Origin of the sequence: Haemophilus haemolyticus, from assembly GCF_001679045.1 — a bacterium.
Classification (GTDB): domain Bacteria; phylum Pseudomonadota; class Gammaproteobacteria; order Enterobacterales; family Pasteurellaceae; genus Haemophilus; species Haemophilus haemolyticus.
On sequence record NZ_LYCK01000013.1, the window covers coordinates 1 to 115343 of the forward strand.

The window sequence follows — 115343 nt, forward strand, 5'->3', positions numbered from 1 at the left end:
CGCACTTTTTGTTTATAGGTAATATCTGATAATTAACTCGAGTATTTACTAGATTGTTTGATTTTTATAGTGATAGCTGTGGTGAATAATTCTCTGTGATTTCAACAAGTTCTTCTATTGAAATTAATTTTATCTTGCTGCTTTGAGGTAAAAGTGCGGTGAGATTTCTTGCTAAAACATCTTGTTCTAACATCATACAATTCGCCTTACATCTAGCAAAATAATCAAGGTATTTTACTGCCAATAACACACCATCTTGCCATAATACTACCGCATCTTTTTCTGTAATATATGAAAAATAGTCATCTAGTTCAGTTTGGGGATAATCTGATTGAGAAAATGTATAAAGCATGATATTCCTTAGAAAGTGAACAATTTTTCAGCTTGAGTAAGTTTTTCTATTAATAAAGAGCGGTCAATTTTTTCACAAGATAGGATGAGTTGCTTATCCTCTATCTTAAATTTCTGTAAAGACTCCGTACAGATAAAGCGTTGTTCTACATCATATAAATCTAATAATTTAAAGGTTCTAATGAAGTCTTTCTGTTGAATGAGTTCAGGTTGTTGATGATTAATAAGATTTAGTACACCATCATCTATAAAAAATACGCCAATGTCATCTGGATTACAAAAAGCTGTTGCGGCAAGAATGGCATCTAAGCCTTCTCGTGAAATGGATGCGCCATGTGGAGATGTGCGAAATAAAAAGGCTATTTTCATAGGGTTATTACTCGATCTGCTTTTAAACTTGCTGCCATAAATTCACCAAGGCCTGCAATTATGAATCCCTCTGCAAGATTGTAGTGATCTGTGGTTGATGTGGTTAAGTTATCGACGATACCTCGTCGTTGAGATGCTGCAACACATAAATGTAAAGGAACATTGTGGTCGATGGAAAACATTTGCCAATGTTTTTGTAAATTAACTTCATCATTAGCTGGATACGCTAATGCATTTCCGTTACTTACTCCATCTTGAAAGAAAAAAATCTGTGAGATTTCGTGGCCTTTTTTGATTAAGGCGTCTGCAAATTGATAAGCTAAAAATGCCCCTTGCTTTCCGTAAATAGGGCTTTTGACGGCGATAACATAGCGCATTATTCTTGCTCTTGTTTGATTTGGCGGATGTAGAGGTAAACCGTATGTCGGGAAATATCTAAACGTTCTGCGACTAAATTAATCGCATCTTTAATATCAAAAATACCTTTTTCGTAAAGAGAAAGGACGATTTGTCGGTTTTTAGTATTATTGGCAACAGAGCGATCTGCATTGACTTCTTCTATTGTTTTTTCAATAGTCTGCGCAACCAAGTCTTCAACTGAACTCGCAAAGTTCACTGAAGATGTTTCATTTGTATGCTCCGTTGGCATAAAACATTGCAAAAATTGAGACACGGGTACATCTAAATTGATATTGATGCAAAGTAAACCAATAATACGTTGAGTTTTATTACGAATAGCGATAGTTACTGATTTCATCAGTACGCTGCCTTTTGCTCGTGTAAAATAAGGCTTTGAAACACTTTCGCTTTGCATATTTCGTAGCGAACGTAAGGCAAGATCGGTGATTGGCGAACCAACTTGTCGATTAGTGTTATGTCCGTTAGCAATACAAATAGCAGAATGTTCAATATCTTCTAGAGAATGAAGCACGATTTCGCAGTGTTCGCCAATCAGTGCGCTTACACCATCAACGACCGCTTTGTAGGAGTTTATGATAGTGCGATCTTCGTCGGTGAAAGGATATTTGTCGTTTAAAGTCATGGTGTTAGGTTAAAAGTGCGGTAAAAATTTCGCTCGTTTTTATAATAAAAAGCACGCGTTAAAGAACGCGCGCTATTAAACTTATTAATTATTTTGTAGCTTTGGGATTGACGTCTAATACTTCCACATCAAAAATTAATGTTGAATTTGGTGGAATAGATGCGCCAGCACCTTGTTCGCCATAGCCTAATTCAGGGGCAATAACTAATTGAATTTTTCCGCCTTTTTTCACTAATTGAAGACCTTCAGTCCACCCTTTAATTACCTGATCAAGTTGGAATTCTACAGGTTGACCGCGCTCTACGGAGCTATCAAATACTTTTCCATTTGGTAATTTACCCGTGTAATGTACTTTAACGGTATCTGTTGCTTTGATTGCGTCGCCTTTACCAGCATTTTCAATTTTGTACATTAAACCAGATTGCGTAGTTTTTACATCTTTACCTTTAGCAAATTCAGCACGGAATTTATCACCTTCTTCTTTTGCTTGTTTAGCAATCAATTCTGCTTTTGCTTTTGATGCAGCCATTAATTTTGCTTCAATAGATTCTAAGGTTTTTTGGATTTTTTCATCTTTACGAACATCCACTTTACCTTCTAAAGCATCTTTTAAGCCATCTAAAATACGTGCATTATCATATTTGATGACTTCTTTGTGTGAATCTACAAGATCTTTCATTTGACCGCCCATGAGTGTACCTACGGCATAAGATGCAGCTTTCTCATCGAATGCGCTATCCTCTGCAAAAACTTGGCCAGAAATCACCGCACTTACCATTAATGCTGCGATAGATAATTTTTGAATTTTTAACATATGAGTTAATCCTTTATAATGAATGGAATAATACGAGGAATAGATTAAATGGCTTTCTATCTATTCTCAACTTTTTTTTAGAATTTAGAGAAAATTTATGCAAATTCAACAAATGTTAGAAAATCGCATCGAGGAACTTGAAACGAAAATTGCATTTCAGGAACAGTTATTAGATGAATTAAATCACGCTTTAGTTCAACAGCAATTTGATATTGATAAAATGCACGTCCAATTGCGTTATATGGCAAATAAATTAAAAGATTTTCAACCGTCTAACATTGCAAGTCAATCTGAAGAAACACCTCCGCCCCATTATTGATTTTTGCAATAAATTCGAACAAATGAAAAGGGCGCTTAATGCGCCCTTTAAATTACATTCCCAAATAATAACCAGCTAAATACTTGCCTGCTTATGCAAAGTATTTTTCCAAATCGTCGCTACCGCCAATGTGTTTACCACCGATAAACACTTGTGGAACAGTAGTACGACCTGAAACTGCACGTACGCTCACGATTGTTGCATCGTGACCTAATACGATTTCTTCGAAGCTTAAGCCTTTATCGTGTAAAAGTTGTTTTGCTTTTGCACAGAAAGGACAGCCAGGTTTTGTGAAGATTGAAATAGACTCTTGCACTTGGTGTTGTGGTGCAAGGTATTTCAACATAGTGTCAGCATCTGATACTTTGAACGGATCGCCTGGTTCGTTTGGTTCGATAAACATTTTTTCAACTACGCCGTTTTTTACAAGCATAGAATAACGCCATGAACGTTTACCGAAACCTAAATCTTCTTTACCAACTAACATACCCATGCCTTTGGTAAATTCACCATTACCATCTGGAATGAAAGTGATGTTTTCAGATTTTTCATCTTCTTTCCATGCGTTCATTACGAAAGTATCATTTACAGATACAACAAGAATATCGTCTACACCGTATTTTTTGAATACTGGTGCTAATTCGTTGTAACGTGGTAAGTGCGATGATGAGCAAGTTGGAGTGAATGCTCCCGGTAATGAGAACACGATCACTGTTTTGTTATCAAATAATTCAGAGGTAGTTACATCAACCCATTTATCACCCTGACGAGTGCGGAATGTCACTTGAGGGACTTTTTTTCCTTCCATACTAGACATTGTTTTTTTTCTCCTATTGGTTGTTAATTTAAATTTTATGCGCTGTATTATAGGGAAAATTATGATATAGTCATAATCAATTAATTCTATTCTTTTAATTGAATTTTTCTATAGGGAAAATCTCATGAATATCCGTGATCTAGAATATCTTGTTGCCTTATCTGAATATAAACATTTCCGCCGTGCTGCCGATTCTTGTAATGTGAGTCAACCAACATTAAGTGGTCAAATTCGTAAATTAGAAGATGAGCTCGGTATTATCTTGTTAGAGCGCACTAGTCGTAAAGTGTTGTTTACTCAATCTGGGATGTTATTGGTTGATCAGGCTCGTACAGTTCTTCGAGAAGTTAAATTATTGAAAGAAATGGCGAGTAATCAAGGTAAAGAAATGACAGGGCCATTACACATCGGTTTAATTCCAACAGTTGGTCCTTATTTGCTCCCTTATATTGTGCCAACGTTAAAAGCGGCATTCCCTGATTTAGAAGTTTTTCTTTATGAAGCGCAAACGCATCAATTATTAGAACAATTGGAAACGGGGCGTTTAGATTGTGCTATCGTTGCCACTGTTCCAGAAACTGAGGCTTTTATTGAAGTACCTATTTTCAACGAGAAAATGTTACTTGCCGTATCTGAGCATCATCCTTGGGCTCAAGAAAGTAAACTTCCAATGAACCAGTTAAATGGGCAAGAAATGTTAATGCTTGATGATGGCCATTGTTTGCGTAATCAAGCGCTAGATTATTGCTTCACTGCTGGCGCAAAAGAAAATTCCCATTTCCAAGCGACTAGCCTTGAAACTTTGCGCAATATGGTGGCAGCAAATGCTGGTATCACTTTTATGCCTGAATTAGCGGTGCTGAATGAAGGCACGCGCAAAGGTGTGAAATATATTCCTTGTTATTCGCCTGAGCCATCACGTACCATTGCGTTGGTTTATCGTCCTGGTTCACCATTGCGTAATCGTTATGAGCGTGTGGCAAGTGCGGTCAGCGATGAAGTTAAATCTATTCTAGGTGGGTTGAAATAATGGCTGGTGTTCGCGCTGTTCAAAAAGAAAAGACTCGTCGCGCTTTAGTGGATGCGGCATTTAATCAACTTAGTGCAGAAAAAAGTTTTTCTAATTTGAGTTTGAGAGAAGTTGCCCGCGAGGCTGGAATTGCGCCTACATCTTTCTATCGTCATTTTAGCGATATGGATGAACTCGGCTTAGAAATGGTGGATGAGGCTGGTTTGATGTTGCGCCAATTAATGCGTCAAGCGCGTAAACGTATTGATGCTGGCGGTAGCGTTATTTCTGTTTCTGTTGATACATTTTTTGAATTCATCACTAATAGTACGAACGTTTTCCGCTTGCTATTACGCGAAAGTTCAGGCACTTCTCAAGCTTTTCGTACTGCGGCAGCACGTGAAATTAAGCATTTTGTTGATGAGTTAGCAGAATATATTTCCTATAAACATCAATATTCGCAATATGTTGCTTATGTTCAAGCGGAAGGTATCGTAACAATCGTATTCACTGCAGGGGCTAATGCTTTAGATATGAGTAAAGCTGAACGTGAGCAACTTAAAGCTCGCGTGATTTTGCAGTTGAGAATGCTTGCAAAAGGCGCTGATTTTGCAGCGAATAAGGAAAGAGGTAAGTAAGATAGTTTATATCTAGCCTATTAGTTTAGATATTCACTATCTTTTATTTTTCCGAGTTATTTCTCATACCAAATTTTATTCACATAAAGTGTGATAAAACCTGAGGGCGTTTCTACCCGCACTTCGTCGTCTAATGTTTTTCCGATTAAAGCTCGAGCAACTGGGGAATCAATGGATATCCAATTTTTCGCAGGGGCAAATTCATCGCAACCGACGATACGGTATTGCTTGGTTTCACCATCTTCATCTTCCAATTCTACCCATGCCCCGAAGAAAACTTTTCCTTCTTGCTTTGGGTTGTAATCGACAATTTGTAGCACTTCCAATCTTTTAGTTAAAAAACGTACTCGTCGATCAATTTCACGTAAGCGACGTTTACCATAAATATATTCGGTATTTTCGCTACGATCGCCTAGAGCGGCTGCATCTGAGACAGCTTGAGTGACTTTGGGGCGTTCTTCTTTCCACAAAAACTTGAGTTCTTGGTCAAGCTCATTCCAGCCTTGACGGGTAATATAATTTGATTTTGCCATAATAAAAATAAAAGAAAGTTTTTCGAATTATATTTGAGCCAACAGCCTAAAACCAGTATTCTATCCCCGTTTTTTCTTGAATCCTTTCATAACAAAGAAGTATGACAATGTTAAATCAACAAATTAGCCAAATTATTGCGGCTGAATTAACCGTTCAACCCCAACAAATCCTCTCCGCCATTCAATTATTAGATGATGGCAACACCATTCCATTTATCGCCCGTTATCGTAAAGAAGCCACTGGAGGCTTGGATGACACCCAACTTCGTCATTTTGAAACCCGTTTAATTTATTTACGTGAATTAGAAGAACGTCGTCAAACCATTTTGAAATCTATTGAAGATCAAGGGAAATTGACCGATGAATTGCGTGACAAAATCCATTCGACACAAAGCAAAACTGAATTAGAGGATTTATATTTACCGTTCAAACCAAAACGCCGTACCAAAGGTCAAATTGCCATTGAAGCGGGTCTTGAGACATTGGCTGATTTGCTTTGGAACGAGCCAAAAAATGATCCAGAATCAACCGCACTTTCCTTTGTTGATGCTGATAAAGGCGTGACAGACACCAAAGTAGCCCTTGATGGTGCACGCTATATTTTAATGGAGCGTTTTGCTGAAGATGCAGGTTTATTAGCGAAAGTCCGTGATTATTTAGCAAAAAATGCGGTTATCGTATCCAAAGTGATCGAAGGCAAAGAAACGGACGGCGCAAAATTCCAAGATTATTTCGACCACCAAGAATTATTGAAAAATGTGCCTTCTCACCGTGCATTAGCGATGTTCCGTGGACGTAATGAGGGCATTTTACAATTAAGCTTAAATGCTGATCCTGATGCGGAAGAGGGAAGTCGCCAAAGTTATTGTGAAGAAATTATTCGTGATTATTTAGATGTACGTTTTACAGGTCAGCCTGCGGATAAATGGCGTGAGCAAGTGATTGCGTGGACATGGAAAATCAAAGTGTCGTTGCATTTAGAAACGGAATTAATGGCAAGTTTACGTGAAAAAGCGGAAGAAGAAGCTATTGATGTTTTCGCTCGAAATCTGACCGCACTTTTAATGGCGGCACCCGCTGGCGCGAAGAGCACAATGGGCTTGGACCCAGGCTTACGTACGGGGGTTAAAGTCGCAGTGGTGGATAACACAGGTAAATTATTAGATACCACCACCATTTATCCACACACGGGGCGTGAAGCTGAAGCGCAAGTGGCGATTTTCAGCTTAATCCGCAAACATAACGTAGAGTTAATTGCCATTGGTAATGGTACAGCTTCTCGTGAAACAGAACGTTTTGCGAAAGAAGTGATTAAAGAAATCAAAGAAAATAAACCTCAAACCGTTGTAGTGAGCGAAGCGGGCGCATCCGTTTATTCTGCTTCTGAATTTGCCGCAAATGAATTTCCGAATTTAGATGTATCTTTGCGTGGTGCGGTCTCTATCGCCCGTCGTTTACAAGATCCATTGGCAGAATTAGTGAAAATCGAACCGAAAGCCATTGGTGTGGGGCAATATCAGCACGATGTAAATCAAACCCAACTTGCGCGTAAACTCGATGCGGTGGTGGAAGACTGTGTAAACGCAGTAGGTGTGGATTTGAATACGGCATCTGCACCATTACTTGCTCGCGTGGCAGGGATGACGAAAACCTTAGCGCAAAACATTGTGGAATACCGTGATGAAAATGGTCGTTTTGAAAGTCGTGCAGAATTGAAAAAAGTGCCACGTTTAGGGCCAAAAGCCTTTGAGCAATGTGCAGGCTTTATGCGTATTGCAGACGGGAAAAATCCACTTGATGCTTCAGGTGTTCACCCAGAAGCTTATCCTGTTGTCGAAAAAATCTTGCAAGCCACCGCGCAATCTATCCAAGATTTAATGGGTAACGCTGGTGTGGTGCATCAACTTGACGCTAAACAATTCATTGATGAGCAATTTGGTTTACCAACGGTTCAAGATATTTTTAAAGAATTGGAAAAACCGGGTCGCGATCCGCGTGGTGAGTTTAAAACTGCCGTATTTGCAGAAGGCGTAGAAGAAATCACCGATTTAAAACCAGGCATGATTTTAGAAGGTACTGTCACCAATGTGACTAACTTCGGCGCATTTGTGGATATTGGGGTTCACCAAGACGGTTTAGTACATATTTCATCATTAAGCGATAAGTTCGTGGAAGATCCACATCAAGTGGTGAAAACTGGCGATATCGTAAAAGTAAAAGTGTTGGAAGTAGATGTGCCGCGCAAACGTATCGCATTAACAATGCGATTAGATGAAAGTGCGGTCAAAAATGACGGCAAATCTGACCGCACTTTATCTGCAAGACTTCGTGGAAATACGCAACGAGAGGAGCGTAGTTCAATAGGTAATAATGCGATGGGCAATGCCTTTGCTGATGCGCTAAAAAATTGGAAAAAATAACAAGTTATAGGGCGAGATTATTCGCCCTTTTTTTATATCTTTCCTTTCCCGAAAAGCATCGCCAAAACGGCGATTTTTTGCTATAATCCCACCCAATTTTTATTTACAAAAGAATGAGATAAATTATGTCAGAAACGACCAATGATAACTATGGTGCATCGAGCATTAAAGTATTAAAAGGCCTTGATGCGGTGCGTAAACGTCCAGGTATGTATATCGGTGATACCGATGACGGTACTGGTTTGCACCATATGGTATTTGAAGTGGTGGATAATGCCATTGATGAAGCCCTCGCTGGCCATTGTTCCGATATTATCGTGACAATTCATGATGATAATTCTGTATCGGTGCAGGATGATGGACGTGGTATTCCGGTGGATATTCACCCTGAAGAAGGCGTTTCTGCAGCAGAAGTTATCATGACCGTGCTTCACGCTGGCGGTAAATTTGACGATAACTCTTATAAAGTATCGGGCGGTTTACACGGTGTGGGCGTATCAGTGGTGAATGCGCTTTCTGATAAATTACAGTTAACCATTCGTCGTCAAGGTCACGTTCATGAGCAATTCTATCATTTAGGTGAGCCACAAGCGCCATTAACAGTGATTGGTGACACAGAGGCAACGGGGACAACGGTTCGTTTCTGGCCAAGCTCAGATATTTTTGCTATCACAACCTTTGATTACAAAATCTTAGCAAAACGCTTACGTGAGCTTTCTTTCTTGAACTCAGGCGTATCTATTCGTTTAATTGATAAACGTGATGGCTCAGAAGATCATTTCCATTACGAAGGCGGTATTCAAGCGTTCGTCGAATATTTGAACAAAAATAAAAACCCAATCCATCCAAAACCATTTTATTTTACCGCTGAGAAAGATGGCATCGGTGTAGAAGTTGCCTTGCAGTGGAATGATGGTGTAAATGAAAACGTGTATTGCTTTACCAATAATATTCCTCAACGTGATGGTGGTACTCACCTAGCAGGTTTCCGTGGGGCTTTAACCCGTAGCTTAAATAGCTACATGGAAAACGAAGGTATGCTGAAAAAAGAAAAAGTGGCGACTTCAGGCGATGATGCGCGTGAAGGTTTGGTGGCGATTATTTCAGTTAAAGTGCCTGATCCAAAATTCTCATCGCAAACTAAAGACAAACTCGTGTCTTCAGAAGTTAAAAGTGCGGTGGAATCTGCGATGAATGAAAAAATGCAGGAATATTTATTGGAAAATCCTGCAGATGCAAAAATCATTGTAAATCAAATTATTATGGCCGCTCGTGCGCGCGAAGCCGCACGTAAAGCTCGTGAAATGACGCGCCGTAAAGGGGCATTAGATATTGCAGGGTTACCGGGTAAACTTGCAGATTGCCAAGAAAAAGATCCTGCGCTTTCTGAACTTTACTTGGTGGAGGGTGACTCTGCGGGTGGTTCTGCAAAAGTTGGTCGCGATCGTAAAACTCAAGCAATTTTGCCATTGAAAGGTAAAATCTTAAACGTAGAAAAAGCACGTTTCGACAAAATGTTGTCTTCCCAAGAGGTGGGCACATTAATTACTGCTTTAGGCTGCGGCATTGGTCGTGATGAATATAATCCAGATAAATTACGCTATCATCATATCATTATCATGACTGATGCTGATGTGGATGGTTCTCACATTCGTACGTTGCTTTTAACGTTCTTCTATCGTCAAATGCCTGAGCTTATTGAGCGTGGTTATGTTTACATTGCTCAGCCGCCACTTTACAAAGTGAAAAAAGGAAAACAAGAACGCTACATTAAAGATGCGGATGAAATGGAGCAATATGAATTAACGCTTGCGTTAGATGGCGCAGAATTACATATTAGCGCAAATGCACCAGCAATGAATGCCCTTGTATTTGAAAAATTGGTGGCAGAATATAACAGCGTACAAAAACTTATCGGTCGTTTAAGCCGCCATTATCCAGCCCCTGTATTGCAAGGATTAATTTATCAGTCGCCAATTTCTGTTGAAATGATGAAAGACAAAAGTGCGGTTGAAAATTGGGGTAAATCTTTTGTTGAACAACTGACTGCAAAAGAAACAGAAGCGCATCAATATTCAGTGCGTATACAATTTAATGCGGAACGCCAAGTATATGAAGCGGTGATTACGGTTCGTAAACACGGTATTGATACCGATTATTTCTTGAATTTTGATTTTGTTCACGGCAATGAATACGCTAAAATTGTTTCTCTTAATAAACAACTCAATGGTTTATTGGAAGAAGGCGCTTACGTTACACGCGGTGAAAAAGTACAACCAGTGCGTAGTTTTGAACAAGCCGTTGAATGGCTGGTAAAAGAATCTCGTAAAGGCCTTGAAGTACAACGTTATAAAGGACTTGGTGAAATGAACGCAGATCAACTTTGGGAAACCACAATGGATCCAAATTCACGTCGTATGTTGAAGGTTTCTATTAAGGATGCCGTTGCTGCGGATCAACTCTTCACGACCTTAATGGGAGATGAAGTTGAGCCACGCCGTGAGTTCATTGAGTTGAATGCGTTAAGAGCAAATTTGGACGTGTAAATTTCCGTCTATTTATATTGATAACTGAAAGGGCACTCAAGTGCCCTTTCTTTGTTTATCTTATTATTTCATATAAGGATTCCTATTGGTTTTTTGAACTTAAGTGAGTAAACTAAATGCACTCATTTTCTCAACGGAGAACCTTTATGAAACCTTATCTTATCGCTCCATCAATTCTTTCTGCCGATCTCGCTCGTCTTGGTGATGATGTACAAAACGTACTTAATGCGGGTGCGGATGTTATTCATTTTGATGTTATGGATAACCATTATGTACCTAATCTCACTTTTGGGCCTGCGGTATGTCAAGCTTTACGTGATTATGGCATTATCGCACCGATAGATGTGCATTTAATGGTAAAACCCGTAGATCGTATTATTCCCGATTTTGCTAAAGCAGGTGCGAACTACATCACTTTCCACCCAGAATCTAGCGAACATATTGACCGCTCTTTGCAGCTTATTCGCGATTGTGGTTGTAAATCTGGATTAGTGTTTAATCCTGCGACACCGTTGAGCTATTTAGATTACGTTTTGGATAAAGTGGATGTGGTTTTATTAATGTCAGTGAATCCTGGATTTGGCGGACAATCTTTTATTCCAGCAACATTGAAGAAATTACAACAGGCTCGTAAGATCATTGATGAAAGTGGTTATGACATTCGTCTTGAAGTAGATGGCGGTGTGAAGGTTGATAATATTGCGGAAATTGCAGCGGCGGGTGCAGATATGTTCGTGGCGGGTTCTGCAATTTTTGGTAAGCCAGATTATAAACAAGTTATTGACCAAATGCGTACACAGTTAGCGAATGTAAGTGCATAATTGTCATTTTAATGAAATGCGATTGCAATAGAACAGAGAAAAACAATGAATACACAATTTAAACTTATTGGCTTTGATTTAGATGGCACCTTGGTAAATAGCTTGCCTGATTTGGCATTATCGGTAAATTCAGCTTTGGCTGAATTTGATTTACCGCAAGCGCTAGAAGCATTAGTGTTAACTTGGATCGGTAATGGTGCGCCTGTATTAATTGCCCGTGCGTTGGATTGGGCGCAAAAACAAACAGGAAAAGTTTTAACTGAAGAAGAGATTAAGCAGGTAACAGAGCGTTTTAATTTTTATTATGGTGAGAATTTATGTAACGTCAGCTGCTTGTATCCGAATGTAAAAGAAACATTAGAAACCTTGAAAGAAAAAGGCTATGTCTTAGCAGTTGTTACCAATAAACCCACAAGACATGTTCAGCCAGTATTGGCCGCGTTTGGAATTGATCATTTATTTAGTGAAATGTTAGGTGGTCAGTCTTTACCTGCCATTAAACCACATCCAGGTCCGCTTTATTATTTATGCGGAAAATTTGGTTTTGAACCACGTCAAGTGCTTTTCGTGGGCGATTCTAAAAATGATATTATCGCAGGCCACGCTGCAGGCTGTGCAGTTGTTGGTTTAACTTACGGTTACAATTATAATATCCCTATCAGTGAATCAAATCCAGATTGGGTGTTTGATGATTTTGCCCAGCTCTTAACGATTCTTTAAGTTTCTTATCTAACAAAAAAGTGCGGTAAAATTTCACCGCACTTCTTTTATCAAAGAAATTATTTTTAAAGAATGTTTGAAAATTCTTCTAACATTTCTTTTGGCCATACGCTTGATTGCACTTCACCGATATGTTTTTTACGAAGTAAAAGCATCGCTAAGCGAGATTGACCGATACCACCGCCGATAGTTAATGGTAATTTCCCGCTTAATAAATCTTGGTGCCAATCCATTTTTAAACGGTCTTCATCACCCGTTAGGCCAACTTGTAAGCGTAATGCACTTTCATCTACGCGAATGCCCATTGAGGAAAGTTCAAATGCTTTGCCTAATTGGTCGTTCCATACCAAAATATCACCGTTTAAGCCTTTGTAGCCATTTTCAGATTCAGTTGTCCAGTCATCATAGTCTGGTGCTCGACCATCGTGAGGTTTACCATCTGAAAGTTTTCCGCCAATTCCGATCAAGAATACTGCGCCGTATTCTTTACAAATTGCGTTTTCACGTTCTTTACTGCTTAAATCTGGATAGCGTTTTACTAAATCTTCGCTATGCACAAAGGTAATGTGTTTTGGAAGAATTGAAGGGATATCAAAACGTGCTTCTACGGCTAATTCTGTTAAACGAATAGCACGATAAATAGAATTTACCGTTTCTTTTAAGTATGCAAAGTTACGACGACCTTCAGGAATCACTTTTTCCCAGTCCCATTGATCCACATAAACAGAGTGAGTTGGATCAAGAGAATCTTCATCTGGACGCAATGCTTTCATATGAACAAACAAGCCTTCGCCTTCTTTAAAGTTGAAGCGAGCAAGGGTATGGCGTTTCCATTTTGCAAGAGAATGTACTACTTCAAATACGGCATTTGGAATACATTTCACGTTAACTTGAACGGCTTTCTCAATGCCAGATAAGTTATCTTGCATTCCGTTACCCACTTGGCTCAAGATAGGGCCTTGTACTTCAATAATGCCAAGTTGTTCAATAAGATTTTGGGTGAAGGTATTCTTCACAAAACTGATTTCTTGTTGTTGTAAAATAAATGTCTTTTTCATTTTGATAACCTTTTTTTAATGAGGAGTAATATTTTTGAGTATTATTCAATAAATTATGATTTTATTTCAAGTATTTTATTTACTTTCTTATTTTTATTGAATATTATCTAAATCAGAAAAGAAAAATTAAATAAAATCTAAAGGAGGCGATTTTATGCACAATATTGACAGTTTAGATCGGCAAATCTTACGTGTACTCACCAAAGATGCGAGAACTCCCTATGCCGAAATGGCTAAAAACTTTGGCGTCAGTCCGGGAACGATTCATGTGCGAGTAGAAAAAATGCGCCAATCGGGCATTATTGAAGGCACGAAGGTGATCATTGATGAGCGTAAATTAGGTTATGACGTATGCTGTTTTATCGGCATTATTCTAAAAAGCGCAAAAGATTATGAGAAAGTGATCAAAAAGCTAGAAAATTTTGATGAAGTAGTTGAAGCCTATTATACAACGGGCAATTACTCCATTTTCTTAAAGGTGATGACACACACAATTGCAGAATTACATTCTGTTTTGGCGACCAAGATTCAGTTAATTGATGAAATTCAATCCACTGAAACCTTGATTTCAATGCAAAATCCAATTTTGCGAGATATCAAACCTTAAGAAAATAGAAAGTGCGGTGAAATTTTTATTCAAATTTATCCTGATGTTTAAATTTCAATAAATCTCTCCGCTCTTTTTTATTTGGGCGACGATCGGGATGGGGCATGGAAAGGGAGTTATTTTTTCTTGCCCATGCTATTTCTTCTCTTTTTTTCACGCTATTTTCGGTTTCTTGATAGAGTAATTGTGCCTCTGGCGCACCTCGGCGTTGATCGCTTAAGGCGATAATTTTTATTTCTTTTTCTTCGTTTCCTTGACGAAGTTTTAACATTGCGCCTACTTCCACAATTTTACTTACTTTCGCACGTTGATTGTTGTAATGCACTTTGCCACTTTCAATCATGGCTTTAGCAATGCTACGTGTTTTGTAAAATCGCGCAGCCCACAACCATTTATCTAATCTGACTTCTTTTTCTTCCATTTGTGAATTTCTCTTTTGCTATTTTGTGGTACAGTTTGTCCCAATCCTATCACAAAATAAAGGAAAACTTATGTTATCCGATTCATCCAAAAAATTACCTAAAATTCTTACCGCACAAGTTGTTGCTAAGTCTCGTTTATTTGAAATTTAGTCTGTTGATTTGGCGTTTTCTAATGGGGAATTACGTACTTATGAGCGTTTCAAACCCGGTAATCAACAGGCTGTTATGATGGTTCCCATTGATGGGGATGATCTTTTATTGATTCGTGAGTATTCAGTTGGCACAGAACGTTATGAATTAGGATTTCCGAAAGGCGGCGTAGATAAAGATGAAGAACCGAAAGAGGCAGCAAACCGTGAATTAAAGGAAGAGTTGGAGCTAGGGGCCAATAAAATTGATTTCTTGCGTACGGTGATTACCAATCCAAGTTATATGCGTAGCGTTATGCATATTTTTGTTGCTCAGGATTTTTATCCTTGCCAGTTAGAAGGCGATGAGCCTGAACCGTTAGAAATTGTTCGCTTTCCGTTGTCGAAAATTGATGAGTTACTTGCAGACCCAAGTTTCAATGAGGCTAGAAATTTAACCGCGCTTTATTCCTTGAAAGATTATTTAAGCCAAAAATAATAGGCTTAATTTAATTATCGTTCTCTCATTTTCCCCTTTTGAAGGGGAAAATCATGGCTAGCCAGATGAACATCACTCTGAGTTAGCCTTTTTAGCTTATCTATAAATAAAAAATCATTCAAATATTCCCCTTTTTATTAAATATTTTCTAACAATCTCAAATTTCCCTTTAAAAAACTTGAAAAAATACTCGATTTTTGACAATGTTTAGGTGTTTTCTTTTTTTACTCAAGGAACATTTTTATGCATAACGAAAACTTAAAAGAATTGACCGTTCGAGGAATTATCCTCGGCGCATTGATTACAGTGATTTTCACTGCATCCAATGTGTATCTCGGTCTAAAAGTGGGGATGACATTCGCGTCATCTATTCCAGCGGCCGTTATTTCTATGGCTGTGCTCAAATTTTTCAAAGATTCTAGTATCCTTGAAAATAACATGGTGCAAACACAAGCATCTTCAGCGGGGACACTTTCTTCTGTGATCTTCGTCTTACCAGGCTTATTAATGATGGGTTACTGGCAAGACTTCCCGTTCTGGCAAACCATGTTGATTTGTGCTGCGGGTGGTACATTGGGCGTGTTATTCACCATTCCATTACGCCGTGCGATGGTAGTAAATAGTGATTTACCTTACCCTGAAGGCGTAGCGGCTGCAGAAATCTTAAAAGCGGGTAATCATGCAGATGGCGATAGCGGCGTGAAAGATATTGCTTACGGTGGTGTTTTAGCGGGATTAGTTGCATTTTTAACGAACGGTTTACGCGTGATGGCTGATGGTGCAAGCGCTTGGATTCAAACTAGTAAAGCGGCTTTCCAATTACCAATGGGCTTCTCCCTTGCCTTGCTTGGTGCGGGTTATTTAATTGGTATCGTAGGCGGTATAGCGATGTTAATCGGTGTTATTTTGACTTGGGGTGTGGCTGTGCCATATTTCACGATGTCAGGTGATATCGCAGCAGACGCAAGCTTAATTGATGCCGCAATGGTGGTTTGGAAAACGAAAGTACGCTTTATTGGTGTAGGTACGATTGGTATTGCAGCGATTTGGACATTACTTATTTTAATGAAACCAATGATTGAAGGGATGGTACATTCTTTCCGTATGTTGAAAGGTGGACAGGCTGAATCTGAGCATCGCGTTGATATCGACCTTTCTCCAAAAACAATGATTTATATCTTAATCGCAACAGTTGTGTTAATTGTTATTTCATTACACCACTTTATCGCGGCTGCACCGATTTCACCTGAGCTTTCCATTTTATTAGTTGTAGTTTGTACTTTCTTAGCGGTATTTATCGGATTCTTCGTGGCTGCAGCTTCTGGTTATATGGCGGGTTTAGTAGGTTCATCTTCAAGTCCAATTTCTGGTATCGGGATTATTTCTGTTATCGTGATTTCATTGGTATTGGTGTCAATAGGTAATGCATCTGGCTTATTTGAAACCGTAGATGGTCAGAAATTTTTGACCGCACTTACACTCTTTACTGCGTCAATTGTATTAACCACAGCAACAATTTCTAATGATAACTTGCAAGATTTAAAAACCGGTTTATTAGTGGATGCGACACCTTGGCGTCAACAAGTCGCATTAATTATCGGCTGCTTTGTCGGTGCACTTGTTATCGCGCCAGTATTAGAAATTTTATATCATGCGTATGGTTTCAGCGGTGCGTTGCCACGTCCAGATATGGATCCTTCACAAGCCCTATCTGCACCACAAGCAACATTAATGACCACCATTTCTCAAGGTATTTTCACAAATAAATTGGAATGGACTTATATTTTAACTGGTGTAGGTTTAGGTGCTGTGTTAATTACGATTGATGCATTCTTGAAAAAAGTCAGCAACAAAGTCTTTGGCTTGCCAGTTATTGCTGTGGGGATTGGTATTTACTTACCACCATCAATTAATATGCCTGTGATTGTCGGAGCATTCTTAGCGTGGATCATGACTCGTCATATTGCAAAACTTGGTAACAAAGAAGTGTCAGCTAAAGCAGAACGTTTCGGTACGCTTTTCTCTGCAGGTTTAATCGTAGGTGAAAGCTTAATGGGTGTCATTTTAGCATTCATTATTGCAGCTTCTGTTACTACTGGTGGTTCTGAAGCGCCATTATCCTTAAATCTTGAAAACTGGGATACTATTGGCGAGTGGTTAGGTTTAATTGTCTTTATCGTGGGCATTGTGATTTTTGCATCTCGCGTATTACGTGCGAAAAAATCTGATTAATCTTTAAATTTATTTTAGAATAGGCTACCTTTTGGATAGCCTATTTTTTTATTATGAAATCTTACTTAAAAACACTTATTTTTTTCCCTCTGATTTTACAGGTAATCGTCACCGCACTTTTGATTTGGTTCGATGATGATTCAAGTGGCGTTATCGTTCCTTTTTCTAGTTATGCTCTCACGGCATTTCTTCTCGCCACCATTCCCGCATTTTTAACCGTACTTTTAGCCGCAAAATTCCGTTACACACGTTATAACATTGCTTCTATTGTATTAGTTTCATCGATCATTTCATTTGTTTACTGCAATATGGCATCTTATTTTTATTTGTTATTGCTCGGCGAACAAGAAACGTCCTTTTGGGGCTGGTTGACAGAAGGGGGATTATCTCTAGGTCTAATAAGCACATGCGGAATGGTATTTTATGCTCTGTTTGTTATGCCGTGGTTGCTGCCAAAAACAAGAGAATAATTTTATGCTCACGCTAAACGAACACTTACTTAACCAAGTATTGCTGATTGCTTACCAAGCGGGTAAGCATTTGCAACAGTTTTATCAAAAACAGGTTCATGTCGAATTGAAAGAAGACAACACGCCTGTAACGGAAGCGGATCTTTTTGTGAGCCAATTTTTAACAGAAAAATTGACCGCGCTTTTCCCTAATGTCCCAGTTCTTTCTGAAGAAAATTGTCATATTTCCTTTGAAGAACGTAAAAATTGGAAAGAATATTGGTTGATTGATCCTCTTGATGGCACACGACAATTTATTAATCGTACCGATCAATTTTCTGTTTTGATAACCTTAGTTCGTAAAAATAAACCAGTGTTAAGCGTTATTCATGCGCCAGTTTTATCGATAACTTATTATGCAATGCGTGATTTCGGTGCGTTTAAAAAACAACTCGAACAGGTAAAAAAACTCACTAAAAACACGACAAATTTTGACAGCCCTTTACGAATTGCGGTGGGTGCAACCACTTCACAAGAAAAAGTGCGGTCGATTTTGCCGAAGGATTTTCCTTGTGAATTTGTTGTGGTTGGTTCAAGTAGCTTAAAAAGCGGTTTAGTGGCTGAAGGTGCAGTAGATTGTTATGTTCGTTTAGGACAAACTGGCGAATGGGATACCGCTGGCGCTGAAGTCCTACTGGGTGAAACTCATGGTGCTATTTTTGACTCTCATTTTGAGCCTTTAACCTATAACCAACGCGAAACCTTGATTAATCCGCATTTTGTTATGGTGGCCGATCAATCGCTCGATTGGCGTTCTATCTTTCAATTTAATTGATTGGTTCGATTGGTTTTTTTCTCTAGAATACGGCATTATTTTCGACATTACTCGGAATCTTATAAGGAATAATTATGCAAACTGATAATAACTGTATCGTCATCTTTGGCGCGTCTGGTGACTTAACTCACCGTAAACTCATTCCAGCTCTTTATAATCTCTACAAAATTGGACGTTTGAGTGAAAACTTTTCCGTTCTAGGTGTTGCACGTTCTGAGTTGAACGATGAAACTTTCCGCGAAAAAATGCGTGAGGCGTTAATCCATAATGAAGAAACAACACCAGAAACCTTAGATGCTTTCTGCTCTCATCTTTATTACCAAGCGGTGAATACTTCTGATGCGCAAGATTATGGCAAACTTGTTCCACGTTTAGACGAACTTCACGATAAATATCAAACTTGTGGTAACACCCTTTACTATATGTCCACTCCGCCAAGTCTTTATGGCGTGATTCCTGAGTGTTTGGCTGCACATGGTTTAAATACGGAAGAATATGGTTGGAAACGCATTATCGTTGAAAAACCGTTTGGTTATGATGAAAAAACAGCGCAAGCATTAGACGTACAAATCCACCGTTTCTTTGAAGAACACCAAATTTATCGTATTGACCATTATTTAGGTAAAGAAACCGTTCAAAACTTGCTCGTATTACGTTTTTCAAATGGTTGGTTTGAACCGCTTTGGAACCGTAATTTCATTGATTATGTGGAAATTACTGGCGCAGAATCTATAGGCGTGGAAGAGCGCGGTGGCTATTATGATGGTTCTGGCGCAATGCGCGATATGTTCCAAAACCATTTATTGCAAGTATTAGCGATGGTGGCAATGGAGCCGCCAGCGATTATTAATGCGAATTCAATGCGTGATGAAGTGGCAAAAGTGATGCATAGTTTGCGTCCATTAACTGCCGAGGATATGGAGCATAATCTCGTTTTAGGTCAATACACTGCGGCTGAAATTAACGGCAAAATGGAAAAGGGCTATTTAGAAGAAAAAGGCGTACCGGCAGATTCTCGCACTGAAACCTACATCGCATTGCGTTGTGAAATTGAAAACTGGCGCTGGGCGGGGGTGCCGTTCTATGTCCGTACGGGTAAACGCTTACCGGCTCGAGTGACTGAAATTGTGATCCATTTTAAAACTACGCCACATCCTGTGTTCAGCCAAAATGCACCAGAGAATAAATTGATTATTCGTATTCAACCTGATGAAGCAATTTCAATGCGTTTTGGTTTGAAAAAACCAGGCGCAGGTTTTGAAGCGAAAGAAGTATCAATGGATTTCCGTTATGCAGATTTAGCAGGCGCACAAGTATTAACCGCTTATGAACGCTTATTGTTAGATGCGATGAAAGGCGATGCAACCTTGTTTGCTCGTACTGATGCTGTGCATGCTGCATGGAAATTTGTGCAACCGATTTTAGATTACAAAGCTAATGGTGGTCGTATTCACGAATATGAAGCCGGCACTTGGGGCCCTGTGGCAGCCGATAAATTAATTGCAAAACAAGGCAAGGTGTGGCGTAAACCAACAGGTTTAATGAAGAAAAAAGTTTAATTAATCTAATTGGGTGGGCTTTAGCCCACCTCTCGTAATATCGAACATAATAAATTGTGGGCTAAAGCCCAACGGAAAATCAATGAACTATATCAGCTTCCCAACGGCTCAACACGCAGTCGATAAAATTGCTCAAGAATTTGTGATTTATAGTCAATTAAATCATCCCGTACATATTTCCCTTTCTGGTGGTTCAACGCCTAAGTTGCTATTTAAAACCTTAGCAAAATCACCTTATGTTGAACAAATTAACTGGAAAAATCTGCATTTTTGGTGGGGAGATGATCGTATGGTTCCGCCATCTGATCCTGAAAGCAATTATGGCGAAGTGCAGAAACTCTTATTCGATCACATTCAAATTCCAGCAGAAAATATTCACCGAATTCGCGGTGAAAATGAACCGCACTTTGAGCTCAAACGTTTCGAAGAAGAATTAAGTGCAGTCATTCCAAACGGTGTTTTTGATTGGATCATTTTAGGCATGGGAACTGATGGTCATACCGCTTCTCTCTTCCCACATCAAACCAATTTTGATGATGAAAACCTTGCTGTCATTGCTAAGCACCCTGAAAGTGGTCAAATTCGCATTTCTAAAACAGCCAAACTCATTGAACAAGCCAAACGCATTACCTATTTGGTCACCGGCGAAAGCAAAGCGGATATTTTAAAAGAAATTAAAACAACACCCGCTGAAAACCTGCCTTATCCTGCAGCAAAAATTAAAGCGAAAAATGGGGTAACGGAATGGTATTTGGATAAAGTGGCAGCGAAATTGCTATAACAAGTTAAGTATCAAATATCGCAGGCTTGTAAAATGATAAACTACAAAGTGAATGAACCGATTTCAGTTAAACAATTTATTGAATTGTTAAATAAAACAACGCTTGGGGCACGCCGTCCGTTAGAGGATGAAAAACGCGTCGCAGCAATGTTGCACCATGCGGATTTATTAGTGACCGCTTGGGATGGTGAACAATTAGTGGGCGTGGCACGTTCCGTGACGGATTTTGTCTACTGCTGTTATTTATCTGATTTAGCGGTTGATGAGCAATATCAAAAACAAGGTATTGGATTGCAATTGATTGAACACACTAAACAAGCCTTGCATCCACAAGCCAAAATTGTGCTTTTATCTGCTCCACAAGCTGTGGATTATTATCCACATATTGGATTTACTCAGCATATGAGTGCATGGACGAAGAGTTAATTTATTAGCATTGTACGGACTAAAATAAGATATAGATGAATCAGATTCGGAGTGACTTTAATGTTGAATTTAGATAATAAAAAATTCGTTGCTGTTGAAAATACATCAAATGGTGAGGTGAGTAGCCAAACAGACTTTCATTACCATCAACAAGGTGAAATGATTTGGGCCGAATATTGTGGTGGTGAAATTTTAAAAGGTTTTTTAATTGGGAAATGGATTGACGATACTCAAATTGAATTTACGTATCAACATTTAAATCAATCACTAGAAAATCGTTTGGGGCGTTGTTGTACCACATTTTCTTTAGAAAATAGTAAACTCATCGGTCATGAAAAATGGCAGTGGTTAGACACGTTAGAGCAAGGCAGCTCTTTAATTAGAGAAATTTAAAAGAAGTTTTGCTATAGAATATCTGAGACAAGCTTCTTATACTTTACAAGAAATACTAAATGATAGGTGCATCCGTACCTCACAAACAGGAGAAAACAATGTCAGTAAAAGGCGACATCGGTGTTATCGGCTTAGCCGTAATGGGGCAGAACCTCATTTTAAATATGAACGATCATGGCTTTAAAGTCGTGGCATATAACCGTACCACCTCAAAAGTGGATGAATTTTTACAAGGTGCGGCAAAAGGCACGAATATTATCGGTGCATACTCTTTAGAAGATTTAGCTGCTAAATTAGAAAAACCACGTAAAGTGATGCTAATGGTGCGCGCGGGTGATGTGGTGGATCAATTCATTGAGGCATTACTGCCACATTTAGAAGAAGGCGACATCATCATTGATGGCGGTAACTCAAACTATCCTGATACTAACCGTCGTGTAAAAGCATTAGCGGAAAAAGGTATTCGCTTTATCGGTTCTGGTGTTTCTGGCGGTGAAGAAGGTGCGCGTCATGGGCCATCTATTATGCCAGGTGGTAACCACGAAGCATGGCAATATGTTAAACCAATCTTCCAAGCAATCTCAGCTAAAACAGAACAAGGCGAACCTTGCTGTGACTGGGTTGGTGGTGAAGGCGCTGGCCACTTTGTGAAAATGGTTCACAATGGTATCGAATACGGCGATATGCAATTAATCTGTGAAGCTTACCAATTCTTAAAAGAAGGTTTAGGCTTGAGCTATGACGAAATGCAAGCCATCTTCGCAGAATGGAAAAAAACTGAACTTGATAGTTATCTAATCGATATTACCACCGACATTCTTGGTTATAAAGATTCCGATGGTGAGCCATTAGTTGAAAAAATCTTAGATACCGCTGGTCAAAAAGGGACAGGTAAATGGACTGGTATCAACGCATTAGATTTCGGTATTCCATTAACCTTAATCACTGAATCCGTCTTTGCACGCTGTGTTTCTTCATTTAAAGATCAACGTGTTGCAGCAAATCAATTATTCAATAAAACAGTTGTTCCAGTTGAAGGTGACAAAAAAGTTTGGATTGAAGCAGTGCGTAAAGCATTATTGGCGTCAAAAATCATTTCTTACGCACAAGGCTTTATGCTGATTCGTGAAGCCTCTGAACAATTTGGTTGGGATATTAACTATGGTGCAACGGCGTTATTATGGCGTGAAGGTTGTATCATTCGCAGTCGTTTCTTAGGTAATATTCGCGATGCGTATGAAGCAAATCCAGATTTAATCTTCTTGGGTTCAGATAGTTACTTCAAAGGCATTTTAGAAAATGCATTAAGCGATTGGCGTAAAGTGGTGGCAAAATCTATCGAAGTGGGTATTCCAATGCCTTGTATGGCATCAGCTATTACCTTCTTAGACGGTTACACTTCAGCACGTTTACCAGCAAACCTATTGCAAGCACAACGTGACTACTTCGGCGCACATACTTATGAGCGTACTGATAAACCACGTGGTGAATTCTTCCATACTAACTGGACAGGCCGTGGTGGGAATACCGCTTCTACCACCTATGATGTGTAGTTAAAAATATCGATAAAAATTACCGCACTTTGAGATAGTAAAGTGCGGTATTTTTTTATCTCTTTTATGTTTATATTTGGGAAATAAAAAACGGCGCTATTTCAGCACCGTTCTTTGTTATCGAATCACATTTTAAAGAATAACCTGAGAAAGACCTAAACCGATTAATAAGCAGAAAAGCATACTTAATAAACCAGGAACCATAAAGCTGTGATTTAAAATGTATTTACCGATTTTGGTTGTACCAGTGGTATCGAAGTCAAGAGACGCGATGATTGGGCCGTAGTTAGGGATAAAGAAGTAACCATTTACTGCCACAAATACACCGATTAATACTGGTGCTGGGATACCTAATGCGATACCAAGTGGGAATAATGTTGCTACTGTTGCACCTTGGCTGTTTACTAATACTGAAAGTACAAATAGCGCGAAAGCAAATGCCCATGGTGCAGTTTCAACTAAGCCTTTCACCATTTCTTTTACTTCAGTCATGTGCGCTTGCATCAATGTATCACCTAACCATGCAATACCGAAGATTGCGATTACTGCACGCATACCTGCGTGGAACACAGAACCTTTAGTGATTTCAGTACCATCTGGTTTACAAGTTAAGATAATTAACGCACCAATCGCTAACATAATGATTTCGATAGTGTGTGCCATCCCCATTGGTTTACCATCAAATACTGGACGTAAAGATGGAACCGCACCCATGATTACAACAAGTAATGAACCAAATAAGAATAAAGAAACAGAAATTTTAGCTGTTTTGCTCACTTCTACTTCTTTGACTGAAGTGGTAGAAGCAAAAGTATCTGCATATTTTGGATCATTTAAACGACGTTGATATTCTGGATCATCTTTTAATTCTTTACCCATTTTGTTTACAAATAAACAAGCAATAAAAATACCTAAGATGGTTGAAGGAATAGTTACTATTAATACGTCGCCAAGATGGATGCCTTGAGGTTCAAGGTAAGCTACGACCGCTACAACAGCTGCCGCAATAGGGCTTGCTACGATAGCAAATTGTGATGCGATTACCGCCATTGACATTGGACGTTCTGGACGGATACCATTTTGACGGCTCACTTCAGCGATAACTGGTAATACAGAATATGCTACATGGCCAGTACCCGCTAAGAAAGTGAATAACCAAGTTACTGCTGGAGCGATAAACGTAATGTGTTTAGGATTACGACGTAAGATTTTGGTTGCGATTTTGATCATGTAGTCTAAACCGCCAGCTGCTTGCATTGCCGCCGCCGCTGCCACTACAGCCATAATCATAAACATAACATCAATAGGTAAACCTGCTGGTTTTAAACCAAAGCCAAAAGAAAGAATAGCAAGGCCTAAACCACCAAATACACCTAAACCGATACCACCTACACGTGCACCCACAAAGATACACAATAATACGATGGCAAATTGTAGTAAGAACATTGCAGACATACTGCCCCCTAAGTTAATTAAAAAACATCTTTGTTTTATTTGTTAAAACAGCGACTAATATAGCAACAAATAGGTATCGATTCCATAACATGGATCAATAAATTGTGGTCAAAAGTGAGGTTATTTATAGTTTAGTTATAGATGTATAATTTAAGGTATTTAACGTTCATAAGAATTTTTTTGAAAGATAACCCAAGTGCGGTTATACTTGAGCCCTATTTTGACGTACTTAATCAGTAGAGAAAACAATGCAGGAATTTATCCCAATGGCAACAGAGTTTGCTCAAAAACATACTCTTTTAGCGGTTTCTTGGTTTGCGATTTTCGTGATGGTGATTTATACCTTCTATAAAGGCGCGACGAGTAAATTTAAAGTAATCACTCACAATGAGGTGATTCGTTTAATCAATGCGGATGAAGCTATTGTGGTGGATTTACGTAGTATTGAAGAATTTCAACGTGGTCATATCATTGATAGTATTAATTTACTTCCAAGCGAAATTAAAAATCAAAACATCGGTAAAATTGAACAACACAAAGAGAAAGCCATTGTGTTGGTGGATATTAACGGTGTTTCTGCACCAGCTTCAGCTACGCTTTTAGCGAAACAAGGTTTTAACCGTGTGTTTGTGTTAAAAGAAGGCATTTCTGCATGGGCAGCGGCAAATTTACCTTTAGTTAAAAAACATAAATAATAAGGAATAGAAAATGTCAGAACAAAAACAAGACGTTGCAGCAACAGAAGAACAACAACCCGTTCTTCAAATTCAACGTATTTATGTGAAAGATGTGTCTTTTGAAGCACCAAATCTTCCACATATTTTCCAACAAGAATGGAAACCAAAACTTGGTTTTGATTTAAGCACCGAAACGACTCAAGTTGGTGATGACTTATATGAAGTGGTATTAAACATTTCTGTTGAAACTACACTTGAAGATAGTGGTGATGTCGCATTTATTTGTGAAGTAAAACAAGCGGGCGTATTCACTATTAGCGGTTTAGAAGATGTTCAAATGGCGCATTGTTTAACCTCTCAATGCCCAAATATGCTTTTCCCTTATGCGCGTGAATTAGTGTCTAACTTAGTAAATCGCGGCACGTTCCCTGCGTTGAATTTATCTCCAGTAAACTTTGATGCATTGTTTGTTGAATATATGAATCGTCAACAAGCAGAAAATGCAGAAGAAAAATCTGAAGAAGGTCAAACTAAACACTAATTAAGTGGTAAAACAAAAGGCAAGCTAGGAATCCTAACTTGCCTTTTTTGTTGTTAAAGTGCGGTCAATTAATAGCTTGAATTGATTAACACTTCTTCACCATAGCCACCTAACGTCGGCATTGGTTGATAAGTTGAGTTTGCTGCACGCATTAAACGAATACCACGAATACCCGCTTCTTTAGCTGCTAATACATCATCATCGCTGTCGCCATAGTGAATAGTAACTTTGTGTGCAATAATGCCTGGGGTTTTGTTGTATTTAGTTGTGCGTTCACGTCCGCCCATAAATTCAACAGGGTGCATATTTTTAATATCAAACGCTTTTTGTAATACAGGAGTTACGCCATCCACGTTCCCTGCAGTACGGCCTGTAATAAAATAAATTTGGTCTCCACGTTCTTGGTGCATTTTGATCAAATCAACGCCGATTTGTTTTGGAATTGAGTATTTGTCGCAACCTGCGTTAACTTCATTCCAGAAATCTTGATTTTTCAAGTAGTCTTGTTTGCCTGGAGAATACTTTTGTTGACCGTAATAGAAACAAGGGCTACTGAAAAGTACGGTGTCATCAATATCAAAGCTCACATTAATTGGACCTTTGCCTTCTAATTCTTTTTTGATTTGATCTACTGAGATCCAGTGAATTGGTTGTTCTTGCAACATTTCACGTGCATTTGTACCAGATTGAGTATAAGGCTCAGTTTTTCCTGCCATAGCTGGAATTGCTGCTGCGGTTAATAAAGCTACAACAGATAGCTTGATCATCTTTTTCATAAAAAACTCCTAGTTGGATGGTCATTGAACGTAGGACATCATACACGTTTTATGCTTTATATCAATTTAAAGCAAACGTTTGCTATCTTGAAGTATGATCAGGCTCACATTTTTTTATTATTTTTGGCGAATAAATCGGCAAAAGAGTGTTTTCCCTTGAATTTTGTTAATTTACCGCCATATAACGAACAACTTTTCACTTTATAAAGGATAGAACAATGACAACGATTGTAAGCGTACGTCGCAATGGAAAAGTCGTCGTAGGCGGTGATGGACAAGTTTCTTTGGGTAATACCGTTATGAAAGGCAATGCACGAAAAGTGCGTCGTTTATATAATGGCAAAGTGATTGCAGGTTTTGCTGGTGGTACTGCAGATGCATTTACACTTTTCGAATTATTTGAACGTAAACTTGAAATGCACCAAGGGCACTTACTAAAAAGTGCGGTGGAATTAGCAAAAGATTGGCGTACAGATCGTGCACTCCGTAAGTTAGAAGCGATGCTAATTGTGGCGGATGAAAAAGAAAGTTTAATCATCACGGGTATTGGCGACGTGGTTCAACCAGAAGAAGATCAAATTTTAGCAATCGGATCGGGTGGTAACTATGCCTTGTCTGCAGCACGTGCATTGGTGGAAAATACCGAACTTTCTGCTCGTGAAATTGTTGAAAAATCTTTGAAAATTGCTGGTGATATTTGCGTGTTCACAAATACCAATTTCACTATTGAAGAATTACCGAATTAAGGAAAAAGCTATGTCTGAAATGACTCCTCGCGAAATAGTTTCTGAATTAGATCAACATATTATTGGTCAAGCCGATGCAAAACGTGCTGTGGCGATTGCGTTGCGTAACCGTTGGCGTCGTATGCAGCTTCAAGAACCTTTGCGTCATGAGGTGACCCCAAAAAATATTTTAATGATTGGACCAACTGGCGTGGGTAAAACTGAAATTGCGCGCCGTTTAGCCAAATTAGCTAACGCGCCATTTATCAAAGTAGAAGCAACGAAATTTACCGAAGTGGGCTACGTGGGGAAAGAGGTTGATTCCATTATTCGTGATTTAACGGATAGTGCGATGAAGCTTGTTCGCCAGCAGGAAATTGCGAAGAACAGAGCAAGAGCTGAAGATGCTGCCGAAGAGCGTATCTTGGATGCTTTACTTCCTCCAGCTAAAAATCAATGGGGCGAAGTTGAAAGCCATGATAGTCACAGCAGTACTCGCCAAGCGTTCCGTAAAAAATTACGTGAAGGTCAATTAGATGATAAAGAAATCGAAATTGATGTGTCGGCGGGCGTGTCTATGGGCGTTGAAATTATGGCTCCTCCAGGCATGGAAGAAATGACAAATCAACTGCAATCATTGTTCCAAAATTTGGGTTCAGATAAAACGAAAAAACGCAAAATGAAAATTAAAGATGCGTTGAAAGCGTTGATTGATGATGAAGCAGCGAAATTAATTAACCCTGAAGAACTTAAACAAAAAGCGATTGATGCTGTAGAACAAAATGGTATCGTCTTTATCGATGAAATCGACAAAATTTGCAAGAAAGGTGAATACAGTGGTGCAGATGTATCGCGTGAAGGCGTGCAACGTGATTTACTTCCGTTAGTGGAAGGCTCGACCGTTAGCACCAAACACGGAATGGTAAAAACCGATCATATCTTATTTATTGCATCGGGTGCATTCCAAGTTGCCCGTCCTTCAGATTTAATTCCAGAGTTGCAGGGGCGCTTGCCGATTCGTGTTGAACTTACCGCATTAAGTGCGGCTGATTTTGAGCGTATTTTAACGGAGCCACATGCCTCTTTAACCGAGCAATACAAAGCATTGATGGCAACAGAGGGTGTGAATATTGAATTTACAACCGATGCGGTGAAGAAAATTGCTGAGGCTGCATTCCGAGTAAATGAAAAAACAGAAAATATTGGTGCGCGCCGTTTGCATACCGTAATGGAGCGTTTGATGGATAAAATTTCTTTCAGTGCAAGTGACATGAATGGTCAAACGGTCAATATTGATGCGGCTTATGTAGCGGATGCACTTGGCGAAGTTGTTGAAAATGAAGATTTGAGTCGTTTTATTCTTTAAGTATTTTCTTTTCTGATACAAGAAGTGCGGTGAATTTTCACCGCACTTTTTTGCTGTTTTAAATTAAGAAATTAATTAGTTTTTAATTTGCTCCAATATTTTTCATAAATATCGACAGCTTCACCAACATCACCTTGCATAATCCCTTTTTCTACTTCTGATGCTGGTGGAAATAGTTTAGGATCATTGGCAACTTCTGGGTTGAGTAATGCTTTGACGCCTTCATTTGGCATAGAAAAGCCCATGCGTTCTACTACAACTTTGGCATTTTCTGGACGAAGTAAGAAGTCAATGAACTTATGCGCACCTTCAACATTTTTTGCTGTAGTTGGAATCGCATAGTTATCCATCCAGAAAATTGCCCCTTCTTTTGGATACACAAATTGGAGAGATGGATTTTCTTTATGTGCTAAATAAGCAGAACCATTCCAAATCATACCAATTGCAGCTTCACCTTGTACGTAAGGGACTTCTGGTGAGTCAGAGTTAAAGGTTGCCACATTTGGTAAAAGTTTTTCTAAACGCTCATAAGCTGTTTTGATGTCTTCTTCATTGGTGGTATTAGGCGATTTACCATCAAGTAATAATGCTACGTGGAACACTTCACGTGCATCACTGGTCATAAGAACTTTACCTTTAAATTCAGGTTTCCATAAATCCGCCCAGCTGGTGATGGTTTTAGGATCAATCTCATCCGCATTAACTTCAATACCAGTAAGTCCGTAAACATAAGGTAATGAATATTTATTTTCTGGGTCGAATTCTTTGTTTAATAAATGTTTAGGAATTTGATGAATATTGGTCAATTTACTTTGATCAATCGGTTGAAGCATCTTTTCCTTAATCATTTTATTTACGTAGTAACTTGATGGAAATACCAAATCATAGCCAGAACCCGTATTTTGGGTAAGTTTAAGTTTTGCGTACATTTCTTCGTTGCTTTCAAAGGTAGAATAAATTACCTCGATGCCGGTTTCTTTAGAGAACTGTGCGACTAAATCAGAAGGCACATAGTCTGTCCAGTTATAGACGTAAAGTTTGTTATTGGCAAAAGCGGAAGCCGCGAAAAGTGCGGTGGTGGAAAGGAAAAGATTTTTGAGTGAGTGAGCAAAGAATTTTTTCAATTTATTGACCTCCGAGGGTTATCGTTCATCATAAAACGCACAAATTTTGCGCGCGCGCAGTATAGCATTTTTTTTGTAAAAGGTTTGACATATTTCCCTTTCGGGGTAAGATTTTGCCAATTTTTTCCTAAGAGATTTTTTATGCTTAATTTTGCCTATCAAGAACACGTTCGCTCTTATTATTTCGACTCTCGTAACCAAGATTTTCAATTCCCACCGCTCACTCAAATTGAACATGCTGATGTATGTGTGATCGGGGCTGGATTTTTTGGTTTATCTGCGGCATTAGAACTGGCGGAGAAAGGAAAAAAAGTCATTGTATTAGAGGGAGCTCGAGTAGGCTTTGGTGCTTCTGGTCGTAGTGGTGGGCAGGCAATTAATGGCTTTGAAGAAGGCATTGATGAATACGTTAAACAAGTTGGCGAAGATAAAGCGCATAAACTTTGGAATATGTCATTAGAGGCCATTGATATTATTGATGAACGTATTGAAAAATATGGTATTCAATGTGATTGGAAAAAAGGCTATGCCACATTGGCATTAAATGAACGCCGAATGGATGACTTAATTGAAATTGAAAAAGAAAGTCATGAGAATTTTGGCTATCAGAATATGCAACTTTGGGATAAAGCTAAATTAAAACAGCACTTAGGCAGTGATATTTATGTGGGGGGCTTATTTGATAGTAACTCAGGGCATTTACATCCACTTAATTATTGCTTAGGTTTAGCGAAAGCTTGTGTCGATCTTGGCGTTCAGATTTTTGAACAGTCTCCTGTAGTGGATATGGTTGAGAAAAATGGTTGCGTTGAGGTTAAAACAGCTAAAAGTGCGGTTATTTCTCAAGACGTTATTTTAGCCACCAATGCTTATATTGATGCGCTCCCGAAATCTATTCACCGCGGAATTAATCGTAAAATATTACCTGTAGAAAGTTTTATTATCGCCACAGAGCCGTTAAGCCAAGCGGTTGCTGATTCTGTCATTAATAATGGCATGTCGGTGTGCGATAACAACTTATTATTGGACTATTATCGTTTAAGTGCTGACAATCGCTTGCTCTTTGGTAGTGATTCTAGCTCAGAAAAAGATATGGTCGCGATTATGCGGAAAAATATGTTGCGTGTATTCCCGCAACTTGAAAATGTAAAAATCGATTATGGATGGGCTGGCCCGATTGATATGACGTTAAATTCAACGCCACATTTTGGTCGTATTTCTCCGCACATTTATTTTGCCCATGGTTATTCTGGTCACGGTGTGGCTTTGACAGGTCTTGCGGGACGAATTGTAGCCGAGGCGATTTTAGGTGATGATGAACGCTTATCTATTTTTGAAAGTCTGAAAGTCCCTTCTGTTTATGGTGGTCGAATTATCAAAGATCTTGCAACAAAGATTGGTGTGCAGTATTACAAATTTCTAGATAAATATCGTTAAGATATCAAAATGACCTAGTTTAAAAGCTAGGTCATTTTTTATAAGTGGACTTATTGATATTACATCACATGCCTTAATTGCTTCTGTTCAAGAATCAAAGAATGAATGTTTGCTAAAAAATAAGTTTGTTCTGCTTCAGGAATGGAAAACGGCATCAACTCGAGTAAATCTTGGTGGATGGCTAAAACTTGTGGAAAAATGACCGCACTTTGAATTTCTTCGAGCATTTCTGGATAAAGTGATGAAACGCAACCTCCTCGTTCTATTCGACCTAAGCTGCAAGCAATGTGTAGCAGCATAAAATCCACTTGAGGCGTATTCACATCAGCTAGCCAGTAATGCGCTAATCGATCTCGTAAACGAAATACCACATCAATAATAGATTGATTTATTTGCCTGCGAATTTTCCAACGTTCTAGTTGCTTAAATAACCTCATTTGTTTTTATTAGTTCAAAATTTGTTCACTAATTTACCGCACTTTACTGAAATAAAACAGTGCACAGATCACAGTTTTATAGCAAAATGGTAAAAAATTTGTAAGGATGTAAAAATGTTAGATTATGAGATGTTCAATCCATATGAAGGATTGATTTTTGATATGGATGGAACTTTAATCGATACAATGCCCGTGCATGCGCAGGCTTGGACGATGGTGGGAGAGCGATTTGGCTATGAATTTGATTGCCAAATTATGTATAACTTCGGCGGGGCGACGGTTCGAACCATCGCGGGGGAAATGATGAAAGCGGCGAATATGCCATTGGATCGAATTGAGGATGTGCTGGCTGCAAAACGTGAGTTGTCTTATCAGCTTATTCCGACTCAATCTAAGTTATTGCCAACCTTTGAGATTGTTAAATCTTTCCATCAGAAAAAGCCGATTGCTCTAGGTTCTGGCTCACATCGTAAAATTATTGATATGTTGATGGATAAACTGGCTATCGCACCTTACTTTAATGCGATTGTTAGTGCAGATGATGTAAAAGAACATAAACCACACCCAGAAACCTTTTTACGCTGTGCGGAGTTAATTCAAGCGAATCCAAGTCGTTGTATCGTATTTGAAGATGCGGATTTAGGCGTGCAAGCGGGATTAAATGCGGGAATGGACGTGTTTGATGTGCGTACACGAGAAATCATTTCGCCAAGATAATGGATATTTTTTCATTTTTTAGCGCTGATTTTTGGCAAACCCATGCGTTATGCCTTATGTTTGTCAGTGCATTCCTGAGTGCAACGGTATTACCAGGTAATTCAGAAGTGGTGTTTGTTGCTCTTGCTGTACCTAAATTAGTGTTGGGATCTTTATTTAGTATAGATATATTGGCACTCGTTTTTTTCGCCACGCTTGGCAATGGATTGGGGAGTTTAACTACTTACGGGATTGGGCGATGGATGCCAAAATTTGACCCAAAAAATCACCGCACTTTATGGGTCATGAATCAGATAAAGCGTTATGGGGCGATTACTTTACTTTTAAGCTGGCTGCCTGTCGTTGGTGATTTATTTTGCGCTATAGCTGGTTGGTTAAGATTAAATTTTGTAGCAAGTAGTCTCTTTATCTTTCTTGGAAAACTGGTTCGTTATGTTGCGTTATTGTTTTTTAGTGCGCCATTCTTATTATAAAATGCGCAAGAAAAAGCCCCACAATGAATGCGGGGCAAATAACCTAAGGAACCAATTTTATTAAAACAACTGCAAGTTGCTTGTTCTATGAGACTAGCACTTTATAAGAAAGTTCAAATTTTCTGAAAATTTTTTTAATAAAATTTTGGGATAAAAAAAGCCCCACAATAAATGTGAGGCAAATAACCTAAGGAACCAATTTTATTAAAACAACTGCAAGTTGCTTGTTACATAAGACAATGAACTTTGCCATAAAGTTCATTAGAATTTGCAAAAAATGAACATTTATTCAAATTTATTTTTAATTTACTGATTTATAAGGAAAACTTTATGCCATTACTTGATAGTTTTAAAGTAGATCATACCAAAATGAATGCACCAGCAGTACGTGTTGCAAAAATGATGCGCACGCCAAAAGGTGACGACATTACCATTTTTGATTTACGTTTCTGTATTCCAAATAAAGAAATTCTTCCTCCAAAAGGTATTCATACTCTTGAACATTTGTTTGCGGGTTTCATGCGTGATCATTTAAATGGCGATAGCGTTGAAATTATTGATATTTCTCCGATGGGATGTCGCACAGGATTTTATATGTCCTTAATTGGTACGCCAAATGAACAGCAAGTCGCACGAGCTTGGCTAGCTTCAATGCAGGATATTTTAGGTGTGCAAGATCAAGCAACTATCCCTGAATTAAATATCTATCAATGCGGTACTTATACGGAACATTCTTTGGAAGAAGCACACGAAATTGCAAAAAATGTTATCGCACGCGGTGTGGGCGTGAATAAAAATGAAGATTTGGCACTCGATGATTCGTTATTAAAATAGGAGAAATCATGACAACACTTGGCACAGCATTAACCCCTAATGCAACCAAAGTAATGATGTTAGGTTCTGGTGAACTGGGTAAAGAAGTAGTGATTGAATTGCAACGTTTAGGCGTTGAAGTTATTGCAGTCGATCGCTATGAAAATGCCCCAGCACAGCAAGTAGCACATCGTGCATACACTATTTCTATGTTAGATGGTAATGCATTGAAAGCGCTTGTGGAGAAAGAAAAGCCTGACTACATTGTTCCTGAAGTTGAAGCTATTTCGACTGCCACTTTGGTTGAATTAGAACAAGCCGGCTTTAATGTTGTGCCGACTGCAAAAGCAACTCAACTTACGATGAATCGTGAAGGGATTCGTCGTCTAGCTTCAGAAGAGTTAGGGCTACCAACTTCGCCTTATCAATTTGTGGATAATTTTTCAGACTTTCAAAGTGCGGTCGAAAAAATTGGTATTCCTTGCGTGGTGAAACCGATTATGTCTTCTTCTGGACATGGGCAAAGCATTTTAAAGTCTAAAGATGATATTCAAAAAGCTTGGGATTACGCGCAAGAAGGTGGGCGAGCAGGTGCTGGTCGAGTAATTGTTGAAGGTTTTGTCAAATTTGATTATGAAATCACGTTACTGACAGTACGCCATATCAATGGTACAAGTTTCCTTGCGCCAATAGGTCATCGTCAAGAAGATGGTGATTATCGGGAATCTTGGCAGCCTCAAGCTATGTCGGATATTGCATTATCAAAAGCGCAATCGATTGCTGAGAAAATTACTGGTGCATTGGGGGGATTCGGTATTTTTGGTGTGGAGATGTTTGTGTGTGGTGATGAGGTGATTTTCAATGAAGTATCACCTCGTCCTCATGATACAGGAATGGTAACGCTGATTTCTCAAGAGCTTTCTGAATTCGCTTTACATGCCCGTGCGATCTTAGGTTTACCAATCCCCGAAATTGCGTTGATTAGCCCATCGGCATCTAAAGCTATTGTTGTGGAAGGCAAATCACAAAATGTGCAATTTGGTGGAATCGAAAAAGCACTGGCACAACCTCATACTAATATTCGATTATTTGGTAAAGGGGAAGTGAATGGCCATCGACGCTTAGGCGTTTTACTTGCGCGTGATGTATCCGTTGAAAAAGCCTTGGAAAAAGTAAAACAAGCTTATGAACAGCTAGAAATTAGTTTATAAAAATCGAAAGTGCGGTAAAAATTTATCGCATTTTATTAAATGACTAACAGTCAATTTTTTAGAGATATTAGGCTCATAAAAAACGCACTTTCTACAAAGTGCGTTTTATTTTTAGAAGCGATTAATTAGCAAGCTTGTTTGCCATAAGCATCTTGGCGAAGAATGTGACGAACACCTTCATCAAATTCTGCTAATACGCGATCTGCATCTTTTGGATCTTTACCGCGCGCATCTAAGTAGAATTTAATTTTTGGTTCAGTACCTGAAGGACGAGCAATTAAGCGTCCGCCATTTTCCAAGTTAAATACAAGGATATCGCTTTGACGATCTGTTTTAGTATGATCGATAAATTGCGCCACTTTCACGCCAGCGATTTCTGCTGGTGGATTGTTACGAAGTGCGGTCATTAATTTTCCGATTTCTGAAAGATCGCTGACTCGAATAGAGATTTGTCCACTTACATAAGCACCAAATTCTTTGGTAAATTCATCAGCATAATCGGCTAAAGTTTTGCCTTGTTTTTTCAAGTTACGCACAAGATCTAAGAACACGATTGCCGCAGAAATACCGTCTTTATCGCGTACTTTGTCTGGATCCACTAAATAGCCCAATGCTTCTTCAAAACCAAACAATAAACCAGATACTTTACCGATATATTTGAAACCGGTTAAGGTTTCTTCTGATTGGAAACCATATTTTTTCGCAATTTCAGCGAGCGCAGGAGAAGAAACAAGTGAGCAAGCCAATGTGCCTTGTTTACCTTGATATTGTTTTGCTAAGTACCAACCTAAGAAACAGCCTACTACGTTGCCGTGTAGTGATTTCCAGTTACCTTGTGCATCAGGCACAGCAACAGCTAAACGGTCTGCATCAGGGTCATTAGCAATGATAAATTCAGCATTCTTTTCTTTTGCTACTTTAATTGCTAAATCTAATGCGCCTTTTTCTTCTGGATTTGGGAAATTCACAGTTGGGAATGTGCCATCTGGCCAAACTTGATCTGCTACGACGTGAGGTTGTGGTAAGCTTGCTTTTTCCAGTGTTTTACTTAAAACTTCATAGCCAACACCGTGCATAGCGGTATAAACATAGTTAATGTCGCAAGCTGGCTCTTTAGCTAATGATGCTGTTTTTGCAATGTACGCATCTACAACTTCATCATTTAACACCACATAATTATCGCTACGTGGTAAATCTTGGATATTGCCTGCTGCAACTTTATCAATTAATGCTGCAATGTCTTTATCTGCCGGTGAAACGATTTGACCGCCGCCATTTGCTTTACCTAAATACACTTTATAGCCATTATCTTCCGGTGGATTATGGCTTGCTGTTACCATTACACCTGCAGTGGTATCAAAATATTGGATAGCATAAGCTAAAACTGGAGTCGGTAATTTGCGGGGTAATAAATAAGCTTTTACGCCTGCACCCGCCATAATTTCAGCTGTGTCACGGGCAAATACATCAGAGTTTTTACGGCCATCGTAACCAATGACGATTGATGGTTCTTTATCATAATCTTTTAAATATTCCGCTAAACCGCCAGCAGCTTGAGAAACTAAAACTCGGTTCATTCCCATTGAACCAGCTTGTAAACGGCCACGTAAACCTGCCGTACCAAATTGTAAACGACCATCAAAACGCGCATGTAATTCTGCTTCAGCCGCTTTATCTCCGCCTTTTGCCGCCTCTAAAAGTGCGGTTAATTCTGCACGAGTTTCTGCGTCAGGGTCTTGGTTTAACCAATTTTGCGCTACATGAAAAAGAGTTGTCATAGGATCATCCTTATTCTCTTGAAATAAATAAATCGCTGCTAGACTAGCTGAAATCACCTAAAATGGGAACGGATAATTATCAAAATTTTGATCTACTTAACATTTTTTGTTCACGCAATCGGTTATCCGAGCGAATTAGGAAAGCCGTTTGTTGCATAGGCATTTATTTGAAAAATTCGCTATAATACCGCCTCAATATTTACGGCAAAATTTAACCGCACTTTAAGGATTTTCAATGTCATCCCAGCCTCGTTTCGTCCATCTTCGCACGCACACAGATTTTTCGATGATTGATAGTATCGTCAAAGTAAAACCTCTCGTGAAAGCTTGTGCTGCCAATGAAATGGTTGCGATGGGATTAACGGATTTTACTAATTTTTGCGGTGTGGTACGTTTTTATGGCGAAATGCTTTCTTCGGGGATGAAGCCAATTATCGGTGCAGATGTAAAAGTAAAAAGTGCATTGTGTGGCGATGAATACTTTGATCTTACTTTGCTGGCTAAAAATAATGAAGGCTATAAAAATATTACTTTATTGTTATCAAAGGCTTATCAACGAGGTTATAACGATTTACCTTATATTGATCAAGATTGGTTGATTGAGCATCGCGAGGGCGTGATTATTTTATCAGGGGGGACACAAGGCGATGTAGGTAAGAAATTGTTAAAAGAAAACGCTGCAGAAATTGAAAGTGCGGTCGCTTTTTACCAAGAATTTTTTGCCAATCATTTTTATTTGGCATTAAGCCGTACTGGTCGCCCAAATGAAGAACGTTATATTCAAGCGGCTTTGAAATTAGCAGAACGTTGTAATTTACCACTAGTCGCAACTAATGATGTGATGTTTTTGAATGCAGAGGATTTTGAAGCCCACGAAATTCGCGTAGCGATTCACGATGGCTATACATTAGATGATCCTAAACGTCCAAAACGTTATACCCCACAACAATATTTCCGCAGCGAAGACGAAATGTGCAAGTTATTCGCTGATATTCCTTCCGCTCTCGAAAATACCTTATTAATTGCGCAACGTTGTAGTGTGACTTTGCGCCTTGGTCAATATTTCTTGCCTCAATTCCCGACGGGAGATTTAAGTACAGAAGATTTCTTGGTGCAAAAAGCAAAAGAAGGTTTGGAAGAACGTTTAGCTTTTTTATTCCCCGATGAAAAAGTGCGGTTAGAAAAAAGACCAAAATATGATGAACGCTTGCAGGTTGAACTAGATGTGATTAACCAAATGGGATTCCCAGGTTATTTCTTGATCGTAATGGAATTTATTCAGTGGTCGAAAGATAACGACATTCCTGTTGGGCCGGGTCGTGGTTCTGGTGCGGGTTCATTAGTGGCTTACGCATTAAAAATCACTGATTTAGACCCGCTAGAATTCGATTTGCTTTTTGAACGTTTCTTAAATCCAGAACGTGTGTCTATGCCCGATTTCGACGTGGATTTCTGTATGGATGGTCGAGACCGAGTGATTGAACACGTTGCTGAAACTTACGGCCGTGGCGCTGTATCACAAATTATCACCTTTGGAACCATGGCGGCGAAAGCTGTTATTCGTGATGTGGGGCGCGTATTAGGACATCCGTATGGTTTCGTTGATCGTATTTCTAAATTGATTCCGCCAGATCCAGGTATGACGCTTGCAAAAGCGTTTGAGGCCGAGCCGCAATTACAGGCTGCCTACGATAGCGATGAAGAAGTGCAAGCATTGATTGATATGGCGCGCAAGCTGGAAGGTGTGACACGTAATGCCGGAAAACATGCCGGTGGCGTGGTCATTTCACCAACCTTAATTACTGATTTTGCACCGCTCTATTGTGATAATGAAGGCTTACATCCCGTTACTCACTTTGATAAAAATGATGTGGAATATGCGGGGCTTGTGAAATTCGACTTCTTAGGCTTGCGTACTCTCACTATCATTAAATGGGCATTAGATATGATTAATGCTCGTATGGTGCGTGAAGGCAAGCCTCAAGTAGATATTGCCGCCATTCCACTTGATGATCCTGAATCTTTTGAATTACTTAAACGTTCCGAAACTACAGCCGTGTTCCAGCTAGAATCGCGTGGTATGAAGGATTTGATTAAGCGCCTGCAACCTGACTGTTTTGAAGATATCATTGCGTTGGTGGCATTGTTCCGTCCTGGTCCGTTACAATCAGGTATGGTGGATAACTTTATCGACCGTAAACATGGGCGAGAAGAAGTGTCTTACCCAGATGCAGAATATCAACATGAAAGCTTGAAACCTATTCTTGAGCCGACCTACGGTATTATTTTGTATCAAGAACAAGTGATGCAAATTGCGCAGGTGTTGGCTGGCTATACCTTGGGTGGGGCTGACTTATTGCGTCGTGCAATGGGTAAGAAAAAGCCAGAGGAAATGGCAAAACAGCGTTCTGTATTTAAAGAAGGTGCGGAGAAAAACGGCGTAGATGGCGAGCTATCCATGAAGATTTTCGACTTGGTGGAAAAATTTGCTGGCTATGGTTTTAATAAATCTCACTCCGCTGCTTATGCCTTGGTATCTTACCAAACCCTTTGGCTCAAAACCCATTTCCCTGCTGAATTCATGGCTGCAGTGATGACATCTGAAATGGATAATACGGATAAAATCGTAGGTTTGTACGACGAATGTTTGCGTATGGGCTTAAAAGTAACGCCACCAGATATTAATATCGGCAAACACCATTTTAGCGTCAATGAACAAGGCGAAATTGTATATGGTATTGGCGCGATTAAAGGGGTAGGAGAAGGCCCGATTGAAGCACTTGTGACGGCTAGAAATGAAGGGGGCATTTTCAAAGATTTATTTGACTTATGCGCTCGTGTAGATTTGAAAAAAATTAACCGTCGTACCTTTGAAAGCCTAATTATGTCGGGTGCTTTTGATAAATTAGGCCCACATCGCGCCGCACTTTCTAAGAATTTAGAAGATGCGCTTAGAGCTTCCGATCAGCATGCGAAAGATGAAGCAATGGGGCAAACGGATATGTTCGGCGTGCTGACTGAAACCCATGAAGAAGTGGAAAATGCCTACGCCAATACACCACCTTATACCGAAAAACAAATCCTTGATGGTGAACGAGAAACCTTGGGACTTTATTTAAGTAGCCATCCGGTTAGCCGCTATTTGAAAGAACTTTCTCATTACACATCGACGCGGTTGAAAGATCTTGCACCAAATCGTCGTGGACAAATTAGCACTGTGGCGGGGCTAGTTGTAGCATCGAGAATTGCGATGACGAAAAAAGGCAATCGTCTAGGCATTGCAACATTAGATGATCGTTCAGGTCGCTTAGATTTAACATTATTTGGTGAAAGCCTAGAACAATTTGGTGAGAAATTACAAAAAGATACGGTGATTGTTGCTTCAGGGCAAGTGAGCTTTGATGATTTCTCTGGTGGCTTAAAAATGACGGTGCGCGAGTTGATGACCTTGGATGAGGCTCGTTCTCGTTATGTCAAATCCTTAGCTATTAGTCTTTCTGACCACCAAATTACACCAAGTTTCATTAAACAACTTAAAGCATTACTTGAGCCTGTTAGTGGTGGAACGTTGCCGATTAACGTGTATTATCAAAGTCCGAAAGGTCGTGCGTTGTTACGTTTGGGCGTGCAATGGTCGATCATTCCAACAGATGAAATTCTGACGGAATTGGTGAATTTACTTGGCGAAAGTGCGGTGGAATTAGAGTTTGAATAATACAAAGGCGTGAAAAATATCACGCCTTTTTTATAAGATTAACGTAAGAAATAACAATAAGATTTGCTTTCTGTTACATCTTCAAAAACATAATTGAGTTGAGCAAGTGCCTGTTCAAATTCTGCTTGTTCGGATTCTTCAATTTGGAAACCAGCAAGGATATTTCCATAGTCCGCGCCGTGGGCACGATAGTGGAATAATGAAATATTCCAACGATTTTGCAACGTTTCTAAGAATTTTAATAACGCACCTTTTTGCTCTGGGAATTCGAACGTATATAAGCGTTCATTATCATTGGCTGCGCGCCCCCCCATTAAATAGCGAACATGCGTTTTCGCAATATCATCATCAGACATATCCTCAACATCAAAACCATTTTTTGTGAGGTCTGCAATAATATCTGCTTTTTCTTGCTCATTTATCGTTCTTACCCCAACAAACACACAAGCACATTTATCATCTGCATAACGATAACTGAATTCGGTTACTGCTCGGTTACCTAATACATAAGCAAATTTTAAGAAACTACCTGGTTGCTCAGGCATGGTCACAGCTAATAAAGCTTCTCGGTTTTCACCAATTTCACAACGTTCAGATACATAACGTAATGTGTGGAAATTCAAGTTCGCACCAGACAAAATTGCCGCCATATTTTTGCCTTCAATATGGTTTTGTTTTGCATATTTTTTCAAACCGGCTAAACCTAGCGCACCTGATGGTTCTGCAACAGCACGAACGTTCTCAAATAAATCTTTCATTGCCGCGCACACTTCGTCACTATCGACCAATACCATATCATCAAGATATTGTTGGCATAGGCGGAATGTTTCGTCACCAATGCGTTTTACGGCAACGCCATCCGCAAATAATCCAATATGGGTTAAATCTGTGGGTTCGCCTTTGTCGAGAGCGGCTTTTAAGCATGCAGAATCCTTTGATTCTACACCGATGATTTTAATTTCTGGCATAAATTGCTTAAGCAAAATTGCCACGCCTGCAGCTAAACCACCACCGCCGACTTGTACAAACACATAATCCAAATCCGACACTTGTTGTAGCATTTCCATTGCTAATGTGCCTTGCCCTGCGATCACTAATGGATGATCGAATGGAGGAATAAATGTCATATTTTTTTCTTTTGAAAGCTCAATCGCTTTTGCTTTGGCTTCATCGAAATTAGCACCGTGCAACAACACCTCGCCACCAAAACCACGCACAGCATCCACTTTAATGCTTGGGGTGTTTTGTGGCATGACGATCAATGCTTTTAAGCCTAATTGTTTCGCTGATAATGCCACACCTTGCGCATGGTTACCCGCAGAAGCGGCTATTACACCAGCTGCTTTTTGTTCTGCTGAAAGGCTAGAAATCATTGCGTAAGCGCCGCGTAGTTTAAAGCTATTTACTGGTTGGCGATCTTCGCGCTTGATCCAGATATTATTGTGCAGTCGTTCAGAAAGTTTTCCCATTTTTTGTAAAGGGGTTACTTGCGCGGCTTCATATACGCGTGAACCAAGTTTAACAATAGCGTTGATGTAATCTGATTGAGAGGGTTGAGGATTGGTGAGTAGGTTTTTCATAGTGTTTGTTTTGATGATGAAGTGCAGTTAGTTTTTCCTTTGTTTTATCCCCCTCTTATGAAGGAGGGGGGAACCATTAAATTATTTTAATAATGTTTTATCGCGTACCGCACCTTTGTCCGCAGAGGTGGCGAAGTGACCGAATACTTTTAAAGCGAAAGATACTTCACGTTCACGGTGAGCTGGTTGCCAACCTTTTTGATCTTGTTCAGCTCTGCGTGCTGCGAGTTCTTCATTACTGATTTCTAAGTTAATTGCACGGTTTGGAATATCAATGTTGATAATATCGCCATCGCGTACTAAGCCGATTGCACCGCCAGAAGCAGCTTCTGGTGATGCGTGTCCAATAGACAAGCCTGATGTACCACCAGAGAAACGGCCATCCGTTAATAAAGCACATTTTTTGCCCAAGCCCATCGATTTTAAGTAACTGGTTGGGTATAACATTTCTTGCATACCAGGTCCGCCTTTAGGGCCTTCGTAACGGATAACAACGACATGACCTTCTTTGACTTTGCCACCCAAAATGCCTGCAACCGCATCTTCTTGGCTTTCAAATACGATAGCAGTGCCAGTGAATTTCCAAATAGATTCATCTACGCCTGCAGTTTTAACGATACATCCGTCTTCAGCGAGATTACCGAATAATACGGCTAAGCCACCTTCTTGCGAAATTGCATTTTCTTTATTACGAATACAACCGTTTACACGATCATTATCGACGGTATCCCAACGGCAATCTTGTGAGAATGCTTGAGTTGTGCGGATGCCTGCTGGGCCTGCACGGAAGAATTTATGTAATTCTTCATCTTGATTGCGAATAATATCGTATTGGTCTAGTTGTTCTCCCATGCTCATTCCAAGCACGGTGTGTGTATTTTTATGAATTAATCCTGCGCGATCTAATTCACCCAACAATCCCATAATACCGCCTGCACGGTGTACGTCTTCCATGTGGTATTTATTGGTGTTTGGTGCAATTTTGCTTAAACAAGGTACTTTGCGCGATAAACGGTCAATATCTTCCATTTTAAAATCTACGCCCGCTTCTTGAGCAGCCGCTAATAAGTGTAAAACAGTATTGCTTGAGCCACCCATTGCGATATCGAGGCTCATTGCATTTTCAAAGGCATCAAAGGTACCGATTGAACGAGGCAATACGCTTGCATCATCTTGTTCGTAATAACGTTTGCAAAGCTCGACAATTTGACGGCCTGCTTTTAAGAATAATTCTTTGCGGTCTGCGTGAGTGGCTAACATGGAACCATTGCCTGGTAAAGATAAACCTAACGCTTCAGTTAAGCAATTCATAGAGTTTGCGGTAAACATTCCTGAGCAAGAACCACAAGTTGGGCACGCACTACGCTCAATGGCATCAATGCGTTCATCTGACACATTCGGATCGGCTGCTTCAATCATCGCATCAACTAAGTCTAAGCGAATAAGCTGATCAGATAATTTCGTTTTACCCGCTTCCATTGGGCCGCCTGAGACAAAAATTGTCGGAATATTTAAACGCATTGCCGCCATTAACATTCCTGGGGTGATTTTGTCACAGTTGGAAATACACACCATCGCATCAGCACAGTGTGCATTGACCATATATTCCACGCTGTCAGCGATTAAATCACGGCTTGGCAAAGAATAAAGCATTCCACCGTGTCCCATCGCGATACCATCATCCACTGCAATAGTATTGAATTCTTTTGCTACGCCGCCTGCTTTTTCAATTTCTGCGGCAACAAGCTGACCCATATCTTTTAAATGCACATGCCCTGGTACGAATTGGGTGAAAGAGTTCACCACCGCAATAATTGGTTTACCAAAGTCATTTTCTTTCATCCCTGTTGCACGCCATAAGGCACGTGCGCCTGCCATATTACGACCTTGTGTACTGGTCGCTGAACGTAGTTTTGGCATAAATAATCTCTCCGAGTAAAATTTGGTTAGGGTAGCGTGCAATGCCTTGCACTTAATTCTTATTTTATTTCGTTTACATCTGGCAATTTCGCCAACTGATTCACTAATAGATCTAAAGTGCGGTCAGATTTTACGGTGATTTTTAACCGCACTTGGGTTTCAATCAGTGTCATTTCCATTGTTGTAACGGTAAATCCGCGGTGACGTGTTACGCGTAAAATGCGTTCTAGCACTTCAGGACGATGGCGAGCGACGAGTTCCAGTTTATATTCATTCATTAGTTCATCTCCTCTACCATATCCGCGTTACATGCACCCGGTGGCACAAGTGGCCATACACATTCATCTGGTGGAATACATACTTGTAATAAATAGGCTATTTTGCTGTTTAATAATCGGTTGAGTGCTGCATCCACATCATCGGCGGACTCAATACGTTCTGCAGGAATACCGAACGCGTTAGCAAGCATTACAAAATCTGGGTTGTCATCTAAAATGGTTTCACTGCGACGTTTATTCCAGAATAAATCCTGCCATTGACGAACCATACCTAAGCGTTGGTTATCCAATAGCAAAATTTTTACAGGTAAATTGCCACGTTTGATTGAACCTAATTCTTGAATGTTCATCATTAATGAACCATCACCTGTAACCAAAATGACGTCATCTTGCGGGCGTGCTTTTTTTGCTCCCACTGCAGCGGGTAAGCCAAAGCCCATTGTGCCGAAACCTGCCGAAGTAATGTAGTTCTCTGGCGCAAAATGCTTCATATGTTGCGCTGACCACATTTGATGCTGCCCCACATCGGTACAAATTACCGCATTATTTGGTTTGCGATTAGATAGGGTGTTGAGTAATGCCCAAGGATCAATCGGGCGATTACCTTGATTTTCAACATAAGTGAAATCTAATTTTGCTTTGAAATTTCTGATTTGTTCACGCCAAGGTTCAATATCAAGATCTTGTTTGAGTGCATTAAGTGTTTGGATTAAGTCTCCTTGTAATGCAACATCTGCACGGCGTAATTTATGGATTTCTGCCGCATCAATATCACAATGAATCACTTTAGCATGAGGCGCAAAAGTATCGAGTTTACCTGTTACACGATCGTCAAAACGCGCACCGCAGACGAGCAACAAATCACATTCTTGCACGGCAAAATTAGCAGCTTTTGTACCATGCATACCAATCATTCCCATATACACATCATCATTTGGATCAATTGCACCTAAACCTTTTAAAGTTGAGACTGATGGCATTTGGGTCTGGGCTAAAAATTCGCGTAAGGCAGGAACAGCCTTCGCCATACCAACTCCGCCACCCACATAAAGCACTGGTTTTTTAGCATTTTTTAATAATTCTTTTGCTTCAGCGAGTTTATCTACTGAAAGTGCGGTCGGTTTTTCTGGTGTTTTAACGTAGGCTTTTACATTTGCTGGCACTTCACCAATTTGAATATCGCGAGGCACATCAATAAGAACGGGGCCGGGACGTCCGCTTTGGGCAATTTCAAAGGCTTCTGCAAAAACATCAGCTAATTCATCCGCACTTTGCACGATAAAGCTGTGTTTAGTGCAAGCAAGAGAAAGTCCTAGAACATCCGCTTCTTGGAACGCATCCGTGCCGATTAATGGAGAGGAAACTTGACCGGTAATGGCTACAACTGGAATGGAGTCCATCATGGCATCGCCTAATCCAGTAACTAAATTGGTTGCGCCAGGGCCTGATGTTGCAATACAGACGCCTACTTTTCCTGTGGATCGAGCATAACCAATCGCTGCGATGGCTGCTCCTTGTTCATTACGACAAAGTAAGTGATCTAAGCCTGCGTCATAAAGGGCATCGTAGGTTGGCATTATTGCGCCGCCTGGATAGCCGAAAAGAGTCGTGACATGGTGTGCTTTTAGGCACTCCATGATGAGTTGTGCTCCTGTCATTGTGTTTGGTTCCTATTGTTTTTATTTTGGGATAAGTTCAGCATTGTAGCGAAATTTCGAGTCATTGGTAGGGTTTAGGGCGAAAAAAACGAAAAAAGTGCGGTGAAAATTGGCTTGCTTTGAATGTTTATGTTCTTTTTATTAAAAAATTCATTAATTTTTACCGCTCTTTTGGCTTATTTATTGACTGATGATTAGATTTCATTATATTGAAACTCTTTTCATTTTTTTACATAGGATAATTTATGGCGCACTCAGCCCAAAAAGCGCAAAAGCGTGAGACTTTTTCTGGTCGTCGTGCATTTATTATGGCCGCGATTGGTTCGGCCGTCGGTCTTGGTAATATTTGGCGTTTCCCTTATACCACTTATGAAAATGGTGGTGGAGCATTTATCATCCCTTACCTTATCGCGTTATTAACTGCAGGGATTCCTCTTTTATTTTTAGATTATGCAATTGGTCACCGCAATCGTGGTGGTGCCCCACTTTCTTATCGCCGTGTTAGCCCGCACTTTGAGGTATTTGGTTGGTGGCAAATGATGGTAAATGTCATCATCGGATTATATTACGCTGTGGTATTAGGCTGGGCGGCAAGCTACACCTATTTTTCTTTCACTGGCGCATGGGGTGATAAACCAATCGATTTCTTCATCGGTGAATTCTTAAAAATGGGCGACATTAAAAACGGCGTTAGTTTTGAATTTGTCGGCATGGTTACTGGCCCATTAATTGCGATGTGGATTGTTGCGTTAGGCGTGCTTTCTATGGGCGTTCAAAAAGGGATTGCTAAAGCATCCTCTGTATTGATGCCTGTACTCGTTGTAATGTTTATGGCGCTTGTGATTTATTCCTTATTCTTACCAGGTGCGGCAAAAGGTTTAGATGCATTATTTACACCAGATTGGACAAAATTATCCAATCCAAGTGTATGGATTGCCGCTTATGGACAAATCTTCTTCTCTCTTTCTATCGGCTTTGGGATTATGGTGACTTACGCCTCTTATCTTAAAAAAGAATCCGATTTAACGGGAAGTGGCTTGGTTGTAGGTTTTGCTAATAGTAGCTTTGAAGTGTTAGCGGGTATCGGCGTATTTGCAGCATTAGGTTTTATTGCAACAGCGCAAGGTCAAGAAGTGAGCGAGGTGGCAAAAGGCGGAATTGGTTTAGCATTTTTTGCGTTCCCAACCATCATCAACAAAGCACCATTTGGCGAAGTGCTTGGCGTATTGTTCTTTGGATCATTAACCTTTGCGGCATTAACTTCATTCATTTCTGTAATTGAGGTAATTATTTCCGCAATTCAAGATAAAATTCGTATTAGCCGTGGGAAAGTAACGTTTATCGTGGGTGTACCAATGATGTTAGTTTCTGTCATCTTATTCGGCACGACAACTGGCTTACCAATGTTAGATGTGTTCGATAAATTCGTAAACTATTTCGGTATTGTTGCCGTAGCATTTGCTTCTTTAATTGCGATTGTGGCAAATGAAAAACTCGGTTTATTGGGTAATCACTTAAACGAAACTTCATCTTTCAAAGTGGGTTTCTTCTGGCGTTTATGCATTGTATTAACGAGTGGTGTTTTAGCATTCATGCTTTTCAGCGAAGGGGCAAAAGTCTTCTCTGAAGGTTATGAAGGTTATCCAAACTGGTTCGTAAACACCTTTGGTTGGGGGATGTCCATTAGCTTACTTGTCGTGGCATTCTTCCTTTCTCGCTTAAAATGGAAAAGCGACACCAAGTTAACCATTGATGAAACTAAAGGAGAATAAAATGAGTACTGGTGCAATTATTATGATGATCGTGTCTCTCGCTTTGGTATGGGGTGGATTGGTTTACGCCCTGATTCGATTACCAAAAGAAGAATAATCATAAATCTGACCGCACTTTGATCTGTCCCCCAAAATTTGGACTAAATAACCAATTGATTAAGGTGTAGATTATTAACAAGCATTATTCGATATTATTTAAGGGGCTGAAGCAGATTAACATCATTGCTAATCTACTTCAGCCTCTAATATTTTTAATGTTTATCTAATATTAATGCTAATTTTATATAAAAAGCGTTGTAAGCTTATATATAAGATATGGTAGATAAGAATAAAAAAGCGACTTACTTTCACATAAGTCGCTTTTTGGGATAACCTAACTAAGTATGTTTAGGTCTGAAGAAAATCATCGTAAAGATTTGCCAGAAGAAAGCTAGTGCACCGAAGATGAATACCACATCACCACCTAAACGAACCCAACGTAAGGTATCGAATAATGGTTGTTGCATAAAGTCTTCACTACGTGCATACCATAAGCCTTCAGAGATACTTGCATATCCTTGGATAACACCGATAGGTAATAAGCTTGATACGATCATCAGCACTAAACCGCCGTTTAATAACCAGAAGCCCCATTTCATTAACTTATCGTTAAATGGTGTATCCGGACGTAAATAACGAGCGATTAAGAATACGAAACCTAATGCTAAGAAGCCATACACACCGAATAATGCAGCGTGAGCGTGAACAGCAGTTGTGTTCAAGCCTTGAACATAGTAGAGTGAAATTGGTGGGTTGATTAAGAAACCAAATACACCAGCACCTAACATATTCCAGAATGCGACGGCTACGAAGCAGTAAAGAGGCCATTTTAAACGGTCCATCCAAGGTGTTTTTTGTTGCATTGCCCAGTGTTCCCAAGCTTCATGACCTAATAACACTAATGGAACCACTTCAAGTGCTGAGAATGACGCACCTACTGCGATAATTGGTGTGGTTGCACCTGCAAAATATAGGTGGTGGAACGTACCAGGAATACCGCCGATTAAGAATAATGCTGCTTCAGTAATGGTTGCCACAGTTGCAGTACGACGTGAAACTAAACCTAAACTTACGAAGATGAATGAGAGTGCCGCTACAGAGAATACTTCGAAGAAGCCTTCTACCCATAGGTGAACCACCCACCAGCGCCAGTATTCCATCACAGAAATGTGAGTGTGCTCGCCGTAGAATAATGCAGGGCCATAGAATAAGCCGATTGCAATGACAGAAGCGAAGAATAACGCTAATAAGTTTTTGTCTCCTGGTTGTTTGAATGCGTTCACTGTACCGCGAAGCATTAAGACTAACCAGAATAAGATGCCTACGAATTTCACCGCTTGCCAGAAACGACCTAAGTCAATGAACTCATAGCCTTGGTGACCGAACATGAAGCTCCATTCTTCTGGAAGAATATGTGCAATCGCTAAATAGCTACCAGTGAATGAACCGACGACTAATACTACTAATGCCCAGAATAAAACATCCACGCCCAATTTTTGGAATTTTGGATCTTTACCGCCATTAATGATTGGTGCAAGGAATAAACCACCAGCAAGGAAGGCCATCGCAATCCAGAATAAGGCTGATTGAATATGCCAAGTACGTATTAATGAATAAGGAAAATATTGCGAAATATCAATACCATAGAATTCTTGACCTTCAACGGTATAGTGAGCAACAATCGCCCCTAAATTCACTTGCAGTAAGAATAATGCAAGCACCGTAAAGAGATATTTGCCTAATGCGCGTTGAGAAGGGGTTAACTGTAGTTTTGTTAGGGGATCAACTTCCGGAATAGGGGGATCTTGTTCATCTTCACGTTTTTTGAATGACCAAATCCAAACAACGAAACCAATACCCGCAATCAGGAATACCACACTCGCAATAGACCAAACCACGTTTTCTGGTGTTGGCACGTTATTGATTAATGGCTCGTGTGGCCAGTTGTTGGTATAACTTGCATTTGTATTTGGACGTTCAGCTGAAGCAGTCCATGCAGTCCAGAAGAAGAATTTCGTTAAGTCTTTACGTGCTTGTAGGTCAGGAAGGGTATTATCCTTCATAGCAAAGTGTTCACGCGTGACTTTAGTCGCAGGATCATCGCCGTATAAAGAAATGTAGTATTGTGCAGTTTTTTCCATTGCCGCTAAACGGGTATTTGAAAGCACAACGGTGTCATTTTCAACTTTGCTGCTACGGTATTCTTTAGTTAAACGTGCTTTTAATAAAGCTTGTTGTTCTTCATTAAGATCTGCAAAGTTTTTACCAAATTCTTTATTTGCAGTGATATCTAACCAGTTGGTTAATTCACGATGTAGCCAATCTGCAGTCCAGTCAGGTGCTTGGTATGCACCATGACCCCAAACAGAACCCACTTGCATACCACCAGTGGTTTGCCAAGCGGTTTGACCATGTAAAATTTCATCGTGAGTAATCACTTTTTCACCTGATTCTGAAACATATTGTTGCGGAATTGGTGGTGCTTCACGATAAACTTCAAACCCATAGTAACCGAGAATGGAGAATGCTCCAATCAATACGGCGACTAATAGGTACCAGAACTTTTTATACTGTCCCATTTTATCACTCCTAGGTTATTGAAAATTAACTTCCGATTTAAAATCATAGGTAAATATTTTACATAAAGCAAAATACCTGACTAATTATATCGGGTATTGTGGTGCTAAAATAATACCTATAACAAAGTAATTGACTAAAATAGTAGGTTATTTTGATTGAGATCATCAAAAAAGCGCAGTTAAAAAATGTTTTAACAGTTCTTCAATTCACAAAAGCATTGCTTTTCTACTATTAAGTTTAAGTATGTAAGAAAAGGTTTAAAAATTTGAGTTTGGTGTAAGATATCAATGTTTAAGTTAATTTATGCGCAGTCTAAATTTATAATGATGGACTTACTTTGACTAAGTGCAGTTATTTTTTATGCCCGTGGAGTTAGAATGAAAAAATATTTCTTGTCATTATTTGCCTTACCTATTTTTTGCTTTGCTCAAGAAGAACCCATAAATCCCGCATTACTTGGATTAGGTCAGGCTTTCTTTTTTGATAAATCACTTTCACACAATAAAACACAGAGTTGTTCTACTTGCCATATGCCTGCAGCTGCTTTTGCGGATTTACGTGAAAATGATATCGATAAAATGGTTTCGCAAGGTGATGATCCGACAAAGTTTGGTAATCGCAATACACCAACGGCCATTTATGCAAAATATTCCCCTGATTTTCATTTCGATGAAAAAATTAAGGATTATGTTGGCGGCCAATTTTGGGATGGTCGAGCAAAACATTTAGCTGAGCAGGCGGGGGGGCCTCCACTCAATCCTGTTGAAATGGGCATGAAAGACAAAGCCAGTGTGGTAAAACGTATTGCCGAAAATCAGGCAGTAAAAGATTACATTACCAAGCATTGGGGCGAGGAAATTTGGCAAGATGATGAGAAAATTTATGCCATTATGGAACAGGCACTTGCTGCATTTCAGCAATTAGATTTGTTTGCTCAATTCAGTTCTAAATATGACCGCACTTTGGCTGGGCAAGATAAATTTACTGACCAAGAAGCATTAGGCGAGGCGTTATTTTTTGATAAAGAAAAAACAACTTGCAGTAATTGCCATCAAATGAATGAAAAAGATCATCGTGAAGAAACTTTTACAAATTATCGTTATTTCAATCTTGGTGTGCCGAAAAATGAGACGTTGATTGCTCATAATAAATTAGGCGAAGATTGGGTGGATAATGGATTGTTAGATAATCCAATGGTGAAAGGTGATATCGCTCAAAAGGGCAAATTTAAAGTACCGACATTGCGTAATGTCGCCGTTACCGCACCTTATATGCATAACGGCGTATTTAAAGAGCTGCGTACTGTATTATTATTTTTAGATAGCCATAATAATCCTGAGCGTAAGATAAATCCTGAAACGGGTAAACCTTGGTCGGCAGCAGAATATGCGCCAACAATAAGCCATAGCGATCTTAAAGGTAAACCGCTTACTGATGCAGAAATTGATGCGTTGGAAGCATTTTTGAAAACGTTGACTGATGCAGCCTATGATAAGAGCGGTGAATAAGGTAATTTCACCGCACTTAAAGCTAAAATTTAACTCACATTTCTATGTTACAATTTACGGCATCATGTTAAGGGGGATATATGTCAGAGAATTTGTGGCTTTTTAGCTTGTTAGCAATCGTTGTTCTATTGATTTTATTGCTTATTCTGCGCCAGCAAAAATATACACATCTTCATCAAGAATTATCGAAAACGACTCAAGATTACAATCAGCTTGCTAGTAAATTTGATGAACTTAGCAGCATCAAAAATCAGCTAGAGCAGCAAGCCATCAAAGCTCAAACAGAAAACCAAGGCTTGTTAGTTAGACTCAATGAGCGTGATGAAAAAATTCATTATCTCACTCAAGAACTGGATGAGGAACAATCTCGCCATTCCGCCATAGCGGAGCAAATTACCGCATTAAAAGAACGCTTCGGGATCGCTTCTGCGCAAGCTGAAAGTTTGAATGCCCAGTTGCAACATAGCCAAAGCCAGTTATCTCGTAAAGAACAGGAGCAACAACATTTAACCGAAAAATTGACCGCACTTTCTCAAGAATTAACAGGATTAAAAACAACGTTAGCTGAAAAAGAAAAACATTTTTCCGAGCAACAACAAAACTTTGAACAATCCAAACAGCAATTGGGTGTGGAATTTCAAAATCTAGCCAATCGGATTTTGGATGAAAAAAGTCGATCATTTAGTCAATCAAATCAAACTGCCTTGGAAACGTTGCTCAAGCCTTTCCGAGAGCAAATTGAAGGTTTCCAAAAACGTGTCAATGAAATTCACTCCGAATCCGTGAAAGGTAATGCAGGCTTGGAAGCTGAAATTAAAAAAGTGCTGGAAATTGGTCTGAATATGTCGCAAGAGGCGAGTAATTTAACTTCTGCGTTGAAAGGCGAAAAGAAAACGTTAGGCAACTGGGGCGAAGTGCAATTAGAACGAGCGTTGCAACTGGCTGGGCTTGAAGAAAATGTGCATTACCGAGCCCAAGCACATTTTAAAGATGAACAAGGTGGGCGCAATTACCCTGATTTTGTGTTGAATTTACCTGATGAAAAACACTTAATTATCGACAGCAAAATGTCGTTGGTGGCTTATGAAAGTGCGGTAAATTCTGACGATGATTTTGAACGTGAGCGTTTACTCAAAGAACATATTTCTGCATTAAAAACCCATATTAACGATCTGCATAAAAAAGATTACAGTAATCTTATTGGCATGCGTAGCCCGAATTTTGTTCTTATGTTTATTGCGGTGGAGCCCGCATATATTGAGGCTTTAAAATCCGATCCTGCTTTATTTAATTACGGTTATGAACGTAATGTTATTATGGTCTCTCACACTACGTTAATGCCGATTTTACGTACCGTAGCAAACCTCTGGCGCATCGAACGCGGTAATGCCGAGGCAAAAGAAATCGCTGAAAAAGCGGGTGAAATTTATAACCAAATTTGCTTGGTCGCTGAACGTTTAAGTAAGCTCGGCAATACGCTTTCCACCGTCAGCAATCAATACAACAGCACAGTAACCGCACTTGTTGGCCAACAAGGTTTAGTTGGCAAAGTCGAACGATTTAAAACCCTTTCCGCAAAAGCGAATAAAACGATGCCAGAAGTGGAGGTATTGAATAATCAACTGGATTTGGCTAGGTTGGATACGTTGAACTAAGATAATTTCAAATAATTTATTCTCCGATTGAATGTGAATTTGGTCGGAGAATTTTTTATTTTATCTAATCAAAAAATTTTGTGATTAATATCTCAAATTTGAAATTTCTCAGTTGTTTTTCTGTTTTTGTTCTTTATATTTATCTTATCGAAACGTTTCGATAAAGGTGGATAGAGGAAATATATGAAAAAAACGATGTTATTAAATGCACAACTTTCTCGTTGTATCGCTTCTCTTGGTCACACAGAAAGTTTGACGATTTGTGATGCGGGGCTTCCTATTCCATTAAGTGTGGAACGTATAGATCTGGCCTTAACTGCGGGAGTGCCAAGTTTTTTACAAACTTTAGATACAGTGATCACTGAGATGTATGTCGAGCGAGTAGTGATTGCTGAAGAAATTAAAGAAAAAAATCCTGAAATTTTTACCGCACTTTTATCTAAACTTAGTCAAATTGAGACTAATCAAGGTAATAAGCTTCAGATAGAGTTTGTATCCCATGAAACTTTTAAAAAATATACACACCAAAGCAAAGCGATTGTTCGAAGTGGTGAGTGTTCTCCTTATGCTAATGTAATTTTATATTCTGGTGTGCCATTTTAATTTAGGTGAAATTATGGAAACCTTACTTAAAATTTCTGGCATTGATAAATCTTTCCCTGGTGTGAAGGCTTTAAGTAATGCCAGTTTATCAGTTTATTCTGGTCGAGTTATGGCATTGATGGGTGAAAATGGTGCAGGTAAATCGACTTTGATGAAGGTGCTTACTGGTATTTATTCTAAAGATGCTGGCACTATTGAGTATCTCAGTAAGGAAGTGACCTTTAAAGGCCCAAAAGAATCACAAGAGGCGGGTATTAGTATTATTCACCAAGAGCTGAATTTGGTCGACAATCTCACGATTGCTGAAAACATTTTCCTTGGTCGTGAGTTTAAAACCTCATGGGGGGCAATTAATTGGCAAAAAATGTATACCGAGGCAGATAAACTGTTAGCTCGTTTAGGTGTAACCCATAGTAGTAAAAAATTATGCTCAGAACTTTCTATTGGTGAACAGCAGATGGTTGAGATTGCAAAAGCACTCAGTTTTGAATCTAAAGTAATCATTATGGATGAACCAACGGATGCATTAACCGATACTGAAACAGAGTCTTTATTTAATGTTATTCGTGAACTTAAAGCTGAAAATCGTGGCATTGTTTATATTTCCCATCGTTTAAAAGAAATTTTTCAGATTTGCGATGATGTAACGGTTCTGAGAGATGGGCAATTCATTGGTGAGCGTGCAGTAGCTGATATTGTTGAAGATGATTTAATTGAAATGATGGTAGGGCGTCGCTTAGATGAACAATACCCACACTTGGCACGAGAAAAAGGTGAATGTGTGTTGAGTGTAGAGCATCTGAGTGGTAGTGGCATTGATGATGTTTCATTTACGCTTAATGCTGGCGAGATTGTGGGCGTTTCCGGTTTAATGGGAGCAGGAAGAACGGAGCTTGGAAAGTTACTTTACGGCGCATTACCAAAAACAAGCGGTAAAGTGCGGTTAAAAAATCAGGATATTGAGAATCACACCCCGCAAGATGGTTTAGATAATGGTATCGTGTATATATCCGAAGATCGTAAAGGTGATGGCCTAATTTTAGGCATGTCGGTAAAAGAAAATATGTCGCTAACATCTCTCGATCATTTTTCTAACAGAGGCAATATTCGCCATCAAGCAGAAAAAATGGCAGTCGATGATTTTATTTTGATGTTTAATATTAAGACCCCTAGTCGTGATCAACAGGTGGGTTTACTGTCTGGTGGAAATCAACAAAAAGTGGCAATTGCTCGTGGATTAATGACTCGTCCAAATGTGTTGATTTTAGATGAACCTACTCGTGGTGTAGATGTTGGTGCTAAGAAGGAAATTTACCAACTTATTAATGAGTTTAAGAAGGATGGTTTGAGTATTTTGATGATTTCATCGGATATGCCAGAGGTGCTTGGTATGAGTGATCGAGTGTTGGTAATGCGTGAAGGTAAAATTAGTGCAGAATTTTCTCGTGAAGAGGCAACACAAGAAAAGTTATTAGCAGCAGCTATTGGTAAATAAGAGTAGGTAAGTATGATGAAAAATGAAACATCTAATTTTCAAATAGGAAGATTTTTGATTGAACAGCGTTCTTTTATTGCGTTGATTATTCTTATCGCAATTGTATCAGTGATTAATCCTGATTTTTTTAGCGTAGATAATATTTTGAATATTTTACGTCAAACTTCAGTTAATGCGATTATTGCAGTTGGGATGACCTTTGTTATCTTAATTGCGGGAATAGATCTTTCTGTTGGATCTGTATTGGCATTGACTGGTGCTATTGCAGCCTCAATGGTAAGTATTGAATTGCCTATTTTTTTAGTAGTGCCTGTTGTTTTATTGATTGGAACACTTCTTGGTGGTGTAAGTGGTGTAATTGTTGCAAAAGGAAAAGTTCAGGCTTTTATTGCTACCTTGGTTACCATGACCTTACTGCGTGGTATAACAATGGTTTATACAGATGGTCGTCCTATTACGACAGGTTTCTCTGATAATGCGGATATATTTGCTGGTATTGGTACTGGATATTCCTTAGGTATTCCGGTACCAATTTGGATTATGAGCGCTGTGTTTGCAGTAGCTTGGTATATTTTGAAACACACACCAATCGGTCGCTATATTTATGCTTTAGGTGGAAATGAGGCGGCGACCCAACTTTCTGGTATTAACGTCAATAAAATCAAAGTATTTGTTTTTGCGGTGAGTGGTTTCCTTTCTGCATTAGCAGGTTTAATTGTTACTTCACGTTTATCCTCTGCACAACCGACAGCTGGTGTATCTTATGAATTGGATGCTATTGCTGCTGTTGTTGTTGGGGGAACAAGTTTGATGGGTGGTAAAGGTCGTGTAATGGGAACCCTCATTGGCGCATTAATCATTGGTTTTTTAAATAATGCATTAAATTTATTAGATATTTCATCTTACTATCAGATGATAGCAAAAGCGTTGGTTATTTTGGTTGCCGTTTTAGCCGATAACTATCTTGGTACGAAAAAACTGTAATTCACTTCAAGGAGAAATTATGAAAAAACTAACCGCTCTTACTTCTGCTGTATTATTAGGTTTGGCTGTTACTGGTTCAGCATCTGCACAAGACACGATCGCTTTAGCCGTGTCTACATTAGATAATCCATTTTTTGTCACATTGAAAGATGGTGCCCAGAAAAAGGCTGATGAATTAGGTTATAAATTAGTCGTGCTTGATTCACAAAATGACCCAGCTAAAGAACTCGCTAATGTTGAAGATTTAACAGTGCGTGGTGTAAAAGTACTATTGATTAATCCAACTGATTCTGAAGCTGTTGGCAATGCAGTGGCGATTGCAAACCGTAATCATATTCCAGTTATTACACTAGACCGTGGTGCAGCTAAAGGAAAAGTAGTAAGCCATATCGCATCTGACAATATAGCAGGCGGAAAAATGGCTGGGGATTTCGTTGCACAAAAATTAGGTGATGGAGCTAAGGTTATCCAACTTGAAGGTATTGCTGGTACATCTGCAGCGCGTGAACGAGGTGAAGGTTTTAAACAAGCCATCACTGCACATAAGTTTAATGTATTAGCTAGTCAGCCTGCGGACTTTGATCGTACAAAAGGTTTGAATGTAACGGAAAATTTGCTTGCCTCAAAAGGAGATGTACAGGCTATTTTTGCTCAAAATGATGAGATGGCATTAGGTGCATTACGGGCAATTAAAGCATCTAACAAAAAAGTCCTTGTTGTGGGATTTGATGGTACAGATGATGGTGTTAAAGCGGTGAAAGGTGGAAAAATGGCTGCAACTATTGCACAACAACCTGATCTTATTGGTTCATTGGGTGTTGTTACAGCTGATAAAATCTTAAAAGGCGAAAAAGTGGAATCAAAAATTCCAGTAGATTTAAAAGTAATTAGTGAATAGTTATTGCATCACTTTGTATCTCCCCCTTGCTTATATGCGACAGACTACATTAATGGCAGGGGGAGTTCCAGTTTCTTCAGATCCATGTCTCTTTCAATTTATAAAGACAAATTTTAATTGTTCAAGGAGTTTAACATGAACAAAAAACTCATCGTTCTTGGCAGTATTAATGCTGATCATGTGATTTCTGTTCCTTATTTTTCTAAGCCTGGCGAAACATTAACTGGTGATAATTACCAGCTTGTCTATGGTGGAAAAGGTGCAAATCAGGCGGTAGCTGCTGCTCGGTTAGGGGCAAATGTAGAGTTTATTGGCTGTGTTGGTTCTGATGTTATAGGTGAAACAATGAAAAATGCATTTTCACAAGAGGGGATCGATACGACAAATATTCATTCTATTTCTCAAGAAATGACGGGAATGGCATTTATTCAAGTAGCCCAATCAGGTGAAAATAGCATCGTATTAGCTCGTGGAGCAAATGCACATTTAGATGAAAAATTGGTGCGGCATAGTGAAGCAAAAATTGCTCAATCTAATTATTTGTTAATGCAGTTAGAAACGCCTATTTCAGGTGTGGAGCTCGCTGCAAAAATTGCTCAAGAAAATGGTGTGAAAGTCGTACTAAATCCTGCGCCTGCGAGAGATTTATCGGATACCTTATTAAGTATGATTGATATCATTACACCAAATGAAACAGAAGCTGAAATCCTTACTGGTGTACGAGTGAGCGATGAACAAAGTGCGCTGGAAGCTGCGCAAGTTTTCCATAAAAAAGGAATTGATTGTGTCATGATTACATTAGGTGAGAAAGGTGTATTTGTTAGCCAAAATGGTGAAACTCGTATAATTAACGGTTTCCGTGTAAAAGCAGTAGATACAACGGCTGCGGGTGATACATTTAATGGTGGATTTGTTACAGCCTTGCTAGAAGGTCAATCCTTTGAAAAGGCCGTTAGATTTGGTCAGGCGGCAGCAGCGATTAGTGTAACACGTAAAGGCGCTCAACCATCTATTCCTACTCGTCAAGAAACATTAGAATTTCTGGCTCATGTTTAAAGTGCGGTCAATTTTTTAGGTGTTTTATGGCAACAATGAAAGATATTGCTCGATTGGCGCAAGTATCTACGTCTACTGTTTCTCATGTGATTAATGGATCTCGTTTTGTCAGTGATGAAATTCGAGATAAGGTAATGCGTATAGTTGTTGAACTTAATTATACGCCTTCTTATATAGCTCGTAGCTTAAAGGTAAAAACGACAAAAACGATAGGGTTGCTTGTTACTGCGACTAATAATCCTTTTTTCTCTGAAGTTATGACTGGAGTGGAGCAATATTGTCAGAAAAATCAATATAATCTCATTATTGCTACAACGGGTGGTGATTCCAAGCGTTTACAGCAAAATCTACAAACCTTAATACATAAACAAGTAGATGGTGTATTACTGATGTGTGGCGATAGTCGTTTTCAAGCCGATATGGAGCTTGCAGTATCTTTGCCTTTAGTTGTAATGGATTGGTGGTTTACTGAGTTAAATGCAGACAAAATTCTAGAGAACTCAGAACGTGGCGGTTATCTTGCAACGAAATCTATGCTTGATGTGGGACACCAGAAAATTGGCATTATTACGGGTAATCTCAGAAAGTCAGTAGCTAAAAATCGTTTGCAGGGATATAAGAAAGCTTTGTCTGAAGCTAATATAGTTTTAAATCCCGATTGGATTGTAGAAAGTCATTTTGATTTTGAAGGAGGGATAGTTGGGGCGCAAAAACTGCTTGCGTTATCCGATAGACCGACGGCTATTTTCTGTTGTAGCGATACTATTGCTATTGGCGCTTATCAGGCAATTCAGAATCAAGGTTTACGTATTCCGCAAGATATTTCTATCATGGGATACGATGATATTGAATTAGCTCGTTATCTTTTCCCTTCTTTATCTACAATCAGTCAACCTAAAGCTGAATTAGGTAAGCTTGCTGTTGAGACTTTATTGCAACGTATACAAGAACCCAATGAAAATTACCGCACTTTAGTGTTAGAACCGACCTGTATTTTGAGAGAATCAATTTCCTCCCCTTCAAATGTAAAAATAAAATAAGAATAACCCGATTTCTTTATTGCTATTTTCAAAAAAACTGCTATTTTCTTGCGGTTTTTTTTGTTTATTTAACCCACTGTTTAATTTAGGAATAAAATCTAATGGAAGAAAACAAACCTGTTGATCCTTATGCGAAATATAACGAACAATCGAATATTATCGCGAAAATAATTTTTGGTAGTCGCTGGTTGCAAGTACCGATTTATTTGGGTTTGATTGTCACCCTTGCGATCTACTCTTATAAGTTCATTAAAGGCTTGTGGGCATTGGTGATTAATGTCAATGAGATGGATTCCAACACGATTATGTTGGGTGTGTTGAATTTGATTGATGTCGTGATGATAGCAAACTTGCTTGTGATGGTGACTATCGGTGGCTATGAAATTTTTGTATCCAAACTGCGTACGCGTAATCACCCCGATCAGCCTGAATGGATGAGCCATGTAAATGCGACGGTATTGAAGGTTAAACTTTCTATGTCTATTATCGGTATTTCATCTATCCATATGTTGCAAACCTTTGTGAACGCAAGTAATACACCAGAAAAAACCATGATGTGGCAATTATTGTTACATTTGGGCTTTTTGGTGTCGGCAATTGCTTTGGCTTATACGGATAAAATTTTGTATAGCACAAGCCATAAAACGCATTAAAAATTCACCGCACTTTATCTAAATATAAAAACGTCGTTCATGATTGAACGACGTTTTGTTTTATGGAGATTGGGAAGTGCGGTAGGTCTTCCTCTCGTTTTTTAGCCCACAACAAATGGCAAGTAACCCGCACGAATCGCAAATGGAATGGATGTAATGATTACGCCTAATACCAATACGATAATTAAAGTTAGATTCCCCCCCATACTTTGTATGGCAAATTGGTGTGAGCTCGACGAGCTTTCCAAACAAGGCTAACTGGCAATACTACGGCATAGAATGCAAACATTTGGCCTGCGTAGCCTAGCGCTAAAATAAAACCTTCAGGATAGAAAAGCGCAAAGACGAGAGGTGGAATGAATGTCATTAAGCCAAGTGAGATACGCCCTGCGGAAATATTAAAAGATCGTTTTAATAAATCTTCGATACATTCCAACAATCCAAGCCCTACGCCCAAGAAAGAAGTAACCAGCGCCAAAGTTGAGAATAATTTTACCGCACCTGCGATCATGTTACTGCCAGTGATAGCAAGCGTTGCTTTTACTAAGCCATTTAAGGTGGCATCTTCTTTTAAGATTTGTAAAAACTCATTTTGTGTGAGCAAGCCATGAGTGGACATTTGCCACAAAATATAAGCGCAAAGGGTAATTGCGGAACCCGCTAAAATAGAAATACGTAATGCTTTCATGTTGCCGTCTAAGTATTTATTTAAACTTGGAATAGAACCGTGGAAACCAAATGCTGTGAAAAATACAGGGCTTGCAGAGATCATTAAAGCATTATCAATTGGCGTCGCCATTAAGTTATCAAATTTGATTTCTGGCAACATTAAGCTTAACACCACGGCAAAGGCTGCAAGCATCACAAAAAATAACACGCGATTAATTTTATCTACGCTATGTGTGCCGATGACGATAAATGAACCGAAAATCACGGTAAATAATAAGATGCTAACTTTATCGCCAAAACTTTCTGGTAATAAATCTTTTAGTAGTGAACCGCCACCGCTGACATAGGCGGCAATTAATGCGTATAAGAAAATAATTAGCACTGCCGTAGCAATAATGCGTCCTGTTTTACCAAAATATTGTTCAGCGAGTGTACCGATACCCGCATCACTTTCCTCAGTTTGATAGAGCTCAACGAATAAAAGTGCACTAAAAGTTAATAATGCCCAAAGCCCTAATAATAAGACTAAAGTAAAGCCGAATCCGATGCCGGCGGAAGTGAGTGGCATAGCCAACATCCCCGCGCCAATCATCGTACCGGCAACGAGAAGTGTGCTGCCTACAGTTTTGTTCATGTTTGCTTCCTTATTGTGTAATAATAAATTTACGATGATTGTATTTTAAAATTTACAGTGTGTAAACAACAGAATACAAAATATCTTTATTATTTACCGCACTTTTCTTTTCCCTTTCTGTGTTCATCTAGTTAAAATACTTAGTGAATCAACTAAGACAAAATAGGAGAGCTTATGATTTACAGTATGACCGCCTTTGCACGCCTTGAAGTGAAAAAAGATTGGGGCGATGCAGTATGGGAAATTCGTTCCGTTAACCAACGTTATTTAGAAAACTTTTTCCGTTTACCAGAGCAATTTCGCGGATTAGAAAACACGTTGCGTGAGAAACTTCGTCAAAGTCTTACTCGCGGTAAAATTGAATGTTCTTTGCGCATTGAAACAAAAAAACAAACAAATGCAGAATTGAATTTAAATAAAGAGCTTGCGAATCAAGTGATTCAGTCTTTGCAATGGATTAAAGATCAGGCTGGAGAAGGTGAAATTAATTTGACGGATGTGTTGCGTTACCCTGGTGTGGTGGAAGCACAAGAGCAAGACTTAGATGCGATTAGTCAAGATTTGTTGACAGCCTTTGATGATTTACTGACAGATTTTATTGCAATGCGTGGTCGTGAAGGCGAAAAGCTGAACGATATTATTCAACAACGCTTGGATGCTATTGCTGTGGAAGCCGATAAAGTGCGGTCACAAATGCCGGCAGTTTTGCAATGGCAGCGTGAACGTTTATTGCAACGTTTTGAAGATGCTCAAATTAATCTTGATCCGCAACGTGTGGAACAAGAAATGATTTTACTGGCTCAACGCGTTGATGTGGCGGAAGAGCTCGATCGTTTACAAATGCACGTGAAAGAAACCACGAATATTTTGAAAAAAGGCGGTGCGGTTGGTCGTAAATTAGATTTTATGATGCAAGAGTTGAATCGTGAATCGAATACCCTTGCGTCCAAATCCATTAATGCGGATATCACGGCTTCTGCGGTTGAGCTAAAAGTGCTTATCGAACAAATGCGTGAGCAAATCCAGAATTTAGAATAGGAAAGTAGAATGTCTCAATTTATTTCTCTTACTCAATATCAACTGATTGAGGCACATGGTGCGGATGCAGAAAAATATTTGCAAGGGCAGTTAACGACGGATGTTATGCGATTAGCAAGTGGAGCAACAACACTTACTGCTCACTGCGATCCAAAAGGTAAAATGAATGCAATTTACCGTTTGTTTAAAGTAAGCAGTGAACAATTCTTTTTGCTGATTAAGAAAGATCTATTGCCAAGTGGGCTAGATGCCTTGAAAAAATATGCGGTATTTTCAAAAGTCAGTTTTGATTTACGTGATTGGCAAATCATTGGCGTGATAGGTGAAAAATGTGGAAAAATTACACCGCACTTTTCCTTGGAAATTGATGGACAACGTTCGATTTTATTGAATGAAACCGAATTATCTGTGAATTTTAATGGTGATGAAAAAATTTGGGATGTAGCCGATATTCAAGCGGGGTTACCAAATTTAAATCCGAAAACGCAAAATGAATTTATCCCACAAGCGCTAAATTTACAGGTTATTGAGCAAGCAATTTCTTTTACCAAAGGTTGCTATATTGGACAAGAAACGGTGGCTCGTGCGAAATATCGTGGTGCAAATAAACGCGCAATGTTTGTCTTTAAAGCACAAACCCAGCAGGAAGTAGAAATTGGTAGTGAAATCGAAATGCAGATTGAATCTAATTGGCGAAAAACAGGCACGATTACAAATGCGGTCAATTTAGACGATGTTTTATGGTTGCAAGTTGTGATGAATAACGACATTGATTTGGCACAAGTATTTAGATTGCCAAATAGTGAAATACTGTTAGAGCGAGTTCAGTTACCTTATTCGATTACTGAATAATAAAGCAAAAAAGATCAGGCATTAACCTGATCTTTTTTCTATTTAGTACAGTACACGCGCACGAATTGTGCCATCGATTTCTTTCAATTTCGTCAGTAATGGCGATGCATCATTTGTTTCTACATCAACGACAACATAACCAATTTTCGGGTCAGTTTGTAAATATTGCGCGGCAATATTGAGGTTGGCTTCGACGAAAATTTGGTTCAGTTTATTCAATATACCAGGACGATTTTCGTGAATATGCAATAAGCGTTTTGTTCCTTCATGTTCTGGTAAAGATACTTCAGGGAAGTTAACTGAAGACAGCGTTGAACCATTGTCTGAATATTTGACAAATTTGCCTGCCACTTCAAAACCGATATTTTCCTGTGCTTCTGCTGTTGAACCACCGATATGTGGCGTTAAAATCACATTATCAAATTCGCGTAACGGTGAGACAAATTCTTCATTAATTGACGCAGGTTCAATTGGGAATACATCAATTGCGGCCCCGTGAATTTTACCGTCTTTTAAGGCTTGAGCGAGAGCATCAATATCTACCACTGTACCACGCGCGGCATTGATCAATATTGCACCTTGTTTTAATTGTGCGATACGATCAGCGTTCATTAAGTTTTTGGTAGATGGTAACTCTGGCACATGTAATGAAACCACATCGCAAGAACTGAGTAATTCTTCAAGGCTACGAACCTGTTTGGCATTACCGAGCGGAAGTTTATTTTCGATATCGTAGAAATACACATCCATGCCTAATGATTCCGCAATAATACTTAACTGTGATCCAATATGGCCGTAACCAATAATTCCTAATCTTTTACCCCGCACTTCATGAGATCCAGTCGCTGATTTATTCCAGACACCACGATGTACCTCGGCATTAGCCTGTGGCACATTGCGCATAAGTAATAAAATCTCACCTAATACAAGTTCTGCAACGGAGCGAGTGTTTGAGAATGGGGCATTAAATACAGGGATTCCACGCGCTTTTGCTGCATTTAAATCCACTTGGTTGGTACCAATACAGAAACAGCCTACTGCGATTAATTTGGGTGCGGCCTCAATCATTTCTGCCGTTAAATGGGTGCGAGAACGCAAGCCGATAAAGTGTGCATCTTTAATGGCTTCTTTTAATTCATTACCATCTAGTGCTTTTTTATAGTAATCAATATTGGTATAGCCTGCCGCATGGAGCGTATCAAGTGCGCTTTGATGCACACCTTCAAACAATACAAATTTGATTTTTGATTTGTCTAGAGAGACTTTGTTTGTCATGTTTGCTTCCTTATGATTTTTATTATGAATTAGTCAATAATTTTGGCGCCTTCAGGCGTACCGACGATCACAACGTCTGCGCCACGTAACGCGAATATCCCGTTAGTGACGACACCCGCAACGTTGTTTAATTCTTTTTCCATTTCAACTGGATTTAAAATAGTGAAGTTGTGCACATCTAAAATCACATTGCCGTTGTCAGTCACCACTCCTTCACGATATTCAGGCGCACCACCAAGTGCGGCTAATTTTCTGCCTACTTGTGAACGAGCCATTGGAATAACTTCAACTGGTAATGGGAAGGTCGAACCTAACACATTCACTTGTTTACTAGAATCCACAATACAAATAAATTTTTTCGCTAATGCAGCAACGATTTTTTCACGAGTGAGCGCTGCGCCGCCGCCTTTAATCATCATTTTTTGTGGATTGATTTCATCTGCACCATCCACATAAATATCTAAGCTAGAGACATCATTTGCATTAAATACTTCGATACCTTGTTTACGTAATAATTCTTCTGATGCTTTTGAAGCCGCAACTGCGCCTTGAATTTTATCTTTGATTGTACCTAAAGCCTCAATAAAGCAGTTCACCGTGGAGCCGCTTCCCACGCCAACAATTGTGTCAACTTTTACATATTGTAATGCAGCTTGTGCGGCGAGTTTTTTCATTTCTAATTGATTCATTTCTTTTCCTTATTTTAATAAGTAAACGATTGCGTTACTTTATTACGAGAGTATTGAATAAACAAGTGTAATTTTTCAGCAATGAGAGGTTTAACGGATGAGCTACGATTCCGTTAAAAATAATTCCAATAGTTCATTGAGAAATAACTTGCCATGCTCAGTGATTTGCCAAGAATCAGCGTTTTCCACAATATAGTTTTGTTGAATGGCAAAATCAATTTGATTTTTCACCGCACTTTGGGATAAACCTGTGTAATCTTCAAATTCTTGTTTGGGTACCGCTTCTAACAAACGAAAGCGATTCATAAAAAACTCAAAAGAGCGGTCAATTTCTGGCACGTTTTTTTCTTCGTAAAGATATTCTCCACGCAAATAACCTTTCGGGTGTTTGGTTTTAGAAAAGCGGGTAATTTCACCATTTGGGAAGGTCAGTTTTCCATGTGCGCCACAGCCAATGGCTAAATAATCCCCAAACCGCCAATAATTCAAATTATGTTTACATTGAAAACCTGCTTTTGCATAGGCTGACGTTTCATATTGCTGATATCCTGCTGCGGTTAAAAGTTGGTGGCCTTGCTCAAAAATATCCCAAAGTTCATCATCATCTGGTAATTTAGGTGGGCGGTAAGCAAACATTGTATTTGGCTCAATAGTGAGCTGATACCAAGAAAGGTGAGGAGGAGATAGCTCAATAGCTTGACGAAGATCATCTAAGGCTTCTTCTAATGTTTGGTTTGGCAAACCGTGCATTAAATCTAAATTGAAACTTTTTAGTCCAGAAACTTTCGCTAAATTGACCGCACTTTTTGCCTCTGCTGTATTATGAATTCGCCCAAGACGCTGTAATTTTTCATCATTGAAACTTTGAATTCCCATAGAAATTCGCGTAATGCCTGCGGATACATAACCTTTAAAACGTTCAGCTTCTACCGTGCCAGGATTCGCTTCTAATGTGATTTCAATATTATCTTCAAAATCAATCTGTTTTTTTATTTTTTTTAAGAGATACGCAATGCTTTCTGCCGAGAACAAACTTGGCGTACCGCCACCAATAAAAATTGAATGGAGTTTTCGTTGTTGAATAGAATCTTTAAAGCGCTGTAAATCAGTTTGTAGATCTTTCAGAAGGTGATGAATATAGTCTTGTTCTGGTATATCGCCTTTTTGTGCGTGCGAATTAAAATCACAATAAGGGCATTTTTGAACGCACCATGGAATGTGTACATAAAGGGAAAGTGGAGGAAGTTTGAGCATGCTGTTATTAACGATTTTTAAATGTGAGAACAGTTAGAAAAAGTACAAATTCACGTTGTGTAAATATGAAATCTTAGCTGATGCTGTGAATATTGATAAAAAGGGCCTGTTTTCACAAGCCCTAAAACATTCAATTAATTGACCGCTCTTGTTGTTTTACTGGTCGCTTTACGGCGGGGTGATTTTGTCGCTTTAGCTTCAACTTTGACAAACTCAATGCCTTCAGGCGGATTTTCTAACGCAAGACCAAGTACTTCATCAATGGTTTCTACCGCATGAATCGCAAGATTTTGTTTTACGTTTTCTGGAATTTCTTCGAGATCTTTAACGTTCTCTTTTGGAATTAATACGGTTTTAATTCCACCACGATGTGCCGCAAGAAGTTTTTCTTTTAATCCGCCAATTGGTAATACTTTACCGCGTAAACTGATTTCACCTGTCATGGCTACATCCGCACGTACAGGATTACCGGTTAAACAAGAAACTAATGCAGTACACATTGCAATACCTGCACTCGGGCCATCTTTTGGTGTTGCACCATCTGGCACGTGAATGTGAATGTCGCGTTTTTCATGGAACTCAGAATTAATACCAAGTTTATCCGCACGAGCGCGCACAACAGTCATGGCTGCTTGGATGGATTCTTTCATCACATCACCTAATGAACCTGTGAATGTGAGTTTTCCTTTACCGACAACAGAGGCGGTTTCAATCGTGAGTAAATCGCCGCCCACTTCTGTCCAAGCAAGGCCTGTCACTTCACCAATGCGGTTTTGTGTGTCGGCTTTGCCAAATTCAAAGCGTTTGACACCAAGATAATCGTGCAGATTATCTGAACTTACCGTGATAGATTTAAGTTTTGGATTTACCAATAAATTTTTCACTGCTTTACGGCAAATTTTTGAAATTTCACGTTCTAACCCACGCACGCCCGCTTCACGAGTGTAATAGCGGATAATATCTAAAATTGCACTTTCTTCGACGGTAAGTTCGCCTTTCTTCAAACCATTACGTTCAATTTGTTTCGCTAACAAATGACGCATCGCGATATTAAGTTTTTCATCTTCTGTATAACCAGAAAGACGAATAACTTCCATACGATCTAATAATGGGCCTGGAATGTTCATGGAGTTTGATGTTGCCACAAACATCACATCAGAAAGATCATAATCCACTTCTAAATAGTGATCGTTAAACGTGGTGTTTTGCTCAGGGTCTAATACTTCAAGCAATGCTGATGCTGGATCGCCTCGCATATCGGATGCCATTTTGTCGATTTCATCAAGCAAGAATAATGGATTTTTCACCCCCACTTTTGCCATTTTCTGAATCAATTTGCCTGGCAATGCACCAATATAGGTTTTACGGTGACCACGAATTTCTGCCTCATCACGAACACCACCTAACGCCATACGCACATATTTACGACCAGTGGCATTAGCAATAGATTGACCAAGAGAGGTTTTACCTACGCCTGGAGGGCCAACTAAGCAAAGAATGGGTCCTTTCACTTTGTTTAAACGAGCTTGTACTGCAAGATATTCAAGAATACGTTCTTTCACTCGTTCTAAACCATAGTGATCGGCATCTAATACTTGTTGTGCTTTTGAAATGTCTTTTTTCACTTTAGAACGTTGATGCCAAGGCACTTGGATCATCCATTCAATGTAGCTACGAACAACGGTCGCTTCAGAAGACATGGCTGACATCATTTTGAGTTTTTGTAACTCATTTTCAACTTTGTCGCGTACCTCTGCTGGCATGCCTGCAGCTTCTACTTTTTGACGAAGTTGTTCAACTTCATCAATCGTATCTTCATTTTCGCCACTATCCATTTCTTTGCGAATGGCTTTAATTTGTTCGCTTAGATAATAGTTACGTTGGCTTTTCTCCATTTGTTTTTTTACGCGGCCGCGAATGCGTTTTTCAACTTGAAGAATGTCTGCTTCTGATTCCATCATGCCAAGCAGATATTCTAGTCGGTCTTGTACGTTAGCAAGTTCCAAGATACTTTGTTTATGGCGAACGCTTACCGGTAAATGAGCCGCCATTGTGTCTGATAAACGATCTGCATCACCAAGGCGATGAAGTGCATTTAATACATCCGCAGGGATTTTTTTATTTAAGGTGAGATAATTTTCGAATTCAGAAAGTACCGCTTTTTTCGCAACATCTAACTCTTTTTCATCACCATAAGTGGTTTCGATAGGGGTAATTTTGGCGGAAAAGCACTTTTCGCCATCTTCAAGGCTGTTAATTTTCGCGCGATTTTGACCTTCTACTAGCACTTTTACTGTGCCATCAGGTAATTTTAGTAACTGAATAATGTTAGCAATGGTCCCTACATCAAATAAATCTTCAGGGGTCGGTTCTTCCAAATCTGCTTCTCTTTGAGATACCAAAAGAAGTTGTTTATCATCGTTCATCGCTTCTTCAAGGGCATTAATTGATTTTGCACGCCCTACAAAAAGTGGCATCACCATATAAGGGAAAACGACGACATCGCGTAATGGCAATACGGGCATCGTACGTTGGGTATTCTTCGCCATAATTTATCTCTCTTAATTCTTTCCGATAATTTGGGTAAATATTGGGGTAGGGAAAAAGGAATTCAAGGAAAAGATTATAACAAAATCTGAGTTGTAAAGTGGGTTTTAAACAAAAAAGAATTTTGGCAAATGAAGTGATAATCGCTAAAATGGCTGACAATTTTATTAAATTTCACAAAATATTGAGTTATGTCCACGAAAAATAATTTTAGTTTCCCCACTTACGTTCAAATGTATCCTTACTCCAAGGATCGCCCTTTTCTCAAACAAGTGCGGGAAAAATTACGCTATTATGGCTATAAATGGCTCTATCAAAAACAATGTAGCCAATTAGTGGATTTTCTTAATACAGAAACTCAATGGCAGCCTTTATTTACACAAGATTATTATCGTGTAAACACCGTGTTGACAACTTTTTGCGATAAACGCTTTTCTGCTTCAGAACGTTTAACGGCGATTACGGAGAATTTACGTTTGGCAGAAGAAAAAATGGGACGTTCGCTTTGCCAACAATTATTAGATCAACAAAATATCGTGTTAACACAATTAACAGATGATTTGCGTTTATCTTTGAGTATCAATCATATCGATCCCTTTGAAGGGTATTTTTCTATTAATATTCGTAATCAACATAATGAGCGAGTATATGATGCTTCTTTCACTTTTTTGAGCCCGAATAAATTGCTTATCGCCTCGATTCAAGGCCCCTCAAGCGACAATGCTCAAGAACTTGTGAAACAGGCTACGAAAGCATTACACGGTATGCGTCCAATGTTTATGTTGGTTAATGCGTTCAAAATACTTGCTGAAAAATGGCAATGTGAGTTAGTGGGCATTCCGCACAAAGCGCAAGGAAAATATCGTCTTTCTGCGCGCAGTAAGATTTTGTTTAATTACGATGAGTTCTGGCAAGAGAATCAAGGGGAATATCGCCATAATTATTGGCAATTACCTTTAGATATTGAACGCAAACAATTAGAAGATATCGCAAGTAAAAAACGTTCTATGTATCGTAAACGTTATGAAATGTTAGACCAAATGGCATTGGATATTCAGCAACTTTAACGAAGAAAGTGCGGTAAAAATGAGAGAAATTTTACCGCACTTTTTAATTAATTTTCTTGTTTTTTCACTTCATCCCACAACAAATCTAACTCAATAAGTGGCACATCATTAACTTGCTTACCTTGTTGTTGAACCGCTTGTTCTACTGCTCTAAAACGACGTTCAAATTTTAAATTCGCTTTTCGCAATGCATCTTCAGGATCACATTTTAAGTGGCGAGCAAGATTGACGGTTGCGAACAATAAATCGCCGATTTCCTCCTCCACTTTATTTTGTTCAATCGAAGTGCAGTTAATTTCAGCTTGAACTTCTTCTAATTCTTCCCGCACTTTGTCAAATACGGGTGAAATTTCTTCCCAATCAAACCCTACTTTTGAACAACGTTTTTGTAATTTTGCTGCTCGCATAAGAGAAGGAAAGGCACGAGGTACATTATCTAAAATAGAGGTTTCTGCACTTTTACCTTGTTTTTCTTTGGCTTTCATTTCGTTCCAATGGGAAAGGGCTTCTGTTTCGTCTCCCGCTTTTGCATCACCAAACACATGAGGATGACGGCGCACAATTTTTTCAGCAATATCTTGCAATACATCGTCAAAAGTAAAGTATTTATCTTCAGTTGCAAGCTGGCTGAAGAAAACGACTTGCAACAATAAATCCCCTAATTCTTCGCGTAAATTTGGTATGTCTTTTTTTTCAATCGCTTCGATTACTTCGTAAGTTTCTTCCGTTAAGCAAGGAATCATGGATTCATAATTTTGTTTTAAATCCCAAGGGCATCCGCCATTTGGATTACGAAGTTGGGCAATAAGTTGAATAAAATCTTGAATAGAGTAGCGCATAATTTTATTTCCTTTGATGGAATGTTTTGGATAGTATAACGAACAAGAAAAATGGTGCAAATACCGTCGCTTTTTAGGCGCATTTTCTTTATACTTTGCGCATTGAAATACTATTGATAAAGCTGGGAAAAATGGAAAAAATTATTATCGACCACGATCGTTTTCTTCGCACGATTTCGCGTATTTCTCACGAAATTATCGAAAAACATCAAACGTTAGATGATCTTGTGATTGTTGGGATTAAACGCCGTGGCGCGGAAATTGCGGAATTATTACAACGTCGAGTTGAAGAATTAAGTGGTATAAATTTACCTTCAATGGAACTGGATATCACCTTTTATCGCGATGATTTAACTTTGGTTGATCAGGAAGATAAAATGCCAGTTTATAGTGGTTCATCACAATATTTGAATATTCAAGATAAAACCGTCATTTTGGTTGATGATGTGTTGTTTACTGGTCGAACCATTCGAGCGGCAATGGATGCACTCACCGATTTTGGTCGTGCTGCAAAAATTGAATTAGTGATTTTTGTTGATCGTGGCCATCGTGAATTACCAATTCGTGCTGATTACGTAGGTAAAAATGTGCCAACAAGCCGTGATGAACTTGTACAAGTTCGCACTGAAAAACAAGATGGATGTTACGAAGTTGCTATCCTAGGGAAATAAATCTTATCTATTGTGAACCTTCAATAGAATTGTTACTCTAACCAACGTTATTGACTCTTTTTTGATGAGATGAAAATGAAAAAATTTATTCTAAAATCTTTTTTATTGGCTACTTTAGGTTGTGTTGCTTTTACTTCTATGGTCCAAGCTGGGGAACGTGTTGTCGCAACAGTAGATGGTATTCCTATTTTAGAAAGCCAAGTTCGTGCAAATATGGGGAAAAAAGGCGATCGCCAAAGTGCACTTGATAAAATTATTGATGATCTTTTGGTGCAAAAAGCTATTCAAGAATCTGGTGTGAAAATTGATCCGCGCGAAATCGATCGTGTTGTGGAAGATACTGCGGCAAGAAATGGTTTAACTTATGGTCAATTTTTGGATGCGTTAGATTATCAAGGCATTTCATTAAATACATTTCGTCAACAAATTGCCAATCAAATGATGATGGGTGCGGTGCGTAATAAGGCGATCAATGAAAGTGTTGCAGTGACGCGTGAAGAAGTGGTTGCGCTTGGTCAAAAAATGTTGGATGAGGCAAAATCACAAGGTACTGCACAAAAAGTAACGGGTAAAGAATACGAAGTACGCCATATTTTATTAAAACTTAACCCGATGTTAAATGATGCACAAGCCAAAGCTAAATTAACAAGAATTCGCTCTGATATTATTGCGGGCAAAATGACTTTTGCAGACGCCGCTTTAAAATATTCTAAAGATTATTTATCTGGGGCGAATGGCGGTAGTTTAGGTTATGCGTTCCCCGAAAGTTACGCACCACAATTTGCACAGACCGTTGCACAAAGTAAACAAGGTGTAATTTCTGCGCCATTTAAAACTGAGTTCGGTTGGCATATTTTGGAAGTGACAGGCACTCGCGATGGTGACCGCACGGCGGATGCTTATACGCAAAAAGCCTATGAACATTTGGTGAATAGTCAGTTACAAGACGCAAATAAAGATTGGGTAAAAGCATTACGTAAAACTGCGGATATTCAATATTTTAATAAATGATTTAATGTTTAAAAGAAAGGGGCTTAATTGCCCCTTTTGTTGTTTTTTATTTTCTCTTTCTTATATCTTATGAAGAAATTTTTAATTGCGATTTTACTTTTAATTTTGATTTTAGCGGGCGCGGCGAGTTTTGGTTATTACAAAATTATTGAATTTGTCAAAACTTCGGTAAATGTGCAGGCAGATCAACTTTTAACGATTGAACGTGGCACAACAGGTTCAAAATTAGCCGCACTTTTTGAGCAAGAAAAGTTAATTGATGATGGGAAATTATTGCCTTATTTGCTGAAGTTGAAACCTGAGCTAAATAAAATAAAAGCAGGGACTTATTCTCTTGAGAATGTTAAAACTGTGCAAGATTTACTGGAGTTGCTTAATTCAGGTAAGGAAGTGCAGTTCAATGTAAAATGGATTGAAGGAAAAACCTTTAAGGATTGGCGAAAAGATCTTGAAAATGCACCGCACTTGGTGCAAACCTTGAAAGATAAGAGTAACGAAGAAATTTTCTCATTACTTGATTTGCCAGATGTCGGTCAAAATCTTGAACTAAAAAATATGGAAGGTTGGCTTTATCCTGATACTTATAATTATACGCCTAAATCGACAGACTTGGAGCTACTGAAGCGAGCGGCTGAGCGAATGAAAAAGGCGTTAAATAAGGCTTGGAACGAGCGCGATGAGGATTTACCGTTATCGAATCCTTATGAAATGTTGATTCTGGCTTCTATCGTGGAAAAAGAAACGGGCGTGGCAGCTGAGCGAGCAAAAGTAGCCTCTGTGTTTATCAACCGCTTAAAAGCAAAAATGAAATTACAAACGGATCCAACGGTAATTTATGGTATGGGTGAGAATTACAGTGGTAATATTCGTAAAAAAGATTTAGAAATGTCAACGCCTTATAATACTTATGTGATTGATGGATTGCCACCAACACCTATTGCTATGCCAAGTGAAAGTTCATTACAGGCTGTTGCTCATCCAGAAAAAACAGATTTTTATTATTTTGTGGCAGATGGGTCTGGTGGACATAAATTTACCCGAAATTTGAATGAACATAATAAAGCGGTGCAAGAATATTTACGTTGGTATCGCAACCAAAAAAATGCCAAATAAAAGTGCGGAAGAAAATATGAAAGGAAAATTTATTGTCATTGAAGGTTTGGAAGGCGCGGGGAAAAGCTCCGCTCATCAGTCTGTTGTGCGAATTTTGCATGAACTTGGTATTCAAGATGTCGTGTTTACACGCGAACCTGGTGGAACGCCACTGGCTGAAAAATTACGTCATCTCATCAAACATGAAACCGAAGAACCCGTGACAGATAAAGCAGAGTTATTAATGCTTTATGCAGCACGTATTCAGTTGGTGGAAAATGTGATTAAACCTGCTTTAAGGCAAGGAAAATGGGTGGTGGGTGATCGCCATGATATGTCATCTCAGGCGTATCAAGGCGGCGGACGTCAATTAGACCCGCATTTTATGCTGACTTTGAAAGAAACCTTATTAGGTGATTTTGAGCCAGATCTCACGATTTATTTGGATATAGATCCGAGCGTCGGTTTAGCGCGAGCTCGTGGACGAGGCGAGTTAGATCGTATTGAGCAAATGGATTTGGATTTTTTCCATCGCACTCGAGCACGCTATTTAGCGTTAGTAAAAGATAATCCAAAAGCAGTCGTAATTAATGCAGAGCAGAGTATTGAACTTGTTCAAGCTGATATTGAAAGTGCGGTAAAAAATTGGTGGAAATCAAACGAAAAATGACCGCACTTTACCCTTGGCTAGTGCCAATTTATCATCAAATTGTTCAAACCTTTGACGAAGGTTTGGGGCATCATGCTGTGCTGATTAAAGCTGATTCTGGTTTAGGTGTAGAACGTTTATTTGATACACTTGCACAGAAAATAATGTGTGTGGCTCAAGGTGATAAACCTTGTGGTCAATGCCATTCTTGTCATTTAATGCAGGCCCATAGCCATCCAGATTATCATGAGTTAAGCCCTATTGACGGCAAGGATATTGGCGTCGATCAAGTACGTGACATTAATGACATTGTCGCGCAGCATGCACAACAAAACGGCAATAAAGTGGTGTATGTGCAAGGCGCAGAACGTTTAACGGAGGCGGCTGCCAATGCGTTATTGAAAACATTGGAAGAGCCTAGTCCAAATACTTATTTTTTACTTCAGGCGGATAGTTCGTCAAGTTTGTTGGCAACCATTTACAGTCGATGCCAAGTGTGGAATCTGTCTGTGCCTAATGAACAAATGGCTCTTGATTGGTTGAAATCAGAAAGTGCGGTAGAAAATCAGGAAATTTTGACCGCACTTGCGATGAATCTTGGACGACCACTTTTAGCATTAGAGACTTTACAACAAGGGCTTATTGAACAGCGTAAAAACTTCTTACGTCAATTTTGGGTGTTCTATCGCCGACGTTCACCATTGGAATTACTTCCGTTGTTTGATAAAGAACGCTATGTTCAGCAAGTGGATTGGATTTTGGCTTTTCTTTCCGATTGTTTAAAACATAAACTTGAAATTGATAGCTATCGACAAGTTGCGGATCTTGGCCGTGGCATCGAACAATTCAGCGATGAGCAAACAGCTCTTGGTTTATTACAAGCAATCAAAATTATGCAAAAAGTGCGGTCAGATTTGCTTACAATTAATGGCGTGAATGTTGAATTAATGCTATTAGATGGCTTGACGCGATTAGTCACAGAAGTATTTGAAAATCAATAAATTAAAAAGATATATCGCCTAGGGAATTTTAGTCTTAGGCATAAGGAAAATAATTATGTTCATTGTTGACTCCCACTGCCATTTAGATGCTTTGGATTATGAAAATTTACATAAAAATATCGCGGATGTGGTGGAAAAAGCGCGCGCGCGTGATGTAAAACATTTGCTCGCGATTGGTGTAACATTAAGCCGTTTTGAGCAGGCTTATGACTCTTTACGCGAATTTAATAATGTCTCACTTGCTTGTGGTGTTCATCCCCTTGATTTTGAAGAGGAACCTTATGACGCAGAACGCTTATTGCGTTTGGCGCAAGCTCCAAAAGTGATTGCTATTGGCGAAATTGGATTGGATTATTATTACAGCGCGGACAATAAAGCGGCGCAACAAGCGGTATTTGGTAGCCAAATCGATATTGCAAACCAGTTAGATAAGCCTGTGATAATTCATACACGTTCTGCGGGCGATGACACCATTGCAATGTTACGCCAACACCATGCTGAAAAGTGCGGTGGCGTTATTCATTGTTTTACGGAAACCATGGAATTTGCGAAAAAAGCGTTGGATTTAGGTTTTTACATTTCTTGTTCTGGCATTGTGACCTTTAAAAATGCTGAAGCGATTCGTGAGGTTATTCGTTATGTACCAATGGATCGTTTATTAGTTGAAACGGATTCACCTTATCTTGCGCCAGTGCCTTATCGCGGAAAAGAAAACCAACCAGCTTATACGAGAGAAGTATGTGAATATGTGGCAACCTTAAAGGGCGTTTCTGCTGAGGCATTTGCTAGAATCACCACACAAAATTTCGAGCGTTTATTTAAAATTCGTGTAGAATAAATGCACAGTTCTGACAAGGGAAAAGTATGCGAAAGTTTTTTAAATATTTCTTATTTATTGTTGTTTTTTTATTCCACGGTTTTATGTTTTCTGTGGTGAATTATGTATTTCCTCATTACGATGTGACGCGTGTTACTGGCGTAGAAGTAAAACGTGTTGATAAAGATGGTCCCATCACAAAATCGAATCCAGCTGATGGCCCAACACGTGATGTGTATTACATCAATACGCAAAATGACGATGGTAAAATTATGGTGTATCGCAATGAAGATACACGTTGGGGTTTCCCGTTCTACTTCAAATTTGGCTCAGCCAATTTACAGGCTGAAGCGCAGGCTTTGGGTAATGACAACAAACTTGTGCAAATTAAATACTATGGTTGGCGTATTACGATGATGGATGAATATCGCAATGCAACCTCAATTAAAGAAATTACTGCTGATGACACGCCAAGTCATCCAATCGTTTCTTGGATTTTCTATGCATTCCTGTTAGCTACTTTATTCTTGTCTATTCAATTTGTTCGCGGCTGGTTTGACAGCGAAGAGTAATATCCTGAACGGCCGCAAAGTGCGGTCGTTTTCTTTCATATTTTTGAGTAATGATTATGGAATTATTTCATACTATTTTGGCGATTATTGCCTTAATTCTAATTAGTGCGGTTGTTTCTTCTGCAGAAATTTCACTGGCGGGTTCGCGTAAATTGAAATTACAAACCCTTGCTAATGAAGGGGATGTGCGCGCGCTTCAAGTGCTTAAATTGCAAGAGCACCCTGGTCGTTTTATTACCGTGGTTCAAATCGGTTTGAATATGGTGGCGATTCTTGGCGGGGGAATTGGTGAAAGTGCACTAAGCCCTTATATCGCGGAAATTTTAAGTCGTTCTTTTGTGGGCGATTGGATTGAACCAACCGCTTCTACAATCGCGTTTGTGTTGGTTACTTGTTTCTTTATCTTATTTGCTGATCTTATTCCAAAACGTATTGCCATTACTTATCCTGAAATGGTGGCGCTGCGCGTTGTCGGCATTATGAATTTCAGTATGTTTGTCTTTAAGCCGCTTGTATGGTTTTTTGATACGATAGCTAATGTATTTTTCCGCTTATTTCGTATTTCCACTGTGCGTGAAGATGGCATGACCTCTGAAGATATTTTCGCCGTAGTAGAAGCGGGGGCTGAAGCTGGTGTATTAAAAACTCAAGAGCATTATCTCATCGAAAATATTTTCGATATGCAAGCACGTACAGTGACTTCCACCATGACAACCCGTGAAAATATCGTGTATTTAGACCGCACTTTTTCTCGACAAGAAGTCATGGATACGCTTTCTCGTGATTCTCATTCTAAAATTGTGATTTGTGACAATAGCCTAGACAAAATCTTAGGTTATGTAGAATCCCATACGTTGCTCACCATGTATTTGCAGAATGAAAATGTGGTGCTCACAGATCCTAAACTACTCCGTAAAGCATTATTTGTGCCTGATACGCTTTCTCTTTATGAAGTATTAGAATTGTTTAAATCTACCGGTGAAGATTTTGCGATTATTGTGAATGAATATGCCCTTGTAGTGGGTATCGTTACGCTAAATGATGTGATGAGTATTGTCATGGGGGAATTGGTTTCTAACGAAGAAGAATATATTGTGAGTCGTGATGAAAATTCGTGGCTTATTGATGGCGCAACGCCATTAGAAGATGTGACACGAGTATTAGATATTGAATCTTTCCCAGATGAAGAAAATTACGAAACCATCAGTGGCTTTATGATGTATATGTTACGTAAAATCCCGAAAAAAACAGATTCTGTGGTTTACGGGAAATATAAGTTTGAAGTGATTGATACGGAAAACTTTAAAATCGATCAGATTTTGGTGTCTTTAGTAAAAGAGGCGGAATAATTACCGCCCTTTCTTTAATGCCCTTCAGCCAGTATAATGGCGGCGTTTTATTAACTTTAATCAGGTATGACTATGTTTAAAAAAATCTCTGTTTTATTTTTTACGTTAATGTTGGCAGGTTGTTCTTCTTGGTCATCGGTTACCAACTATATTCCATTTATGGGGAACGATAAAAAAGTGATTGATTTAGATAAAGATAAAATCGATCAGAAATCCTATGCAGCAGCTTATGAAGCGACAGTGGCGACATATAAAGGTCGCGTGAATGAAAATTTCTTTGTAGATAATTTTGCAAGTGGTGCGAATGACTGGTATTTAGGCCGTATTTTAGTTCCTGTTAAACAAATTCAGGATAAACTTTATACAGGCGGCCATGATTCTGATGTATATGCTTATTATAGCGGTGTGTTACATGCGGAAGCATTGCAAGCTAACCTTAAACGTTTGAGTACAAATTGTTGGGAAAAAGTGGATTCGCAAAGCATGACTCAAGGTATTTATGATGCGATGCGTGATTTACAAAAAGGCAAAGAGCGCGGTGAAAATGATGAATATATTGCGCAAGGTAGTGAAGCACTGCTGAAAGCCTGTACATCTAAATAATTGTTTTTCAACAAGCTGCTGGTCGATTTATTTCACCAGCAGCTTTATTTTTAAATTATTAAGGAGCAAGAATGTTAGAACTTTCGGAAAGCAACATTCATTTAAATGCTAACGCAGCTGATAAACAACAAGCGATTGAAATGGCAGCGTCCGCATTAGTTCAAGCAGACAATGTTGAAAATGGTTACTTGCAAGGAATGCTAGCGCGCGAACAGCAAACCTCAACCTTTTTAGGCAATGGCATCGCTATTCCTCATGGCACCTTGGATACTCGTTCGATGGTAAAGAAAACGGGCGTACAAGTTTTTCAATTTCCTCAAGGCATAGAATGGGGCGAAGGAAATATTGCTTATGTCGTGATTGGTATTGCGGCGCGCTCTGATGAGCATTTGTCTTTGTTGCGCCAGCTTACTCATGTGTTGAGCGATGAAGATACCGTAGCGAGATTAGCAAAAATAACTGATGTTGCTGAATTTCGCGCGATTTTAATGGGCGAGACAATTGAGCCATTTGAAATTCCTGCTGCTAATATCAGTTTAGATGTAGATACCCAAAGTTTATTAACTTTAGTTGCGATTAATGCGGGGCAATTACAGGTGCAAAGTGCGGTAGAAAATCGCTTTATTTCTGAAGTGATAAATAATGCGGCATTACCGCTTGGTAAAGGGTTATGGGTAACGGACTCTGTCGTAGGAAATGTGAAAAATGCCTTAGCATTTAGTCGTGCCAAAACGATTTTTAGCCACAATGGCAAAGCCGTAAAAGGCGTGATAACCGTTTCAGCTATCAGTGATCAAATTAATCCAACTTTGGCTCGTTTATTAGATGACGAGGTTCAAACAACCTTGCTCAATGGTAATTCAACAGAAATTTTGACCGCACTTTTGGGTTCAGAGAATGAGGTTGAAACTCAATCTGTAGAAGGTGCCGTTGTTGGAACCTTTACGATTCGTAATGAACATGGTTTACATGCGCGTCCGAGTGCAAATTTGGTTAATGAAGTGAAAAAATTCACTTCAAAAATTACCGTGCAAAATCTTACTCGTGAAAGTGAGGTCGTCAGCGCAAAAAGCTTGATGAAGATTGTTGCGCTTGGTGTAACACAAGGACATCGTTTACGTTTTGTGGCTGAAGGGGAAGATGCAAAACAAGCTATTGAAACATTGGGCAAAGTGATTGCTGATGGCTTGGGCGAGAATGTTTCTGCGGTGCCACCATCTGAACTAGATACTATTGAGATTATGGGGGAACAAATTCACGCACCAGAGGTAAGCGAAGATCATAACTTGCCAGCAAATGCTATTGAAGCCGTGTTTGTGATTAAAAACGAACACGGTTTGCACGCTCGCCCAAGTGCGGTGTTGGTAAACGAAGTGAAAAAATATAATGCCTCTGTAGCGGTTCAGAATCTTGATCGTAATTCTCAATTAGTGAGTGCTAAAAGCTTGATGAAAATTGTTGCGCTTGGAGTGGTAAAAGGGACTCGTTTACGTTTTGTTGCGACAGGTGATGAAGCGCAACAGGCTATTGATGGAATCGGTGCGGTGATTGAATCGGGTTTAGGGGAATAGTATGGCAAGCGTCGTAACAATTACTTTAAATGCCGCCTATGATTTAGTCGGCCGTTTAAATCGTATCCAACTTGGTGAAGTAAATACCGTAGAAACCCTTGGCTTATTTCCTGCAGGGAAGGGCATTAATGTCGCAAAAGTACTAAAAGATTTAGGCGTTGATGTTTCAGTAGGCGGTTTCTTGGGCGAGGATAATTCAGCTGATTTCGAGCAAATGTTTAATAAGCACGGTTTGGAAGATAAATTCCAGCGTGTTGATGGCAAAACGCGCATCAATGTAAAAATTACCGAGACTGAAGCGGATGTGACAGATTTAAATTTCTTGGGGTATCAAATAAATCCACAAGTTTGGCAACAATTTGTGACTGATTCTTTGGCTTATTGTTTAGATTATGACATTGTCGCAGTTTGTGGCAGTTTACCTCGAGGTGTATCTCCCGAATTATTTGCTGATTGGTTGAGTCAGCTTCATAAAGCTGGTGTAAAAGTGGTGCTTGATAGTAGCAATGCTGCGCTCACCGCTGGATTAAAAGCGAAACCTTGGCTAGTAAAACCCAATCATCGAGAACTTGAGGCTTGGGTTGGTCATCCATTAAATCGTCTTGAAGAAATGATTGCTGCTGCACAGCAACTCAAAGCGAAAGGTATTGAAAACGTGATTATTTCAATGGGAGCCAAAGGTTCTTTATGGATTAATAATGAAGGCGTGCTCAAAGCCGAACCGCCAAAATGTGAAAATGTAGTGAGTACTGTTGGGGCAGGCGATTCAATGGTAGCAGGCTTAATTTATGGTTTTGAAAAAGGTTTATCGAAAGCTGAAACCTTAGCTTTTGCTACGGCTGTGTCCGCTTTTGCGGTGTCTCAAAGTAATGTCGGTGTAAGTGATTTGAGTTTACTTGACCCTATTTTAGAAAAAGTACAAATAACGATGATTGAAGGATAGTATGAAGTTATTTTTAACCCAATCAGCTAATGTAGGCGATGCGAAAGCCTATTTATTACATGAAGTTTTTCGAGCGGCTGCGCAAAAAGCAAATGTCTCCATTGTAGAAACACCAGCCGAAGCAGATCTTGTCCTCGTATTTGGTTCAGTATTACCAAATAACCCAGCGTTAGTCGGTAAAAAAGTCTTTATTATCGGCGAAGCTATCGCCATGATTTCTCCTGAAGTAACGCTGGCAAATGCCTTAGCCAATGGGGCAGATTATGTTGCACCGAAAAGTGCGGTGAGTTTTACAGGTGTTTCTGGTGTAAAAAATATTGTTGCGGTAACAGCTTGTCCAACTGGCGTTGCGCATACGTTTATGTCAGCTGAAGCGATTGAAGCCTATGCGAAAAAGCAAGGTTGGAATGTAAAAGTTGAAACCCGTGGTCAAGTTGGGGCTGGCAATGAAATTACTGCAGAAGAAGTTGCCGCGGCTGATTTGGTATTTGTTGCAGCAGATATTGATGTGCCTTTAGATAAATTTAAAGGTAAGCCAATGTATCGCACTTCAACAGGATTAGCCCTGAAGAAAACCGAGCAAGAATTTAATAAAGCATTTAAAGAAGCCAAAATTTTTGATGGTGGAAATAATGCGGAATCGAAAGAAGAAAGCCGTGAGAAAAAAGGTGTGTACAAACACTTAATGACGGGCGTTTCTCATATGTTACCGTTAGTGGTTGCGGGTGGATTGTTGATCGCGATTTCCTTTATGTTCAGTTTTAATGTAATTGAAAATACAGGAGTTTTACAGGATCTTCCCAATATGTTGATGAATATCGGTAGTGGTGTGGCGTTCAAGTTAATGATTGCCGTGTTTGCCGGTTACGTTGCATTTTCTATCGCTGATCGTCCAGGACTTGCAGTTGGTTTGATTGCGGGGATGCTGGCAAGTGAAGCGGGTGCAGGAATTCTTGGCGGTATTATTGCGGGTTTCTTAGCGGGCTATGTAGTGAAAGGGCTGAATGTGATTATTCGATTGCCAGCAAGCCTGACTTCATTAAAACCGATTTTAATTTTACCGCTCTTAGGTTCAATGATTGTTGGTTTGACGATGATTTACCTCATTAATCCACCAGTAGCTGAAATTATGAAAGAGCTAAGTAATTGGCTTACTTCAATGGGCGAAGTGAATGCGATTGTGTTAGGCGCAATTATCGGCGCAATGATGTGTATCGATATGGGCGGACCGGTAAATAAAGCAGCGTACACTTTTTCGGTTGGATTGATTGCTTCTCAAGTTTATACGCCAATGGCTGCGGCAATGGCCGCGGGTATGGTTCCTCCAATTGGTATGACAGTTGCGACTTGGATTGCTCGCAATAAATTCACCGTTAGTCAACGCGATGCGGGGAAAGCATCATTTGTCCTTGGTTTATGCTTTATTTCTGAAGGTGCATTACCATTTGTGGCAGCAGATCCAATTCGAGTCATTATTAGCTCTGTGATTGGTGGTGCGGTGGCTGGTGCGATTTCAATGGGATTAAATATTACATTACAAGCTCCGCACGGTGGATTATTTGTCATTCCATTTGTATCTGAGCCATTGAAATATCTTGGTGCAATTGCGATTGGTGCTTTATCAACAGGCGTAGTTTACGCCGTCATTAAATCGAAAAACAATGCGGAATAATACCGCACTTTGAATATAAAAAAGCCGATTCATTTGAATCGGCTTTTATTTTGGAATAGATTTATTTTTCACGATCGTCGATCGTTTGTAGCAAATAATTTCCCTCTGCATCAGCAAGACTGCGGAAACCTACATTCGTGATTTTGTAGGGATACTTTGTTCGATAAGTAAAGTTTTCGTGATGATGACCGTGGAATACTTGCTTAACCCCCATCTTCATTGCCAAATCATTGATTACTTGGAAACCCATCGGATGTGGTTTAGGTGCTTCGTGACAAATCAACACATCAGCCTGTTGGTTTTCTAAGATTTCAATGTCTGATGGAAAAATTGAAGTGCGATGACGCAAAGGCACACCGCCTCGCCAGATTTTCTCTTGTGGACTATATTGGCAATAATGAATAGGATCAAAAAACATTGGGCGATTTGGCGGCATCCAGATTTGCCCGCGGAATACACCGCCTAATCCCGCAATGCGAGTTCCTTGAATATCAACTACGCGATTGTGTAAATTTCGTGATTGCCATTCAGAGCCCCAAATCGCATCAAAAGCACTAATTGTTTTGCTATCATGATTTCCATGAATAAACCAAATATCACAATGTTGCGCAAGTTTATCTAACTCATCTGTTGTCGTGAGCTGTAAATCGCCTAAAATTATGAGTGCGACATTCTCCTGTTCTCTCACAAAAGGGTAAAGATGATCGTAGCTTCCGTGTGGATCACCGGCAAATAAGATCATTGATGTTTTCCTTTTATAACAAATGGACTATTTTGCAATTCACTGATTTCTTCTTCATTTAACACTTTCTCAATGACTGCTTTAACTTGGTTATAACGGTCAAGATAACTTGGCGATTCAATCTCTATGTAAGGGACTTTATATTTATCTAACAGTTTTTTGAGTAGTTGTTGAAATTGTTGGCGTTGTTTTTGTGAGCCTAAGCTGCGTAAGCCATCATCCACCCATTCAGTATTATTTTTAAGCAAAATAGTGACATCGAAGGGATATTCTTTAATCATCGAGTCTAAAAATGGATGAGCTTTTCCTTCATATTGAATGCAAAATGCTTGGGTGGTAATGAAATCTGTATCTATAAATGCAATTTTATGCGCATGGCGTACAGCGTAATCAATGTATCGTTGATGACCAAGAGCCATTTGCGGATAGTCAGAATATTGCATCGCTTGCTCATTACCACCGAGCTTTTCAAATACAAATTCACGTCCGTATTCCCATGCAGAAGTGGTATTAAATACGGCGGCTAACTTATTAACTAGCACGCTTTTACCACTGCTTTCTCCGCCTAAAATTGCCACTGTTTTGGCAAAGAAAGGGCGAACTTCTTTCGGAATAAATTTCCAATATTGGAATGGTGTGGTACGAATTTTTGTGGCGGACACATTAAAGAAAGTGCGGTCAGGATCGACTAACGATACTTCTAAACCTAAGTATTTCTCGTAAGGCACTTTATCTTGAGGTTCGCTACTAAATACGATTGAAGGTTCAAAATGCTTTTCATTAAATAGCGTTTTAACTGCTTCACTCCAAGATTGCCAGCCGTTTGGATAACTCGGAATACCATCTTCAACCAAATGATGAATAAAAATCTGATTTTTTTGATATTTGAAAATTTGCTGCATCCAACGCAAACGATCTTGCACGGTTGGCATGCGTTTCATTTTACTATCGTAAAACAATTTCAAATCGCGCTCCGTGTCACTACACACGATAACGTGTAGTTCATCTACTTTACTGAACGCTTCATAAATCATATTTATATGGCCTGTGTGTACGGGATAAAATTTCCCGAAAATGACACCGACTTTTTTCTCTTTTGCTTTTGACATAATCCGCTCTTGATAGCGTAAGAATTGAGTGCGTTTATTGTAGGCTAAATGAAAATATTTTTCACGTTCTGATTTAGTGCCTAGGTATTTTGCGCTATACTTATCGCGCATTCTCAGGGCAGGGTGAAATTCCCTACCGGTGGTAAAGCCCACGAGCGTTTAAAAGTGCGGTCAATTTTTGGCAAATTTTCCTTGCTAAATTGTCCTGATTTTCACTTTTAAAGTCAGCAGATTTGGTGAAATTCCAAAGCCGACAGTAAAGTCTGGATGAAAGAGAATAAAACGAGTTGGGTTCCCAAATCGTTCATTTTATTTGCATTTCTCAGCCCTGATTCTGGTATTTAATTGAAATCTCAAATTAGGAAATTACTATGAATCAGTCAATTTTATCTCCATTCGGCAATACCGCTGAAGAACGCGTACTTAACGCAATTAATGCCTTCAAAAATGGAAATGGCGTATTAGTTTTAGATGATGAAGATCGTGAAAATGAAGGCGATTTAATTTTCCCAGCAGAAACAATCACGCCAGAACAAATGGCAAAATTAATTCGTTATGGCAGTGGCATTGTTTGTTTATGCATTACTGATGAACGTTGCCAACAACTCGATTTACCGCCAATGGTAGAACACAATAATAGTGTAAACAAAACGGCTTTTACGGTGACAATTGAAGCCGCAAAAGGTGTTTCTACTGGCGTATCTGCCGCAGACCGAGTCACAACTATTCAAACTGCGATTGCTGATAATGCAGTTCCAACAGATTTACATCGTCCCGGTCATGTCTTTCCACTTCGCGCAGCAAATGGCGGTGTACTTACCCGCCGAGGACATACTGAAGCTTCCGTTGATTTAGCGCGTCTGGCAGGATTTAAACATGCAGGTGTGATTTGTGAAATTACGAATGATGATGGCACAATGGCGCGCGCGCCTGAGATTGTAGAATTTGCGAAAAAATTTGGTTATTCTGTGCTAACCATTGAAGATTTAGTTGAGTATCGTTTAGCACATAATATTTAAAAGGAAGAAGTGCGGTGAAAATTTCTATGATTTTTCACCGCACTTTTTATATTATACTGTTCCATCTTTTTATTTATTTTGGTAACTTTTATGCACAGCACAGCACAGCACAGCACAGCACAGCACAGCACAGCACAGCACAGCACAGCACAGCACAGCACAGCACAATTATGTCATTAGTTTAACTACTGAACAAAAACGCCGAAAACATATTACAGAAGAATTCGGTAAGCAGAATATTCCGTTCGCATTTTTTGATGCTATCACGCCCAATCTTATTGAAGAAACCGCTAAAAAATTTAATATCATCTTTGACCGTTCATCAAAAGCAACTTTATGCGATGCTGAGATAGCCTGTGCATTAAGCCATATTGTTTTATGGAATTTCGTTTTAGAAAATAATTTAGATTATATTAATATTTTTGAAGATGACATTTATTTGGGCGAGAATGCAAAAGAATTGTTGAGTGTTGATTATATTGATAGTGATATAGATATTTTGAAATTAGAAACGTTATATGGAAAAATAATGCTCGGCAAAATGTATCCAATAAAATGTGAGCGCAATATTTTCCATTTAAAATTTAAACACACAGGAATGGGTGGGTACTCAATAACAGCTAAAGGCGCTAAATATTTACTCAATAAGATAAAAAATACTCGACTAGATCTCGCAATTGATACGCTAATATTTGATGACTTATTAAGTCAGACTGACTATAAAGTAATGCAACTTTTCCCAGCTGTATGTATTCAAGATTGTATTCTTCATGGTAAAAGCTATTTCGAGAGTAGTTTAGATGAGGGAAGATTAAGTGTTCATAAAAACCAAATTCCCGCTAAACCTTTAGCTAAAATAAAAAATGAATTTATTAGAATAAAAAGACGGATATTTGGAAAACAAGTTCCATTTAAATAACAAAAGAGCGGTGAAAATTTCTATGATTTTTCACCGCACTTTTTGTTTATTTTACTTCTGGTAAATTTACCGCACCTTTATAGCCTAATTGTCGCCACGCTTCATAAACCGTTACTGCGACAGAATTAGACAAGTTCATACTGCGGCTATTGGCTGTCATTGGAATGCGGATTTTTTGTTCCATCGGCATTTCATTTAAAATTGACATCGGAATGCCGCGAGTTTCTGGGCCAAACATTAAATAATCACCGAGTTCAAACTTCACCTGGCTATGAGCTGGACTGCCTTTTGTTGTAAGTGCAAAGAGACGTTTGGGTTTTTCGCTTTCTAAAAAGGCTTCAAAAGTCTTGTGGCGTTTGATTTCCGCAAATTCGTGATAATCCAAACCTGAGCGGCGTAAGCGTTTATCATCCCAAGTAAACCCTAGCGGTTCAATTAAGTGCAAGCGAAATCCTGTATTGGCACAAAGGCGAATAATGTTACCGGTATTTTGTGGGATCTCTGGTTCATATAAAACGATATCTAACATAATTTTTCTCTAATTCTGATATAAACGATAACTCACCATTCCTGTCGTTTTTTCTTTCAATAACGTCCAGTTTTCAGGTGTGATGAGCGGTTTATCTTTCTCTGTTTCTACGTAAATTAACGCATTGGGTTTTAGCCAATTATTTTCACAAAGCAAGTTAATTGCTTGTTCTGCCAAATTAAAATGAAAGGGTGGATCTAAAAACACGACATCAAAGTGCGGTTGATTTTGTGGCTGTTTTAGAAAATCCAAACTACTTTGATTAATCACTTCAGCCTGTTCTGATGAGCATTTGAGTGTTTGTAAATTCTTTTTTAATTGATTAGCGACGGTTTTATCTAGTTCTAAAAAAGTCACCTTTTTCGCTTGGCGAGAAAGTGCTTCAAAACCTAATGAACCACTCCCCGCAAAGCCATCTAAACATTCAGACTGATGGATATAAGGCATTAACCAATTAAAAAGCGTTTCTTTCACTCTATCGCCAGTTGGGCGTAAGCCTTCTGAATTTAATACTGGAAGTTTTCGCCCTCGCCACAGTCCAGCAATAATGCGAACCTCACCCTTTGCATTTGGCGTCTGTATTTTTTTCATAAAGATTCGATTTTTATTGAAAATTGTGCTTAGTTTAGACGATTTTTTGCTAGAATAAACGACATTTTTATCGGATTACAGTTAAGAGAGCATTTTATGGCTGAAGAAAATAAAAAAGGCGGATTTTGGGCATCGTTATTTGGACGTAATAAAAAGCAAGATGAACCTAAAATTGAGCCAATAATTGAAGAAGAAAAGATAAAAGATATCGAGCCGTCTATTGAAAAACTTGAAACTCATGATTTAGTTGAAGAACCGTCTGAATTAGAGTCAGTAGAAAGCGCGGTGGATTCTGAGCCGTTTTTAGTAGAAAGCATTGAAACGAATGAAATCGTTGAGGAAGAAAAAATACAGGAAATTTCAACCGCACTTGAGCCGATTGAAGAAATCATCGAAGCGAAAAATTTAGAAGATGATCTTCCGATTACAGAAACAGTGGTTGAATCTGAAATTGTTGAAGATATTAAAAATGAGCTTCAGCCTGTTGTTGAAATTGAAACTCGAGAAAAACCAAGTGAAGGGGGCTTTTTTAGTCGTTTAGTTAAGGGATTACTGAAAACTAAACAAAATATTGGTGCGGGTTTTCGTAGTTTTTTCTTAGGAAAGAAAATTGATGATGAGTTGTTTGAAGAATTAGAGGAACAACTGTTGATTGCGGATATTGGAGTGCCGACAACAAGTAAAATCATCAAAAATTTAACTGAACATGCAAGTCGAAAAGAATTACAAGATGCCGAGCTTTTATATCAACAATTAAAAGTAGAAATGGCGGATATTCTTGAGCCAGTAGCACAACCGTTAGAGATTGATAGCACGAAAAAACCTTATGTGATTTTAATGGTGGGCGTAAATGGCGTGGGTAAAACGACGACAATTGGTAAGCTCACACGTAAATTTCAGGCTGAAGGAAAATCGGTGATGCTTGCGGCGGGCGATACTTTTCGTGCAGCGGCCGTTGAGCAGCTTCAAGTTTGGGGAGAACGCAATCATATTCCAGTTGTTGCGCAAAGCACCGGATCTGATTCTGCATCGGTGATTTTTGATGCGATGCAATCAGCGGCTGCACGCAATATTGATATTCTTATTGCGGATACGGCGGGTCGTCTGCAAAATAAAAATAACTTAATGGACGAACTGAAAAAAATTGTTCGTGTTATGAAAAAATATGACGAAACTGCGCCGCATGAAATTATGCTTACGCTGGATGCTGGAACGGGGCAAAATGCCATTAGCCAAGCGAAATTATTTAATGAAGCTGTGGGTTTAACAGGGATCTCTCTAACTAAATTAGATGGTACCGCAAAAGGTGGCGTGATTTTTGCCATAGCCGATCAGTTTAAGTTGCCTATTCGCTATATCGGTGTAGGCGAGAAAATTGAAGATTTACGTGAGTTTAATGCCAAAGAATTTATTGAGGCATTATTCGTTCATGAAGAAGAATAAAAAGAATAAGGAAAAATTGTGATTAAGTTCTCAAATGTTTCTAAAGCCTATCATGGTGCAACGCAGCCAGCGTTACAGGGCTTGAATTTTCATCTTCCTGTGGGAAGTATGACTTACTTGGTTGGGCATTCAGGCGCAGGGAAAAGTACATTACTCAAGCTTATTATGGGGATGGAAAAAGCCAATGCGGGTCAAATTTGGTTTAACGGACACGATATTACTCGCTTATCTAAATATGAAATTCCATTTCTGCGTCGCCAAATTGGTATGGTTCACCAAGATTATCGTTTACTAACAGATCGTACTGTGGTGGAAAATGTGGCATTGCCGTTGATTATTGCGGGTATGCATCCAAAAGATGCGCATACACGTGCGATGGCATCTTTAGATCGTGTAGGATTGCGTAATAAAGCACACTATTTGCCACCACAAATTTCTGGAGGAGAGCAGCAACGCGTTGATATTGCGCGTGCGATTGTGCATAAACCTCAGCTCTTACTAGCAGATGAACCAACGGGTAATTTAGATGATGAACTTTCTTTAGGTATTTTTAATTTGTTTGAAGAATTTAATCGCCTCGGAATGACTGTGTTAATTGCTACTCACGACATTAATTTAATTCAACAAAAACCAAAACCTTGTCTTGTGCTTGAACAAGGTTATTTACGTTATTAAGGAATAATCATGAGCAGACCAACGGATGCATCCTTTTTTGTTCAAACAGCCTATACTTTGCGTGCAGTATGGGCGGATTTATGGCAACGTAAATTTGGCACGCTGCTCACGATTTTGGTGATTGCTGTATCTCTGACGATCCCAACCGTGAGCTATTTAATGTGGAAAAATTTACATTTAGCGACCACTCAATTTTATCCTGAAAGTGAATTGACGATTTATCTTCACAAAAATTTAAGTGAAGAAGATGCGAATTTAGTGGTAGAGAAAATCCGTCAACAAGATGGGGTGGAATCACTGAATTATGTCTCTCGTCAAGAAAGTTTAAAAGAATTCAAAAGTTGGTCTGGCTTTGGTGAAGAATTAGAAATTCTAGATGATAATCCATTACCTGCAGTCGTGATGGTAAAACCAACGAGCGAATTTAATGTTTCAGAAAAACGTGATGAGTTACGTACCAATTTAAATAAAATTAAAGGAGTACAAGAAGTTCGCTTGGATAACGACTGGATGGAAAAATTAACCGCACTTTCATGGTTGATTGCCCATGTGGCAATTTTCTGCACTGTATTAATGACGATAGCGGTATTTTTAGTTATTGGTAACAGTATTCGCTCTGATGTGTATAGTAGCCGATCAAGTATTGATGTGATGAAATTGCTTGGTGCAACAGATCAATTTATCCTTCGTCCTTATCTTTATACGGGGATGATTTATGCCGTGTTAGGTGGGTTAGTTGCTGCAATTTTTAGTAGCTTTATTATTAGCTATTTTACTTCTGCCGTGAAATACGTAACGGATATTTTTGCCGTTCAATTCAGTTTGAATGGATTAGGCGTTGGGGAATTTGTATTCTTATTAGTGTGCTGTTTAATTATGGGATATGTTGGTGCGTGGATTGTAGCAAAACGACATATCATGCTATTAGATAACCATCAGTAATTTTAATATGTGAAGCGCGGTGATTTTTCTAGGTATTTTTCGATGAGAAAATATGGCGATAAATGACCGCACTTTTTATTTGCTTTGAATAAATCCCTTGCAATTTGTTTAACTTTTGTGTAGTATTTGCGAGCTTTCAATATGAAAGCCGTTTAATGTAATCATTTATTAAACGAGCATGACGATATGTCACGCTAAACAATGTTTCCGATTTGGAGACTATATAACAGGTAACTTGCACCTCCTTTTCTATTTTGAAGTTAGAATTGTGATTGGTGTTGGTTTTTTATTAGCTAAATTTTATTGGAGCTCTGGTCTAATGCAGAACCAAAGAATCCGTATCCGCTTAAAAGCTTTCGATCACCGTTTGATCGATCAATCTACTGCGGAGATCGTAGAAACAGCTAAACGTACTGGTGCACAAGTTCGTGGTCCAATTCCTTTACCAACTCGTAAAGAGCGTTTCACCGTGTTGATTTCTCCACACGTAAACAAAGACGCACGTGACCAATACGAAATTCGTACTCACAAACGTTTAGTAGATATCGTAGAGCCAACAGAAAAAACTGTTGATGCATTAATGCGTTTAGATTTGGCTGCCGGCGTGGACGTGCAGATCAGCCTAGGTTAATTAAGAGGTTATTACAATGATTGGTTTAGTCGGTCGTAAAGTTGGTATGACCCGTATCTTCAATGAAGACGGTGTTTCAGTACCAGTTACCGTTATCGAAATCGAAGCCAACCGCGTAACTCAAGTTAAAACTCTTGAAAACGATGGCTATACTGCAGTTCAAGTTACTACTGGTTCTAAAAAAGCGAATCGTGTAACTAAACCTGAAGCAGGCCATTTCGTGAAAGCAGGTGTTGAAGCTGGTCGCGGTTTATGGGAATTTCGTACTGAAGGTGAAGAATTCACTTTAGGTCAAGAAATCAATGTTGACATCTTTGCAGATGTTAAAAAAGTAGATGTTACCGGTACTTCTAAAGGTAAAGGTTTCCAAGGTGGTGTTAAACGTTGGAACTTCCGTACTCAAGATGCGACTCATGGTAACTCTTTATCACATCGTGTACTTGGTTCTATTGGTCAAAACCAAACTCCAGGTCGTGTGTTTAAAGGTAAAAAAATGGCAGGACATTTAGGTGCTGAACGTGTAACTGTTCAATCACTTGAAGTTGTTCGTGTAGATGCTGAGCGTAAATTGCTATTAGTAAAAGGTTCTGTACCTGGTGCTATCAATGGCGATGTTATCGTTAAGCCAGCAGTTAAAGCATAAGTCTAGGAGATAGAGATGGAATTACAAGTTGTAGGTGCAAACGCACTAACTGTTTCTGAAACTACCTTCGGACGTGAGTTTAACGAAGCGTTGATCCACCAAGTTGTTGTTGCTTATGCAGCAGGTGCGCGTCAAGGTACTCGTGCGCAAAAAACTCGTGCTGAAGTGTCTGGTTCAGGTAAAAAACCTTGGCGTCAAAAAGGTACAGGTCGTGCTCGTGCTGGTGATATCAAATCACCAATCTGGCGTTCTGGTGGTATAACCTTCGCGGCTAAACCACAAGATCACAGCCAAAAAGTGAACAAGAAAATGTACCGTGGTGCTATCAAAAGCATTCTTTCTGAATTAGTTCGTCAAGACCGTTTGGTTGTTGTTGAAAAATTCGAATTAGATGCACCAAAAACTAAAGTTTTAGTACAAAAATTAAAAGATTTAGCAGTTGAAGATGCATTAATTATCACAGCAAGTTTAGATGAAAATCTATTCTTAGCAGCGCGTAACTTATATAAAGTTGATGTACGTGATGTTCAAGGTATCGATCCAGTTAGCTTAATCGCTTTCGATAAAGTGATTGTTACTGTTGACGCTGTGAAACAAATTGAGGAGATCCTAGCATGAGTCAAGAACGTTTGCTAAGCGTGCTACGTGCACCGCACATCTCTGAAAAAGCAACTAACAATGCTGAAAAATCTAACACTGTTGTACTTAAAGTTGCTTTAGATGCGAACAAAGCTGAAATTGCTGCTGCTGTTGCTCAATTATTTGAAGTAAAAGTTGACTCTGTTCGTACCGTGGTTGTTAAAGGTAAAACTAAACGCCGTGGTAGCAAAATGGGTCGTCGCAGCGACTGGAAAAAAGCTTATGTAACTTTAGCCGAAGGCCAAAACTTGGACTTCGTGGACAGTGCAGAGTAATCGGAGGGAATTAGAGAATGGCTATCGTTAAATGTAAGCCGACCTCCGCTGGTCGTCGTCACGTTGTTAAAATCGTGAACCCTGAATTACACAAGGGTAAACCTTACGCACCTCTTCTAGATACTAAATCTAAAACTGGTGGTCGTAACAACTATGGTCGTATTACTACTCGTCACATTGGTGGCGGTCACAAACAACACTACCGTTTAATCGATTTCAAACGTAACAAGTTAGACATCCCAGCGGTTGTTGAGCGTTTAGAATATGATCCAAACCGTTCTGCTAACATTGCTTTAGTGCTTTATAAAGATGGTGAACGCCGTTATATCTTAGCACCTAAAGGTCTGTCAGTAGGCGATCAAATCCAAGCTGGCGTAAACTCACCAATTAAAGTGGGTAACTCATTACCAATGCGTAATATCCCAGTTGGTTCAACAGTACATAACGTTGAATTAAAACCAGGTAAAGGCGGTCAAATCGCTCGTTCTGCTGGTGCTTATGTACAAATCATCGCACGTGAAGGCAACTATGTAACTTTACGTTTGCGTTCAGGAGAAATGCGTAAAGTATTAGCTGAATGTGTTGCTACAATCGGTGAAGTTGGTAACTCAGAACATATGCTTCGCGTATTGGGTAAAGCTGGTGCTAACCGCTGGAGAGGTATTCGCCCTACAGTTCGTGGTACTGCAATGAACCCAGTAGATCACCCACACGGTGGTGGTGAAGGTCGTAACTTTGGTAAACACCCAGTAACTCCTTGGGGCGTTCAAACCAAAGGTAAGAAAACTCGTCACAACAAACGTACTGATAAATATATCGTACGTCGTCGTGGCAAATAATAGATTAAATTAAAGAGGATTAGCCATGCCACGTTCTCTCAAGAAGGGTCCTTTCCTTGACCTACACTTGTTGAAGAAGGTAGAGAAGGCGGTGGAAAGCGGGGATAAAAAACCAATCAAAACTTGGTCCCGTCGTTCAATGATCATTCCATCAATGATCGGATTGACCATCGCAGTCCATAATGGTCGTCAGCACGTTCCTGTTTATGTATCTGATGAAATGATCGGTCATAAGCTTGGTGAATTTGCACCGACTCGTACATACCGCGGTCACGCGGCAGATAAGAAAGCTAAGAAATAAGAGGTAAATAGATGGAAACTATCGCAAAACATCGTTACGCTCGCACTTCTGCCCAAAAAGCTCGCTTAGTTGCCGATTTAATTCGTGGTAAAAAAGTTGCGCAAGCATTAGAAATCTTAACTTTCACTAACAAAAAAGCAGCCGCTTTAGTGAAGAAAGTTTTAGAATCAGCTATTGCAAACGCAGAGCACAATGACGGTGCAGATATCGATGATCTTAAAGTTGCTAAAATCTTCGTTGATGAAGGTCCTAGCATGAAACGTGTTATGCCACGTGCTAAAGGTCGTGCAGATCGTATTTTAAAACGTACTAGCCACATTACTGTGGTTGTGTCAGATCGTTAATAAGTAGAGGAATAGCAATGGGTCAAAAAGTACATCCACATGGTATTCGCCTAGGTATTGTTAAACCTTGGAGCTCTACTTGGTTCGCGAATACACAAGACTTCGCTGACAATCTTGAAGGCGATTTCAAAGTACGCAAATTCTTAAATAAAGAATTAGCAAATGCTTCAGTTTCACGTATTACTATTGAGCGTCCAGCTAAAAGTATTCGTGTAACTATTCACACAGCTCGTCCTGGTATCGTAATCGGTAAAAAAGGCGAAGATGTTGAAAAATTACGTAACGCAGTGTCTAAAATCGCTGGCGTTCCTGCTCAAATCAACATTGCTGAAGTGAAAAAACCTGAATTAGATGCGAAATTAGTTGCAGATAGCATCGCTTCTCAATTAGAACGTCGTGTAATGTTCCGTCGTGCAATGAAACGTGCGGTACAAAGCGCTATGCGTTTAGGTGCTAAAGGTATCAAAGTTGAGGTTAGCGGTCGTTTAGGTGGTGCAGAAATCGCACGTTCAGAATGGTATCGTGAAGGTCGCGTACCTCTACATACTCTTCGTGCGGACATCGATTATAACACTGCAGAAGCTCACACAACTTACGGCGTAATCGGCGTTAAAGTGTGGATCTTCAAAGGTGAAATTCTTGGTGGAATGGCTGCCGTTGCGCAATCAGAACAACAACCTGCCGACAAGCCTAAAAAGGCTCCTCGCGGTAAAGGTCGTAAGTAAGGAGAAACGCTAAATGTTGCAACCAAAACGTACAAAATTCCGTAAAGTTCACAAAGGCCGCAACCGTGGTATCGCGGGCGGTACTGAAGTTAGTTTCGGTACTTACGGTTTAAAAGCAGTTGGTCGTTGTCGTTTAACCGCTCGTCAAATCGAAGCAGCACGTCGTGCAATGTCACGTGCAGTAAAACGTCAAGGTAAAATCTGGATTCGTGTATTCCCAGATAAACCAATTACTGAAAAACCATTAGAAGTCCGTATGGGTAAAGGTAAAGGTAACGTTGAGTACTGGGTAGCCTTAATCCAACCGGGTAAAGTGCTTTATGAAATGGATGGTGTGTCTGAAGAAGTAGCAAGAAATGCATTTGCATTAGCAGCTGCTAAATTGCCAGTTAAGACCACTTTCGTAACTAAGACGGTGATGTAATGAAAGCTCAAGATTTACGTACAAAAAGTGTTGAAGAGCTGAATGCTGAATTAGTAAACCTTTTAGGTGAACAATTCAAGTTGCGTATGCAGACAGCCACCGGTCAGCTTCAACAAACCCATCAGGCTAAACAAGTGCGTCGTGATATTGCACGTGTAAAAACTGTATTAACCGAAAAGGCGGGTGAGTAATGACTGATAAAATTCGTAGCGTACAAGGTAAAGTTGTTAGCGACAAAATGGAAAAATCTTTTGTTGTTGCTATTGAACGTAAGGTAAAACACCCTTTATATGGTAAATTTATCCGTCGTACAACTAAATTACACGTACACGATGAGAACAATGAAGCCAAAGTTGGTGATACCGTAGAGATTCGCGAATGTCGCCCTCTATCAAAAACCAAATCTTGGACTTTAGTTCGTGTTGTTGAGAAAGCAGTTATTGCTTAATTAATAACAAAGAGTAATAAAATAAAAGCCAATAGTGTAAATCTATTGGCTTTTTTGTTTTTAAAGTGCGGTTAAAATTCAAGGAATTTTAACCGCACTTTTTCTTTTAGTAAGTCAATTTCGCAAAGAAGTATACTTCTTTTAGGTATTATTGACATAACACCTAAACAAACATTGTATAAAAATTAATTAATTGAGGCATATCAATGAAGAAAAGTTTCTTTGTTTTACCTATATTTCTATCTTGTGTATCAACTGTATTAGCTGAATCAGAGCTTGTGCATTTAGATCTTGAGCCCACAGAAGGTCAAACTGCTTCCTATCTTACAGTGAGAGCATTATCTGATAGTTTAAGAGTTAGTGATCTGACAGTAAATGGTGGAAATTGTGAATTGAAATCAGAAGCTCTTCAAACGGCTGGTAACAGTTTTTCTAATATACTTCGAGCTTACAGTATGGGGCAAACAAAGGATGCTGCGTTTAAAAAAGATAAAGAGATTATTTTTATTGTTGCTTGTCAAGTGAGTGATATTGATAAGGTCATTGTGAAAACGAATAAGGGTATTCAAACAGCTCAATATTCTGAGAGTGCTAAACCACTTATTTCTATTAAACCTCCTAAAAAGGATAATATATTTGAAGCTAAATTTGAGACTAAACCATTAAATGAGCTTTATCAGGTGTCTATTTATACTTGCTATCAAGATAAAGATGAAGTAGGTGAAGTTGCAGAATATTGTACTCCTTTATTAGCGAATGAACGTAAAGATTTTGATTTACCGCTTAGCCTTTTTATGCCTCAGTCAAGCTTTCCTATCAAAGCTCGAGAATATGCAAAAAGGGCGAGATATATTGAATTTCTTGAAACTTTCCCAGAAGAAGTACCTGAATTTCAGAACAAAACTAGAGGTAGTACAGCTACTCTAAGTGTACCTAGAGTTAATGATTATTATTTAAATGATAGCTTATTGTTGAGTGCTGTCTCAGATTATGAAAAGAATCTGATTGATTTGATAAAAACAAGGATTAATAAGGCAGATCTTGAGAACCAGTCTATAGTTCTTCAAGAAGACCTTAAAAGAACTAAAAAAGAGTTAGCCGAACAGTCAAGAAGAGATTTACGCGATAAAATATATGAGTTAGAACAAAGATTATCTTGGAGATTATCTTCTTTAGAGGGTAATGTGAAGGATTTATCTAGTAAAGAAAAGTTATTAGAACTCTCTAAAGAAAAAGTTAAAGAAGCAAAAGAGAAGGCAGCCCAAACTCGGCTTCAATATCAAAATAATCAGCAGTAATAGGGAACTAAGTAGGATTTATTATGCTTAGTTTATAAAATTAAAACTGGATAATTTTAGAAAATTTAATATGGAAGAAAATTTTAATCAATTATTAACAACGCTAAGTGATTCAGCTGTTGGGCAGTGGTGGACAGAATACGGACTTTGGGTTGCTTTACTCGCTCCCCTTGCGTATGTCATTATTTGCTGTATTGTAAGTAATTCATCGGAAAAAAGAGTGTACTTTTATAGTTATCTAGATGTATTTCTCTTATTTATTCCTGTAATTACATTTTTTATTTTACCTTTTTTAGTAGATTTAAAAAAAGATCAGGAGCATTTTGATAACATTTTTAATTGGTCATTGAGTATCGTAACGACGCTAACCTTGATATTTTCGTGGATTTTCTCTTGGCGAGCTAATCAAGGAAATTTCTTGATGACACTATTCATGTTTATTGGAAAATGGATGTATTTATTTGTGTTTTGGATCATTTTACTTGCCAGCATTGCTTTAGGTTTTCTGTTGTATCGTTTTGCTGATGAGAATATGAAGAGAAAAAATACCAAAAAAGAGAATCATTTGAAAAGAAAAAAATTAAGATTGGTACAACAACTGCAGCCGGTGGAGGATTTGCTGTATGCGGTTTAATGAGCTGGGGATGCAGAAACCATGATTTTTCTGTACCTTCTAAGATCAGTAAGCAAATAAATGCCATGTCTATAGAAGAAACAGAGGAATAAGGTGGTAATTTATGAAAAGAAATATTTATGAAGTAATTTCAAAATTTAAGAATGATCAGCAAGATATCCAGCATCGCTATTATAGTTTTGATTTTTGTTATCTTCATTTTCGTTCTTCGAAAGAAAGTGGAAAAATTGATATTGAAAAAAGTTGTCAAGTATTATGGAGTTATTTGGCAAGCTGTGGGATGCTGAGAGGATCTAGTTTTTTATTATGGAAAAATCCAGCCTATTTAAAAGATCTTGTTGAATGGATTTATGAGCAACCTTTAAATACATGGAATATTGATGTTGATAACTATAAAGAAAATGGTCAAACTGTCTTAGATTTATATAATAAGGCGAAAGAATATATTCTGAAAGGAAATAATCATCAAGCTGTTACTTTAGTTACAAAAGTTTTACTGGGGGTATTTGCTATTATTCCAGCATACGATCGTTTTTTTAGAGATTCATTTAGTGATATTGCAGGGAATGAATGCGGTTTTAGTATACCTAATAAAAAATCTTTGGAAATTATTTATCAATTTTATGTAGAAAATAAAGAAGAAATTGAAAAATTAAGTAATCAAATTAAGGTGTTCGATTTTAATGGACAACCGACAAAATATCATTATTCAAAAGCAAAAATAATTGATATGTACGGCTTTCAGGTAGGATACATGAAATTAGAAAAGGATAATCAATTTCGATAAATTTTAGTTTATATAATGAATAGAAATAAAGCCAATAGAAGTCTCATTGGCTTTTTAATTTATCGAAAGTGCGGTAAATTTTAACTGGATTATTTAGTAAATAGGTTAAGAAGAGAAAGGTAAATTATCATTGCCTTTCTCTTTTTCTTTTGATAGAATTCGCCACCTATCCGCCATTCTATCTGAGTAGTGCGGATGGGTTCGTCCCGAAAGGGTGTTTTTTTAATCTTAACGGAGCACTAATATGATCCAAGAACAGACTATGCTGGATGTTGCTGATAATTCAGGCGCTCGCAGCGTAATGTGTATCAAGGTTCTAGGTGGATCGCACCGTCGTTATGCTGCGATTGGTGACATCATCAAAATTACTGTAAAAGAAGCAATTCCACGCGGTAAAGTAAAAAAAGGTGATGTATTAAAAGCAGTTGTTGTGCGCACCAAGAAGGGTGTTCGTCGCCCAGATGGCTCAGTTATTCGTTTCGATGGTAACGCTTGTGTAATTTTAAATAATAACACTGAGCAACCAATCGGTACTCGTATTTTTGGACCAGTGACTCGTGAACTTCGTTCTGAGAAATTCATGAAGATCATTTCTTTAGCTCCAGAAGTACTGTAAGGGGAATGTAATGGCTGCTAAAATCCGTCAAAATGATGAAGTAATTGTTCTTACTGGTAAAGATAAGGGCAAACGTGGCAAGGTAACTAAAGTGTTACCAAACGGTAAAGTGTTTGTTGAAGGTATCAACATTATTACTAAACATGAAAAACCAGTTCCTGCATTAGGAAAAGCTGGTGGTTTAGTGAAAAAAGAAGCTGCAATTGACGCTTCAAATGTTGCGATTTTCAATCCTAAAACAAATAAAGCTGACCGTGTAGGTTTTAGATTCGAAGACGGCAAAAAAGTACGTTTCTTCAAATCTAACAATGAAATTATCTAACAAACTGGAGTAATGCGATGGCGAAACTGCATGATTACTACAGAGATCAAGTAGTAAGCGAATTAAAAAGTAAATTCGGCTACAAATCTGTCATGCAAGTCCCACGAATCGAAAAGATTACCCTGAATATGGGTGTGGGTGAAGCATTGACCGACAAAAAATTGCTAGACAACGCGGTAGCGGACTTAGCAGCAATCAGCGGTCAAAAACCTTTAGTAACTAAAGCTCGTAAATCTGTTGCTGGCTTTAAAATCCGTCAGGGATATCCAATCGGTTGTAAAGTAACACTACGCGGTGAGCGTATGTGGGAGTTCTTTGAACGTTTAATTACAATTGCTGTTCCACGTATTCGTGACTTCCGCGGTTTAAGCGCGAAATCATTCGATGGTCGTGGTAACTATAGCATGGGTGTGCGTGAACAAATCATCTTCCCTGAAATCGATTACGATAAAGTAGATCGTGTACGTGGTTTAGATATCACTATCACAACTACTGCTAAGAATGATGAAGAAGGTCAAGCACTACTTGCTGCCTTTAATTTCCCATTCCGTAAATAAGGCAGGTTATAATGGCTAAACAATCAATGAAAGCACGCGATGTAAAACGCGTTAAATTGGCTGAAAAATTCTACGCAAAACGTGTTGAATTAAAGAAAATCATTTCTGATGTCAATGCCTCTGATGAAGATCGTTGGGATGCAGTGTTAAAGTTACAAACTTTACCACGTGATTCTAGCCCATCTCGTCAACGTAACCGTTGCCGCCAAACTGGACGTCCTCATGGCGTTTTACGTAAGTTTGGTTTAAGCCGAATTAAGGTTCGTGAAGCTGCAATGCGCGGTGAAATCCCAGGCCTTAAAAAAGCGAGCTGGTAATATACCACTTTATTTTGGAATCGGAGAAAAAGTACAATGAGTATGCAAGATCCAATCGCAGATATGCTGACCCGTATTCGTAACGGTCAAGCTGCGAACAAAGTTGCAATCAATATGCCTTCTTCCAAGCTAAAAGTGGCAATTGCCAACGTATTAGCTGCTGAAGGTTATATCGAAAGCGTAAAAGTTTTAGAAGGTGCTAAACCTGAATTGGAAATTACTTTAAAATATTTCCAAGGCAAACCAGTTGTAGAAAGCATCCAACGTGTAAGTCGTCCTGGTCTTCGTATTTACAAACGTAAAGATGAATTACCAAAAGTTATGGGCGGTTTAGGTGTTGCAGTTATTTCTACATCTAAAGGTGTTATGACTGACCGCGCTGCTCGTCAAGCAGGTTTAGGCGGTGAGATCATCTGTTATGTAGCTTAATAGAGAGGTAGGAAAATGTCTCGTGTTGCAAAGGCACCTGTTAATATTCCTGCCGGCGTTGAAGTTAAACTCGACGGTCAGCTATTAACAGTAAAAGGTAAAAATGGCGAGTTATCTCGCAAAATTCATGAATCAGTTGAAGTAAAACAAGATAACGGACAATTTACGTTCACTCCACGTGAAGGTTTTGTTGAAGCAAATGCTCAATCGGGTACTGCACGTGCATTAGTTAATGCAATGGTTATCGGTGTTACTGAAGGTTTCACTAAAAAATTAGTATTGGTGGGTGTAGGTTACAGAGCTCAACTTAAAGGTAATGCAATTGCATTAAGTTTAGGCTATTCTCACCCAGTAGAGCACACTTTGCCGGCAGGTATTACTGCAGAATGTCCATCTCAAACCGAAATCGTGTTGAAAGGTGCAGACAAACAGTTGATCGGTCAAGTTGCAGCAGATATTCGTGCTTATCGCCGTCCTGAGCCTTATAAAGGTAAAGGGGTACGTTACGCTGATGAAGTGGTACGTATCAAAGAGGCTAAGAAGAAATAATTAAGGTAACACTATGGATAAGAAATCAGCTCGTATCCGTCGTGCAGCTCGTGCACGTCATATGATGAGAGAGCAAGGTGTAACTCGTTTAGTTATTCACCGCACTCCACGTCATATTTATGCACAAGTTATTGCACCAAACGGTTCAGAAGTGCTTGCCGCTGCTTCAACTGTTGAGAAAGCAATTCGTGAGCAAGTAAAATACACCGGTAATAAAGATGCTGCTGCTGCAGTAGGTAAAGCTGTTGCAGAACGCGCATTAGCAAAAGGCGTTCAAGCTGTTGCTTTTGATCGTTCCGGTTTTAAATATCATGGTCGTGTCCAAACTTTAGCGGACGCTGCACGTGAAGCTGGTCTACAGTTCTAATGAGGTAAATTGAGATGTCAAACATCGAAAAACAAGTTGGTGAACTGCAAGAGAAGCTAATCGCAGTAAACCGTGTATCAAAAACTGTAAAAGGTGGTCGTATTATGAGTTTCACTGCATTAACTGTGGTGGGCGATGGTAATGGCCGAGTAGGTTTTGGTTATGGTAAAGCACGCGAAGTTCCAGCAGCGATCCAAAAAGCAATGGAAAAAGCACGTCGTAATATGATTAACGTTGCTTTGAATGAAGGTACATTACAGCATCCAGTTAAAGGTGTTCATACTGGTTCACGTGTATTTATGCAACCTGCAAGCGAAGGTACAGGTATCATCGCTGGTGGTGCAATGCGTGCAGTATTGGAAGTTGCAGGTGTACGCAACGTTCTTTCTAAAGCGTATGGTTCTACCAACCCAATTAACGTTGTTCGTGCAACTATTGATGCATTAGCAAACATGAAATCACCAGAAATGGTTGCTGCAAAACGCGGTAAAACTGTTGATGAAATCTTGGGGTAATGAATAATGGCTAAAACTATTAAAGTAACACAAGTTCGTAGCTCAATTGCTCGTTTACCGAAGCATAAAGCTACCTTGCGTGGTCTTGGTCTTCGCCATATGCACCACACTGTTGAGTTAATTGATACGCCTGCAGTACGTGGTATGATTAACCAAGTTTCATACATGGTTAAAGTGGAGGAGTAAGAGATGCGTTTAAATACTCTATCTCCGGCTGAAGGTGCAAAGCATGGCGCTAAACGCCTCGGTCGTGGTATTGGTTCAGGTTTAGGCAAGACTGGTGGCCGTGGTCATAAAGGTCAAAAATCTCGTACTGGTGGCGGTGTTCGTCGCGGTTTCGAAGGTGGTCAAATGCCGTTATACCGTCGTTTACCAAAATTTGGTTTTACTTCAATGAAGGCTGCAGTAACTGCAGAAGTTCGTTTGAATGAGTTAACCAAAGTTGAAGGTAATGTAGTAACCTTAGAAACATTAAAAGCAGCAAATATCTTAACTAAAGATATCCAATTCGCTAAAGTAGTTTTAGCGGGTGAAGTGAAATCTGCGGTAACAGTTCGTGGTTTGCGTGTAACTAAGGGTGCAAAAGCAGCAATTGAAGCTGCTGGCGGTTCAGTTGAGGAATAATTAGCAAATGGCTAAACAACCAGGTTATCAAGCAAGAAGTACTAATAGCGGTAAAGGTGAATTAAAAAGCCGATTACTTTTCGTTTTAGGTGCGCTTATCGTTTACCGAATTGGTTCTTTCATTCCGGTTCCTGGTATTGATGCGGCTGTGCTAGCTCAATTAGTTGAACAACAAAAAGGCACCATCATTGACATGTTTAACATGTTCTCTGGTGGTGCATTAAGCCGTGCATCTATCTTAGCATTAGGTATTATGCCGTATATCTCGGCATCTATTGTAATTCAGTTGCTTGCAACGGTTTCTCCTGCTTTAGCAGAATTAAAGAAAGAAGGTGCTGCTGGTCAACGTAAAATTTCTAAGTATACTCGGTATGCGACAGTTGTTTTTGCAACCATTCAGGCAGTAGCTATTTCAACAGGTTTACCAAATATGTTACCTGGCTTAGTGCCAAATGTTGGATTTGGTTTTTACTTCACTTCAGTTGTTAGCTTAGTAACTGGAACTATGTTCCTCATGTGGTTAGGTGAACAAATTACTGAAAGAGGTATTGGTAACGGTATTTCAATTCTTGTTTTTGGCGGTATCGTAGCTGGTTTACCATCGGCTATACTTCAAACTATTGAGCAGGCTCGTCAAGGACAGATGCATCCATTAGTGCTTCTTCTTATCGCAGCTATTGTATTTGCAGTAACTTATTTCGTTGTTTTTGTTGAAAGAGGACAGCGTAGAATTCGCGTTGAATATGCAAAGCGTCAACAAGGTCGTCAAATTTTAGGTGGTCATTCGACACATTTACCATTGAAAGTAAACATGGCAAACGTAATGCCGGCAATTTTTGCCTCAAGTATTATTTTATTTCCTGCTACCTTAACTCAATGGTTTGGACAAAATGATAAGTTTGAGTGGTTAAATAACTTATCTATGCTGTTGAATCCGGGTCAACCTCTTTATTTGCTTGTTTATGCTGTAGCAATTATTTTCTTTAGCTTCTTTTACACTGCAATGCAGTATAATCCGCGAGATACAGCAGATAATCTAAAAAAATCTGGTGCATTTATTCCAGGAATTAGACCAGGGGAACAAACATCTCGTTATATTGATAAAGTTATGACTCGTCTTACACTGATTGGCGGTCTTTATGTAACGTTTGTTTGTTTAGTTCCTTATATTATGACATCGGCTTGGGATGTTAAATTTTACTTCGGTGGAACATCTCTTTTAATTGTAGTCGTTGTAATTATGGATTTCATCGTGCAGGTTCAGAGTCACTTAATGTCGTCTCAATATGAATCTGCGTTGAAAAAAGCAAACCTTAAAGGTTTTGGACAATAATTGTTCATTTAGTAGAAAAGGATAAGCAATGAAAGTTCGTGCTTCCGTAAAGAAAATGTGTCGTAACTGTAAAATTGTTAAACGTGAAGGTGTTGTACGTGTATTGTGCAGCGATCCTAAACATAAACAACGTCAAGGTTAATTCATATTTTTTCTTGCAAAGAACCAGTTGAGCAGTTATACTGCTCAGCTCATTTATGTCCTTGGTGTTCTGTTTGAGTATCCTGAAAACGGGCTTTTCAAGATCAGAATACCAAATTAGTTAAAATAATAGGAGTGCATAGTGGCCCGTATTGCAGGCATTAACATTCCTGATCACAAACACGCTGTAATCGCTTTAACTGCAATTTACGGTATTGGTAAGACTCGTTCAAAAGCTATTTGTGCTGCAGCGGGTATTGCTGAGGATGTTAAGATCAGAGAATTGTCTGAAGAGCAGATTGACAAACTGCGTGACGAAGTTGGTAAATTTACCGTTGAAGGTGATTTACGTCGTGAAGTAACACTAAACATCAAACGTCTTTTAGACTTAGGTTGTTATCGTGGTTTACGTCACCGTCGTAGTTTACCGGTACGTGGTCAACGTACTAAAACTAATGCGCGTACCCGTAAGGGTCCACGTAAGCCGATCAAAAAATAGTCGGGGTAAATAAAGAATGGCTAAAACACCAGTTCGTGCACGTAAACGTGTAAAAAAACAAGTCGTAGATGGCGTAGCACATATTCACGCATCTTTCAATAATACAATCGTTACTATTACTGACCGTCAAGGTAACGCTCTAGCATGGGCGACTGCAGGTGGTTCAGGTTTCCGTGGTTCTCGTAAATCTACCCCGTTCGCTGCGCAAGTTGCTGCTGAACGTTGTGCTGAAATTGTTAAAGAATTCGGCTTAAAGAACTTGGAAGTTATGGTTAAAGGTCCGGGTCCAGGTCGTGAATCTACAATTCGCGCGTTAAACGCAGCGGGTTTCCGTATCACGAATATTACTGATGTGACTCCGATTCCTCATAACGGTTGTCGTCCACCGAAAAAACGTCGTGTTTAAGACGTATATAGGATAGTTGGAGAAAGAAAATGGCAAGATATTTGGGTCCAAAACTCAAGCTCAGCCGTCGTGAAGGTACTGATTTATTTCTTAAATCAGGCGTGCGTGCGATTGATTCAAAATGTAAAATTGATACAGCACCTGGTCAACATGGTGCTCGTAAACCGCGTTTGTCTGACTATGGTAGTCAATTACGTGAAAAACAAAAAGTTCGTCGTATCTATGGTATTTTAGAACGTCAATTCCGTAACTACTATAAAGAAGCAAACCGTTTAAAAGGTAACACTGGTGAAAATTTATTAGTGTTATTAGAAGGTAGATTGGATAACGTTGTTTATCGCATGGGATTTGCTGCAACTCGTGCAGAAGCTCGCCAATTAGTGAGCCATAAAGCGATTGTTGTAAATGGTCGTGTTGTTAACATTCCATCTTTCCAAGTTTCTGTAAATGATGTTGTTGCTGTTCGTGAGAAATCTAAAAAACAAGCACGTATTAAAGCGTCATTAGAATTAGCAGAACAAAGAGAAAAACCAACATGGTTAGAAGTTGATTCTGCAAAAATGGAAGGTGTGTTCAAACGTGTTCCTGAACGTTCTGATTTATCAGCAGATATTAACGAACATCTGATCGTTGAGCTTTACTCTAAATAATAGTTAAGCTTAAAAGCAAAGAGAGGATAAAATGCAGGGTTCTGTTACAGAATTTTTAAAACCACGTTTAGTAGATATTGAACAAATTAGTTCAACTCATGCTAAAGTGATCTTAGAGCCGTTAGAGCGTGGTTTTGGCCATACTCTAGGTAATGCATTACGTCGTATCCTTCTGTCTTCAATGCCAGGTTGTGCTGTAACTGAAGTGGAAATTGATGGCGTATTGCACGAATATAGTAGTAAGGAAGGTGTTCAAGAAGATATTCTTGAAGTTCTTTTAAACCTTAAAGGTCTAGCGGTTAAAGTACAGAATAAAGATGATGTTATTCTGACACTAAATAAATCTGGAATTGGCCCTGTTGTTGCAGCGGATATCACCCACGATGGTGATGTTGAAATTGTGAATCCGCATCATGTAATCTGTCACTTAACTGACGAAAATGCATCAATCAGTATGCGTATTCGAGTTCAGCGTGGTAGAGGATATGTTCCAGCTTCAGCTCGCACTCATAGTCAAGCGGAGGAGCGTCCAATTGGTCGCTTACTTGTTGATGCTTGTTACAGCCCAGTTGATCGCATTGCATATAATGTTGAAGCAGCTCGTGTTGAACAACGTACTGACCTAGATAAACTTGTTATCGAGTTAGAAACTAATGGTACGCTTGAGCCTGAAGAAGCAATTCGTCGTGCTGCAACAATCTTAGCAGAGCAACTCGATGCATTCGTTGATTTGCGTGATGTTCGTCAACCTGAGATTAAGGAAGAAAAACCGGAATTTGATCCGATTTTATTACGTCCTGTAGATGATTTAGAGTTGACAGTTCGTTCTGCTAACTGTTTGAAAGCAGAAACAATTCATTATATCGGTGATTTAGTACAACGTACAGAAGTTGAATTATTAAAAACACCTAATCTTGGTAAGAAATCTCTTACTGAAATTAAGGATGTACTCGCTTCACGTGGCTTGTCACTTGGTATGCGCCTTGAAAATTGGCCACCAGCAAGTATTGCTGAAGACTAGTTTGGTCATAGGTTAAGATTTTTCTGAGAAGGATAAGATCATGCGCCATCGTAAGAGTGGTCGTCAACTAAACCGTAATAGCAGCCATCGCCAAGCGATGTTTCGTAACTTAGCAAGTGCTTTAGTTAGTCATGAAATCATTAAGACTACTTTGCCTAAAGCTAAAGAATTACGCCGTGTAGTTGAACCGTTAATTACATTAGCAAAAGTAGATAGCGTTGCAAACCGTCGTTTAGCATTCGCTCGTACTCGCAACGTTGAAACTGTTGCAAAATTATTTAATGAATTAGGTCCACGTTTTGCTCAACGTGCAGGTGGTTACACTCGCATTTTGAAATGTGGTTTCCGTGCAGGCGATAATGCACCAATGGCATACATTGAGTTAGTTGATCGCCCAGAAGCTGCTGAAGCAGCTACTGAGGAATAAAAATCAATTCAAAGGAAAAGCTCACTTTATAGTGAGCTTTTTTATTTTATATGTAAGTAAAAGCACTTTATTTACTGAAATATTATTTAGATAGATAGTTCAAAACCATAATCTTGAATTTAAGAGCAGATTCGTAAATGTCTTGTATTTTTGTCTAGAATGCCTTGTTTCTTTAATTCTTGACTAATACGAATAGCCGTTTCTGTTTCACATCCACAAAATTCAGCTACTTCTCGATAGGTCCAAGGATAATCAGGGTAACTTTCAGTTAGATTTTCAATTGCATCAATTATACGTTCGTAGCTTCGTTTATAGGCTGTATTACTTACTCGGTGTTCTGCGTCATATAATTCATTCGAGAGTTGCTTCATAAGATAGCAGGAAAAATCAGGATTATTTGCGATAAAAGTAGTGTGATTTCCAGGAAATATACGAATAATATCTGCTTCTAGTAACACCTTTGCACTACAATGATAAGTTGTTTCACTAAAGATTGTTCTAAACCCAAAATATTCGTTAGCATGATAAAGTCGAATCAAGGTTTCTTTACCATTTTCTAAGCTATGGTAAAGCCCAACCAGCCCCCGTCTTAAAAAATAAAATTCTTTAGGTTTTTCACCTTGAGTATAAATTAAGCTGTTTTTCCCTAGTGTTTTACTTTCATAAATAATGCATTGGTGTAAGTTTTGAGGTAAGTAAGGTGATGAGTTTGACATAAATATCCTTTTAATACATAAAACAACTTTAGGTTACTATACAAATTTCTGTTTTTATCCGCTATAAGCAAGTTTTAAAAGTGTTAACTTGGTAACAAAATTTTTATTTTAAATGAATAATATTATTTTGCTTTACCAAAGCATTTTACAAATTCTTTCAAATAGGGTTCCATGTGAGAGAGCGCCATATAATAGGCTTCACAGAGTTGATTATGTGGTTTTCCAAATCCTTGAACAGTTCGATGTTTTGGGCAACCTCCATGACAGGCAAAACGAAATTTACAGCTTTTGCATCGTTCGGAAAGAAAGGATTTCGCTGAGCCGAAATGTTTTTGTTTTATATTATCAACTAATGTTACTAGTGGTGTTTCTATGAGGTTTCCCAACTTGTATTCAGGGTACACATAATGATCGCAACTATAAATATCTCCATTTTGTTCAATAACTAATTGATCACCGCAGGTTTCACGAAAAATACATAAGCTAGGTTGTAATCCAAGATAGGCCATAAACCATTGTTCAATAAATTGAATCCCAATTTTTCCTACATCATTAGCGTACCATTCATCAAAAATATTAATTAGAAACTGGCCATAATCCTTTGCAGAGGCTTGTTGCTTATAATCTCCCATTAGTGGAATAAATTGCATATATGGCGATCCAATTTGTTTTAGAAAATGATAGATTTCTTTGCCATGTAGAACATTTAGATTATGCACTACAGTGAGAGTATTAAAAGACACTTGATAGTTATGTAGTAAATCTAGTGCATCTATTACTTGTTGAAATGTGCCTTTGCCATTTTTAGTTAAACGGTAGGCATCATGTAAGTGTTCTGGACCATCTATCGAAAGCCCCACAAGAAAATTATGATCATGCAGAAAACGGCACCAATCGGCATTAAGTAATACACCATTGGTTTGTAGGGAATTTTCAATTTGTTTCCCATTAGCATATTTATGCTGAAAATCGACCGCTCTTTTATAGAAATCAAGGCCCGCCATGGTTGGCTCACCGCCTTGCCAGAGGAAAGTCACTTGTTGTTGAGGGGCGGTTCCTATGTAAGATTTGATATAGGTTTCTAATACCTCATCACTCATGGCTCGTTGATTTAAATGAGGTTTTTCCAAGTAAAAGCAATACTGGCAATCTAAATTACAAATTGAGCCAGTAGGTTTTGCCATTAATTGGAATGCGTTCATACATCATATCCTTTCTATTTTTTTCATCATAACAGAATATTTTTAAGTGTATATGATGCTGATCATAAGATATGGTCATTTCCTTACGCCACAATTAGAATATATTATTAAGCTGATTTTCTTGATAGGAGTAGAAATGGCGATTAGTACAATTTTTATCTTACTGATTTGCGGTATTTGTACCAATATGGTTTCTGCTATTTTTGGTATTGGCGGTGGGGTATTGATGGTGCCAATTTTACGTACATTATTTCCCGAATTGCCGATTCAAGTTATTTCAGCTACATCACTCACCATTGTGATGTGTACCGCATTGATTAATTTATTATTTTTCCATAAGCAAAAAATTAAAATTGATTATATCAATATGATTTTATGGTCTATTGCTATGGTGATTGGCGTGCAAATTGGTTTTGAATTAAGTTTTTATTTTTCTACAGCGATAATTAGTTTAATTTTTACGGTCAGTTTGAGTGCACTTGCGATTAAAACATTTTTAAACAGATCGAGAACACAAATAGAAGTGTCTAATATGTCTCCTATAGAACGAGCTAAAGGTAGTATTAGTTGCTGCGGAGGAGGCTTAATTGCGGGTATTACAGGTATTGGAGGCGGCTCTATCCTTGCTCCGCTTGTTGGCCAATTAAAAGGGGTAAAAACACAGCAAATTGCCGTTTATACGAACTACATGATGATTATTGGTGGTATTGGTAATTTATATGGCTATCTTACAAGAGCCTTTCCTTATGATATCAGTCTAAGTGGCCAATTAGGATATGTAAATTTTCTTGTAGTGGGTGTCGTTACCTTGGGTTCATTTGGAATGAGTTTCTTCTCAATGAAATTGCGTGGATTAATGAATCCGGCTTTAACAAGAAAATTATTGGCGATTATTTTATTTTGTATTGCAGCTTATATGTGCATTTTGGAATTTGTATTCTATTAAATCGAATAAACTAGACCTAGTTATGCTAGGTCTATTCCCCAATTAGCGTTTTCGCAATCTCTCTTGCTTGTGCATCAATTTCGAGTACATCATCAATATTTTGAATGGTATAAGGCGAAATTTTCTCAATTGTTTTCGAATTAATTTTTGCAATATCCATAAAGCTAATTTGACGATCTAAAAATGCTTGTACAGCAATTTCATTAGCTGCATTCATTGCTGTTGTTGCATATTGACCCGCAGCAAAGGCATCAATAGCCAGTTTTAAATTTGGATAGCGATTAAAATCAGGTTCAATAAATGTCAGTTCTTTGATTTTAAAGAAATCGAGTGGTTCTACTCCAGCAAAAGTGCGGTGAGGATATGCCATAGTTTCTGCAATTGGTGTACGCATATCTGGATTCCCCATTTGAGCAATGACTGAGCCATCAACATAACGCACCATAGAATGAATAATAGATTGTGGATGAATAATGACTTCCATTTCTTCCGCACTTGCGTTGAAAAGCCAGCGAGCCTCAATGTATTCCAAGCCCTTATTCATCATTGTAGCTGAATCGACAGAGATTTTTTTACCCATAGACCAATTAGGGTGTGCAACTGCTTGTTCTGGTGTGATACTAGCGAACTGTTCGAGTGGTGTGTAACGAAATGGCCCGCCAGAACCGGTGAGTATAATTTTACTTACACCTAATTCAGAAAGTGGGCAAAAACCGATTTTTTTTTGTGCTTCAGGCGGTAACGATTGAAAGATAGCATTATGTTCACTGTCTACTGGTAAAAGCTTCGCGTCATAGTTTTTTACGGCATCAATAAAAAGCTGTCCGCAGGTTACCAATGATTCTTTATTTGCCAGTAATACCCGTTTACCCGCTTTAACTGCTGAAAGAGTCGGTAATAATCCTGCTGCGCCAACAATCGAGGCCATTATCTGATCGGCATCTGGGTGTGCTGCGAGTTCGCAAATAGCTCGTTGTCCTGCTAATACTTCCGTTGGAATATGATGTGCAATTAATTTCTCACGTAAAATTTTAGCAGCATTTACATCATCAAGAGCCGCAAAGTGCGGTCGGAATTTTATGCATTGTTCAAACATAGCTTCTACATTTTTTCCGCCTACGAGTGCAAATGCATGATATTTCTGGTGGTTATTTTCGATAACAGAAAGGGTACTCTTACCGATTGATCCTGTTGAACCAAGAATGACAATGTTTTGTTTTTGCATAGAATCTTTACCGCACTTTTGTTGATTATATTTTCATTGGTACATCTAAATTCGCATACCTAATAAAATAAAGGCAGACAAAACTGTCTGCCTTTCGCATTTTTTATAATTAGAAATCCATTAATTCTTTTTCTTTATCCGCTAATACCTCATCTACCTTTTTAATGTAAATATCTGTGATTTTTTGGATTTCTTCTTCTGCTTTATGTTGTTCGTTTTCGCTAATTTCTTTATCTTTTAATAATGCTTTGATTTTATCATTCGCATCACGACGTACATTACGAACCGCAACTTTACCTTGTTCACCTTCGCCTTTCACAATTTTGATTAAATCGCGACGGCGTTCTTCTGTTAATGGAGGAAGCGGAACACGGATTGTGGTACCCGCTGAAGATGGGTTTAAACCTAAATCTGAGGTTAAAATTGCTTTTTCTACCGCAGAGATTAAAGAACGATCAAAAACAGTTACAGCTAAAGTACGTGCATCTTCTGCCACTACGTTTGCTAATTGGCGAAGTGGGGTCGCAGCACCGTAATATTCCACTTGAATTGCATCAAGTAAACTCGGTTGTGCACGACCGGTACGGATTTTTGAAATATGACCTTTTAATGCTTCAAGGCTTTTTTCCATACGATCTTGAGCATCTTTTTTAATTTGGTTAAGCATTACATTGTCCTTTTAATTGACGAAAGTTAAAACGTGGTGATTTTACTGGATTTTTGTCAATTTTTGAATAAATTTATCAGCTTGAAAACAGATAAAAAATGACCGCACTTCAGTTACCCAAAGTGCGGTTAATATTTTTAGTATTTTTAATTAAGCTTTAGGACCAGCTGCAATTAAAGCCTTACCTTCTTCGTTAGTTGCATATTTAACAAAGTTTTTCACAAAGCGACCGGCTAAGTCTTCAGCTTTTGATTGCCATTGTGCTTTATCTGCGTAGGTATCACGAGGATCTAGGATTGCAGAATCTACACCTGGTAATGCTTTAGGAATTGCTAAGTTGAAGATTGGTAATTCGCCCATTTCAGCTTTTTCAATTGAGCCATCTAAGATTGCATCAATGATTCCGCGAGTATCTTTGATTGAGATACGTTTGCCTGTGCCATTCCAACCAGTATTCACTAAGTAAGCTTCAGCACCTGCTGCTTGCATACGTTTTACTAACACTTCTGCATATTGAGTTGGGTGAAGGGTTAAGAACGCTGCACCGAAACATGCTGAGAATGTTGGAGTTGGTTCAGTAATACCACGTTCAGTACCTGCTAATTTTGCAGTGAAACCTGACAAGAAGTAGTATTTAGTTTGTTCAGGTGTCAATTTAGATACAGGTGGTAATACGCCAAATGCATCTGCAGTTAAGAAAATCACTTTCGTTGCGTGACCAGCACGAGAAACTGGTTTTACAATGTTATCGATGTGATAAATTGGGTAAGATACACGAGTATTTTCTGTTTTTGAACCATCATCGAAATCAACAGAACCATCTGCACGAACAACCACGTTTTCTAATAATGCATCGCGACGGATAGCGCGGTAAATATCCGGTTCATTTTCTTCTGAAAGGTGAATGGTTTTCGCATAGCAACCACCTTCAAAGTTAAAGATACCAACATCATCCCAACCGTGCTCATCATCACCGATTAATTCACGTTTTGGATCGGTTGAAAGGGTTGTTTTACCTGTACCAGATAAACCGAAGAAGATTGCTACATCGCCATCTTTACCAACGTTAGCTGAGCAGTGCATTGCGCCAACACCTTTAAGTGGTAGGAAGTAGTTCATCATTGAGAACATACCTTTTTTCATTTCACCACCGTACCAAGTACCACCGATTAATTGAATGCGCTCAGTTAAGTTGAAGGCAACGAAGTTTTCTGAATTTAAACCTTGTTCTTTCCAGTTTGGATTGGTTACTTTAGAACCATTCATTACAACGAAATCTGGTTCAAAATTCTTGAGTTGTTCTTCAGTTGGGCGAATAAACATGTTTTTCACAAAGTGTGCTTGCCATGCAACTTCAGTTACAATACGTACTGCAATACGGTCGTGTTCGCTAGCGCCACAGAAACCATCAACTACAAATAAGCGTTTACGAGAGAGTTGGTTAGTTACCAAGTCTTTTAAGCTTTGCCATGTAGCTTGGTTCATTGGTTTGTTGTCATTTTTCGCAGCTTCAGATGTCCACCAAACAGTATCTTTGGTTTTTTCATCTAACACGATATATTTATCTTTTGGTGAACGGCCAGTGAAGATACCAGTATCTACAGCTACTGCACCCGTCGTAGTTAAAGTACCTTTTTCAAAGCCTTCTAAACCTGGATTGGTTTCTTCTTCGAACAATTGCTCGTAGCTTGGATTATAGACAACGTCTTTTACGTCATAAATGCCTAGCGCTTCAAGTTCTTTTACTACTTTGTTTAAGTCTGTCATAAGTCACCTCTAATATTTAAGATTAAAATTTAACTGTCGCCTATTCTAAAGAATGTCAATGCAAAAAAATGTTAACTAGATCTCATTTTTGGAAAATTATAGCTCTCCATTACCTATTTTTAGGTGTATTGATGATGTAGATCAAAAATCCCGACATAGCGTCGGGATTGATTTTAAACTTTTGTTGATTTTAATTTTTCAATCGTTTCTTTATTAAAGAAGTAGTGTGTACCACAACACTCACATTGCATATCAATACTGCCTTTATGTTCGGCTAATATTTCGTCAATTTCTTCATCGGAAATGAGCAGTAATGCAGAACCAGAACGCTCTGCAGAGCAGCCACAGAAAAATTGTACATCTTGTGCTGGATAAAGATTGACGGTTTCTTCGTGATATAAACGATAGAGTAATTCTTCTGCAGGGAGACCAAATAATTCTTCATTTTTTACTGTCGCTGCGAGCGTAGTTAAATGCTCAAAATCTTCTGGTGTACCAGAACCATCAGGCATAATTTGTAATAACATGCCTGCTGCCACCGGCTTGCCTTCATATTCTCCAGTACGAATAATTAATTGAGTTTGAAGCTGTTCTGAGAGTACAAAATAATCTTCTAAGCATTCTGTGATCGTCGGTTTATCTAAGCTAATTATACCTTGATAGCGTTCACCTTCTTTTGGTGCAATAGTAATGACCAATACGCCTTTGCCAATCATATTGTGCAGACTCATATTTTCAGTGATGTTGCCATCCACTCGAGCAAGGGCGCGGATTTGTTGTTGATCATTGCCATTTATTAATACTAAGCGTAATGGACCATCGCCTTGAATTTGTACGGTGATATTGCCGTCAAATTTTAGTGTGGCAGTAAGCAAATTAGTCGCCACCATCATTTCACCCAATAAATCCTGTACTGCTTTCGGATACTGATGGGTATTTAATGTATCAGTGAATGTTTTATTTAAGCGAA

General features: G+C 38.9%; 122 protein-coding genes, 3 pseudogenes and 1 riboswitch (1 of these 126 running past the window's edge). Of the genes and pseudogenes, 90 read left to right on the top strand and 35 right to left on the bottom strand.

Translation table 11 applies throughout. The features are described from left to right. Nucleotides 1-64: 64 nt before the first annotated feature. The 5 genes from A8M50_RS05595 to fkpA form a co-directional block, all read right to left on the bottom strand. Complete coding sequence (locus tag A8M50_RS05595; protein ID WP_005644552.1) at nt 65-352, bottom strand: DsrH/TusB family sulfur relay protein; 288 nt, start codon at nt 350-352, stop codon at nt 65-67. 8 nt (nt 353-360) lie between these two features. Then, complete coding sequence (tusC, locus tag A8M50_RS05600) at nt 361-720, bottom strand: sulfurtransferase complex subunit TusC (RefSeq protein ID WP_005644410.1); 360 nt, start codon at nt 718-720, stop codon at nt 361-363. Further along, a complete protein-coding gene (gene tusD, locus A8M50_RS05605) occupies nt 717-1097 on the bottom strand; it encodes a sulfurtransferase complex subunit TusD (RefSeq protein ID WP_005644522.1) in 381 nt (126 codons plus the stop codon). The genes tusC and tusD overlap by 4 nt, the downstream gene beginning before the upstream one ends. After that, nucleotides 1097-1762, bottom strand: a complete 666-nt coding sequence (locus A8M50_RS05610) for a helix-turn-helix transcriptional regulator (protein WP_005644402.1) — start codon at nt 1760-1762, stop codon at nt 1097-1099. The genes tusD and A8M50_RS05610 overlap by 1 nt, the downstream gene beginning before the upstream one ends. A gap of 88 nt (nt 1763-1850) precedes the next feature. Further along, the gene (fkpA, locus tag A8M50_RS05615; RefSeq protein ID WP_005644496.1) at nt 1851-2576 is read right to left on the bottom strand and encodes an FKBP-type peptidyl-prolyl cis-trans isomerase; all 726 of its coding nucleotides are present in this window, start codon (nt 2574-2576) and stop codon (nt 1851-1853) included. A 97-nt stretch (nt 2577-2673) separates the two neighbouring features. Here fkpA and A8M50_RS05620 point away from each other — a divergent pair, with 97 nt between their 5' ends. Next, nucleotides 2674-2895, top strand: coding sequence for a SlyX family protein (locus A8M50_RS05620; protein ID WP_005644361.1), 222 nt, complete (start codon nt 2674-2676; stop codon nt 2893-2895). Between the two features lie 91 nt (nt 2896-2986). On the opposite strand, the gene pgdx is transcribed toward A8M50_RS05620, so the two are convergent. Further along, on the bottom strand, nt 2987-3712 hold the full coding sequence (pgdx, locus tag A8M50_RS05625) for a hybrid peroxiredoxin PGdx (protein ID WP_005644349.1): 726 nt from the start codon (nt 3710-3712) through the stop codon (nt 2987-2989). Nucleotides 3713-3836: 124 nt separating this feature from the next. Here pgdx and oxyR point away from each other — a divergent pair, with 124 nt between their 5' ends. Together oxyR and fabR are read left to right on the top strand one after the other, a co-directional pair. Continuing rightward, nucleotides 3837-4742, top strand: coding sequence for a DNA-binding transcriptional regulator OxyR (oxyR, locus tag A8M50_RS05630; RefSeq protein WP_005635648.1), 906 nt, complete (start codon nt 3837-3839; stop codon nt 4740-4742). Then, nucleotides 4742-5359 (top strand): HTH-type transcriptional repressor FabR, encoded by a 618-nt coding sequence (fabR, locus tag A8M50_RS05635; RefSeq protein ID WP_005629669.1) that lies wholly within the window; start codon nt 4742-4744, stop codon nt 5357-5359. The genes oxyR and fabR overlap by 1 nt, the downstream gene beginning before the upstream one ends. A 56-nt stretch (nt 5360-5415) precedes the next feature. Here the strand turns inward: fabR and greB are convergent, their stop codons facing one another. Next, nucleotides 5416-5892, bottom strand: coding sequence for a transcription elongation factor GreB (greB, locus tag A8M50_RS05640; protein ID WP_005644376.1), 477 nt, complete (start codon nt 5890-5892; stop codon nt 5416-5418). Between the two features lie 107 nt (nt 5893-5999). Between greB and A8M50_RS05645 the strand changes: the two genes are divergently transcribed. The 4 genes from A8M50_RS05645 to A8M50_RS05660 all read left to right on the top strand — a co-directional run bounded on the left by A8M50_RS05645 (nt 6000) and on the right by A8M50_RS05660 (nt 12399). Beyond that, nucleotides 6000-8312: a Tex family protein gene (locus A8M50_RS05645; RefSeq protein WP_005644321.1), complete on the top strand. Its 2313-nt coding sequence runs from the start codon at nt 6000-6002 to the stop codon at nt 8310-8312. Between the two features lie 125 nt (nt 8313-8437). Beyond that, complete coding sequence (gene gyrB, locus A8M50_RS05650; RefSeq protein ID WP_005644589.1) at nt 8438-10858, top strand: DNA topoisomerase (ATP-hydrolyzing) subunit B; 2421 nt, start codon at nt 8438-8440, stop codon at nt 10856-10858. A 146-nt stretch (nt 10859-11004) separates the two neighbouring features. After that, complete coding sequence (gene rpe, locus A8M50_RS05655) at nt 11005-11679, top strand: ribulose-phosphate 3-epimerase (RefSeq protein ID WP_005644414.1); 675 nt, start codon at nt 11005-11007, stop codon at nt 11677-11679. A 45-nt stretch (nt 11680-11724) separates the two neighbouring features. Beyond that, entirely contained in the window at nt 11725-12399 is a 675-nt protein-coding gene (locus A8M50_RS05660; RefSeq protein WP_005644473.1) for a phosphoglycolate phosphatase, read from the top strand. A gap of 65 nt (nt 12400-12464) precedes the next feature. Here A8M50_RS05660 and asnA read toward each other — a convergent pair whose 3' ends face one another. After that, a complete protein-coding gene (asnA, locus tag A8M50_RS05665) occupies nt 12465-13457 on the bottom strand; it encodes an aspartate--ammonia ligase (protein ID WP_005644375.1) in 993 nt (330 codons plus the stop codon). Between the two features lie 154 nt (nt 13458-13611). Here asnA and asnC point away from each other — a divergent pair, with 154 nt between their 5' ends. Continuing rightward, nucleotides 13612-14064: a transcriptional regulator AsnC gene (gene asnC, locus A8M50_RS05670; protein WP_005644578.1), complete on the top strand. Its 453-nt coding sequence runs from the start codon at nt 13612-13614 to the stop codon at nt 14062-14064. A 25-nt stretch (nt 14065-14089) separates the two neighbouring features. Here asnC and hslR read toward each other — a convergent pair whose 3' ends face one another. Beyond that, on the bottom strand, nt 14090-14485 hold the full coding sequence (gene hslR, locus A8M50_RS05675) for a ribosome-associated heat shock protein Hsp15 (protein ID WP_005626656.1): 396 nt from the start codon (nt 14483-14485) through the stop codon (nt 14090-14092). 70 nt (nt 14486-14555) lie between these two features. Here hslR and nudE point away from each other — a divergent pair. The 9 genes and pseudogenes from nudE to gnd all read left to right on the top strand — a co-directional run bounded on the left by nudE (nt 14556) and on the right by gnd (nt 23341). Beyond that, nucleotides 14556-15113 (top strand): annotated as a pseudogene (gene nudE, locus A8M50_RS05680) (ADP compounds hydrolase NudE). 243 nt (nt 15114-15356) lie between these two features. Next, nucleotides 15357-17345: an OPT family oligopeptide transporter gene (locus tag A8M50_RS05685; protein ID WP_005644475.1), complete on the top strand. Its 1989-nt coding sequence runs from the start codon at nt 15357-15359 to the stop codon at nt 17343-17345. A 53-nt stretch (nt 17346-17398) separates the two neighbouring features. Further along, a complete protein-coding gene (locus A8M50_RS05690; protein ID WP_005644416.1) occupies nt 17399-17815 on the top strand; it encodes a hypothetical protein in 417 nt (138 codons plus the stop codon). Nucleotides 17816-17819: 4 nt separating this feature from the next. Further along, the gene (gene cysQ, locus A8M50_RS05695; protein WP_032826483.1) at nt 17820-18629 is read left to right on the top strand and encodes a 3'(2'),5'-bisphosphate nucleotidase CysQ; all 810 of its coding nucleotides are present in this window, start codon (nt 17820-17822) and stop codon (nt 18627-18629) included. Between the two features lie 74 nt (nt 18630-18703). Continuing rightward, nucleotides 18704-20188 (top strand): glucose-6-phosphate dehydrogenase, encoded by a 1485-nt coding sequence (zwf, locus tag A8M50_RS05700; RefSeq protein WP_005644574.1) that lies wholly within the window; start codon nt 18704-18706, stop codon nt 20186-20188. A gap of 82 nt (nt 20189-20270) precedes the next feature. After that, nucleotides 20271-20969, top strand: coding sequence for a 6-phosphogluconolactonase (gene pgl, locus A8M50_RS05705; RefSeq protein ID WP_005644309.1), 699 nt, complete (start codon nt 20271-20273; stop codon nt 20967-20969). Between the two features lie 33 nt (nt 20970-21002). Then, entirely contained in the window at nt 21003-21395 is a 393-nt protein-coding gene (locus tag A8M50_RS05710; protein ID WP_005644591.1) for a GNAT family N-acetyltransferase, read from the top strand. 60 nt (nt 21396-21455) lie between these two features. Continuing rightward, nucleotides 21456-21788, top strand: a complete 333-nt coding sequence (locus A8M50_RS05715) for an avidin-fold protein (protein ID WP_005644352.1) — start codon at nt 21456-21458, stop codon at nt 21786-21788. Between the two features lie 98 nt (nt 21789-21886). Further along, the gene (gene gnd / locus A8M50_RS05720; protein ID WP_005644537.1) at nt 21887-23341 is read left to right on the top strand and encodes a decarboxylating NADP(+)-dependent phosphogluconate dehydrogenase; all 1455 of its coding nucleotides are present in this window, start codon (nt 21887-21889) and stop codon (nt 23339-23341) included. 132 nt (nt 23342-23473) lie between these two features. Here the strand turns inward: gnd and A8M50_RS05725 are convergent, their stop codons facing one another. Beyond that, on the bottom strand, nt 23474-24796 hold the full coding sequence (locus A8M50_RS05725; RefSeq protein WP_005644418.1) for an anaerobic C4-dicarboxylate transporter: 1323 nt from the start codon (nt 24794-24796) through the stop codon (nt 23474-23476). A 248-nt stretch (nt 24797-25044) separates the two neighbouring features. Between A8M50_RS05725 and A8M50_RS05730 the strand changes: the two genes are divergently transcribed. Together A8M50_RS05730 and secB are read left to right on the top strand one after the other, a co-directional pair. Further along, nucleotides 25045-25491 carry a rhodanese-like domain-containing protein gene (locus A8M50_RS05730; RefSeq protein ID WP_005635667.1) on the top strand — a complete coding sequence of 149 codons (447 nt, stop codon included), beginning with the start codon at nt 25045-25047 and terminating at the stop codon, nt 25489-25491. A 13-nt stretch (nt 25492-25504) separates the two neighbouring features. Beyond that, entirely contained in the window at nt 25505-26014 is a 510-nt protein-coding gene (gene secB / locus A8M50_RS05735) for a protein-export chaperone SecB (protein WP_005629412.1), read from the top strand. A 68-nt stretch (nt 26015-26082) separates the two neighbouring features. Here secB and aphA read toward each other — a convergent pair whose 3' ends face one another. Further along, a complete protein-coding gene (gene aphA / locus A8M50_RS05740; RefSeq protein ID WP_005644499.1) occupies nt 26083-26790 on the bottom strand; it encodes an acid phosphatase AphA in 708 nt (235 codons plus the stop codon). 218 nt (nt 26791-27008) lie between these two features. Here aphA and hslV point away from each other — a divergent pair, with 218 nt between their 5' ends. After that, nucleotides 27009-27536, top strand: coding sequence for an ATP-dependent protease subunit HslV (gene hslV, locus A8M50_RS05745; RefSeq protein WP_005644362.1), 528 nt, complete (start codon nt 27009-27011; stop codon nt 27534-27536). Nucleotides 27537-27546: 10 nt separating this feature from the next. Next, nucleotides 27547-28881 (top strand): ATP-dependent protease ATPase subunit HslU, encoded by a 1335-nt coding sequence (gene hslU, locus A8M50_RS05750; protein ID WP_005644461.1) that lies wholly within the window; start codon nt 27547-27549, stop codon nt 28879-28881. Between the two features lie 71 nt (nt 28882-28952). Here the strand turns inward: hslU and A8M50_RS05755 are convergent, their stop codons facing one another. Further along, a complete protein-coding gene (locus A8M50_RS05755) occupies nt 28953-30005 on the bottom strand; it encodes an extracellular solute-binding protein (RefSeq protein WP_005644365.1) in 1053 nt (350 codons plus the stop codon). A 141-nt stretch (nt 30006-30146) separates the two neighbouring features. Here A8M50_RS05755 and A8M50_RS05760 point away from each other — a divergent pair, with 141 nt between their 5' ends. Continuing rightward, nucleotides 30147-31442 (top strand): NAD(P)/FAD-dependent oxidoreductase, encoded by a 1296-nt coding sequence (locus tag A8M50_RS05760; protein WP_005644511.1) that lies wholly within the window; start codon nt 30147-30149, stop codon nt 31440-31442. 59 nt (nt 31443-31501) lie between these two features. On the opposite strand, the gene A8M50_RS05765 is transcribed toward A8M50_RS05760, so the two are convergent. Further along, the gene (locus A8M50_RS05765; protein WP_005644350.1) at nt 31502-31879 is read right to left on the bottom strand and encodes a PRD domain-containing protein; all 378 of its coding nucleotides are present in this window, start codon (nt 31877-31879) and stop codon (nt 31502-31504) included. 114 nt (nt 31880-31993) lie between these two features. On the opposite strand from A8M50_RS05765, the gene A8M50_RS05770 reads away from it, so the two are divergent. From A8M50_RS05770 to purT, 4 genes are all read left to right on the top strand, one after another. Beyond that, the gene (locus A8M50_RS05770) at nt 31994-32596 is read left to right on the top strand and encodes a beta-phosphoglucomutase family hydrolase (protein ID WP_005635675.1); all 603 of its coding nucleotides are present in this window, start codon (nt 31994-31996) and stop codon (nt 32594-32596) included. Continuing rightward, nucleotides 32596-33069 (top strand): YqaA family protein, encoded by a 474-nt coding sequence (locus tag A8M50_RS05775; protein ID WP_005644300.1) that lies wholly within the window; start codon nt 32596-32598, stop codon nt 33067-33069. Before A8M50_RS05770 ends, A8M50_RS05775 begins: the two co-directional genes overlap by 1 nt. A gap of 330 nt (nt 33070-33399) precedes the next feature. Further along, nucleotides 33400-33903 (top strand): S-ribosylhomocysteine lyase, encoded by a 504-nt coding sequence (gene luxS / locus A8M50_RS05780; RefSeq protein ID WP_005644433.1) that lies wholly within the window; start codon nt 33400-33402, stop codon nt 33901-33903. Between the two features lie 8 nt (nt 33904-33911). Continuing rightward, nucleotides 33912-35093 (top strand): formate-dependent phosphoribosylglycinamide formyltransferase, encoded by a 1182-nt coding sequence (purT, locus tag A8M50_RS05785; RefSeq protein ID WP_005644554.1) that lies wholly within the window; start codon nt 33912-33914, stop codon nt 35091-35093. A gap of 125 nt (nt 35094-35218) precedes the next feature. On the opposite strand, the gene A8M50_RS05790 is transcribed toward purT, so the two are convergent. Then, nucleotides 35219-36871, bottom strand: coding sequence for a phospho-sugar mutase (locus tag A8M50_RS05790; RefSeq protein ID WP_005644422.1), 1653 nt, complete (start codon nt 36869-36871; stop codon nt 35219-35221). A 235-nt stretch (nt 36872-37106) separates the two neighbouring features. Here A8M50_RS05790 and dnaE point away from each other — a divergent pair, with 235 nt between their 5' ends. Next, entirely contained in the window at nt 37107-40586 is a 3480-nt protein-coding gene (dnaE, locus tag A8M50_RS05795) for a DNA polymerase III subunit alpha (RefSeq protein ID WP_005644296.1), read from the top strand. A 38-nt stretch (nt 40587-40624) separates the two neighbouring features. Here dnaE and ilvA read toward each other — a convergent pair whose 3' ends face one another. The 4 genes from ilvA to ilvG all read right to left on the bottom strand — a co-directional run bounded on the left by ilvA (nt 40625) and on the right by ilvG (nt 46022). Continuing rightward, nucleotides 40625-42166, bottom strand: coding sequence for a threonine ammonia-lyase, biosynthetic (gene ilvA / locus A8M50_RS05800; RefSeq protein WP_005644488.1), 1542 nt, complete (start codon nt 42164-42166; stop codon nt 40625-40627). Nucleotides 42167-42247: 81 nt separating this feature from the next. Continuing rightward, nucleotides 42248-44086 carry a dihydroxy-acid dehydratase gene (gene ilvD, locus A8M50_RS05805; protein ID WP_005644516.1) on the bottom strand — a complete coding sequence of 613 codons (1839 nt, stop codon included), beginning with the start codon at nt 44084-44086 and terminating at the stop codon, nt 42248-42250. Between the two features lie 59 nt (nt 44087-44145). Beyond that, complete coding sequence (gene ilvM, locus A8M50_RS05810) at nt 44146-44364, bottom strand: acetolactate synthase 2 small subunit (RefSeq protein WP_005644328.1); 219 nt, start codon at nt 44362-44364, stop codon at nt 44146-44148. Next, the gene (gene ilvG / locus A8M50_RS05815; protein WP_005644330.1) at nt 44364-46022 is read right to left on the bottom strand and encodes an acetolactate synthase 2 catalytic subunit; all 1659 of its coding nucleotides are present in this window, start codon (nt 46020-46022) and stop codon (nt 44364-44366) included. The genes ilvM and ilvG overlap by 1 nt, the downstream gene beginning before the upstream one ends. Nucleotides 46023-46267: 245 nt before the next feature. Here ilvG and A8M50_RS05820 point away from each other — a divergent pair, with 245 nt between their 5' ends. After that, the gene (locus tag A8M50_RS05820; protein ID WP_005644388.1) at nt 46268-47794 is read left to right on the top strand and encodes a sodium-dependent transporter; all 1527 of its coding nucleotides are present in this window, start codon (nt 46268-46270) and stop codon (nt 47792-47794) included. A gap of 1 nt (nt 47795) precedes the next feature. Beyond that, nucleotides 47796-47891: a methionine/alanine import family NSS transporter small subunit gene (locus tag A8M50_RS05825; protein ID WP_005629210.1), complete on the top strand. Its 96-nt coding sequence runs from the start codon at nt 47796-47798 to the stop codon at nt 47889-47891. 280 nt (nt 47892-48171) lie between these two features. Here the strand turns inward: A8M50_RS05825 and A8M50_RS05830 are convergent, their stop codons facing one another. After that, the gene (locus A8M50_RS05830) at nt 48172-50412 is read right to left on the bottom strand and encodes a nitric-oxide reductase large subunit (RefSeq protein WP_005644363.1); all 2241 of its coding nucleotides are present in this window, start codon (nt 50410-50412) and stop codon (nt 48172-48174) included. A gap of 378 nt (nt 50413-50790) precedes the next feature. Between A8M50_RS05830 and A8M50_RS05835 the strand changes: the two genes are divergently transcribed. The 9 genes from A8M50_RS05835 to A8M50_RS05875 all read left to right on the top strand — a co-directional run bounded on the left by A8M50_RS05835 (nt 50791) and on the right by A8M50_RS05875 (nt 60305). Continuing rightward, nucleotides 50791-51921, top strand: a complete 1131-nt coding sequence (locus A8M50_RS05835) for a cytochrome-c peroxidase (RefSeq protein ID WP_005644539.1) — start codon at nt 50791-50793, stop codon at nt 51919-51921. An 80-nt stretch (nt 51922-52001) separates the two neighbouring features. Beyond that, a complete protein-coding gene (locus A8M50_RS05840) occupies nt 52002-53576 on the top strand; it encodes a DNA recombination protein RmuC (protein ID WP_005644392.1) in 1575 nt (524 codons plus the stop codon). A gap of 183 nt (nt 53577-53759) precedes the next feature. Beyond that, nucleotides 53760-54179, top strand: coding sequence for a D-ribose pyranase (gene rbsD / locus A8M50_RS05845; protein WP_005644544.1), 420 nt, complete (start codon nt 53760-53762; stop codon nt 54177-54179). A 13-nt stretch (nt 54180-54192) separates the two neighbouring features. Then, nucleotides 54193-55674: a ribose ABC transporter ATP-binding protein RbsA gene (gene rbsA, locus A8M50_RS05850; protein ID WP_005644367.1), complete on the top strand. Its 1482-nt coding sequence runs from the start codon at nt 54193-54195 to the stop codon at nt 55672-55674. 15 nt (nt 55675-55689) lie between these two features. Next, complete coding sequence (rbsC, locus tag A8M50_RS05855) at nt 55690-56658, top strand: ribose ABC transporter permease (protein ID WP_032826482.1); 969 nt, start codon at nt 55690-55692, stop codon at nt 56656-56658. Nucleotides 56659-56677: 19 nt separating this feature from the next. Next, entirely contained in the window at nt 56678-57556 is an 879-nt protein-coding gene (rbsB, locus tag A8M50_RS05860; protein ID WP_005644373.1) for a ribose ABC transporter substrate-binding protein RbsB, read from the top strand. 135 nt (nt 57557-57691) lie between these two features. Next, complete coding sequence (rbsK, locus tag A8M50_RS05865; protein WP_005644583.1) at nt 57692-58612, top strand: ribokinase; 921 nt, start codon at nt 57692-57694, stop codon at nt 58610-58612. 26 nt (nt 58613-58638) lie between these two features. Further along, a complete protein-coding gene (locus A8M50_RS05870) occupies nt 58639-59652 on the top strand; it encodes a substrate-binding domain-containing protein (protein ID WP_005644420.1) in 1014 nt (337 codons plus the stop codon). A gap of 101 nt (nt 59653-59753) precedes the next feature. Next, nucleotides 59754-60305, top strand: coding sequence for a TIGR00645 family protein (locus tag A8M50_RS05875; RefSeq protein WP_005644463.1), 552 nt, complete (start codon nt 59754-59756; stop codon nt 60303-60305). A gap of 101 nt (nt 60306-60406) precedes the next feature. On the opposite strand, the pseudogene A8M50_RS05880 reads toward A8M50_RS05875, so the two are convergent. Beyond that, nucleotides 60407-61608: pseudogene (locus A8M50_RS05880) on the bottom strand (aromatic amino acid transporter). Nucleotides 61609-61782: 174 nt separating this feature from the next. On the opposite strand from A8M50_RS05880, the gene A8M50_RS05885 reads away from it, so the two are divergent. Beyond that, nucleotides 61783-62646: a YicC/YloC family endoribonuclease gene (locus A8M50_RS05885; protein ID WP_005644346.1), complete on the top strand. Its 864-nt coding sequence runs from the start codon at nt 61783-61785 to the stop codon at nt 62644-62646. Between the two features lie 9 nt (nt 62647-62655). Further along, nucleotides 62656-63498, top strand: coding sequence for a CAF17-like 4Fe-4S cluster assembly/insertion protein YgfZ (gene ygfZ / locus A8M50_RS05890; RefSeq protein WP_005644568.1), 843 nt, complete (start codon nt 62656-62658; stop codon nt 63496-63498). 42 nt (nt 63499-63540) lie between these two features. Here the strand turns inward: ygfZ and serA are convergent, their stop codons facing one another. From serA to lon, 4 genes are all read right to left on the bottom strand, one after another. Then, nucleotides 63541-64773, bottom strand: coding sequence for a phosphoglycerate dehydrogenase (serA, locus tag A8M50_RS05895; RefSeq protein WP_005644580.1), 1233 nt, complete (start codon nt 64771-64773; stop codon nt 63541-63543). A gap of 29 nt (nt 64774-64802) precedes the next feature. Continuing rightward, on the bottom strand, nt 64803-65462 hold the full coding sequence (rpiA, locus tag A8M50_RS05900) for a ribose-5-phosphate isomerase RpiA (RefSeq protein WP_005644382.1): 660 nt from the start codon (nt 65460-65462) through the stop codon (nt 64803-64805). Nucleotides 65463-65564: 102 nt separating this feature from the next. Beyond that, complete coding sequence (gene hemW, locus A8M50_RS05905) at nt 65565-66716, bottom strand: radical SAM family heme chaperone HemW (RefSeq protein ID WP_005644559.1); 1152 nt, start codon at nt 66714-66716, stop codon at nt 65565-65567. 134 nt (nt 66717-66850) lie between these two features. Then, the gene (gene lon, locus A8M50_RS05910) at nt 66851-69265 is read right to left on the bottom strand and encodes an endopeptidase La (protein WP_005644378.1); all 2415 of its coding nucleotides are present in this window, start codon (nt 69263-69265) and stop codon (nt 66851-66853) included. Between the two features lie 189 nt (nt 69266-69454). On the opposite strand from lon, the gene A8M50_RS05915 reads away from it, so the two are divergent. Then, nucleotides 69455-70330 (top strand): VirK/YbjX family protein, encoded by an 876-nt coding sequence (locus tag A8M50_RS05915; protein WP_032826480.1) that lies wholly within the window; start codon nt 69455-69457, stop codon nt 70328-70330. 47 nt (nt 70331-70377) lie between these two features. On the opposite strand, the gene mazG is transcribed toward A8M50_RS05915, so the two are convergent. Then, complete coding sequence (gene mazG / locus A8M50_RS05920) at nt 70378-71169, bottom strand: nucleoside triphosphate pyrophosphohydrolase (RefSeq protein ID WP_005644471.1); 792 nt, start codon at nt 71167-71169, stop codon at nt 70378-70380. 131 nt (nt 71170-71300) lie between these two features. Here mazG and pyrR point away from each other — a divergent pair, with 131 nt between their 5' ends. The 12 genes from pyrR to A8M50_RS05980 all read left to right on the top strand — a co-directional run bounded on the left by pyrR (nt 71301) and on the right by A8M50_RS05980 (nt 83120). Further along, entirely contained in the window at nt 71301-71840 is a 540-nt protein-coding gene (pyrR, locus tag A8M50_RS05925) for a bifunctional pyr operon transcriptional regulator/uracil phosphoribosyltransferase PyrR (RefSeq protein WP_005626142.1), read from the top strand. A 75-nt stretch (nt 71841-71915) separates the two neighbouring features. Continuing rightward, nucleotides 71916-72851: a peptidylprolyl isomerase gene (locus tag A8M50_RS05930; RefSeq protein ID WP_032826477.1), complete on the top strand. Its 936-nt coding sequence runs from the start codon at nt 71916-71918 to the stop codon at nt 72849-72851. A gap of 69 nt (nt 72852-72920) precedes the next feature. Beyond that, nucleotides 72921-73964 (top strand): endolytic transglycosylase MltG, encoded by a 1044-nt coding sequence (gene mltG / locus A8M50_RS05935; RefSeq protein ID WP_005644491.1) that lies wholly within the window; start codon nt 72921-72923, stop codon nt 73962-73964. A 16-nt stretch (nt 73965-73980) separates the two neighbouring features. Next, a complete protein-coding gene (gene tmk, locus A8M50_RS05940; protein WP_032826487.1) occupies nt 73981-74613 on the top strand; it encodes a dTMP kinase in 633 nt (210 codons plus the stop codon). Beyond that, on the top strand, nt 74610-75593 hold the full coding sequence (locus A8M50_RS05945) for a DNA polymerase III subunit delta' (protein ID WP_005644325.1): 984 nt from the start codon (nt 74610-74612) through the stop codon (nt 75591-75593). The genes tmk and A8M50_RS05945 overlap by 4 nt, the downstream gene beginning before the upstream one ends. Before the next feature lie 55 nt (nt 75594-75648). After that, nucleotides 75649-76431, top strand: coding sequence for a YchF/TatD family DNA exonuclease (locus A8M50_RS05950; RefSeq protein WP_005644445.1), 783 nt, complete (start codon nt 75649-75651; stop codon nt 76429-76431). Nucleotides 76432-76457: 26 nt separating this feature from the next. After that, complete coding sequence (locus tag A8M50_RS05955; RefSeq protein WP_005626131.1) at nt 76458-76982, top strand: DUF1523 family protein; 525 nt, start codon at nt 76458-76460, stop codon at nt 76980-76982. Between the two features lie 50 nt (nt 76983-77032). Beyond that, entirely contained in the window at nt 77033-78331 is a 1299-nt protein-coding gene (gene paeA, locus A8M50_RS05960) for a polyamine export protein PaeA (protein WP_005635716.1), read from the top strand. A gap of 72 nt (nt 78332-78403) precedes the next feature. Further along, nucleotides 78404-78934 (top strand): HI_0449 family lipoprotein, encoded by a 531-nt coding sequence (locus A8M50_RS05965; protein WP_005644359.1) that lies wholly within the window; start codon nt 78404-78406, stop codon nt 78932-78934. Nucleotides 78935-79005: 71 nt separating this feature from the next. Next, nucleotides 79006-80505, top strand: coding sequence for a fused PTS fructose transporter subunit IIA/HPr protein (gene fruB / locus A8M50_RS05970; RefSeq protein ID WP_005644424.1), 1500 nt, complete (start codon nt 79006-79008; stop codon nt 80503-80505). Nucleotide 80506: 1 nt separating this feature from the next. Further along, nucleotides 80507-81448 carry a 1-phosphofructokinase gene (gene fruK, locus A8M50_RS05975; RefSeq protein WP_005644384.1) on the top strand — a complete coding sequence of 314 codons (942 nt, stop codon included), beginning with the start codon at nt 80507-80509 and terminating at the stop codon, nt 81446-81448. A 1-nt stretch (nt 81449) separates the two neighbouring features. Then, on the top strand, nt 81450-83120 hold the full coding sequence (locus A8M50_RS05980; RefSeq protein ID WP_005644619.1) for a fructose-specific PTS transporter subunit EIIC: 1671 nt from the start codon (nt 81450-81452) through the stop codon (nt 83118-83120). A gap of 61 nt (nt 83121-83181) precedes the next feature. Here the strand turns inward: A8M50_RS05980 and A8M50_RS05985 are convergent, their stop codons facing one another. Together A8M50_RS05985 and nadR are read right to left on the bottom strand one after the other, a co-directional pair. Then, nucleotides 83182-83862 carry a metallophosphoesterase family protein gene (locus tag A8M50_RS05985; RefSeq protein WP_005644353.1) on the bottom strand — a complete coding sequence of 227 codons (681 nt, stop codon included), beginning with the start codon at nt 83860-83862 and terminating at the stop codon, nt 83182-83184. Next, nucleotides 83859-85100, bottom strand: a pseudogene (gene nadR / locus A8M50_RS05990) (multifunctional transcriptional regulator/nicotinamide-nucleotide adenylyltransferase/ribosylnicotinamide kinase NadR); the annotation flags it as partial. The pseudogene nadR and the gene A8M50_RS05985, both read right to left, overlap by 4 nt. Next, a riboswitch (FMN riboswitch) is annotated at nt 85077-85254 on the top strand. It overlaps the preceding pseudogene by 24 nt. Nucleotides 85255-85342: 88 nt before the next feature. Between nadR and ribB the strand changes: the two are divergent. Beyond that, nucleotides 85343-85990 (top strand): 3,4-dihydroxy-2-butanone-4-phosphate synthase, encoded by a 648-nt coding sequence (ribB, locus tag A8M50_RS05995; protein WP_005644556.1) that lies wholly within the window; start codon nt 85343-85345, stop codon nt 85988-85990. A 211-nt stretch (nt 85991-86201) separates the two neighbouring features. Further along, nucleotides 86202-86909, top strand: a complete 708-nt coding sequence (locus A8M50_RS06000) for a glycosyltransferase family 25 protein (RefSeq protein ID WP_232604890.1) — start codon at nt 86202-86204, stop codon at nt 86907-86909. Between the two features lie 46 nt (nt 86910-86955). On the opposite strand, the gene trmL is transcribed toward A8M50_RS06000, so the two are convergent. Further along, a complete protein-coding gene (gene trmL, locus A8M50_RS06005) occupies nt 86956-87438 on the bottom strand; it encodes a tRNA (uridine(34)/cytosine(34)/5-carboxymethylaminomethyluridine(34)-2'-O)-methyltransferase TrmL (protein ID WP_005644428.1) in 483 nt (160 codons plus the stop codon). 9 nt (nt 87439-87447) lie between these two features. Next, on the bottom strand, nt 87448-88029 hold the full coding sequence (gene rsmD / locus A8M50_RS06010; RefSeq protein ID WP_005644366.1) for a 16S rRNA (guanine(966)-N(2))-methyltransferase RsmD: 582 nt from the start codon (nt 88027-88029) through the stop codon (nt 87448-87450). A gap of 96 nt (nt 88030-88125) precedes the next feature. Here rsmD and ftsY point away from each other — a divergent pair, with 96 nt between their 5' ends. From ftsY to rplQ, 34 genes are all read left to right on the top strand, one after another. After that, nucleotides 88126-89472, top strand: coding sequence for a signal recognition particle-docking protein FtsY (gene ftsY, locus A8M50_RS06015; protein ID WP_005644572.1), 1347 nt, complete (start codon nt 88126-88128; stop codon nt 89470-89472). An 18-nt stretch (nt 89473-89490) separates the two neighbouring features. Continuing rightward, nucleotides 89491-90147, top strand: coding sequence for a cell division ATP-binding protein FtsE (gene ftsE / locus A8M50_RS06020; RefSeq protein ID WP_005635730.1), 657 nt, complete (start codon nt 89491-89493; stop codon nt 90145-90147). A 9-nt stretch (nt 90148-90156) separates the two neighbouring features. Beyond that, nucleotides 90157-91089 carry a permease-like cell division protein FtsX gene (gene ftsX / locus A8M50_RS06025; RefSeq protein WP_005644311.1) on the top strand — a complete coding sequence of 311 codons (933 nt, stop codon included), beginning with the start codon at nt 90157-90159 and terminating at the stop codon, nt 91087-91089. Nucleotides 91090-91408: 319 nt separating this feature from the next. Further along, a complete protein-coding gene (gene rpsJ / locus A8M50_RS06030) occupies nt 91409-91720 on the top strand; it encodes a 30S ribosomal protein S10 (RefSeq protein ID WP_001181005.1) in 312 nt (103 codons plus the stop codon). 16 nt (nt 91721-91736) lie between these two features. Next, nucleotides 91737-92363, top strand: coding sequence for a 50S ribosomal protein L3 (gene rplC, locus A8M50_RS06035; protein ID WP_005632753.1), 627 nt, complete (start codon nt 91737-91739; stop codon nt 92361-92363). 15 nt (nt 92364-92378) lie between these two features. Continuing rightward, complete coding sequence (rplD, locus tag A8M50_RS06040; protein WP_005625901.1) at nt 92379-92981, top strand: 50S ribosomal protein L4; 603 nt, start codon at nt 92379-92381, stop codon at nt 92979-92981. Then, nucleotides 92978-93277, top strand: coding sequence for a 50S ribosomal protein L23 (gene rplW / locus A8M50_RS06045; RefSeq protein ID WP_005625900.1), 300 nt, complete (start codon nt 92978-92980; stop codon nt 93275-93277). Before rplD ends, rplW begins: the two co-directional genes overlap by 4 nt. A 17-nt stretch (nt 93278-93294) precedes the next feature. Further along, the gene (gene rplB / locus A8M50_RS06050; RefSeq protein ID WP_005625898.1) at nt 93295-94116 is read left to right on the top strand and encodes a 50S ribosomal protein L2; all 822 of its coding nucleotides are present in this window, start codon (nt 93295-93297) and stop codon (nt 94114-94116) included. 25 nt (nt 94117-94141) lie between these two features. Then, complete coding sequence (rpsS, locus tag A8M50_RS06055) at nt 94142-94417, top strand: 30S ribosomal protein S19 (RefSeq protein ID WP_005539416.1); 276 nt, start codon at nt 94142-94144, stop codon at nt 94415-94417. An 11-nt stretch (nt 94418-94428) separates the two neighbouring features. Further along, on the top strand, nt 94429-94761 hold the full coding sequence (gene rplV, locus A8M50_RS06060) for a 50S ribosomal protein L22 (protein ID WP_005625897.1): 333 nt from the start codon (nt 94429-94431) through the stop codon (nt 94759-94761). Between the two features lie 17 nt (nt 94762-94778). Next, a complete protein-coding gene (gene rpsC / locus A8M50_RS06065; protein ID WP_005625894.1) occupies nt 94779-95486 on the top strand; it encodes a 30S ribosomal protein S3 in 708 nt (235 codons plus the stop codon). 13 nt (nt 95487-95499) lie between these two features. Beyond that, nucleotides 95500-95910 carry a 50S ribosomal protein L16 gene (rplP, locus tag A8M50_RS06070; protein WP_005625890.1) on the top strand — a complete coding sequence of 137 codons (411 nt, stop codon included), beginning with the start codon at nt 95500-95502 and terminating at the stop codon, nt 95908-95910. Then, complete coding sequence (rpmC, locus tag A8M50_RS06075; RefSeq protein WP_005625888.1) at nt 95910-96101, top strand: 50S ribosomal protein L29; 192 nt, start codon at nt 95910-95912, stop codon at nt 96099-96101. The genes rplP and rpmC overlap by 1 nt, the downstream gene beginning before the upstream one ends. Next, on the top strand, nt 96101-96358 hold the full coding sequence (gene rpsQ, locus A8M50_RS06080) for a 30S ribosomal protein S17 (RefSeq protein ID WP_005625886.1): 258 nt from the start codon (nt 96101-96103) through the stop codon (nt 96356-96358). Before rpmC ends, rpsQ begins: the two co-directional genes overlap by 1 nt. Before the next feature lie 206 nt (nt 96359-96564). Further along, entirely contained in the window at nt 96565-97656 is a 1092-nt protein-coding gene (locus A8M50_RS06085) for a hypothetical protein (RefSeq protein ID WP_005644514.1), read from the top strand. A 70-nt stretch (nt 97657-97726) separates the two neighbouring features. Further along, nucleotides 97727-98290: a hypothetical protein gene (locus tag A8M50_RS06090; protein WP_005644457.1), complete on the top strand. Its 564-nt coding sequence runs from the start codon at nt 97727-97729 to the stop codon at nt 98288-98290. A 103-nt stretch (nt 98291-98393) separates the two neighbouring features. Then, the gene (locus tag A8M50_RS06095; RefSeq protein ID WP_005644343.1) at nt 98394-99077 is read left to right on the top strand and encodes a hypothetical protein; all 684 of its coding nucleotides are present in this window, start codon (nt 98394-98396) and stop codon (nt 99075-99077) included. A 244-nt stretch (nt 99078-99321) separates the two neighbouring features. Further along, nucleotides 99322-99693 (top strand): 50S ribosomal protein L14, encoded by a 372-nt coding sequence (gene rplN, locus A8M50_RS06100; RefSeq protein ID WP_005548786.1) that lies wholly within the window; start codon nt 99322-99324, stop codon nt 99691-99693. A 10-nt stretch (nt 99694-99703) separates the two neighbouring features. Then, on the top strand, nt 99704-100015 hold the full coding sequence (rplX, locus tag A8M50_RS06105; RefSeq protein ID WP_005635734.1) for a 50S ribosomal protein L24: 312 nt from the start codon (nt 99704-99706) through the stop codon (nt 100013-100015). Nucleotides 100016-100032: 17 nt separating this feature from the next. After that, the gene (gene rplE / locus A8M50_RS06110) at nt 100033-100572 is read left to right on the top strand and encodes a 50S ribosomal protein L5 (RefSeq protein WP_005644323.1); all 540 of its coding nucleotides are present in this window, start codon (nt 100033-100035) and stop codon (nt 100570-100572) included. 11 nt (nt 100573-100583) lie between these two features. Beyond that, nucleotides 100584-100889 carry a 30S ribosomal protein S14 gene (rpsN, locus tag A8M50_RS06115; protein ID WP_005625879.1) on the top strand — a complete coding sequence of 102 codons (306 nt, stop codon included), beginning with the start codon at nt 100584-100586 and terminating at the stop codon, nt 100887-100889. A 36-nt stretch (nt 100890-100925) separates the two neighbouring features. Then, entirely contained in the window at nt 100926-101318 is a 393-nt protein-coding gene (gene rpsH / locus A8M50_RS06120) for a 30S ribosomal protein S8 (RefSeq protein WP_005625877.1), read from the top strand. 15 nt (nt 101319-101333) lie between these two features. Next, complete coding sequence (rplF, locus tag A8M50_RS06125; RefSeq protein WP_005625876.1) at nt 101334-101867, top strand: 50S ribosomal protein L6; 534 nt, start codon at nt 101334-101336, stop codon at nt 101865-101867. A 13-nt stretch (nt 101868-101880) separates the two neighbouring features. Continuing rightward, on the top strand, nt 101881-102234 hold the full coding sequence (gene rplR / locus A8M50_RS06130) for a 50S ribosomal protein L18 (RefSeq protein ID WP_005625873.1): 354 nt from the start codon (nt 101881-101883) through the stop codon (nt 102232-102234). 14 nt (nt 102235-102248) lie between these two features. Continuing rightward, nucleotides 102249-102749 (top strand): 30S ribosomal protein S5, encoded by a 501-nt coding sequence (rpsE, locus tag A8M50_RS06135; RefSeq protein ID WP_005625871.1) that lies wholly within the window; start codon nt 102249-102251, stop codon nt 102747-102749. Between the two features lie 6 nt (nt 102750-102755). Continuing rightward, nucleotides 102756-102935, top strand: coding sequence for a 50S ribosomal protein L30 (rpmD, locus tag A8M50_RS06140; protein ID WP_005543631.1), 180 nt, complete (start codon nt 102756-102758; stop codon nt 102933-102935). Between the two features lie 3 nt (nt 102936-102938). Next, on the top strand, nt 102939-103373 hold the full coding sequence (gene rplO / locus A8M50_RS06145) for a 50S ribosomal protein L15 (protein WP_005644334.1): 435 nt from the start codon (nt 102939-102941) through the stop codon (nt 103371-103373). A gap of 7 nt (nt 103374-103380) precedes the next feature. Next, nucleotides 103381-104706, top strand: a complete 1326-nt coding sequence (gene secY / locus A8M50_RS06150) for a preprotein translocase subunit SecY (RefSeq protein ID WP_005625869.1) — start codon at nt 103381-103383, stop codon at nt 104704-104706. Between the two features lie 28 nt (nt 104707-104734). Then, nucleotides 104735-104848 carry a 50S ribosomal protein L36 gene (rpmJ, locus tag A8M50_RS06155; protein WP_005625868.1) on the top strand — a complete coding sequence of 38 codons (114 nt, stop codon included), beginning with the start codon at nt 104735-104737 and terminating at the stop codon, nt 104846-104848. A 141-nt stretch (nt 104849-104989) separates the two neighbouring features. Continuing rightward, nucleotides 104990-105346 carry a 30S ribosomal protein S13 gene (rpsM, locus tag A8M50_RS06160; RefSeq protein ID WP_005625867.1) on the top strand — a complete coding sequence of 119 codons (357 nt, stop codon included), beginning with the start codon at nt 104990-104992 and terminating at the stop codon, nt 105344-105346. A gap of 16 nt (nt 105347-105362) precedes the next feature. Then, entirely contained in the window at nt 105363-105752 is a 390-nt protein-coding gene (gene rpsK, locus A8M50_RS06165) for a 30S ribosomal protein S11 (RefSeq protein WP_005543603.1), read from the top strand. A 29-nt stretch (nt 105753-105781) separates the two neighbouring features. Next, a complete protein-coding gene (gene rpsD, locus A8M50_RS06170; protein ID WP_005625866.1) occupies nt 105782-106402 on the top strand; it encodes a 30S ribosomal protein S4 in 621 nt (206 codons plus the stop codon). A 31-nt stretch (nt 106403-106433) separates the two neighbouring features. Then, entirely contained in the window at nt 106434-107423 is a 990-nt protein-coding gene (locus A8M50_RS06175) for a DNA-directed RNA polymerase subunit alpha (protein WP_005644541.1), read from the top strand. A gap of 40 nt (nt 107424-107463) precedes the next feature. Further along, nucleotides 107464-107850, top strand: coding sequence for a 50S ribosomal protein L17 (gene rplQ, locus A8M50_RS06180; RefSeq protein WP_005644531.1), 387 nt, complete (start codon nt 107464-107466; stop codon nt 107848-107850). A 119-nt stretch (nt 107851-107969) separates the two neighbouring features. Here rplQ and A8M50_RS06185 read toward each other — a convergent pair whose 3' ends face one another. Then, on the bottom strand, nt 107970-108566 hold the full coding sequence (locus tag A8M50_RS06185; RefSeq protein ID WP_005644360.1) for a Crp/Fnr family transcriptional regulator: 597 nt from the start codon (nt 108564-108566) through the stop codon (nt 107970-107972). A gap of 122 nt (nt 108567-108688) precedes the next feature. Then, nucleotides 108689-109768: an anaerobic sulfatase maturase gene (locus A8M50_RS06190; protein ID WP_005644550.1), complete on the bottom strand. Its 1080-nt coding sequence runs from the start codon at nt 109766-109768 to the stop codon at nt 108689-108691. 136 nt (nt 109769-109904) lie between these two features. On the opposite strand from A8M50_RS06190, the gene A8M50_RS06195 reads away from it, so the two are divergent. Continuing rightward, nucleotides 109905-110714 carry a sulfite exporter TauE/SafE family protein gene (locus A8M50_RS06195; RefSeq protein ID WP_005644380.1) on the top strand — a complete coding sequence of 270 codons (810 nt, stop codon included), beginning with the start codon at nt 109905-109907 and terminating at the stop codon, nt 110712-110714. 31 nt (nt 110715-110745) lie between these two features. Here the strand turns inward: A8M50_RS06195 and ispC are convergent, their stop codons facing one another. The 4 genes from ispC to hslO form a co-directional block, all read right to left on the bottom strand. Then, nucleotides 110746-111939 (bottom strand): 1-deoxy-D-xylulose-5-phosphate reductoisomerase, encoded by a 1194-nt coding sequence (gene ispC / locus A8M50_RS06200; protein WP_005644295.1) that lies wholly within the window; start codon nt 111937-111939, stop codon nt 110746-110748. A gap of 109 nt (nt 111940-112048) precedes the next feature. Further along, nucleotides 112049-112606 carry a ribosome recycling factor gene (gene frr / locus A8M50_RS06205; protein WP_005632773.1) on the bottom strand — a complete coding sequence of 186 codons (558 nt, stop codon included), beginning with the start codon at nt 112604-112606 and terminating at the stop codon, nt 112049-112051. A gap of 150 nt (nt 112607-112756) precedes the next feature. Further along, on the bottom strand, nt 112757-114373 hold the full coding sequence (pckA, locus tag A8M50_RS06210; protein ID WP_005644347.1) for a phosphoenolpyruvate carboxykinase (ATP): 1617 nt from the start codon (nt 114371-114373) through the stop codon (nt 112757-112759). A gap of 173 nt (nt 114374-114546) precedes the next feature. Next, nucleotides 114547-115343: the 3' portion of an Hsp33 family molecular chaperone HslO gene (gene hslO / locus A8M50_RS06215; RefSeq protein WP_005644371.1), read on the bottom strand. 85 nt of this gene lie beyond the right edge of the window; 797 of the gene's 882 nt are visible here — the last part of the coding sequence; the start codon falls outside the window, past its right edge — the gene reads right to left on this strand; the stop codon is at nt 114547-114549.

Excerpts from the sequence above, each read along its gene's own strand:
- rpsC (WP_005625894.1), top strand. The coding sequence starts at position 94,779 with ATGGGTCAAAAAGTACATCCACATGGTATTCGCCTAGGTATTGTTAAA.
- hslU (WP_005644461.1), top strand. The coding sequence starts at position 27,547 with ATGTCTGAAATGACTCCTCGCGAAATAGTTTCTGAATTAGATCAACAT.
- A8M50_RS05830 (WP_005644363.1), bottom strand. The coding sequence starts at position 50,412 with ATGGGACAGTATAAAAAGTTCTGGTACCTATTAGTCGCCGTATTGATT.
- ftsY (WP_005644572.1), top strand. The coding sequence starts at position 88,126 with ATGGCTGAAGAAAATAAAAAAGGCGGATTTTGGGCATCGTTATTTGGA.
- A8M50_RS05955 (WP_005626131.1), top strand. The coding sequence starts at position 76,458 with ATGCGAAAGTTTTTTAAATATTTCTTATTTATTGTTGTTTTTTTATTC.
- A8M50_RS06085 (WP_005644514.1), top strand. The coding sequence starts at position 96,565 with ATGAAGAAAAGTTTCTTTGTTTTACCTATATTTCTATCTTGTGTATCA.
- gyrB (WP_005644589.1), top strand. The coding sequence starts at position 8,438 with ATGTCAGAAACGACCAATGATAACTATGGTGCATCGAGCATTAAAGTA.
- cysQ (WP_032826483.1), top strand. The coding sequence starts at position 17,820 with ATGCTCACGCTAAACGAACACTTACTTAACCAAGTATTGCTGATTGCT.
- rbsD (WP_005644544.1), top strand. The coding sequence starts at position 53,760 with ATGAAAAAAACGATGTTATTAAATGCACAACTTTCTCGTTGTATCGCT.
- ilvG (WP_005644330.1), bottom strand. The coding sequence starts at position 46,022 with ATGACAGGAGCACAACTCATCATGGAGTGCCTAAAAGCACACCATGTC.
- secY (WP_005625869.1), top strand. The coding sequence starts at position 103,381 with ATGGCTAAACAACCAGGTTATCAAGCAAGAAGTACTAATAGCGGTAAA.
- rpiA (WP_005644382.1), bottom strand. The coding sequence starts at position 65,462 with ATGAATCAATTAGAAATGAAAAAACTCGCCGCACAAGCTGCATTACAA.
- fabR (WP_005629669.1), top strand. The coding sequence starts at position 4,742 with ATGGCTGGTGTTCGCGCTGTTCAAAAAGAAAAGACTCGTCGCGCTTTA.
- zwf (WP_005644574.1), top strand. The coding sequence starts at position 18,704 with ATGCAAACTGATAATAACTGTATCGTCATCTTTGGCGCGTCTGGTGAC.
- A8M50_RS05825 (WP_005629210.1), top strand. The coding sequence starts at position 47,796 with ATGAGTACTGGTGCAATTATTATGATGATCGTGTCTCTCGCTTTGGTA.
- ygfZ (WP_005644568.1), top strand. The coding sequence starts at position 62,656 with ATGTCTCAATTTATTTCTCTTACTCAATATCAACTGATTGAGGCACAT.
- ilvM (WP_005644328.1), bottom strand. The coding sequence starts at position 44,364 with ATGAATGAATATAAACTGGAACTCGTCGCTCGCCATCGTCCTGAAGTG.
- A8M50_RS05835 (WP_005644539.1), top strand. The coding sequence starts at position 50,791 with ATGAAAAAATATTTCTTGTCATTATTTGCCTTACCTATTTTTTGCTTT.
- rpe (WP_005644414.1), top strand. The coding sequence starts at position 11,005 with ATGAAACCTTATCTTATCGCTCCATCAATTCTTTCTGCCGATCTCGCT.
- A8M50_RS05790 (WP_005644422.1), bottom strand. The coding sequence starts at position 36,871 with ATGACAACTCTTTTTCATGTAGCGCAAAATTGGTTAAACCAAGACCCT.
- A8M50_RS05915 (WP_032826480.1), top strand. The coding sequence starts at position 69,455 with ATGTCCACGAAAAATAATTTTAGTTTCCCCACTTACGTTCAAATGTAT.
- rpsE (WP_005625871.1), top strand. The coding sequence starts at position 102,249 with ATGTCAAACATCGAAAAACAAGTTGGTGAACTGCAAGAGAAGCTAATC.
- secB (WP_005629412.1), top strand. The coding sequence starts at position 25,505 with ATGTCAGAACAAAAACAAGACGTTGCAGCAACAGAAGAACAACAACCC.
- A8M50_RS05840 (WP_005644392.1), top strand. The coding sequence starts at position 52,002 with ATGTCAGAGAATTTGTGGCTTTTTAGCTTGTTAGCAATCGTTGTTCTA.
- ilvD (WP_005644516.1), bottom strand. The coding sequence starts at position 44,086 with ATGCCAAAACTACGTTCAGCGACCAGTACACAAGGTCGTAATATGGCA.
- A8M50_RS05945 (WP_005644325.1), top strand. The coding sequence starts at position 74,610 with ATGACCGCACTTTACCCTTGGCTAGTGCCAATTTATCATCAAATTGTT.
- A8M50_RS05760 (WP_005644511.1), top strand. The coding sequence starts at position 30,147 with ATGCTTAATTTTGCCTATCAAGAACACGTTCGCTCTTATTATTTCGAC.
- serA (WP_005644580.1), bottom strand. The coding sequence starts at position 64,773 with ATGACAAACAAAGTCTCTCTAGACAAATCAAAAATCAAATTTGTATTG.
- A8M50_RS05715 (WP_005644352.1), top strand. The coding sequence starts at position 21,456 with ATGTTGAATTTAGATAATAAAAAATTCGTTGCTGTTGAAAATACATCA.
- ftsX (WP_005644311.1), top strand. The coding sequence starts at position 90,157 with ATGAGCAGACCAACGGATGCATCCTTTTTTGTTCAAACAGCCTATACT.
- rplP (WP_005625890.1), top strand. The coding sequence starts at position 95,500 with ATGTTGCAACCAAAACGTACAAAATTCCGTAAAGTTCACAAAGGCCGC.
- A8M50_RS06090 (WP_005644457.1), top strand. The coding sequence starts at position 97,727 with ATGGAAGAAAATTTTAATCAATTATTAACAACGCTAAGTGATTCAGCT.
- tusD (WP_005644522.1), bottom strand. The coding sequence starts at position 1,097 with ATGCGCTATGTTATCGCCGTCAAAAGCCCTATTTACGGAAAGCAAGGG.
- ilvA (WP_005644488.1), bottom strand. The coding sequence starts at position 42,166 with ATGAAAAACCTACTCACCAATCCTCAACCCTCTCAATCAGATTACATC.
- rpmJ (WP_005625868.1), top strand. The coding sequence starts at position 104,735 with ATGAAAGTTCGTGCTTCCGTAAAGAAAATGTGTCGTAACTGTAAAATT.
- A8M50_RS05610 (WP_005644402.1), bottom strand. The coding sequence starts at position 1,762 with ATGACTTTAAACGACAAATATCCTTTCACCGACGAAGATCGCACTATC.
- A8M50_RS05950 (WP_005644445.1), top strand. The coding sequence starts at position 75,649 with ATGTTCATTGTTGACTCCCACTGCCATTTAGATGCTTTGGATTATGAA.
- luxS (WP_005644433.1), top strand. The coding sequence starts at position 33,400 with ATGCCATTACTTGATAGTTTTAAAGTAGATCATACCAAAATGAATGCA.
- mltG (WP_005644491.1), top strand. The coding sequence starts at position 72,921 with ATGAAGAAATTTTTAATTGCGATTTTACTTTTAATTTTGATTTTAGCG.
- rplW (WP_005625900.1), top strand. The coding sequence starts at position 92,978 with ATGAGTCAAGAACGTTTGCTAAGCGTGCTACGTGCACCGCACATCTCT.
- A8M50_RS05725 (WP_005644418.1), bottom strand. The coding sequence starts at position 24,796 with ATGTCTGCAATGTTCTTACTACAATTTGCCATCGTATTATTGTGTATC.
- A8M50_RS06195 (WP_005644380.1), top strand. The coding sequence starts at position 109,905 with ATGGCGATTAGTACAATTTTTATCTTACTGATTTGCGGTATTTGTACC.
- rplR (WP_005625873.1), top strand. The coding sequence starts at position 101,881 with ATGGATAAGAAATCAGCTCGTATCCGTCGTGCAGCTCGTGCACGTCAT.
- rpsH (WP_005625877.1), top strand. The coding sequence starts at position 100,926 with ATGAGTATGCAAGATCCAATCGCAGATATGCTGACCCGTATTCGTAAC.
- lon (WP_005644378.1), bottom strand. The coding sequence starts at position 69,265 with ATGGCGAAGAATACCCAACGTACGATGCCCGTATTGCCATTACGCGAT.
- A8M50_RS05875 (WP_005644463.1), top strand. The coding sequence starts at position 59,754 with ATGGAAGAAAACAAACCTGTTGATCCTTATGCGAAATATAACGAACAA.
- greB (WP_005644376.1), bottom strand. The coding sequence starts at position 5,892 with ATGGCAAAATCAAATTATATTACCCGTCAAGGCTGGAATGAGCTTGAC.
- A8M50_RS05620 (WP_005644361.1), top strand. The coding sequence starts at position 2,674 with ATGCAAATTCAACAAATGTTAGAAAATCGCATCGAGGAACTTGAAACG.
- asnA (WP_005644375.1), bottom strand. The coding sequence starts at position 13,457 with ATGAAAAAGACATTTATTTTACAACAACAAGAAATCAGTTTTGTGAAG.
- hslV (WP_005644362.1), top strand. The coding sequence starts at position 27,009 with ATGACAACGATTGTAAGCGTACGTCGCAATGGAAAAGTCGTCGTAGGC.
- rpmC (WP_005625888.1), top strand. The coding sequence starts at position 95,910 with ATGAAAGCTCAAGATTTACGTACAAAAAGTGTTGAAGAGCTGAATGCT.
- pyrR (WP_005626142.1), top strand. The coding sequence starts at position 71,301 with ATGGAAAAAATTATTATCGACCACGATCGTTTTCTTCGCACGATTTCG.
- rpsS (WP_005539416.1), top strand. The coding sequence starts at position 94,142 with ATGCCACGTTCTCTCAAGAAGGGTCCTTTCCTTGACCTACACTTGTTG.
- hemW (WP_005644559.1), bottom strand. The coding sequence starts at position 66,716 with ATGCTCAAACTTCCTCCACTTTCCCTTTATGTACACATTCCATGGTGC.
- A8M50_RS05980 (WP_005644619.1), top strand. The coding sequence starts at position 81,450 with ATGAAGTTATTTTTAACCCAATCAGCTAATGTAGGCGATGCGAAAGCC.
- rpsK (WP_005543603.1), top strand. The coding sequence starts at position 105,363 with ATGGCTAAAACACCAGTTCGTGCACGTAAACGTGTAAAAAAACAAGTC.
- rplX (WP_005635734.1), top strand. The coding sequence starts at position 99,704 with ATGGCTGCTAAAATCCGTCAAAATGATGAAGTAATTGTTCTTACTGGT.
- frr (WP_005632773.1), bottom strand. The coding sequence starts at position 112,606 with ATGCTTAACCAAATTAAAAAAGATGCTCAAGATCGTATGGAAAAAAGC.
- rplF (WP_005625876.1), top strand. The coding sequence starts at position 101,334 with ATGTCTCGTGTTGCAAAGGCACCTGTTAATATTCCTGCCGGCGTTGAA.
- fruB (WP_005644424.1), top strand. The coding sequence starts at position 79,006 with ATGTTAGAACTTTCGGAAAGCAACATTCATTTAAATGCTAACGCAGCT.
- oxyR (WP_005635648.1), top strand. The coding sequence starts at position 3,837 with ATGAATATCCGTGATCTAGAATATCTTGTTGCCTTATCTGAATATAAA.
- rpsJ (WP_001181005.1), top strand. The coding sequence starts at position 91,409 with ATGCAGAACCAAAGAATCCGTATCCGCTTAAAAGCTTTCGATCACCGT.
- A8M50_RS05690 (WP_005644416.1), top strand. The coding sequence starts at position 17,399 with ATGAAATCTTACTTAAAAACACTTATTTTTTTCCCTCTGATTTTACAG.
- aphA (WP_005644499.1), bottom strand. The coding sequence starts at position 26,790 with ATGAAAAAGATGATCAAGCTATCTGTTGTAGCTTTATTAACCGCAGCA.
- trmL (WP_005644428.1), bottom strand. The coding sequence starts at position 87,438 with ATGTTAGATATCGTTTTATATGAACCAGAGATCCCACAAAATACCGGT.
- A8M50_RS05765 (WP_005644350.1), bottom strand. The coding sequence starts at position 31,879 with ATGAGGTTATTTAAGCAACTAGAACGTTGGAAAATTCGCAGGCAAATA.
- A8M50_RS06175 (WP_005644541.1), top strand. The coding sequence starts at position 106,434 with ATGCAGGGTTCTGTTACAGAATTTTTAAAACCACGTTTAGTAGATATT.
- purT (WP_005644554.1), top strand. The coding sequence starts at position 33,912 with ATGACAACACTTGGCACAGCATTAACCCCTAATGCAACCAAAGTAATG.
- rplC (WP_005632753.1), top strand. The coding sequence starts at position 91,737 with ATGATTGGTTTAGTCGGTCGTAAAGTTGGTATGACCCGTATCTTCAAT.
- rsmD (WP_005644366.1), bottom strand. The coding sequence starts at position 88,029 with ATGAAAAAAATACAGACGCCAAATGCAAAGGGTGAGGTTCGCATTATT.
- A8M50_RS06095 (WP_005644343.1), top strand. The coding sequence starts at position 98,394 with ATGAAAAGAAATATTTATGAAGTAATTTCAAAATTTAAGAATGATCAG.
- rbsB (WP_005644373.1), top strand. The coding sequence starts at position 56,678 with ATGAAAAAACTAACCGCTCTTACTTCTGCTGTATTATTAGGTTTGGCT.
- rpsD (WP_005625866.1), top strand. The coding sequence starts at position 105,782 with ATGGCAAGATATTTGGGTCCAAAACTCAAGCTCAGCCGTCGTGAAGGT.
- A8M50_RS05775 (WP_005644300.1), top strand. The coding sequence starts at position 32,596 with ATGGATATTTTTTCATTTTTTAGCGCTGATTTTTGGCAAACCCATGCG.
- mazG (WP_005644471.1), bottom strand. The coding sequence starts at position 71,169 with ATGCGCTACTCTATTCAAGATTTTATTCAACTTATTGCCCAACTTCGT.
- ribB (WP_005644556.1), top strand. The coding sequence starts at position 85,343 with ATGAATCAGTCAATTTTATCTCCATTCGGCAATACCGCTGAAGAACGC.
- A8M50_RS05660 (WP_005644473.1), top strand. The coding sequence starts at position 11,725 with ATGAATACACAATTTAAACTTATTGGCTTTGATTTAGATGGCACCTTG.
- paeA (WP_005635716.1), top strand. The coding sequence starts at position 77,033 with ATGATTATGGAATTATTTCATACTATTTTGGCGATTATTGCCTTAATT.
- A8M50_RS05770 (WP_005635675.1), top strand. The coding sequence starts at position 31,994 with ATGTTAGATTATGAGATGTTCAATCCATATGAAGGATTGATTTTTGAT.
- rbsC (WP_032826482.1), top strand. The coding sequence starts at position 55,690 with ATGAAAAATGAAACATCTAATTTTCAAATAGGAAGATTTTTGATTGAA.
- ispC (WP_005644295.1), bottom strand. The coding sequence starts at position 111,939 with ATGCAAAAACAAAACATTGTCATTCTTGGTTCAACAGGATCAATCGGT.
- rplE (WP_005644323.1), top strand. The coding sequence starts at position 100,033 with ATGGCGAAACTGCATGATTACTACAGAGATCAAGTAGTAAGCGAATTA.
- rplV (WP_005625897.1), top strand. The coding sequence starts at position 94,429 with ATGGAAACTATCGCAAAACATCGTTACGCTCGCACTTCTGCCCAAAAA.
- rpsN (WP_005625879.1), top strand. The coding sequence starts at position 100,584 with ATGGCTAAACAATCAATGAAAGCACGCGATGTAAAACGCGTTAAATTG.
- pckA (WP_005644347.1), bottom strand. The coding sequence starts at position 114,373 with ATGACAGACTTAAACAAAGTAGTAAAAGAACTTGAAGCGCTAGGCATT.
- rplQ (WP_005644531.1), top strand. The coding sequence starts at position 107,464 with ATGCGCCATCGTAAGAGTGGTCGTCAACTAAACCGTAATAGCAGCCAT.
- pgl (WP_005644309.1), top strand. The coding sequence starts at position 20,271 with ATGAACTATATCAGCTTCCCAACGGCTCAACACGCAGTCGATAAAATT.
- tmk (WP_032826487.1), top strand. The coding sequence starts at position 73,981 with ATGAAAGGAAAATTTATTGTCATTGAAGGTTTGGAAGGCGCGGGGAAA.
- A8M50_RS05885 (WP_005644346.1), top strand. The coding sequence starts at position 61,783 with ATGATTTACAGTATGACCGCCTTTGCACGCCTTGAAGTGAAAAAAGAT.
- A8M50_RS06185 (WP_005644360.1), bottom strand. The coding sequence starts at position 108,566 with ATGTCAAACTCATCACCTTACTTACCTCAAAACTTACACCAATGCATT.
- rplB (WP_005625898.1), top strand. The coding sequence starts at position 93,295 with ATGGCTATCGTTAAATGTAAGCCGACCTCCGCTGGTCGTCGTCACGTT.
- hslR (WP_005626656.1), bottom strand. The coding sequence starts at position 14,485 with ATGGAAGAAAAAGAAGTCAGATTAGATAAATGGTTGTGGGCTGCGCGA.
- rpmD (WP_005543631.1), top strand. The coding sequence starts at position 102,756 with ATGGCTAAAACTATTAAAGTAACACAAGTTCGTAGCTCAATTGCTCGT.
- A8M50_RS05870 (WP_005644420.1), top strand. The coding sequence starts at position 58,639 with ATGGCAACAATGAAAGATATTGCTCGATTGGCGCAAGTATCTACGTCT.
- A8M50_RS05820 (WP_005644388.1), top strand. The coding sequence starts at position 46,268 with ATGGCGCACTCAGCCCAAAAAGCGCAAAAGCGTGAGACTTTTTCTGGT.
- tusC (WP_005644410.1), bottom strand. The coding sequence starts at position 720 with ATGAAAATAGCCTTTTTATTTCGCACATCTCCACATGGCGCATCCATT.
- rbsA (WP_005644367.1), top strand. The coding sequence starts at position 54,193 with ATGGAAACCTTACTTAAAATTTCTGGCATTGATAAATCTTTCCCTGGT.
- A8M50_RS05595 (WP_005644552.1), bottom strand. The coding sequence starts at position 352 with ATGCTTTATACATTTTCTCAATCAGATTATCCCCAAACTGAACTAGAT.
- rpsQ (WP_005625886.1), top strand. The coding sequence starts at position 96,101 with ATGACTGATAAAATTCGTAGCGTACAAGGTAAAGTTGTTAGCGACAAA.
- rplO (WP_005644334.1), top strand. The coding sequence starts at position 102,939 with ATGCGTTTAAATACTCTATCTCCGGCTGAAGGTGCAAAGCATGGCGCT.
- gnd (WP_005644537.1), top strand. The coding sequence starts at position 21,887 with ATGTCAGTAAAAGGCGACATCGGTGTTATCGGCTTAGCCGTAATGGGG.
- A8M50_RS05985 (WP_005644353.1), bottom strand. The coding sequence starts at position 83,862 with ATGATCTTATTTGCCGGTGATCCACACGGAAGCTACGATCATCTTTAC.
- rbsK (WP_005644583.1), top strand. The coding sequence starts at position 57,692 with ATGAACAAAAAACTCATCGTTCTTGGCAGTATTAATGCTGATCATGTG.
- fruK (WP_005644384.1), top strand. The coding sequence starts at position 80,507 with ATGGCAAGCGTCGTAACAATTACTTTAAATGCCGCCTATGATTTAGTC.
- fkpA (WP_005644496.1), bottom strand. The coding sequence starts at position 2,576 with ATGTTAAAAATTCAAAAATTATCTATCGCAGCATTAATGGTAAGTGCG.
- pgdx (WP_005644349.1), bottom strand. The coding sequence starts at position 3,712 with ATGTCTAGTATGGAAGGAAAAAAAGTCCCTCAAGTGACATTCCGCACT.
- A8M50_RS05685 (WP_005644475.1), top strand. The coding sequence starts at position 15,357 with ATGCATAACGAAAACTTAAAAGAATTGACCGTTCGAGGAATTATCCTC.
- dnaE (WP_005644296.1), top strand. The coding sequence starts at position 37,107 with ATGTCATCCCAGCCTCGTTTCGTCCATCTTCGCACGCACACAGATTTT.
- A8M50_RS05710 (WP_005644591.1), top strand. The coding sequence starts at position 21,003 with ATGATAAACTACAAAGTGAATGAACCGATTTCAGTTAAACAATTTATT.
- A8M50_RS05930 (WP_032826477.1), top strand. The coding sequence starts at position 71,916 with ATGAAAAAATTTATTCTAAAATCTTTTTTATTGGCTACTTTAGGTTGT.
- A8M50_RS05645 (WP_005644321.1), top strand. The coding sequence starts at position 6,000 with ATGTTAAATCAACAAATTAGCCAAATTATTGCGGCTGAATTAACCGTT.
- A8M50_RS05730 (WP_005635667.1), top strand. The coding sequence starts at position 25,045 with ATGCAGGAATTTATCCCAATGGCAACAGAGTTTGCTCAAAAACATACT.
- asnC (WP_005644578.1), top strand. The coding sequence starts at position 13,612 with ATGCACAATATTGACAGTTTAGATCGGCAAATCTTACGTGTACTCACC.
- A8M50_RS06190 (WP_005644550.1), bottom strand. The coding sequence starts at position 109,768 with ATGAACGCATTCCAATTAATGGCAAAACCTACTGGCTCAATTTGTAAT.
- rplN (WP_005548786.1), top strand. The coding sequence starts at position 99,322 with ATGATCCAAGAACAGACTATGCTGGATGTTGCTGATAATTCAGGCGCT.
- A8M50_RS05965 (WP_005644359.1), top strand. The coding sequence starts at position 78,404 with ATGTTTAAAAAAATCTCTGTTTTATTTTTTACGTTAATGTTGGCAGGT.
- rplD (WP_005625901.1), top strand. The coding sequence starts at position 92,379 with ATGGAATTACAAGTTGTAGGTGCAAACGCACTAACTGTTTCTGAAACT.